Origin of the sequence: Flagellimonas rhodophyticola (genome assembly GCF_049332665.1) — a bacterium.
Lineage (GTDB): Bacteria > Bacteroidota > Bacteroidia > Flavobacteriales > Flavobacteriaceae > Flagellimonas.
Genome location: NZ_CP186326.1, coordinates 1,847,207 through 1,932,500 on the forward strand (window position 1 = coordinate 1,847,207; position 85,294 = coordinate 1,932,500).

General features: G+C 39.2%; 91 protein-coding genes, 4 tRNA genes and 1 rRNA gene (1 of these 96 only partly in view). 52 read left to right on the forward strand and 44 right to left on the reverse strand.

Annotated elements, in window-relative coordinates; genetic code table 11:
- Positions 1 to 2,010: the 5' portion of a DUF5916 domain-containing protein gene (locus ACOKFG_RS08260; RefSeq protein WP_299488802.1), read on the reverse strand. It extends 192 nt beyond the left edge of the window; the window shows 2,010 of its 2,202 coding nt (coding positions 1-2,010); its start codon is at positions 2,008 to 2,010; its stop codon lies off the left edge, out of view.
- A gap of 168 nt (positions 2,011 to 2,178) precedes the next feature.
- On the opposite strand from ACOKFG_RS08260, the gene ACOKFG_RS08265 reads away from it, so the two are divergent.
- Positions 2,179 to 2,946 (forward strand): S1/P1 nuclease, encoded by a 768-nt coding sequence (locus ACOKFG_RS08265; protein WP_299488799.1) that lies wholly within the window; start codon positions 2,179 to 2,181, stop codon positions 2,944 to 2,946.
- Here the strand turns inward: ACOKFG_RS08265 and ACOKFG_RS08270 are convergent, their stop codons facing one another.
- Complete coding sequence (locus ACOKFG_RS08270) at positions 2,947 to 3,543, reverse strand: alpha-ketoglutarate-dependent dioxygenase AlkB family protein (RefSeq protein WP_422861053.1); 597 nt, start codon at positions 3,541 to 3,543, stop codon at positions 2,947 to 2,949. It lies immediately after the preceding gene.
- A 1-nt stretch (position 3,544) separates the two neighbouring features.
- Positions 3,545 to 4,414, reverse strand: a complete 870-nt coding sequence (locus ACOKFG_RS08275; RefSeq protein ID WP_299488793.1) for an AraC family transcriptional regulator — start codon at positions 4,412 to 4,414, stop codon at positions 3,545 to 3,547.
- A gap of 211 nt (positions 4,415 to 4,625) precedes the next feature.
- On the opposite strand from ACOKFG_RS08275, the gene ACOKFG_RS08280 reads away from it, so the two are divergent.
- Positions 4,626 to 4,976 (forward strand): hypothetical protein, encoded by a 351-nt coding sequence (locus ACOKFG_RS08280; RefSeq protein WP_299488790.1) that lies wholly within the window; start codon positions 4,626 to 4,628, stop codon positions 4,974 to 4,976.
- Between the two features lie 51 nt (positions 4,977 to 5,027).
- On the opposite strand, the gene ACOKFG_RS08285 is transcribed toward ACOKFG_RS08280, so the two are convergent.
- Positions 5,028 to 5,660, reverse strand: a complete 633-nt coding sequence (locus ACOKFG_RS08285; protein WP_299488787.1) for an MOSC domain-containing protein — start codon at positions 5,658 to 5,660, stop codon at positions 5,028 to 5,030.
- Between the two features lie 62 nt (positions 5,661 to 5,722).
- The gene (locus ACOKFG_RS08290; RefSeq protein ID WP_298794771.1) at positions 5,723 to 6,073 is read right to left on the reverse strand and encodes a DUF6249 domain-containing protein; all 351 of its coding nucleotides are present in this window, start codon (positions 6,071 to 6,073) and stop codon (positions 5,723 to 5,725) included.
- A gap of 133 nt (positions 6,074 to 6,206) precedes the next feature.
- On the opposite strand from ACOKFG_RS08290, the gene ACOKFG_RS08295 reads away from it, so the two are divergent.
- Positions 6,207 to 6,785, forward strand: a complete 579-nt coding sequence (locus ACOKFG_RS08295; RefSeq protein WP_299488784.1) for a sigma-70 family RNA polymerase sigma factor — start codon at positions 6,207 to 6,209, stop codon at positions 6,783 to 6,785.
- A complete protein-coding gene (locus tag ACOKFG_RS08300) occupies positions 6,778 to 7,179 on the forward strand; it encodes a hypothetical protein (RefSeq protein ID WP_298794773.1) in 402 nt (133 codons plus the stop codon). The genes ACOKFG_RS08295 and ACOKFG_RS08300 overlap by 8 nt, the downstream gene beginning before the upstream one ends.
- A 61-nt stretch (positions 7,180 to 7,240) precedes the next feature.
- Here ACOKFG_RS08300 and htpG read toward each other — a convergent pair whose 3' ends face one another.
- Entirely contained in the window at positions 7,241 to 9,127 is a 1,887-nt protein-coding gene (gene htpG / locus ACOKFG_RS08305) for a molecular chaperone HtpG (RefSeq protein ID WP_422861054.1), read from the reverse strand.
- Between the two features lie 337 nt (positions 9,128 to 9,464).
- Between htpG and ACOKFG_RS08310 the strand changes: the two genes are divergently transcribed.
- The 4 genes from ACOKFG_RS08310 (at position 9,465) to ACOKFG_RS08325 (ending at position 13,081) form a co-directional block, all read left to right on the forward strand.
- On the forward strand, positions 9,465 to 10,121 hold the full coding sequence (locus tag ACOKFG_RS08310) for a TetR family transcriptional regulator C-terminal domain-containing protein (RefSeq protein WP_299488777.1): 657 nt from the start codon (positions 9,465 to 9,467) through the stop codon (positions 10,119 to 10,121).
- Positions 10,122 to 10,127: 6 nt separating this feature from the next.
- Positions 10,128 to 11,438: an AarF/UbiB family protein gene (locus tag ACOKFG_RS08315; protein ID WP_299175801.1), complete on the forward strand. Its 1,311-nt coding sequence runs from the start codon at positions 10,128 to 10,130 to the stop codon at positions 11,436 to 11,438.
- A gap of 92 nt (positions 11,439 to 11,530) precedes the next feature.
- On the forward strand, positions 11,531 to 12,538 hold the full coding sequence (locus ACOKFG_RS08320) for a beta-ketoacyl-ACP synthase III (RefSeq protein ID WP_299175799.1): 1,008 nt from the start codon (positions 11,531 to 11,533) through the stop codon (positions 12,536 to 12,538).
- 6 nt (positions 12,539 to 12,544) lie between these two features.
- Positions 12,545 to 13,081 (forward strand): pyridoxamine 5'-phosphate oxidase family protein, encoded by a 537-nt coding sequence (locus ACOKFG_RS08325; protein WP_299488774.1) that lies wholly within the window; start codon positions 12,545 to 12,547, stop codon positions 13,079 to 13,081.
- Between the two features lie 102 nt (positions 13,082 to 13,183).
- On the opposite strand, the gene ACOKFG_RS08330 is transcribed toward ACOKFG_RS08325, so the two are convergent.
- Complete coding sequence (locus tag ACOKFG_RS08330) at positions 13,184 to 15,637, reverse strand: outer membrane beta-barrel family protein (RefSeq protein ID WP_298794779.1); 2,454 nt, start codon at positions 15,635 to 15,637, stop codon at positions 13,184 to 13,186.
- Positions 15,638 to 15,965: 328 nt separating this feature from the next.
- Between ACOKFG_RS08330 and ACOKFG_RS08335 the strand changes: the two genes are divergently transcribed.
- The gene (locus ACOKFG_RS08335) at positions 15,966 to 16,325 is read left to right on the forward strand and encodes a CoA-binding protein (protein ID WP_298794780.1); all 360 of its coding nucleotides are present in this window, start codon (positions 15,966 to 15,968) and stop codon (positions 16,323 to 16,325) included.
- Here the strand turns inward: ACOKFG_RS08335 and ACOKFG_RS08340 are convergent.
- Positions 16,309 to 17,790 carry a sodium:solute symporter gene (locus tag ACOKFG_RS08340; RefSeq protein ID WP_298794781.1) on the reverse strand — a complete coding sequence of 494 codons (1,482 nt, stop codon included), beginning with the start codon at positions 17,788 to 17,790 and terminating at the stop codon, positions 16,309 to 16,311. The two genes, ACOKFG_RS08335 and ACOKFG_RS08340, sit on opposite strands and share 17 nt — an antisense overlap.
- 76 nt (positions 17,791 to 17,866) lie before the next feature.
- On the opposite strand from ACOKFG_RS08340, the gene recR reads away from it, so the two are divergent.
- The 16 genes from recR to ACOKFG_RS08420 all read left to right on the forward strand — a co-directional run bounded on the left by recR (position 17,867) and on the right by ACOKFG_RS08420 (position 30,470).
- Entirely contained in the window at positions 17,867 to 18,487 is a 621-nt protein-coding gene (recR, locus tag ACOKFG_RS08345; RefSeq protein ID WP_422861055.1) for a recombination mediator RecR, read from the forward strand.
- Between the two features lie 94 nt (positions 18,488 to 18,581).
- Positions 18,582 to 19,940: a dihydrolipoamide acetyltransferase family protein gene (locus tag ACOKFG_RS08350; RefSeq protein ID WP_422861056.1), complete on the forward strand. Its 1,359-nt coding sequence runs from the start codon at positions 18,582 to 18,584 to the stop codon at positions 19,938 to 19,940.
- A gap of 64 nt (positions 19,941 to 20,004) precedes the next feature.
- Entirely contained in the window at positions 20,005 to 20,787 is a 783-nt protein-coding gene (locus ACOKFG_RS08355; RefSeq protein WP_422861057.1) for an alpha/beta hydrolase-fold protein, read from the forward strand.
- Positions 20,788 to 20,793: 6 nt separating this feature from the next.
- Positions 20,794 to 21,567 (forward strand): 3'-5' exonuclease, encoded by a 774-nt coding sequence (locus ACOKFG_RS08360; RefSeq protein WP_299175784.1) that lies wholly within the window; start codon positions 20,794 to 20,796, stop codon positions 21,565 to 21,567.
- A 28-nt stretch (positions 21,568 to 21,595) separates the two neighbouring features.
- The gene (locus ACOKFG_RS08365) at positions 21,596 to 22,207 is read left to right on the forward strand and encodes a fumarylacetoacetate hydrolase family protein (protein WP_299175782.1); all 612 of its coding nucleotides are present in this window, start codon (positions 21,596 to 21,598) and stop codon (positions 22,205 to 22,207) included.
- A complete protein-coding gene (locus tag ACOKFG_RS08370; RefSeq protein WP_298794787.1) occupies positions 22,207 to 22,545 on the forward strand; it encodes an Hpt domain-containing protein in 339 nt (112 codons plus the stop codon). The genes ACOKFG_RS08365 and ACOKFG_RS08370 overlap by 1 nt, the downstream gene beginning before the upstream one ends.
- Positions 22,546 to 23,793, forward strand: coding sequence for a competence/damage-inducible protein A (locus ACOKFG_RS08375; protein ID WP_422861058.1), 1,248 nt, complete (start codon positions 22,546 to 22,548; stop codon positions 23,791 to 23,793).
- Positions 23,794 to 23,866: 73 nt separating this feature from the next.
- A complete protein-coding gene (gene rpmB / locus ACOKFG_RS08380) occupies positions 23,867 to 24,094 on the forward strand; it encodes a 50S ribosomal protein L28 (protein ID WP_298794789.1) in 228 nt (75 codons plus the stop codon).
- Positions 24,095 to 24,120: 26 nt separating this feature from the next.
- Positions 24,121 to 24,303: a 50S ribosomal protein L33 gene (gene rpmG, locus ACOKFG_RS08385; protein ID WP_073181589.1), complete on the forward strand. Its 183-nt coding sequence runs from the start codon at positions 24,121 to 24,123 to the stop codon at positions 24,301 to 24,303.
- Between the two features lie 11 nt (positions 24,304 to 24,314).
- Positions 24,315 to 24,467: a DUF4295 domain-containing protein gene (locus tag ACOKFG_RS08390; protein WP_090299557.1), complete on the forward strand. Its 153-nt coding sequence runs from the start codon at positions 24,315 to 24,317 to the stop codon at positions 24,465 to 24,467.
- A 133-nt stretch (positions 24,468 to 24,600) separates the two neighbouring features.
- Positions 24,601 to 25,557: a signal recognition particle-docking protein FtsY gene (ftsY, locus tag ACOKFG_RS08395; RefSeq protein WP_422861059.1), complete on the forward strand. Its 957-nt coding sequence runs from the start codon at positions 24,601 to 24,603 to the stop codon at positions 25,555 to 25,557.
- A gap of 63 nt (positions 25,558 to 25,620) precedes the next feature.
- A complete protein-coding gene (locus ACOKFG_RS08400; protein ID WP_422861060.1) occupies positions 25,621 to 25,830 on the forward strand; it encodes a hypothetical protein in 210 nt (69 codons plus the stop codon).
- Positions 25,831 to 26,072: 242 nt separating this feature from the next.
- Positions 26,073 to 26,393 carry a hypothetical protein gene (locus ACOKFG_RS08405; protein WP_422861061.1) on the forward strand — a complete coding sequence of 107 codons (321 nt, stop codon included), beginning with the start codon at positions 26,073 to 26,075 and terminating at the stop codon, positions 26,391 to 26,393.
- A 43-nt stretch (positions 26,394 to 26,436) separates the two neighbouring features.
- The gene (locus ACOKFG_RS08410) at positions 26,437 to 27,840 is read left to right on the forward strand and encodes a sialate O-acetylesterase (protein WP_422861062.1); all 1,404 of its coding nucleotides are present in this window, start codon (positions 26,437 to 26,439) and stop codon (positions 27,838 to 27,840) included.
- A gap of 123 nt (positions 27,841 to 27,963) precedes the next feature.
- Positions 27,964 to 28,728, forward strand: coding sequence for a DUF2911 domain-containing protein (locus tag ACOKFG_RS08415; RefSeq protein ID WP_422861063.1), 765 nt, complete (start codon positions 27,964 to 27,966; stop codon positions 28,726 to 28,728).
- On the forward strand, positions 28,707 to 30,470 hold the full coding sequence (locus ACOKFG_RS08420; RefSeq protein ID WP_422861064.1) for an amidase family protein: 1,764 nt from the start codon (positions 28,707 to 28,709) through the stop codon (positions 30,468 to 30,470). Before ACOKFG_RS08415 ends, ACOKFG_RS08420 begins: the two co-directional genes overlap by 22 nt.
- Here ACOKFG_RS08420 and ACOKFG_RS08425 read toward each other — a convergent pair.
- Positions 30,467 to 31,561 (reverse strand): serine hydrolase domain-containing protein, encoded by a 1,095-nt coding sequence (locus ACOKFG_RS08425; RefSeq protein WP_422861065.1) that lies wholly within the window; start codon positions 31,559 to 31,561, stop codon positions 30,467 to 30,469. The two genes, ACOKFG_RS08420 and ACOKFG_RS08425, sit on opposite strands and share 4 nt — an antisense overlap.
- A gap of 121 nt (positions 31,562 to 31,682) precedes the next feature.
- Between ACOKFG_RS08425 and rimO the strand changes: the two genes are divergently transcribed.
- The 3 genes from rimO (at position 31,683) to ACOKFG_RS08440 (ending at position 35,189) form a co-directional block, all read left to right on the forward strand.
- A complete protein-coding gene (rimO, locus tag ACOKFG_RS08430; protein WP_422861066.1) occupies positions 31,683 to 32,990 on the forward strand; it encodes a 30S ribosomal protein S12 methylthiotransferase RimO in 1,308 nt (435 codons plus the stop codon).
- 95 nt (positions 32,991 to 33,085) lie between these two features.
- Complete coding sequence (locus ACOKFG_RS08435; RefSeq protein WP_422861067.1) at positions 33,086 to 33,565, forward strand: DoxX family membrane protein; 480 nt, start codon at positions 33,086 to 33,088, stop codon at positions 33,563 to 33,565.
- A 4-nt stretch (positions 33,566 to 33,569) separates the two neighbouring features.
- A complete protein-coding gene (locus tag ACOKFG_RS08440) occupies positions 33,570 to 35,189 on the forward strand; it encodes a Gfo/Idh/MocA family protein (protein WP_422861068.1) in 1,620 nt (539 codons plus the stop codon).
- 4 nt (positions 35,190 to 35,193) lie between these two features.
- Here ACOKFG_RS08440 and ACOKFG_RS08445 read toward each other — a convergent pair whose 3' ends face one another.
- Genes ACOKFG_RS08445 through ACOKFG_RS08460 form a run of 4 tightly spaced genes read right to left on the reverse strand, consistent with a single transcriptional unit; the run spans position 35,194 to position 37,565 of the window.
- Positions 35,194 to 35,709: an SRPBCC family protein gene (locus ACOKFG_RS08445; RefSeq protein WP_422861069.1), complete on the reverse strand. Its 516-nt coding sequence runs from the start codon at positions 35,707 to 35,709 to the stop codon at positions 35,194 to 35,196.
- Positions 35,706 to 36,842, reverse strand: coding sequence for a serine hydrolase (locus ACOKFG_RS08450; RefSeq protein WP_422861070.1), 1,137 nt, complete (start codon positions 36,840 to 36,842; stop codon positions 35,706 to 35,708). Before ACOKFG_RS08450 ends, ACOKFG_RS08445 begins: the two co-directional genes overlap by 4 nt.
- Positions 36,839 to 37,108, reverse strand: coding sequence for a hypothetical protein (locus ACOKFG_RS08455; RefSeq protein ID WP_299175762.1), 270 nt, complete (start codon positions 37,106 to 37,108; stop codon positions 36,839 to 36,841). The genes ACOKFG_RS08450 and ACOKFG_RS08455 overlap by 4 nt, the downstream gene beginning before the upstream one ends.
- Positions 37,109 to 37,112: 4 nt before the next feature.
- Positions 37,113 to 37,565: an SRPBCC family protein gene (locus tag ACOKFG_RS08460; protein ID WP_422861071.1), complete on the reverse strand. Its 453-nt coding sequence runs from the start codon at positions 37,563 to 37,565 to the stop codon at positions 37,113 to 37,115.
- A gap of 157 nt (positions 37,566 to 37,722) precedes the next feature.
- Between ACOKFG_RS08460 and ACOKFG_RS08465 the strand changes: the two genes are divergently transcribed.
- From ACOKFG_RS08465 to ACOKFG_RS08490, 6 genes are all read left to right on the forward strand, one after another.
- Positions 37,723 to 38,565 (forward strand): peptidyl-prolyl cis-trans isomerase, encoded by an 843-nt coding sequence (locus tag ACOKFG_RS08465; protein WP_422861072.1) that lies wholly within the window; start codon positions 37,723 to 37,725, stop codon positions 38,563 to 38,565.
- Positions 38,516 to 39,955, forward strand: a complete 1,440-nt coding sequence (locus tag ACOKFG_RS08470) for a peptidylprolyl isomerase (protein WP_422861073.1) — start codon at positions 38,516 to 38,518, stop codon at positions 39,953 to 39,955. Before ACOKFG_RS08465 ends, ACOKFG_RS08470 begins: the two co-directional genes overlap by 50 nt.
- A 4-nt stretch (positions 39,956 to 39,959) precedes the next feature.
- A complete protein-coding gene (locus ACOKFG_RS08475; RefSeq protein WP_298794806.1) occupies positions 39,960 to 40,913 on the forward strand; it encodes an AAA family ATPase in 954 nt (317 codons plus the stop codon).
- A gap of 99 nt (positions 40,914 to 41,012) precedes the next feature.
- Positions 41,013 to 43,283 carry an aconitate hydratase gene (locus ACOKFG_RS08480; RefSeq protein ID WP_422861074.1) on the forward strand — a complete coding sequence of 757 codons (2,271 nt, stop codon included), beginning with the start codon at positions 41,013 to 41,015 and terminating at the stop codon, positions 43,281 to 43,283.
- 76 nt (positions 43,284 to 43,359) lie between these two features.
- Positions 43,360 to 43,920: a TlpA disulfide reductase family protein gene (locus ACOKFG_RS08485; protein ID WP_299488717.1), complete on the forward strand. Its 561-nt coding sequence runs from the start codon at positions 43,360 to 43,362 to the stop codon at positions 43,918 to 43,920.
- A gap of 4 nt (positions 43,921 to 43,924) precedes the next feature.
- On the forward strand, positions 43,925 to 44,485 hold the full coding sequence (locus ACOKFG_RS08490; protein ID WP_299488714.1) for a TlpA disulfide reductase family protein: 561 nt from the start codon (positions 43,925 to 43,927) through the stop codon (positions 44,483 to 44,485).
- Positions 44,486 to 44,487: 2 nt separating this feature from the next.
- On the opposite strand, the gene ACOKFG_RS08495 is transcribed toward ACOKFG_RS08490, so the two are convergent.
- Genes ACOKFG_RS08495 through ACOKFG_RS08510 form a run of 4 tightly spaced genes read right to left on the reverse strand, consistent with a single transcriptional unit; the run spans position 44,488 to position 48,156 of the window.
- Complete coding sequence (locus tag ACOKFG_RS08495; protein WP_299175749.1) at positions 44,488 to 44,937, reverse strand: sterol desaturase family protein; 450 nt, start codon at positions 44,935 to 44,937, stop codon at positions 44,488 to 44,490.
- Positions 44,938 to 45,777 (reverse strand): phytoene/squalene synthase family protein, encoded by an 840-nt coding sequence (locus ACOKFG_RS08500; protein WP_422861075.1) that lies wholly within the window; start codon positions 45,775 to 45,777, stop codon positions 44,938 to 44,940.
- Positions 45,778 to 45,781: 4 nt separating this feature from the next.
- Complete coding sequence (locus tag ACOKFG_RS08505) at positions 45,782 to 47,236, reverse strand: phytoene desaturase family protein (RefSeq protein WP_422861076.1); 1,455 nt, start codon at positions 47,234 to 47,236, stop codon at positions 45,782 to 45,784.
- Between the two features lie 20 nt (positions 47,237 to 47,256).
- Positions 47,257 to 48,156: a MerR family transcriptional regulator gene (locus tag ACOKFG_RS08510; RefSeq protein ID WP_299175744.1), complete on the reverse strand. Its 900-nt coding sequence runs from the start codon at positions 48,154 to 48,156 to the stop codon at positions 47,257 to 47,259.
- A gap of 230 nt (positions 48,157 to 48,386) precedes the next feature.
- On the opposite strand from ACOKFG_RS08510, the gene ACOKFG_RS08515 reads away from it, so the two are divergent.
- Positions 48,387 to 48,878: a hypothetical protein gene (locus tag ACOKFG_RS08515; RefSeq protein ID WP_299488708.1), complete on the forward strand. Its 492-nt coding sequence runs from the start codon at positions 48,387 to 48,389 to the stop codon at positions 48,876 to 48,878.
- Between the two features lie 369 nt (positions 48,879 to 49,247).
- Here ACOKFG_RS08515 and ACOKFG_RS08520 read toward each other — a convergent pair.
- From ACOKFG_RS08520 to ACOKFG_RS08575, 12 genes are all read right to left on the reverse strand, one after another.
- Positions 49,248 to 49,331: transfer RNA gene (locus tag ACOKFG_RS08520), tRNA-Leu, on the reverse strand.
- Positions 49,332 to 49,409: 78 nt separating this feature from the next.
- On the reverse strand, positions 49,410 to 50,123 hold the full coding sequence (locus tag ACOKFG_RS08525; RefSeq protein WP_298794821.1) for a gluconate 2-dehydrogenase subunit 3 family protein: 714 nt from the start codon (positions 50,121 to 50,123) through the stop codon (positions 49,410 to 49,412).
- 2 nt (positions 50,124 to 50,125) lie between these two features.
- Positions 50,126 to 51,844 (reverse strand): GMC family oxidoreductase, encoded by a 1,719-nt coding sequence (locus ACOKFG_RS08530; protein ID WP_422861077.1) that lies wholly within the window; start codon positions 51,842 to 51,844, stop codon positions 50,126 to 50,128.
- Between the two features lie 119 nt (positions 51,845 to 51,963).
- Positions 51,964 to 52,746: an ABC transporter permease gene (locus ACOKFG_RS08535; protein WP_299488555.1), complete on the reverse strand. Its 783-nt coding sequence runs from the start codon at positions 52,744 to 52,746 to the stop codon at positions 51,964 to 51,966.
- 7 nt (positions 52,747 to 52,753) lie between these two features.
- The gene (locus tag ACOKFG_RS08540; protein ID WP_298794827.1) at positions 52,754 to 53,449 is read right to left on the reverse strand and encodes an ABC transporter ATP-binding protein; all 696 of its coding nucleotides are present in this window, start codon (positions 53,447 to 53,449) and stop codon (positions 52,754 to 52,756) included.
- On the reverse strand, positions 53,446 to 54,642 hold the full coding sequence (locus tag ACOKFG_RS08545; protein ID WP_298794877.1) for a nitrous oxide reductase family maturation protein NosD: 1,197 nt from the start codon (positions 54,640 to 54,642) through the stop codon (positions 53,446 to 53,448). The genes ACOKFG_RS08540 and ACOKFG_RS08545 overlap by 4 nt, the downstream gene beginning before the upstream one ends.
- Before the next feature lie 69 nt (positions 54,643 to 54,711).
- Positions 54,712 to 55,005 (reverse strand): cupin domain-containing protein, encoded by a 294-nt coding sequence (locus ACOKFG_RS08550; RefSeq protein ID WP_298794829.1) that lies wholly within the window; start codon positions 55,003 to 55,005, stop codon positions 54,712 to 54,714.
- 14 nt (positions 55,006 to 55,019) lie between these two features.
- Positions 55,020 to 55,463, reverse strand: coding sequence for a nitrous oxide reductase accessory protein NosL (locus tag ACOKFG_RS08555; RefSeq protein ID WP_298794831.1), 444 nt, complete (start codon positions 55,461 to 55,463; stop codon positions 55,020 to 55,022).
- The gene (locus tag ACOKFG_RS08560; RefSeq protein WP_298794833.1) at positions 55,460 to 56,059 is read right to left on the reverse strand and encodes a hypothetical protein; all 600 of its coding nucleotides are present in this window, start codon (positions 56,057 to 56,059) and stop codon (positions 55,460 to 55,462) included. Before ACOKFG_RS08560 ends, ACOKFG_RS08555 begins: the two co-directional genes overlap by 4 nt.
- Positions 56,060 to 56,143: 84 nt before the next feature.
- Positions 56,144 to 58,102 (reverse strand): Sec-dependent nitrous-oxide reductase, encoded by a 1,959-nt coding sequence (nosZ, locus tag ACOKFG_RS08565; protein ID WP_422861078.1) that lies wholly within the window; start codon positions 58,100 to 58,102, stop codon positions 56,144 to 56,146.
- Between the two features lie 30 nt (positions 58,103 to 58,132).
- Complete coding sequence (locus ACOKFG_RS08570; RefSeq protein WP_422861079.1) at positions 58,133 to 58,711, reverse strand: fasciclin domain-containing protein; 579 nt, start codon at positions 58,709 to 58,711, stop codon at positions 58,133 to 58,135.
- Between the two features lie 9 nt (positions 58,712 to 58,720).
- Positions 58,721 to 59,227, reverse strand: coding sequence for a c-type cytochrome (locus ACOKFG_RS08575; RefSeq protein ID WP_298794840.1), 507 nt, complete (start codon positions 59,225 to 59,227; stop codon positions 58,721 to 58,723).
- A gap of 122 nt (positions 59,228 to 59,349) precedes the next feature.
- Between ACOKFG_RS08575 and ACOKFG_RS08580 the strand changes: the two genes are divergently transcribed.
- The 6 genes from ACOKFG_RS08580 (at position 59,350) to ACOKFG_RS08605 (ending at position 63,723) form a co-directional block, all read left to right on the forward strand.
- The gene (locus ACOKFG_RS08580; protein WP_298794842.1) at positions 59,350 to 59,772 is read left to right on the forward strand and encodes an Rrf2 family transcriptional regulator; all 423 of its coding nucleotides are present in this window, start codon (positions 59,350 to 59,352) and stop codon (positions 59,770 to 59,772) included.
- Positions 59,773 to 59,863: 91 nt separating this feature from the next.
- Positions 59,864 to 61,063 (forward strand): DUF4249 domain-containing protein, encoded by a 1,200-nt coding sequence (locus tag ACOKFG_RS08585; RefSeq protein WP_298794844.1) that lies wholly within the window; start codon positions 59,864 to 59,866, stop codon positions 61,061 to 61,063.
- A gap of 86 nt (positions 61,064 to 61,149) precedes the next feature.
- Positions 61,150 to 61,551 (forward strand): MarR family transcriptional regulator, encoded by a 402-nt coding sequence (locus ACOKFG_RS08590; RefSeq protein WP_298794846.1) that lies wholly within the window; start codon positions 61,150 to 61,152, stop codon positions 61,549 to 61,551.
- 47 nt (positions 61,552 to 61,598) lie between these two features.
- The gene (locus ACOKFG_RS08595; protein ID WP_298794848.1) at positions 61,599 to 61,829 is read left to right on the forward strand and encodes a hypothetical protein; all 231 of its coding nucleotides are present in this window, start codon (positions 61,599 to 61,601) and stop codon (positions 61,827 to 61,829) included.
- Positions 61,830 to 61,839: 10 nt separating this feature from the next.
- Complete coding sequence (locus ACOKFG_RS08600; RefSeq protein ID WP_298794850.1) at positions 61,840 to 62,739, forward strand: alpha/beta fold hydrolase; 900 nt, start codon at positions 61,840 to 61,842, stop codon at positions 62,737 to 62,739.
- Positions 62,740 to 62,841: 102 nt separating this feature from the next.
- On the forward strand, positions 62,842 to 63,723 hold the full coding sequence (locus ACOKFG_RS08605; protein ID WP_298794852.1) for an NAD(P)H-binding protein: 882 nt from the start codon (positions 62,842 to 62,844) through the stop codon (positions 63,721 to 63,723).
- A gap of 111 nt (positions 63,724 to 63,834) precedes the next feature.
- Here the strand turns inward: ACOKFG_RS08605 and ACOKFG_RS08610 are convergent.
- Positions 63,835 to 63,907: transfer RNA gene (locus ACOKFG_RS08610), tRNA-Lys, on the reverse strand.
- 116 nt (positions 63,908 to 64,023) lie between these two features.
- Between ACOKFG_RS08610 and ACOKFG_RS08615 the strand changes: the two genes are divergently transcribed.
- Entirely contained in the window at positions 64,024 to 64,539 is a 516-nt protein-coding gene (locus ACOKFG_RS08615) for a shikimate kinase (protein ID WP_298794853.1), read from the forward strand.
- Here the strand turns inward: ACOKFG_RS08615 and ACOKFG_RS08620 are convergent.
- Both ACOKFG_RS08620 and ACOKFG_RS08625 read right to left on the reverse strand, forming a co-directional pair.
- Positions 64,531 to 65,028, reverse strand: coding sequence for a phosphoribosyltransferase family protein (locus ACOKFG_RS08620; protein ID WP_298794855.1), 498 nt, complete (start codon positions 65,026 to 65,028; stop codon positions 64,531 to 64,533). The two genes, ACOKFG_RS08615 and ACOKFG_RS08620, sit on opposite strands and share 9 nt — an antisense overlap.
- Positions 65,029 to 65,062: 34 nt before the next feature.
- Positions 65,063 to 65,434, reverse strand: coding sequence for an RNA-binding S4 domain-containing protein (locus ACOKFG_RS08625; protein ID WP_298794857.1), 372 nt, complete (start codon positions 65,432 to 65,434; stop codon positions 65,063 to 65,065).
- A gap of 78 nt (positions 65,435 to 65,512) precedes the next feature.
- On the opposite strand from ACOKFG_RS08625, the gene ACOKFG_RS08630 reads away from it, so the two are divergent.
- Positions 65,513 to 66,487 (forward strand): hypothetical protein, encoded by a 975-nt coding sequence (locus ACOKFG_RS08630; RefSeq protein ID WP_299488546.1) that lies wholly within the window; start codon positions 65,513 to 65,515, stop codon positions 66,485 to 66,487.
- A 68-nt stretch (positions 66,488 to 66,555) separates the two neighbouring features.
- On the opposite strand, the gene ACOKFG_RS08635 is transcribed toward ACOKFG_RS08630, so the two are convergent.
- From ACOKFG_RS08635 to ACOKFG_RS08645, 3 genes are read right to left on the reverse strand one after another with little or no spacing between them, the layout of a single operon-like run.
- Positions 66,556 to 67,170, reverse strand: a complete 615-nt coding sequence (locus ACOKFG_RS08635) for an outer membrane beta-barrel protein (RefSeq protein WP_299488543.1) — start codon at positions 67,168 to 67,170, stop codon at positions 66,556 to 66,558.
- 51 nt (positions 67,171 to 67,221) lie between these two features.
- Complete coding sequence (locus ACOKFG_RS08640; RefSeq protein ID WP_299488541.1) at positions 67,222 to 68,175, reverse strand: transketolase C-terminal domain-containing protein; 954 nt, start codon at positions 68,173 to 68,175, stop codon at positions 67,222 to 67,224.
- 16 nt (positions 68,176 to 68,191) lie between these two features.
- On the reverse strand, positions 68,192 to 69,037 hold the full coding sequence (locus ACOKFG_RS08645; protein WP_299488539.1) for a transketolase: 846 nt from the start codon (positions 69,035 to 69,037) through the stop codon (positions 68,192 to 68,194).
- 158 nt (positions 69,038 to 69,195) lie between these two features.
- On the opposite strand from ACOKFG_RS08645, the gene tgt reads away from it, so the two are divergent.
- The 5 genes from tgt to ACOKFG_RS08670 all read left to right on the forward strand — a co-directional run bounded on the left by tgt (position 69,196) and on the right by ACOKFG_RS08670 (position 75,455).
- Positions 69,196 to 70,326: a tRNA guanosine(34) transglycosylase Tgt gene (gene tgt, locus ACOKFG_RS08650; protein ID WP_299488536.1), complete on the forward strand. Its 1,131-nt coding sequence runs from the start codon at positions 69,196 to 69,198 to the stop codon at positions 70,324 to 70,326.
- The gene (locus ACOKFG_RS08655; protein ID WP_422861080.1) at positions 70,326 to 71,408 is read left to right on the forward strand and encodes an LptF/LptG family permease; all 1,083 of its coding nucleotides are present in this window, start codon (positions 70,326 to 70,328) and stop codon (positions 71,406 to 71,408) included. The genes tgt and ACOKFG_RS08655 overlap by 1 nt, the downstream gene beginning before the upstream one ends.
- An 87-nt stretch (positions 71,409 to 71,495) precedes the next feature.
- Positions 71,496 to 72,449 (forward strand): acetyl-CoA carboxylase carboxyltransferase subunit alpha, encoded by a 954-nt coding sequence (locus ACOKFG_RS08660; RefSeq protein WP_298794866.1) that lies wholly within the window; start codon positions 71,496 to 71,498, stop codon positions 72,447 to 72,449.
- Positions 72,450 to 72,616: 167 nt separating this feature from the next.
- Complete coding sequence (gene dnaB, locus ACOKFG_RS08665; protein ID WP_298794867.1) at positions 72,617 to 74,161, forward strand: replicative DNA helicase; 1,545 nt, start codon at positions 72,617 to 72,619, stop codon at positions 74,159 to 74,161.
- Positions 74,145 to 75,455, forward strand: a complete 1,311-nt coding sequence (locus ACOKFG_RS08670; protein ID WP_422861081.1) for an asparagine synthetase B — start codon at positions 74,145 to 74,147, stop codon at positions 75,453 to 75,455. Before dnaB ends, ACOKFG_RS08670 begins: the two co-directional genes overlap by 17 nt.
- Before the next feature lie 34 nt (positions 75,456 to 75,489).
- Here the strand turns inward: ACOKFG_RS08670 and ACOKFG_RS08675 are convergent, their stop codons facing one another.
- From ACOKFG_RS08675 to ACOKFG_RS08690, 4 genes are all read right to left on the reverse strand, one after another.
- Positions 75,490 to 76,323 (reverse strand): type II toxin-antitoxin system RatA family toxin, encoded by an 834-nt coding sequence (locus tag ACOKFG_RS08675; protein WP_422861082.1) that lies wholly within the window; start codon positions 76,321 to 76,323, stop codon positions 75,490 to 75,492.
- 72 nt (positions 76,324 to 76,395) lie between these two features.
- A complete protein-coding gene (locus ACOKFG_RS08680; RefSeq protein ID WP_422861083.1) occupies positions 76,396 to 76,956 on the reverse strand; it encodes a Crp/Fnr family transcriptional regulator in 561 nt (186 codons plus the stop codon).
- A 6-nt stretch (positions 76,957 to 76,962) separates the two neighbouring features.
- Positions 76,963 to 77,466, reverse strand: a complete 504-nt coding sequence (locus tag ACOKFG_RS08685) for a cupin domain-containing protein (protein ID WP_422861084.1) — start codon at positions 77,464 to 77,466, stop codon at positions 76,963 to 76,965.
- Entirely contained in the window at positions 77,463 to 78,254 is a 792-nt protein-coding gene (locus ACOKFG_RS08690) for an HAD family hydrolase (RefSeq protein WP_299488524.1), read from the reverse strand. The genes ACOKFG_RS08685 and ACOKFG_RS08690 overlap by 4 nt, the downstream gene beginning before the upstream one ends.
- 72 nt (positions 78,255 to 78,326) lie before the next feature.
- Here ACOKFG_RS08690 and ACOKFG_RS08695 point away from each other — a divergent pair, with 72 nt between their 5' ends.
- Positions 78,327 to 78,749 (forward strand): secondary thiamine-phosphate synthase enzyme YjbQ, encoded by a 423-nt coding sequence (locus tag ACOKFG_RS08695; protein ID WP_299488521.1) that lies wholly within the window; start codon positions 78,327 to 78,329, stop codon positions 78,747 to 78,749.
- Position 78,750: 1 nt separating this feature from the next.
- Here ACOKFG_RS08695 and ACOKFG_RS08700 read toward each other — a convergent pair whose 3' ends face one another.
- The 5 genes from ACOKFG_RS08700 to thrS all read right to left on the reverse strand — a co-directional run bounded on the left by ACOKFG_RS08700 (position 78,751) and on the right by thrS (position 82,700).
- Entirely contained in the window at positions 78,751 to 79,410 is a 660-nt protein-coding gene (locus ACOKFG_RS08700; RefSeq protein WP_422861085.1) for an SGNH/GDSL hydrolase family protein, read from the reverse strand.
- Positions 79,411 to 79,490: 80 nt separating this feature from the next.
- On the reverse strand, positions 79,491 to 79,835 hold the full coding sequence (gene rplT / locus ACOKFG_RS08705; RefSeq protein ID WP_073181708.1) for a 50S ribosomal protein L20: 345 nt from the start codon (positions 79,833 to 79,835) through the stop codon (positions 79,491 to 79,493).
- A gap of 91 nt (positions 79,836 to 79,926) precedes the next feature.
- Entirely contained in the window at positions 79,927 to 80,124 is a 198-nt protein-coding gene (gene rpmI, locus ACOKFG_RS08710) for a 50S ribosomal protein L35 (RefSeq protein WP_083467556.1), read from the reverse strand.
- 50 nt (positions 80,125 to 80,174) lie between these two features.
- Positions 80,175 to 80,723 (reverse strand): translation initiation factor IF-3, encoded by a 549-nt coding sequence (infC, locus tag ACOKFG_RS08715; RefSeq protein WP_298794878.1) that lies wholly within the window; start codon positions 80,721 to 80,723, stop codon positions 80,175 to 80,177.
- Between the two features lie 36 nt (positions 80,724 to 80,759).
- Positions 80,760 to 82,700, reverse strand: coding sequence for a threonine--tRNA ligase (thrS, locus tag ACOKFG_RS08720; protein ID WP_422862185.1), 1,941 nt, complete (start codon positions 82,698 to 82,700; stop codon positions 80,760 to 80,762).
- Between the two features lie 606 nt (positions 82,701 to 83,306).
- On the opposite strand from thrS, the gene ACOKFG_RS08725 reads away from it, so the two are divergent.
- The 3 genes from ACOKFG_RS08725 to ACOKFG_RS08735 all read left to right on the forward strand — a co-directional run bounded on the left by ACOKFG_RS08725 (position 83,307) and on the right by ACOKFG_RS08735 (position 85,205).
- Positions 83,307 to 84,830 (forward strand): 16S ribosomal RNA (locus tag ACOKFG_RS08725).
- Between the two features lie 104 nt (positions 84,831 to 84,934).
- Positions 84,935 to 85,008 (forward strand) — tRNA-Ile (locus ACOKFG_RS08730).
- A 123-nt stretch (positions 85,009 to 85,131) separates the two neighbouring features.
- Positions 85,132 to 85,205 (forward strand) — tRNA-Ala (locus tag ACOKFG_RS08735).
- Positions 85,206 to 85,294: the final 89 nt, after the last annotated feature.

An 85,294-nucleotide genomic window follows, 5' to 3' on the forward strand; every position in this document is an offset into this window, starting at 1 on the left:
TTTACTAAAGGTAATATCCACACGGGGTGCAATAAGCACAATATCCGCTTGGGAATAGGGAGCCGGTAACTCTAAACGGTCATAGTTTAAATTCATTGACATATTAACCTTTGGTTGTATTCTTAGATTTAAAAATGCCTCCATTGAATACCTGGTTCCATTAAAGAATCCTCCAAACGACGGTTCAAAACCGTAGGATAAAACATTTCTGCGATCTGATCTGAATTCCAACCGTACAGCGTTAAAATGGTATCCTGTGTTTGCAGGAAGAGGAATGGCATCATCTTTCCCGGTCGGTTCAAATTCATCGGTCAGAAAGATGAACTGGTTGGACAAGGTGGCCTCTAATTCAGATAAATTATTGAAATCGGCACCCCATCCTAGATTGATTAGACGATCTGTATGCTGATAATCCAGATTAGGTCGCCATGTATTGATCATAAAAAGCTCAAGACCGTGGTTATTTATGGCTCCTTTCTTCTTTGGCCAAAAATTCCGATTAATATTCCCTGCTACCTTGAAGATGTCAGTTCTGGGTACAAAGCCCAAATCTGAAGTAAACTCTTCATCGATGTATACAACATCCAAAAAAGACCCATATTTTCTTGTATTGAACCCTAAAAATGCACCTCCAGAGAAATTCCCCTCACTATCATCTGGTTGAAATGATTTATGGCCATAGACCTTTCCTTGCCAAATATTATCCGCTGAAACCAAGTTATAATCTACCCCAACCACACGATTATATTCTTCGCTTTCATCCAGAAAATCGGGGTTGTTGAATGATTGTCTGTTGATAAAGAACATGCCAATGTTTGACCTTGAGAATACTTTCTGTTGCAAGGTGAACATCATATTGTTATTTGAGGCTATTTCATTGGCAGCATCTTCTTCCGTTTGAATATTTAAAACACCGAGGCGAAGATTTTTATTAAGTTTTCCACTTAATCGGACACCACCGATAATTCTATTTTCGATGGTATTGTCCGCGGTATCCTTAGCAATTCCAATTCTTCGAGAAAAGAAGGGGTTTGCATCCCGGCGACCACCAAAATTTCCAAAAAGGTCATTGTTATCGATAAAAAACTGACGTCTCTCCGGTAATGAAATTTCAAAACGTGTGAGATTGGTGATAAAATTATCAACCTCGACTTGCGAAAAATCAGGATTAAGGGTGATGTCCAAATTCATTCCGTTGCCTATGGCCACCTTGGCGTCACCACCTACCTTTATATCATTGGCGGAAACTTCATTTTCAAAATCTCTGCCAGAAATTGCATTAACATAGGGTATTATGGCCAGTGGCGTGCGAGATTTACCCAAAGGTTTCTCAAAATGCATGTCACCCATAAAAGCCAAACTCGTTATGATTTGATTTTGAGCAACCCTTACCCAAGTGCTACGCTCGTTGGCCTGCATATCAAATCGATAACTATTGAATCGCCATTTGGTCTCACCTTCGCGAAATTTAAATGAAGTAAGGGGAATCGCCAATTCAGATGTGTAGTAATTGTCATAAATTTTGGATTCACCTCTCCATTTGACATCCCATGAAGTCACAAAATTGGCAAAGTCATTACCTCCGCCTGAAATAAGGGCCTCGCGTCTTACGCCCAAAGGATTGATGCCGAAAAGGAAGGCGTTTGTTCCATCGTTGAAAGTGTCAAAAAGCAAACTAATATTGTCATTACCACCAGCTCTGTAATCACGACGCAATGATGGTGTAATATAGTCGTCTCCTCGGGTATCCTGTTTGATTCCGATGTACAGGGTAGTATCATCAAAGAGCATTTTGATTTCTGTTTTTTGAGTTGCAAAAATAGAATCGGAAGGAAAGTTTTGCTGAAAATCATGAGCGCTGTCTGCTGTTTCCCAAACAGACTCGTCCAATACGCCATCCAACTTTATAGGTTGGTCTATGTACTTGACAACGAATGACTTTTCTGGTGATTGGGCAAAAAATATGAATGGAAATAGTGATGCAACAAGTACACAACGAAGTTTCGACATAGGTTAATTTGAGTTAGCTGTCCAAATTTAAGTCGAAGGTTCGTTAAAAAAATCCCAAAAGATGCTAATAAATTCAACTTTTTTAACACAATGGTTAGGTTCGTAATTTGATATAAATTTTACATGGTAATTGAGGTCAGTTTTCTACATTTGAACAAATTGAGAATTATGAGAAAAGCCTTCCTATTCTTTTTACTAATACCCTTTTTCGTTTCGGCAAATTATTGGGGAAAAACGGGGCATAGAGTCACAGGCCATATTGCAGAAAGTCATTTGACAGGAAAGGCAAAGCGAGCTCTTAAGGATCTTTTAGATGGGCATAGTTTGGCATTTGTCTCAACCTTTGCGGATGAAATAAAGGCGGATAGGTCGTTCTCTAAATTTTTTGGGTGGCATTTTGTGAACTATCCCTTGGATGTTCGGTACGAGGATTCGGAGAAGAGTCAATTTGGTGATTTAATTGTTGGTATTGAAGAATGTACCCGAATTGTCAAGGATAAGAATAGAAAACGCGAGGATAGGGTATTTTACTTAAAAATGCTCATTCATTTAATAGGTGATCTGCATCAGCCAATGCATGCCAGTAGGGCCGAGGACAAAGGAGGAAACAGTATTCAAGTACAATGGTTTGGTGAAGGAACAAACCTGCATAGACTATGGGACAAAAATCTGATTGTTTCCTACGGAATGACTTATACTGAATTGGGAAATGAGTTGAACCAAATTTCCAGGAAGGAAGTAAAGAAAATTCAAGAAGGAACGATTTACGATTGGGTTCAAGAATCGCACGAAATATGTGGAGAGCTTTATGAATCTGTTGAAGTAGGAGAAAAATTGGGTTATAAATACGGATATGAATATAACAAGGTGCTTTTCTCCCAATTGCAAAAAGGAGGGCTGCGTTTGGCCAAGGTACTGAACGACCTTTTTGATTGATTACTTGATAATCCGAAAAGTTAGGTTGATTCTACCATCTATAGCCCTCGAAGTTTTGGGAAGTTGGTGCTGCCAGCAATGTTGAGTTTTTCCTCTCATCAACAACAAACTTCCATTTTCAAGCAAAATCTTATGTTTTTGACTCTTATCGGCTTTGTTTCTGAGGTGAAAAAAGCGTTCTGCTCCCAAAGAAACAGATGCTATAATTGGATTTATGCCCAATTCTTTCTCATCGTCAGCATGCCAACCATTACTATCTTTCCCATCGCGATAGTAATTTAAGAGACATGTGGTAAATGTTGTATCCGCCTCTTTTTCAATCGCATTTTTAATCTGAAGCAGTTCTGGAGTAAACAGATGCGGATGCATGGTAATGCCCGAATACGAATAGGATCTTTTATTATCTCCAAAAAGAGCAGTGAGTCTTGGTTGGTCGTGAACCTTTCCATAGACCTTAATTTTATCTTGTTGCCAGGGAATAGACTGTGCTAGAGACTCAAAGTGCCGCCGTGCCTGTTCTGCGCTAAAGAAATTCGGAAAATATGTGATATCTGAATCAACTAAATCCAAAACAATTTTTTCCGAGAATAATCCCATTCTATTGAAGAACCGTTTTTAATTGATTTCTATACTCAGAAGGATTTTGCCCCGTAAAAGCCTTGAAAGACTTGTTGAAATGGGAGAAATTATTGAATCCACTTTCAAAACATACTTGGGTAATACTCATGGGTTGCTCTGCTAAAAGCTTGGATGCATGTACCAACCGATATTCGTTCACAAATTGAGTGAAGGTTTTATTGGTGATTTTTTTGAAATACCTACAAAAAGATGGCACTGTCATGCTTACCATATCCGAGATTTCTGCTAAGCTGATCTCCTCCTTGAAGTTGGTCTTTATGTGATTGAATACAACATTGATACGGTCGTTGTCTTTTACTTCCGTTTCCATAGAAAAACCTTCCGCGTTGAGGACATTCATTTCATTTGAGGTTGCCAATAAATTCAGAATGTTCAAAATGGATAAAAGTCGCTGAAAGTCGGTTTGATATTCCAAGACCTCCATCTTTTCCCCAACCTTCATTTTGGTTTTGCCTGAGAAGGCGATTCCACCTTGGGCCATCTCAAAAAGGGTTTGGATATTTTTCATTTCCGGGATTTTGAAAAAATCATTTCCCAAAAAATCCATCTTCATATGTATCAATGTCTCACTTTTATTACCAGTAAGCTTATCCGTAAAACCGCAGTGCGGCAAATTTGAGCCAATCAGAATTAAATCCCCATCCATGAAATAAGAAACATGACTTCCAATCTGTCGTTTCCCAGAACCACCATTAATGTATACCAACTCCAATTCGGGATGGTAATGCCAACTTCTACCTGTGTTTTCGTTTCGCTCACTGAACTTTTGATAGGTAAATGAGTTGCCAAAATCAGGGGCTATAGCTTCAAAAGCAGGTTTTTGAACCATTGCATTCAATTTAATCAATAGTAAACAAAGTTAGGTACGTAATTATCCCTTCTTCTATGCAAAATTACCAATAATCTATGGTATATTAACCTTAATATTATTTTAACATTGAATGCTAGTTAATATTCCATATAAATTGGAAAATCTGGTGGTGGTTTGCAGTGAAAACCCGACATACATTTGTACTGTAATCTTAAAAAAACGAAGCGTTATGAAATCAGTTTTTAACTATGTTACAGTAGCGGCACTCTTATTAGGAACTATGGGATTTGCCAATGGACCTGCAAAAAGCGAGGTAGAAAGAAGGGTAATCAATGTTGAACTTGATCCCGTATTTGTAAAAAAAGGTGAAAAGATCTTGATGAACCTTTTGAACCTATCCCAGGATAAGGTAGAACTAAAAATATACGACAGTCAAAACCGATTGGTCTATAAGGAATCAATTAAAGGAGAATTTGTTATTGAGAAGGCTTTCAATTTTGAAAAAGCTTTTGAAGACGATTATACCCTTGTTGTAACTGATGCCACTGGCACCTACAAAACAACAATGGTAGTAAAATAGTTAGTTTAGTTTATTGAAATTCGATTCAATCGGGCCCTTCGGGGCCCTTTTTTATACAAAACGCTTTAAGCGTTCCCGTTTGTAGGCGGGCAGAGCCTCGTTCTTTAAGGCCATTTCCACAATAGCTTTATCTTTTTTTCTGGAGAAGAGTAATTCGTAAAACTGTTTGGTGGTAAGTGTATTTTTACTCTCTTCTTTTAACTCCATGATATCTCCGGTCTTTACCTCTCCAACTTCCAATATTCTTACATAAGTTCCTGGATAGCCATGATCAACAAACTCTTTAAGAATATCTTGGGTACCAAATTTAATTCCGAGTTTAAAACACGGCTCCCTTGGTTGGCTAATCTGTACGAGGGCTGACCCTAATTTATAAATACTTCCAATTTTTAATTCGGCTTCATCCATTCCTTCGACGGTAAGATTTTCACCAAACATGCCCCAATTCCAATCCAAATGTGGATATTTTTCTTTCCAATACGGGTAATGGTCCGAGGAAAAAAGATAACAGGCCTTATAGATTCCTCCATGTACTTTTCGATCGCTAATGTTGTCTTTGACAACGCTCTCCGTTTCCAGGGTTATGGGTTCATCAACTGGTTTTTTGAAAATTCCTGTTGTGGTTTGCTGCCCGTTCCATGTTATTGAAGTAGGTTCCCCTATGTTTGTTGAAATAATCTTCATGATATAAAGCTAAAAAAAACCACCTTGAAAAAGGTGGTTTGCATAAAGATTTTAAAGCGATTTTAATCTTTCTTCTCCAGACGTTTGGTCATGGTAAAACCTACCAGAAGACCAATACCAGCCATTAAGAAGATGGTTCCGGGATAGGCTACTTCTTCGTCCAGGTCAAATGTATTTACTAGAGCTGATGCCAAAAATATAGCTACGCCTACACTTATCAATAACACGGCGAAGTTGATTAACACTATTTTCCAAGTTGGAATATCATATTCTCCTTTACTTTTAAAGAAAATACCTGCATCCACGCCTTTTTCAATTAAGGCAAGGCGTTCCTTGTTTCTAGTTGAGAAATATAAATAGGTAATTGCAAACATTACCAAGAAAAAGCTGATTGGGATTAATATTCCTTCCATTTTGATTGTTTTTTTAATTGATTAATAAACTCTTTGAAAACTAAGACGACAGATTTTTTAGTAAGGTTACACTTGGGACATATTTTTTATTTTTAATGTAACCTCCAGTTGCTTATAGTCGTCAAACCGTAAAATGAATGCTATCGTAAACCAACCTGATATAGTCGCTATTGTAAATGGTGATTCACAAGAATTCGCAAAACTTGTGGATAGCTATAAGGACTTGGTGTTTACGGTGGCGTTTCGGATGCTAAAAAATAGGGAGGAAGCTGAGGAGGTTGCACAAGACTCCTTTATTAAGATTTTTAAGTCACTTAAAAGCTTTCAAGGAGATTCTAAGTTATCGACATGGATTTACAGAATAGCTTATAATACATGTTTGGACCGTATTAAAAAGAATAAAATTGGACAAAACTCAGTGCCGATAACAGAGGTTAGCAATTATCAAGTAGTTGAGATGAACAATGCTCTTGATACTATGCTGAAGCAGGAGAAATCAGAAATGATAAAAAAATGTATTCAAAAACTAAACCCAGCAGATGCTGCAATTCTTACCCTTTTTTATTTTGAGGAGCAAAGTTTGAATGAATTGGGAAGCACGTTAAACTTGAGCATGAATACAGCAAAGGTTAAATTATTCAGGGCAAGAAAGCGGTTGGCTGTAATTTTGAAAGAACAATTAAAACCCGAAACCATAAGAAGTTATGAATGAGGATAAAGATTTGGAAAAATTGATCAATAGTCTGATGGAGGAGGCCCCGTTGGAAAAACCTTCCGATAATTTCACCGAAATGGTGGTTGCAAAGGCTAAGTCAGCTAGGGAAGCTAAACTAAAGTTTAAACCGTTGATTACAAAAAGAGCTTTCTTGCTTTGGGCAATAGTTTTTGGCAGCTTGATTTTTTATGTAATCCAATCCGAAGGCGAACTCGATACAAATGTGGGAAACTACTTTTCCTCATTTACTGAAGCAAACAGCTGGATTAATGATAGATTTGGGCAAGTTCAATTGTCAAAAAAGTTAATGTATACGATAGGGACTTTTGGAGTAATGATATATTTCCAAACCTTATTGCTAAAACGATTCTTCAACCGAAGGTTGGTTTAAACCGTTGATAACAAGAAAAAAGGCCCGTCAACTGACGGGCCTTTTTTGTTTACAATGAATTTTATTTGATCATCTCATAGCTGCGTGCTATAAAATTCGTGAGTTCTTCACCCTTAAGAAGTCCTTTGGACAATCGAGCCAAATCAAGTGATTGATTAATCAATCGCTCACGTTTTTTAGCTGTTTTTGTATTCAGAATTTCACTTACCAATTCGTGGTTGGTATTTACGATGAGGTTGTACATGTCTGGCATGTTGCCCATACCGAACATACCACCACCGCCTGTTTGCTGCATTTCCTTCATCCTCCGCATAAACTCAGGCTCGGTAATTACAAAAGGAGAAGCATCGCTATCCATGGCTTCCATCTGAATGGTGTATCCTTTTTCTTGAATAACCTCTTCTATATTGCCTTTCAGTTTTTCTTTTTCTTCATCTGAGAGTTTGGAAATTGCAGTTTCTTCCTTCTTGATGAGATTATCAACATGGTCGGCATCAACACGGGCAAACGACAAATTTTCTTTGGAGGTTTCCAATTTCTGCATCAAATGGGATACAATAGGAGAGTCAAGCAACAATACCTCATAACCTTTGGTTTTTGCAGCCTCTATATAACTATGTTGAGCCTCCTGATCAGATGCATAGAGCACCACTAGTTTGTCATCCTTGTCGGTCTGGTTATCCTTAATTTGCTTTTCCAGCTCTTCATACGTGAAGAATTTGCCATCAACTGTGGGGTATAGCGCAAATTTGTCAGCTTTTTCAAAGAGTTTTTCGTCGGAAAGCATTCCGTATTCGATGACAACTTTAATATCATTCCATTTTTGCTCAAAATCTTCACGATTGTTCTTGAACAACGAATTCAATTTATCAGCGACCTTTCTTGAGATATAGGAGGAAATCTTTTTTACAGCACCATCGGCCTGTAAATAAGACCGTGATACATTTAATGGGATATCCGGAGAATCGATTACCCCGCGAAGCATGGTTAAAAACTCAGGAACAATACCCTCAACGTTGTCCGTTACAAAAACTTGGTTCTGATAGAGCTGAATCCTATCTTTTTGAATATTCAGGTCATTGGTCAACTTTGGGAAGTATAGAATTCCAGTAAGGTTGAATGGATAGTCCACATTCAAATGAATATTGAACAAAGGCTCCTCGAACTGCATTGGATACAACTCACGGTAAAATGACTTATAATCCTCGTCTTTTAGATCAGCGGGTTGCTTTGTCCAAGCAGGATTGGGATTGTTGATGATATCATCGACCTCTTGGGTTGGAGCCGGGTCTTCCTCTTTAGCACCCTCAGGTTTCTCAAGTGTTTCGGTTTTGGTGCCAAACTTTATTGGAATTGGCATGAACTTGTTGTACTTGGTCAAAAGCTCACGAATTTTACTATCCTCCAAAAACTCGGTAGAATCGTCTGCCATATGCAGAATGATTTCTGTACCTCTGTCCTTTTTCTTTGCTTCTTTTAAATCAAACTCAGGAGAGCCATCGCAGGACCAATGCACCGCTGGCTCATCTTTAAAACTCTTGGAAATAATTTCCACCTTTTCTGCTACCATAAATGCAGAATAGAAACCAAGTCCAAAATGACCGATGATTCCAGCATCTTTGTCAGCATCTTTATATTTATCCAGAAACTCTTCCGCTCCAGAAAAAGCCACTTCATTGATGTATTTCTTAATCTCTTCCTCGGTCATACCAATACCTTGGTCAATTATATGGATGCGTTTTTTATCCTTATCCACTTTAACCTCAATCATAGGACTGCCGTACTCAACCTTTGCCTCGCCAATGGAGGTAAGGTGTTTTAGTTTTAAGGTGGCGTCCGTTGCATTGGAAATGAGCTCGCGAAGAAAGATTTCGTGATCGCTGTATAGAAATTTTTTGATCAAAGGAAATATGTTCTCTACAGAAACATTGATTTTACCTGTTGCCATGGTGTATTAGTTTTCTTTTATTTCTTCTTTAATGACAAAAAAAATACCAGAGTGCGATATCTGACAAACTGACATTATGAAAGGGTTTAACAATTGCGATTAAACTTTAACATTATTTTGTTTATTAAAAATTAAAAATAATTAAACAAAAATGTATATATTTGAACTGTTGTAGAAGTTGCTATGAAACAGAATCATGCTACAACAAGTTTGTTTATTTATTGGTTAGGTTGTTGAAAACGCATTTTCGCCCGAAAATGCGTTTTCCGTTATATATTGATGGAACATTAAGAGTATTTTGTTTTTTAATTCGTATTTTTATTTAAACAAAATTGTTATGCCCAATACTTCAGAATCTAAAGTTACCGAAGAAAAAATTATAAGCTGGTACATGCGCTCAGTACTCGAGCATGAGTCTTTGCCAAAATCGATTTTTAAATTTTGCAAGGAGAACAAAATCAAAGAAGAGGATTTTTATCAGTATTTCGGTTCTTTTCAAGGACTCCGGAATGTCGTCTGGGAGCGGTTCTTTACCAATACCATCGCTTTAATGCAAAAAAATGAAGGCTATAGTGACATGGGGAACGAAGAAAAGATGCTGACCTTCTTTTTTACATTCTTTGACACCTTGGCGTTAAACCGAAGCTATGTCCTTTTTATGCTGAAAGAAAGTGGCGATAGAATGGGTCAATTGGAACAGTTAAAAGGTTTGCGAAAAAAAATCAAGAATTACACGTCAGAACTAATTGAAGAAAAAAATAGTGATAAGAACTTAAAAATATTAAAACAAAGCCCGCAGATTTTTTCTGAAGGTGCTTGGGTGCAGTTTTTATTCCTATTAAAATTCTGGATGGAAGATAACTCACCGAATTTTGAAAAAACGGATATCGCCATCGAAAAATCTGTCACCACTATTTTCCAGGTTTTTGAAAATACACCTTTGGAAAAGATAATTGATTTAGGAAAATTCCTTTACAAGGAAACTTTTGCATAGAAAAGTATGAAGACTTTGGATAGCATTCCCACGGGAAAAATAGAACGAGCCGGGAAACTGGTCAAAACGGGAGTCAAGATTGGGGGTAATTATGTGAAGTACTATGGAAAAAAGTTGGTAAATCCTGATATTTCCAAGGAAGAACTCAATCAAGATAATGCCGATGACATTTATGACAGCCTTAAAAGTTTAAAGGGAAGCGCGCTAAAAGTTGCCCAAATGCTCAGCATGGAGAAGAACTTACTGCCGAGTGCCTATGTAGAAAAATTCTCTTTGTCCCAGTTTTCAGTTCCGCCATTGTCCGCGCCATTGGTTCGAAGAACATTCAAGAGATATCTGAGCAAATATCCGGAAGAAATTTTTGATGTTTTTGAGAAAGATTCCATAAACGCCGCCAGTATTGGCCAAGTGCATAAGGCACAGAAAAATGGAAAAGAGTTGGCAGTTAAAATACAGTATCCAGGTGTAGCCGAAAGTATCAGCAGTGATTTGGCTTTAGTTAAGCCCTTGGCAACAAGAATGTTTAATTTAAAGGGAAAGGACTCTGAAAAGTACTTTAAAGAAGTAGAGAATAAACTTATTGAGGAAACCAATTATATTTTGGAACTCAAACAGAGTGAGGAAATTACAGAGGCTTGCGCAATAATTCCGAATATGGAATTTCCCCGATACTATAAAAACTTGTCTAGTGAACGTATCCTTACCATGGATTGGATGAAGGGTAAGCATCTGGGAGAATTAACAAGGACTAGTTTTTCGCAAGAGCTTGGAAATAAGTTGGGGCAAGCCCTTTGGGATTTTTATATGTTCCAAATTCATAATCTTCGTAAAGTTCATGCGGATCCGCATCCGGGAAATTTTCTTGTAAGTTCCAATGATACCTTAATTGCTATCGACTTCGGATGTATCAAAGAAATACCCGACGAATTTTATGTCCCTTATTTTGAATTAGCTCAGGAGAACAACATCAACAACGATGCGGTTTTTATGGAAAAATTGTATGAGTTGGAAATTTTAACCCCGACAGATTCTCAAGAGGAACTGATTTTTTTCAAAGCGTTGTTCAAAGAAATGCTCACGTTGTTCACTTCACCATTTCATCACGAAACGTTTGATTTTGGAGACACTACATTTTGGGACCGAATTGCCGATCTAAGTGAGCGCTACTCTAAAGACGAACAGATTCGCAAAATGAATGGTAGTCGAGGTTCAAAGCATTTTCTGTATATGAACCGTACTTTTTTCGGTCTATATAATCTGCTCCATGACCTCAAGGCCCAGGTTAAAGTCAACCAGTTCAAGAAGTATCTGGGTTAATTTTTTTGCTATTTTCATAATTCCTTGGATATATTTTTTACTTTTCCATGATATAGCCAATGGCTTGTAAGTAAATACCTAAAGTATAACATATGTACAATTCCAAAATATCAGGTCTTGGGTTTTATGTACCTGAGAATGTGGTGACGAATGATGATTTGTCCAAACTGATGGATACCAATGATGAATGGATTCAGGAGCGAACTGGAATCAAAGAAAGAAGGCATGTTGTCAAGGGAACAGATACCACAACTTCGATGGGTGTTAAAGCTGCAGAGATTGCCATTGAGAGGGCAGGAGTGGATAAAGGTGATATCGACTTTATTGTTTTTGCTACCTTGAGTCCTGATTATTATTTTCCAGGACCAGGTGTGCTAGTTCAACGAGATTTAGGACTTAAAACCGTAGGGGCGTTGGATGTAAGAAATCAATGTTCCGGTTTTGTTTATGGTGTTTCAGTTGCTGACCAGTACATCAAAAGTGGAATGTACAAAAACGTTTTGGTCATTGGTTCGGAGCTCCATTCTCATGGGTTGGATATGACCACTAGGGGCAGGGGAGTTTCCGTTATTTTTGGTGATGGTGCCGGAGCAGCAGTGCTTACTAGAGAAGAAGATACTTCAAAAGGAATTTTGTCATCACATTTGCATTCAGAAGGGCAACATGCCGAAGAACTTTCGTTGATTGCCCCTGGAATGGGAAAAAGATGGGTGACCGATATCATCAATGATGAAGACCCGGAAGACACCTCCTATTTTCCATATATGAACGGTCAATTTGTATTTAAGAATGCTGTGGTGCGATTTAGTGAAGTAATCATGGAAGGTTTACAGACCAATAATCTAGGCCCTCAGGATATTGATATGCTCATTCCGCATCAGGCCAACTTGCGAATCTCGCAGTTTGTGCAGAAGAAATTTGGACTTTCCAATAATCAAGTGTTCAACAATATTATGAATTACGGAAATACCACGGCTGCTTCCATCCCAATTGCTTTGACCGAAGCTTGGGAATCAGGAAAAATCAAAGAAGGAGATGTGGTGGTGTTAGCGGCTTTTGGAAGCGGATTTACCTGGGGAAGTGTCATTATAAAATGGTAGTACTTTATGGGCAGACAGCTCGATAAACTGAATCAAGCTCTTATCGATTTTATTCAGAGGCAAAAAATGTTTTTTGTGTCTACAGCTATGGAAGAAGGGTCAATCAACCTATCTCCTAAAGGGCTGGATTCGTTGCGAGTTATCGATGAAAATAGGGTAGTTTGGCTGAATTTAACCGGAAGTGGCAATGAAACAGCTGCCCATTTAAACCATAAAAACCGAATTACCATTATGTTCTGCGCCTTCGAAGGTGACCCCATGATTTTGAGGTTGTACGGAGCGGCAAAAGTTCACTCATTTGATTCCAAATTTTGGAAAGACCACATTGATTTATTTCCACAGATAAAAGGAGGCAGACAATTGGTAGATATAAAAATCGAAAAAGTCCAAATTTCATGCGGGATGGGCGTTCCGATTATGGAATACAAACATCAGCGCCAAGGATTACTTGATTGGGCTGAGAAACAGGGGGATGCTGGTCTGGAGAAGTATTGGAAAACAAAAAATAGTACAAGTTTAGATGGACATCCCATTGAAAACTAATTTCAAAAGTAAAACCCCGATCCTACAGGATCGGGGTTTTTAAATGATAAACCTTGAAAGACTAACCAACCAACACGCTATTCAAGGAATATCAAATGCTCGTTATAAGATTCCTCCGCTGGATTGTTTGGTGTTGCTATCCCTTCTTTTACGTTGTTTAGCTCTATACTTGCCGCCACCAAAACGATAGTTTAGTCCAACATATACATTGTTGCTCTCCCAATTAAATCCACCTTCTTGTGGATAAGGTCGCTGACCGTCAAAAGCAAATCGCATGGTATTGAAAATATCATTATAATTGAGGCTCAAAGTCCCTTTACCTTGGGCAAAGCTGTATCGCGCGCCAAGATTTACAAAGTACATTGGTCTGATTTCAAACTGGAGTGTTCTGTTCTGACCGCGATAGAAACCAAAGGCCTGAAGCGTAAGTTTCTTGTTTATCTTAAAACTGTTGTTCATACGCAAATTCCATGCTGTGTTGTCAACTTCAACGTTTTCCACCGCGATATCATCTTCCGTAGGGTTGGTGACATTTGGATCCAAACTTTCTGTAATTCCGCGCTGGGTCTGTGAATAAAAATCAAAACTACCGTTGATGCTCCACCACTTTGTAGGTTTATAGTTTGAAGACAATTCAAAACCGTAGGCAGAAGTATTATCAAAATTATCGAAAGTCAAAATCAGCTTGTTGAAATCCAATCTATCAACATAGACAGCTCTATTGATTTCATCAGATATTGATCTATAGAAAACACCTGTGGTAATACTTCCATTTTTAATCCTTCTGGTGTAATTAACCTCATAGGAATTGGTGAACTGTGGCTCCAAACTTGGATTTCCAAAGGATGAAATCAATGGCGTTGCCCATTCCCGAATAGGATTGACCTGACCTAAACCTGGCCTATCCACTCGCTTACTGAAGCTTACTTGCCATTGGTCCTTTTCATTTGGGTCATAGGTTAGGAAAGCGGATGGATATATTTGGGTGTATTTGTCGGTGAAGGACCTCACTGTGTTTGTATCAGCCTTTACCTCTACGTCTTCAATACGCACTCCTACTTGATAGGACCACTTATCCCTTTTCTGACTAAAAGTGGCATAAGCCGAATAAATATCCATATTGTAAACAAAGTCTGTGCTTGGCGTTGGAATTAAATCTCCTGCTGAGTTGAATGAAAGTCCCGTTGAAGAATAATCTACATCGGTCTCAAAGTTTCTAGACTCTAACCCAACTTCAATTTTGGAAATACTGTCAAGTGGGTTCACATAATCCAGGTTGGCAATGGTCTGCGTGCGCTCGGTATCTACAAAATCCATATAGTCCGGAAATAATGATGCACCAGATGTCCTGAAATTTGCATCTTGACCACTTTTAAACTGATTGTGGTCTACCTCAAGTTCTATGTTGTGCCCCTCTTTGTTAAAATCCAATTTATAATCAAAGTTGTATTGTTCACTTCTATTATCACTGACATCATTAAAAAATTGGGTTACGTTTCTAGGGAGGTCATTTCTATATATTACATCGGTAATGCCTTCGCCTTTGCCATCAAATATGTTCTGATTTGTGAATACCGATATGGTGTTTTTATCATTCAGATAAAAATCCACACCCACCTTGTACAAATGTGATTTATTATTGTTGAAAAAATCGAATATTTGAATGGAGTTTTCATCCAATCTTGTAATAGTCCCATCATTTACATATTTACCAATGTTATTGCCATAATTTCCGTAAAAGTTGAACTTTCCGTTCCGATAGTTCATATCGATTGAAGAGTTGAACTTGGCTTCGATACCTTTGGTAAGTCCTGTTGTAATGCTACCATTGAATCCGATATTGGCGTTTTTATGCAATACAATATTGATGATGCCGCTCATGCCTTCTGGATTGTATTTGGCGGAAGGATTGGTAATCAGTTCAATAGATTTTATAGAGGTTGAAGGTATTTGTCTTAGCAATTGTGCTACAGGTACATTAGAAAGCTTCCCATCTACCATTACACGGACGTTGGAGTTGCCACGCATACTAATATCCCCAGTTTGTGAATCAACATTCACAGAAGGAATATTGTTCATGATATCGGAGGCTGTAGCGCCGGCAGTTGTCAAATCTTTCCCAACATTAATTACTTTGCGATCTACCCGTTGTTCTATGGTGGTGCGTTCTGCAACCACTTCGACCTCGTCAAGTTCTGCGGTCTCTTCCATCAATGTTATGGTACCGACATTTACTTTGCGGTTCCTTTTATCTATTATCAACTTTTGAGAGTGCGTCTTGTATCCAATAAATTGAACTTCAAGAACAAAAGAGCCTTCGGGCAATTTTTTAATCTCGAAGGTACCATCGTCATTAGTTATACCGCCTGTAATAGTTTGTGTACCATCCTCCGATTTTATTACAATGGCCGCATAGGCCACAGGTTGATTTAAGGCGTTGTCTAAAACAACCCCCGAAATGGACCCGATAGGAGGTTCATTAGTGTTTATTGATGCTAAAATTGTAGATTGGGCGCCACATAAGAGTAGCGCAAAAAGAAAAATTACTCGTTTCATGAGTTCGTTTGTTTTTGATTGATTGATGATGTCTACTAGACGATGGCCTTATTAAATTGTTACATCTTAAATGAGCTTTAACATTTTTTAACAAAGACCTTTGAAACTTGAAGATGTAAGTTCGTTGCGAAAAGTGGTACAAAAGATAAACCCTGACTTACGATAACAATCGAGACGCCAGGGTTTTTACATTGATAAGCTATACTAAACACTAACCATTAACTATAAAAAATACAGACTTACCAATGATTAATTTTCTATGTACAATAGACGGTTTTTTTTTGGAATAGTTACACGCTTTAGTTTAGTTTAACACATAAATTAACAAATGGGTAACACACTTGTTTTCGGAGCATCATTAAATCCAAGTAGATACAGCAATTTGGCAATACATCGATTGGTTGAAAACCAACAGGAAACCTTTGCGTTTGGGGTTCGCCAAGGAACCGTTTCCGGCATACAAATTAAGGACAACCTTACTGATTTTCAAAATATCCATACGATTACTTTGTATATGAACCCTCAACGGCAGAAGGAGTATTACCAAAAAATAATTGATTTAAAGCCCGAAAGGGTGATATTCAATCCAGGCGCGGAAAACCCCGAATTTGCCACAATGCTTATGGATGTCGGAGTCAAAGTGGAGAATGCATGTACCTTGGTTTTACTGGCTACAGGGCAGTATTAGGAGCAGGATTTTTAGTTCGAATTAACCAAAGACCGAAAAAGGTCAATAGTCCGTTCAATGGCAGCAATTCATATCCAAGCACATATCCTCCCAGGTACTCTGAAGGAATGTTGGCAATGGTCCAAATAATAAGGACTGAAAACAATCCAACTACCCAAACATATTTGTCTCGTATCTGATGTTTGGTGAAAATGCCAAAAGCAAAGAGCCCCAAAAGTGGGCCATAGGTGTACCCGGCAACAGTTAAAAGACTATCAATTACATTACTGTTCAAAATGTATTTGAAGGAAATAATCACCAGAATAAGCATTACGCTCATGGCGACATGCGTGCGTTTTCTGGTTTTCTTTTGCATTTCTTCGGCTTGTTTTTCCAGATCTAAAAAATCAACACAAAAAGATGTTGTCAATGAAGTCAGAGCGCTGTCTGCGCTACTGTAAGCAGCTGCGATAAGACCTAACATAAATGTGATGGCCAATGTTAACCCAAGGCCGCTGTTCAATGCAATTTCAGGAAACAAAAGGTCTGTTTTTGGATTTCCATCCATCAGGGGAATAGAGATTCCATTTTGGTTGGCAAAAATAAATAGCAAGGCCCCCAACAACATAAAAAGAAAGGTTACCCCCACCAAAACCAGACTAAAGGATACCATATTCTTCTGGGCATCCTTCAATGTTTTGCAGGTAAGGTTCTTTTGCATCATATCTTGGTCCAATCCGGTCATGCAAATGGTTACGAACATTCCGCCAATAAAGGATTTGATAAAATGATTTCTGTCAAGAAAACTATCTGTAAAAAGAAATTTGTTATAAGTCTTTAACTCCTCCGAAGCTAAAAATTCTCCAAAACTCCAATCAAGTTCTCGATTAATGAGGATAATGGACAAAACAACCGCGATAATCATAAACAAGGTCTGCAAGGTATCTGTCCAAACAATCGTTTTTATACCTCCTCTATTGGTATAGATCCATATCAGTGCGATTGAAATAATTACAGTAAACTCAAACCGTATGCCCAAATCATCGAAAACAAACTGTTGCAGTACTATGGCCACCAGATATAAACGAAATGCCGCTCCCAACACCCGGGAAACAAAAAAGAAAAAAGCCCCAGTTTTATGACTAACGGTTCCGAATCTGTCCAACAAATACTCATATATAGAGGTAAGGTTGTATCTGTAATAGATCGGCAATAGAACGTAGGCCACAACAAAATATCCAAAAAGGTAACCCAAAACCACTTGCATATATCCAAATTGCGAGGCTTCGACCCAACCTGGAACGGAAATAAATGTTACCCCTGAAAGTGATGCGCCAACCATTCCAAAAGCCACCAAATACCATGGTGATTGTTTTCCTGCCTTAAAAAAATCTGAATTGGAATCATTCTTTCCTGTGAAATAGGAAATGATCATCAGTACCAAAAAATACGCGCCGATGAGCAAAAGAATCTGAGTGGCCGACATAGATTGTATTTGATTTGCAAAATACAAAAGTTAATCGGTAACTCTAAAATCGTAATTTTGCCAATCAATAATAAGTATGGAGTTTTCGTCGAAAATTTTGGAAAATGCTGTGTACGAAATGTCACAATTACCAGGGATAGGTAAACGCACTGCTTTAAGATTGGTTTTACATTTACTGAAACAGCCGGAAGAACGCACAAATTTATTGACCGAAGCCCTATTGAAACTGAGGAGCGAGATCAATTTTTGCAAAACGTGTTCCAATATTTCCGACACTGAAATATGCGAAATCTGTGCCAACTCCAAACGAGATAGGAATTTGGTCTGTGTGGTAGAAGACATTAGAGATGTTATGGCGATAGAGAACACCTCGCAATACAACGGACTTTACCATGTACTTGGTGGAAAAATATCACCCATGGAAGGCGTAGGTCCTCAAGACTTGAATATTGTTTCCTTAGTTCGACGCGTTAAAGAAGAGGACGTAAAAGAGCTTATTTTTGCTTTAAGCTCTACTATGGAAGGAGATACAACCAATTTTTACATTTATAAACAACTAGAAGGATTGGACGTTGCAACATCTACCATTGCCAGGGGAATATCTGTAGGAGACGAATTGGAATATGCAGATGAGGTGACTCTGGGTAGGAGTATATTGAACAGGGTTCCCTTCGAAAATTCAATTAAGGCCAATTGAATTTGAACGAAATAATACATATAAATTAATAATAAGAGGATTTCTTTAGTATTTTTGCAAAATATAAGTCGATATCACCTCGTTAAATAGGAATATGTCAAAGTTTGAGTTGAAATTACCACAAATGGGAGAAAGTGTTGCTGAAGCAACATTGACCACTTGGTTAAAAGAAGTTGGAGATGCCATTGAGTTGGACGAAGCCGTATTTGAGATTGCTACTGATAAAGTAGATTCAGAAGTACCCAGTGAGGTAGAAGGTGTGCTGTTGGAAAAAAGATTTGATATCGATGATGTCATCAAAGTAGGTGAAGTTGTCGCGGTAATTCAAATAGATGGAGAAGCCCCAGAAGTTTCCAGCAACGGTGCTGATGTTGTTGAAGAAATAGAAGATGTTGAAGAGCCAGTTGCCATTTTAGAAAGTCAAATAGCAGAGGTTAAGGAGTCCGTTTCCGCACCAAGCCAAGATTTTTCGCATTCTGAACGTTTTTACTCCCCATTGGTCAAGAATATCGCGAGAGAAGAAGGAGTTTCAATGGAAGAATTAGAATCTATTGCAGGCACAGGGAAAGAAGGTAGGGTGACAAAGAATGATATCAAGGCATTCTTGCAGAGCAGGTCTTCCAATGGAAGTTCTCCGACTACCGTTGAAACTGTTGTTGATAAAGTTGCACAAGCTCCAGCTAAAGCGGAAAGTGCCATTACAAAACCGGAAGCGCCCAAAGCTGCACCCACACATGTTACTGGAGGGGATGAAATTATTCCGCTAACAAGAATGGGTAAGCTTATTGCTCAGCATATGGTTGACAGTGTATCCACTTCGGCGCATGTTCAGAGCTTTGTGGAGGTTGATGTAACCAATGTGGTCAACTGGAGGAATAAGGTCAAGAAAGAATTTGAACAAAGAGAAGGTGAAAAATTGACATTCACCCCAATATTTATGGAGGCCATTGCCGTAGCCTTAAAAAAATACCCCATGATGAATATTTCTTTGGATGGTGATAAGGTCATCAAAAAGAAAAACATCAATTTGGGAATGGCCGCTGCATTGCCAGATGGAAACTTGATTGTTCCAGTAATAAAAAACGCCGATCAACTTAATTTGGTTGGGATGGCAAAAACCGTAAATGATTTGGCAAACAGATCAAGGAACAACCAATTAAAACCTGATGAGGTCAAAGACGGTACTTATACCGTTACCAACGTAGGTTCTTTTGGGAGTGTTTTTGGTACGCCAATCATCAATCAACCACAGGTTGGTATTTTGGCCTTAGGCGCAATAAGAAAACTTCCATCGGTAATAGAAACAGATCAGGGAGAATACATTGGTATTCGCAGCAAGATGTTTTTGTCCCATAGCTATGACCACCGCGTGGTTAACGGTGCCTTGGGAGGTATGTTTGTTAAAACAGTGGCTGATTATCTCGAAGCTTGGGATATAAATAGGGAAATCTAAATAGAAAAGCGTTTTTTTCTTTTCACTATTGTTAACTTAGAGGCTTAATCAAATGCATTCGTCAATGAGATATTTTGCCCTAATCAATCTGGCTTTACTTTTTTTATTTAGCAGTTCAATGCAGGCCCAAGACCTTTCCAGTTACCAAAAGAAAACCTTTGAAAAAGATGGAGGTACAATGCCCTATCGAATTCTTTTACCGAAGGATTACAATCCTTCAGAAAAATACCCGCTCATTCTTTTTTTACACGGTTCTGGAGAACGAGGCAATGATAATGAGGCTCAATTAGTTCACGGATCAAGTCTTTTTCTAAAAGAGGAAGTAAGGAATACTTATAAAGCCATTGTTGTTTTTCCGCAGTGCAAGGCCCAAAGTTCATGGGCGAAAATTGATGTTGAAGGAGATTTTCCAAATCGAGAGTTTGTTTTTTATGAAGATGCAGAGGCCACAAAAGATATGTTGCTGTTAGAAGGCTTACTTAAATATTTAAAGAAAACATACAAACTGGATAAAAATAGAATGTACGTTGGGGGACTTTCTATGGGAGGAATGGGAACTTTTGAATTGGTCCGAAGGAATCCCAAAATTTTTGCTGCAGCCCTTCCAATTTGCGGAGGAGCCAATCCAGAAATTTCCAAAAAACTTAAAAAGCCACACTGGTGGGTTTTTCATGGAGACGATGACCAAGTTGTTCCCGAAAAGTATTCTTCTCAAATGGTGGATGCCATGAAAGCAAATGGGATAGATGTTAAATATTCCGTGTATCCTGGGGTAGGGCACAATAGTTGGGACAATGCATTTGCCGAGCCCGAATTGTTATCCTGGTTATTCTCTAAATCGAAATAGATCTAAATGGAGTTACAGCTTACAAAACCAATTTGTTTTTTCGATTTGGAAACAACAGGTACTAATGTGGCCAAGGATAGGATTGTTGAAATTTCTATTTTGAAGATTTTTCCCAATGGGAATAAGGAAAGCAAGACCTGGTTAGTGAATCCTGAAATGCCTATTCCACAAGAGGTGGTTGAAGTACATGGAATTTCCAATGAAAAAGTGGCCAACGAACCTACGTTCAAGCAACTTTCAAAAGAAGTCTATAAAATGATAAAAGATAGTGATTTGGCCGGTTTCAATTCCGATAGATTTGATATACCCCTGTTGGCTGAAGAAATGCTGCGTTCAGATGTCGATTTTGATATGAAACATATGATGTCTGTGGATGTACAGACCATTTTCCATAAAATGGAAAAGAGAACGCTTGGAGCGGCCTACAAATTCTATTGTGATAAAGACCTTGAAGATGCCCATAGCGCCGAAGCAGATACTAATGCGACCTACGAGGTGCTAAAGGCGCAATTGGATCGTTATCCCGACTTGGAAAATAACGTTAAGAAGCTATCGCAGTTCACTACCCGAAAACAATCACTTGACTTTGCAGGATTCATTGGTGTAGATGAAAATGAACAGCCTATTTTTGCTTTCGGAAAGCATAAGGGCAAGACGGTAGATGAGGTAATGGAGTCCGAACCGGGTTATTTCGGATGGATTTTGAATGCTGACTTTCCGTTGTACACCAAGAAAGTACTTACACAAATCAAGCTCAGCAAGCTTAACAATAAATTGTAGTAACAATAACCACTAAAAATGATTGGAGATGAAGCTGATATGTATCGGTAGAAACTATACTGCCCATATTGAAGAATTGGAAAATGAAAAACCCAAAGAGCCTGTTGTTTTTATTAAACCAGATTCTGCAATTCTGCCTAAGGAGCAAGATTTTTATATTCCCGAATTTTCTAATGATGTTCATTATGAAGTAGAAGTCTTGGTCAAGATCAAAAAAGTTGGAAAACATATAACAAAACAATTCGCCCATACCTATTATGATGAAATCGGGCTTGGAATTGACTTCACGGCGAGGGATCTTCAGACGGAGTTAAAATCCAAAGGTTTACCCTGGGAAAAAGCAAAAGGATTTGATGGATCTGCGGTGGTGGGTAAGTGGTTACCAAAAACAAAGTACGAAAACCTTGACAAACTGGGTTTTTCCTTGTTAAAAAATGGGGAAAAAGTGCAAAACGGCAATACTTCCTTGATGTTGTGGAAGATAGACGAGCTTATCTCCTATGTATCTACCTATTTTATGCTCAAAAAGGGCGATATTTTGTTCACTGGGACACCCGCAGGGGTTGGTAAAGTTAGTCCAAATGATTACCTTTCAGGTACACTGGAAGGAGAAAATATGTTTGAAATTACTGTGAGATAATGATTTACAACCTCGACAAAGTAAATGAAATGGCAGAAGGCGATCAGGACTTTATAACCTCTGTGATTTCTGTATTTTTGGAAGAAGTCCCCGCTGATATGGAAGACCTTGAAAAGGCAATTGAAGCTCGGGATTATGAAAATGTATACAAGCTTGCCCATAAAATAAAACCAAATGTGGATTTATTAGGTATGGAGCAAACAAGAGCTACCGCGCTCGAAATAGAGACTCTTGGCAAAAACACCACTAGCATCGATGAGATTGAGAAGAAATTCCCTTTACTGAAAAAAGATGTACTTCAAGTGGTATCCGAGCTTAAAAAAGACTTTAATCTGTAAATGCAAGCTGAGATCATAACCATTGGGGATGAGATTCTCATTGGTCAGATTGTGGACTCCAATTCTGCATTTATCTCCAAGGAATTGAACAAGATAGGTGTTTCAGTATACCAAATTACATCGGTTCAAGATACTCGGGAGCACATTTTACAGGCCATGAAAGAGGCTGGGAATCGTTCTAGCCTTGTGATTATTACAGGAGGGTTGGGTCCAACCAAGGATGATGTAACCAAACATACGCTTTGCGATTTTTTTCATGATGAGTTGGTTATGAATAATGATGTGCTTTTACACATCGAAGAGTTATTCAAAAAATATATTTCCACACCAATTTCCGATTTAAACAGAAAGCAGGCATTAGTGCCATCAAAAGCAACCGTTTTACCCAATGCCCATGGAACTGCGCCAGGTATCTGGATGAAAAATGGGAACACTGTTTATGTGTCCTTGCCTGGAGTCCCGCTCGAAATGAAATATTTGATTCTGGACCATGTAGTCCCTAAAATTGTTAAGGAATATGAGCGCCCCCATATTTTGCACAAGACCATTCTTACACATGGTTTGGGAGAAAGCGCGATTGCAGGTAAAATTGAGACTTGGGAAGATAATCTGCCCGACTTCATAAAATTGGCTTATCTGCCTAATTTAGGTAGGGTTAGACTTCGTTTAACGGCCAAAGGTGATGACAAGGAAAAGCTGATAATGGCTGTCAGCAAAGAAGTTGAAAAGTTGTACCCGTTGATTGGTGATATTATTTATGGTGAAGAAGATGAAGATTCCATTGAAAGTCAGATAGGAAAGTTATTGACCAAAAAAAATATGACCATCGCAACCGCGGAAAGTTTTACGGGTGGCAAAATTGCACAACGCATCACTTCGGTTCCTGGAGCATCTGCCTATTTCAAAGGAAGCATGGTTAGCTATGCCACCGAGACCAAAATAGAGGTTTTAAATGTTCCGAAAGAAGTAATAGATAAGCACTCTGTTGTTAGTGAGGAAGTTGCCATCTCTATGGCGGAGAATGCACGAAAAATATTTAAGACTGACTTTTCCATTGCCACAACAGGCAATGCTGGTCCAACCAAAGGAGACTCAGATGCTGAGGTAGGTACGGTCTTTATTGCCATTAGCTCTGCAAGACGTACTTTTGCCACACAATTTACTATGGGAAACCATAGAGAGCGCATCGTTCAAAAGTCTGTAAACAAGGCGTTTGAGATGTTCGCAAAAGAAATTTCAAATTTCTAAAAAAGAATTTTGTGCATCCGATTAAATTGCCATAAATTTGCAGCCTCATTAAAATCACTCAAAAGTTAGGGAGATGTCTAAGATTTGTGAAGTAACAGGTAAAAAGGTGATGTTTGGAAACAATGTTTCCTTCTCTATCAATAAAACCAAAAGAAGATTCGATGTAAATATTTCTAAAAAGAGATTTTACATTCCTGAGGAAGACCGTTGGGTTACCCTTAACGTGTCAACAAGAGGTTTAAAGATCATCAACAAAAAAGGAATCTCAGCTGTTTTGAAGGAAATCAATTCCAAAAAATAGGTAGATAAGATTTTAAGTACGATACAATGGCAAAGAAAGGAAATAGAATTCAGGTTATTTTAGAGTGCACAGAGCACAAAGACTCTGGTATGCCCGGTACTTCAAGGTACATCACAACAAAGAACAAGAAAAATACGCCAGATAGGATGGAAATCAAGAAATTCAACCCTATCCTTAAGCGTATGACCATTCATAAAGAAATCAAGTAATAAAATAAGCCATGGCAAAGAAAACAGTAGCAACACTTCAGTCATCGTCAAAAAGATTGACCAAGGCCATCAAAATGGTAAAATCTCCAAAAACAGGAGCTTACACTTTTGTAGAATCAGTTATGGCGCCTGAAATGGTTAACGATTGGTTGAATAAGAAATAGTAGTATTCTACGAAAAGATCACAAGCCGCTTTATAAGCGGCTTTTTTTATGTCTTGTTCCGAAAACAAAGTTAAATTGGGTTTAACATAACTCCTCTTACTTTTCTATCTTTGAAGATTGATGACGAATGCGTATGAGCCTTTTTAAAAAAATATTTTCTTCAGACAAAAAAGAGACCTTGGATAAGGGTCTTGAAAAATCCAAGAACAGCTTTTTTGGAAAGTTAAGCAAAGCTGTGGCCGGAAAATCCAAGGTAGATGATGAGGTTTTGGATAATTTGGAAGAGGTTTTGGTTACCTCGGATGTGGGTGTAGAAACCACACTCAAGATAATTGAACGCATTGAAGAACGTGTTTCCAAGGACAAATATCTAGGGGCAGAGGAACTCAACACCATATTACGAGAGGAAATTGCGGGACTACTTTCCGAAACCCATGTCGGTGAAGATTCCGAGTTTACTGTTCCTTCCGATAAAAGACCTTACGTTATCATGGTTGTTGGTGTCAATGGAGTAGGGAAGACCACAACAATTGGAAAATTGGCAAATCAATTTAAAAACCAAGGACTCAAGGTGGTTTTAGGAGCAGGAGATACATTTAGAGCGGCTGCAATTGACCAACTGGAGGTTTGGGCCAAGCGGGTTGATGTGCCTATCATAAAGCAAAAAATGGGCAGTGATCCAGCTTCAGTGGCCTTTGATACCTTGAATTCTGCTGTGGCTGATAATGCCGATGTAGTACTCATTGATACCGCTGGGCGTTTGCATAACAAGGTCAATCTAATGAACGAACTTTCTAAAGTTAAGCGGGTAATGCAAAAAGTAGTGCCTGATGCTCCGCATGATGTACTATTGGTCTTGGATGGTTCAACAGGTCAAAATGCATTTGAACAGGCCAAACAATTCACTAAAGCAACTGAAGTAAGCAGTTTGGCCGTGACCAAATTGGATGGTACTGCAAAAGGAGGGGTTGTAATTGGAATCTCTGACCAATTTCAAATCCCAGTAAAATATATTGGAGTAGGTGAAGGGATTGAAGATCTCCAAGTTTTCAATAAGTACGAATTTGTAGATTCTTTCTTCAAAATATAGCATTCCCAAATCAAGCTTAAATAGCCAATTATTCCCTAAATTTAGTTCACCTATTGCAGAACTATGGGAAGACTACACCTTTTTGAATTTGAAGACCAAAAATGGTTTCCCAGTTTTTTACGCGACTATGGTACTGATTTTCTTCAGTTCTTATCCAACAAAGTCAAACTGTACAAACCTGTTGTCTCAGTCTTGGAACGGGGACTGCGGGCAAGCGGAACAAATACGATTGTCGATTTAGGTTCAGGGGGGGAGGAGGATTACTTTGGCTGAATTCTGAACTCATAAGGACCAATCCAAATCTAAAGATTGTTTTAACCGATTTCTACCCGAATCTAAGGGCTTTTGAATATACCCAAAAGCAAGCTGATAATTTTGAGTTTATAGCCACATCCATTGATGCTAGAAACGTACCGCAAAGCTTAAAAGGATTCCGAACACAATTCTTGTCATTGCATCATTTCAAACCAAAAGATGCCGGACAAATATTGCAGAATGCGTTAAATTCAAATAGCGTGATTGGCATTTTTGAAGGGCAAGAGCGAAGTATTCCAAGTATTCTGGCTATGCTTTTTTCTCCTATCTCTGTTTTATTGACTACCCCATTTATAAGACCCTTTAAGATAGGGAGACTCATTTTTACCTATCTCATACCCGTAGTTCCACTATTTGTGCTTTGGGATGGTATTGTTTCTTCTTTACGCACATATTCAGTCAAAGAAATGAATGCGTTGGTCGACCAACTGAACGATAAAGAATCCTTTGAATGGGAAATTAAAAGGGTTAAATCTGGTCCCGGGGTTATACTTTACCTTCTAGGCATACCAAAATCATGACGATAATACTATCTAATAACCTTAAAAGCTTAACCAATAAAATATGAAAAAACTACTTTTTTTTGTTTTAGTACTACTGGTGAATATCAGCTTTGCTAAAATATGGACACCCTCAATCCTTTCCGATAACATGGTTTTGCAGCAACAATCGAATGCAACTATTTGGGGGTGGACCACTGCCACCAATGAGACCATTACCATTATAGGTTCATGGAATAGTGAGGGGATTACAACCAAGGCATATCAAGGTGTTTGGTCTACAGAAATTCCAACACCTGCAGCTGGAGGGCCTTACACCATTACCATTAAGGGACATGAAGAACTTACAATCTCTAATGTTATGATTGGTGAAGTGTGGATAGCTTCAGGTCAATCTAACATGCAATGGACACCAAATATGGGTCTAGATAATGCTGAGGAAGAAGTGAAAAATGCTAACTATGCTGACATTCGTTTTTTCCAAGTACCGCAACGTAAATCCAATACCCCGCAGGATGATACGCCTGGGGAATGGGTTTCGTGCTCGCCTGAATCCATGCAGAACTTCAGTTCTGTCGCCTATTTCTTTGGGAAAAAATTGCATAAACAGATGTCAGTTCCTATTGGTTTGATAAGTTCTAATTGGGGAGGTACGCCAGTAGAAGTTTGGATTCCGAAAGGACGGATTTCACAAGATGAGGAGCTAAACGAAGCCTCAAAACAAATTTCGGAATTTGAATGGTGGCCACATCTGCCTGGAACCGCATATAATGGAATGATTCACCCACTTTTGAAGTTCAATATAGCTGGTGCCATTTGGTATCAGGGAGAATCAAATCGGGCCAATTCAAAGTCCTATTACAAATCATTTCCTTTGTTGATTGCATCCTGGAGGGAGCTCTGGAAAAAGGAATTCCCGTTTTATTTTGCCCAAATTGCTCCCTTTGATTACGAGAAGGATAAAAAAGATATCAAAGCCGCTATTGTCCGTGACGCGCAATTATTTACCATGCTGAATGTGCCAAATACTGGAATGGCGGTTACAAATGACATCGGAAACCTTAAAGATATACACCCTACAAATAAGCAAGAAGTGGGTAGACGATTGGCGCTATGGGCCTTAGCCAAAACCTATGGCGTTAAAGATGTAGCCTTCGCTGGACCGGTTTATAAGAGTATGGAGGTCAAAAGGAATAAAATAATATTGACTTTTGATTATGCTGAGGGTGGTTTAAAAGCGGATGGAAAAACGTTGGAAGAATTCTATATAGCTGGACTTGATAAGGAATTTTATAAGGCGAATGCAAGAATCAAGGGTAACACCGTTGAGGTATCCTCCTCTAAGGTTAAAGAACCAGTAGCGGTTCGTTTTGCCTTTTATGACAAGGCACTTCCCAATTTGTACAATGAATCCGGTTTGCCTGCATCGTCATTTAGAACGGATGATTGGGAAATAGTGCTGGAGTAATGGGATTTTTCTCAAACTGAATAAATAGAAACTATGATATTTCGTGTATTAATGTTGTTTTGTATAGTTGGTTTATGGCAAGGTAACGCTCAAATAAAACATCCTAAGGCAAGTCCCTTTTCGATGGTGGAACAAAATGTTGGTCTTTCCAAAATAATGGTGAAATACTCTCGTCCAGCAACAAAAGGCCGCCAAATTTTTGGAGATCTGGTACCTTATGGTAGAATTTGGAGAGTAGGGGCCAATGAAAGCACAAAAATTACCGTTGATTCGCATTTGAACGTTATGGGCAATGTCTTGGCTGTAGGGACCTATGCCCTATATGCTTTTCCCGAAGCCGATGAATGGCAAATAGTGTTTCATGAAAACACTACACATTGGGGTGATGGAAGAAAAAACTATAATCCAGAGGAAGATTTGTTTCGTATTTCGGTCAAGCCTCAAAAAATACCCTATCATCAAGAGAACTTTTTGATTTCTTTTGATTCAATCACCCATGATTCAGCAATTATGGAGTTGATTTGGGCCAATACCAAAGTGCAGATACCCTTTATGGTAGATACCAATTCCTTGATGGAATTGGAAATTGCCAAGCAGCTAAGAGAAAATCCTTCAGCGCAAACCTATTATGAAGCTGCACGCTACTTTCAAGAAAAGGGAACACAATATCAGCGTGCCCTTGAATACTTAAATAAAGCTTTGGAATTGGGTGGAGACACCTATTACTTTCATAGAGTGAAATCTTTGGTAGAAGCAAAGCTCGGCGATTATCAATCTGCAATAATATCCGCTAACAAATCTTTAAAAATCGCAGATGAATTAGGGAAAGATGAATTTGTTCGGATGAACAAGAAAAATATTCTTCGATGGAAAAAGGAATTAAAATAAAAAGAATCATGCATAGCAAAATTCTTCGCGTTGCTTTTGGCTATTCGTTGTTACTTTTCATGTTTCAGTCATGTCAATTTCTGGACAAGAAAAAGGAATCAGATCCAATAAATGAATCTCCTACGGAGTCTTTTGAAAGTGATATTAACGAAGAAAAAAAAGAAGAACCGCTTTGGACGCCCTACGATGATTCCGCTGAAGTTGCGCAGAATACCGATCATGAAAAGGAACGAATGCGATACAAATTCATTCAATCCAAAGTATTGGATAAGAACACGGTTTTTGAAGAATTACATAGGGACGTTTCTGAGTTTCCCAAGGAAAGGTATGAAATGATGAAGCCTTTGGTTTTGGAACAGGATATTCCAACTATTCAAAAACATATTGCGGAGGGAGCATTCACCTATGTTGACCTAACCCTTTTTTATCTGCATCGAATATATCATTATGAACTGCCCAATGAAACCACATTGAATACAGTTATCGCGCTGAATCCAAATGTCTTGGAAGAGGCTAAAGCTTTAGATAGCACTGCTGAAGGTCATCACCCCATATATGGAATGCCCATACTATTGAAGGACAATATTGGCACTTTAGAAATGAATACCACTGCGGGTTCAATCGCTTTGAAAGAAAATCATACCGATGACGCTTTTGTGGTAACGCAACTTAAAGCAAATGGCGCATTGATTCTGGGGAAAGTGAACTTGAGTGAGTGGGCCAATTTTATTTGTGAATGCCCTAATGGGCAAAGTGCAATAGGAGGACAGACGTTAAACCCTTACGGACGACGAATTTTTGATACTGGTGGTTCAAGTGCGGGCAGTGGAACTTCTGTTGCCGCTAATTATGCGGTAGCCGCGGTGGGTACGGAAACATCGGGTTCCATATTATCCCCTTCTGGACAAAATTCGGTTGTAGGTATGAAACCTACCATTGGGCTTTTAAGTCGTACTGGAATCGTTCCCATTTCCAGCACCTTGGATACCCCTGGTCCTATGACCAAAAATGTTATCGACAATGGTATTCTGTTGGATGCCATGCGTGGTTTTGATATCGATGATGAGAAATCAGTACAGGCAAATTGGGAAGCGGAATGGTATACCGAGGAGACAACCCTAAAAGGCAAAAGATTTGGTGCGTTCAAAAATTATATGGAAAGTGATACCGTCTATAAGGAGACAATGGATAGACTAAAAGCCGCCGGAGCGACTATAGTTGAATTTGAACCTCCAGAAGTAGATTTCAATGGCTTTTTGTCAATTTTGAATATAGACATGAAAAATGATTTACCACTCTATATCGAAACGCAAACAAAAGATAAGGAATTGGTGCAGGTTAGGAATGTTCGCGAAGTTGTAGAATTCAATTTAAAAGATAGTACAGTCAGAATTCCATATGGACAAGCACGTTTTGATGGTATTTTGGCCGATACTACTTCGACGAGTGGATTAAAATTGATTAAGCAACGATTAAAAACCAACGGTCGTACGTATTTTAATACTCCATTAAATGAACATCGTTTGGATGCCATTTTGTCCATCAATAATTATGATGCTGGAGCCGCCGCTGCCGCCGAATTTCCAGCGCTGACTATTCCTATGGGATATAAAGATTCTGGAGAACCAGTGAATTTGACCTTTATCGCAAAACAATATCAGGAAGGAAAATTGTATGCATTAGGAAAGGCATTTGAAACTATTACCAAAGCACGAAAGATTCCTGAAAATTTCAGTGATTAGTTGATAAAATCACTGATTTTTTCCCAAAGAAGATTATCAAAACTTGAGGGACCCAATAGATTTTCACCGGCATCCTCTCCCATGCGCACTATAACCAAACCTTCGCTATGGATAATGTACAGTTTTTGATCATCTCTGCCTAGTCCAGCGTAGGTGTCAGCAGGGGCATTGGGAATTAGTTCTCCCTGAAATTCCGTCTGGGATGATGGGGCTCGATAGCTCGATTTTCCATTTAGCCACCACAAATACCCATAAGACTTATTTAGGTTTTGGGAAGTGTTCTTCATTGCATTCTGGTAGTTGCTATCTCCTAGAATAACCTCGTTGTTCCAAACTCCGTTGTTTAAGTTTAGTAAACCGAAACGCGCCATACTGCGAGCAGTGCTAAAGAAGACATTGTTCAAGTTATTCGTAGATAGCCAAAAACCATCCATTCCTATTTTATCGCGTAGCTGAGCATTGAAATAATCCGTCCATTCCATCTCCGTCGCATTTGAAACCACTTTTTGCAAAAGGGTGTACGGGCCATTATGATATGCCCACCGAGAACCTGCATCGGCCACATAGCTTAAACAGTCAGGGGTGACACAATCAAAAAATAAAGCGTTCATACCTGATGTCATGGTCAGTTGGTGCCAAATTGTGATTAAGTTTTCCTTTTCTAGTGGGGTACTCGTCCATCCCTCACTTAAATAATTGGAAGTTTTGTCCTGTATGTCCAAATGGTTTTCCTCTTGGGCAATACCAACAGTGAAAGCGGTTAAGGTTTTTCCTGCTGATGCCCAATACCAGCTCGTATTTTGAGTATGGTCATCAAAATACCATTCCACTACTATTTTACCATCTTTAAGAATAATGAAAGCTTTGGTCTGTTTTTCATCCAGAAAGTTGAACAAATCTTGTTCAGCGGCCAAATCCCACCCTAATGTAGAAGCTTCAATGGTTTCCCATTCTGGGGATTGTGAAGGCGGAAAATATAGATTGGACGGACTTGGCAAGTCTATACCTTCATTGTCTCCAGGTGAAGATTCCGATGAGCAGCTGCAACATAAAACAGCTGCAATAAGAATGAAGGTGAGTAGCTTTTTCATAATCCGACTTTTATTGGACAAGTTTGCCCTCTAAAGGTTTAACGTTGGGTTTAGAAAAATATTCAGTGAAATCGATGTAATGCCCTGGCATGTTGTATTTTTGCACCCCACTTATAGCAATATGCGTACGAAATCTCTTAAAAAGAACAAAATTAACGTGGTTACCTTGGGTTGTAGCAAAAATGTTTACGATTCAGAGGTGCTCATGGGACAATTAAAGGCCAACAATAAAGATGTGGCTCATGAGGAAGAAGGAAATGTTGTGGTAATCAATACTTGCGGATTTATTGCTAATGCAAAGGAGGAGAGCGTAAATACTATTTTGGAATACGTTCAGAAAAAGGAAGCAGGCGATGTGGATAAAGTTTTTGTCACAGGTTGTTTGAGCGAACGCTATAAACCTGATTTGGAAAAAGAGATTCCAAATGTGGATGAATATTTTGGGACTACGGACCTTCCGAATTTGTTAAAAGCTTTAGGAGCAGATTACAAGCATGAATTGATTGGAGAGCGATTGACGACGACTCCAAAAAACTATGCTTATTTAAAGATTGCCGAAGGATGCGATAGACCCTGTTCTTTTTGTGCAATTCCCTTGATGCGTGGCAAACATAAAAGTAAGCCTATTGAAGAGTTGGTGGAAGAATCGGAGAAATTGGCCGCCAAGGGAGTAAAAGAATTGATTTTGATCGCCCAAGACCTCACATATTACGGATTGGACCTCTACAAAAAGAGAAACTTGGCCGAATTACTTCAAAAACTAACGAAGGTTGAAGGTATTGAATGGATTCGTTTGCATTATGCCTTTCCGACTGGTTTTCCAATGGATGTTTTGGAGGTGATGAAGAAAGAGCCGAAGGTTTGCAATTATATTGACATTCCGCTTCAGCATATTTCAGATTCCATATTAAAAAGTATGCGAAGGGGTACAACCAAGGAAAAGACAACCAAGTTGTTGGAAGATTTTAGAATCGCGGTTCCAGAGATGGCAATACGTACGACATTGATTGTGGGATACCCTGGAGAAACAGAGGAGGACTTCCAAATTTTAAAAGAATGGGTAAAAGAGATGCGTTTTGAACGTTTAGGATGCTTTACCTACAGCCATGAAGAAAATACACATGCATATTCCCTCCAGGACGATGTCCCTGAAGAGGTAAAACAACAGAGAGCCAATGAGATCATGGAAGTTCAGTCCCAAATTTCATGGGAACTCAACCAAGAAAAAATTGGAAAGACTTATAAATGCATTGTTGATCGCAAAGAAGGTGACCATTTTGTAGCTCGCACAGAATTTGACTCTCCCGATGTAGACAATGAAGTGCTTATCGATGCAACACAGCACTACGTGAAGGTTGGTGGATTTACCAACATTGAAATTGTAGAAGCATCTGATTTTGACCTGTACGGAATACCCGTTCAATCTTAATTTATTTTTTGATACATATTTGACAAATGTCATAGTGCTGCTTTTCAGTTTGTTGTAGCTTTGGTTTATTGAGTACAAATCAAAAACACCAAATTATGGTCACCACAGCACACGACCGTAAGGTCAAAATCAGCATTACACTATTAAGAGTTTTAATAGGATGGCACTTCCTATATGAGGGCATTGTAAAGCTGTATAATCCAGAATGGACTTCATTTGGATATTTAGCCTCAGCCCAGGGACCTTTCAAGTCCATTTTTTATTCCTTAACAGCACCTTCTATTATCGATTGGGTAGATAACTTGAATGTGACCGCACTTTTGGTTGTGGGCATTACATTTTTGCTTGGAATTTTTGAAAAGAAAGGAGCGTTGGTGGGAATTTGCCTTTTAGGCCTGTACTATCTGGCCCATCCCTCGTTTCCTGGAATTCAGCAGATTAATGTCGAGGGCAATTACTGGTTGGTAAACAAAAACTTAATTGAGCTGGTGGCTTGTATTGTAATTTACAATTACCCGACCGCTCGATTTTTTGGACTTGGTCTTTTCCGCAAACGAAAATTAATTAAAAAATAAAACGATGAACTGGACAAGAAGAGATTTATTGAAAGGTTTAGGTGGACTTCCCATTCTAGGTGCGGTCTGGTGGGCCGGAGCTGCTTCTGTGGTAAACCGCAAGAAGAAAAGAGCCGAAATTTTAAATCAATTAAACATTAGTCCATCCTTACCAAAGGCTGTCCCAGGAATTGGTGGCGACCCGATTAGAATTGGGATTATAGGTTTCGGCATTAGGGGAGAGCAACTTTGCAGGTCTTTGGGTTTTGCAACGGAGGAATGGAAGGAAGAAATGCGAATGGTCGCTCAAGAAGACCCCAATAACAGAGCATTGGAAGATTTTTTAAGACAAGATAAGCTCAATGTGAGTTTGAGCGGTGTCTGTGACGTTTTTGATGTAAGGGCAGAAAAAGCATTAAGGTCATTTTCAACTCCTGATAATAAAATCAAAAGATATGCAACGTATAGTGAAATGGTCCATAGCGGAGATGTAGATGCGGTCGTTATAGCAACACCAGATCATTGGCATGCTCCGATGGCCATTGAAGCTTTGAACAATAATATACATGTCTACGTAGAAAAACCAATGACCCATACCATTGAAGAAACCTATGAACTACGGGAAGCTGCCAAAAAGTCCAAGGCCACATTGCAAATAGGACATCAGCATAGACAGACCTTGAGCTTTAGGACAGCAAAAGATATCGTTGAAAAAGGAATTTTAGGTCATGTATCACTTATTCAGACCAATACCAATAGGAATGATGACAATGGTGCTTGGAATTATGATATCCATAATCAGGCAAGCGCCCAGACCATTGATTGGGAACAATTTTTAGGTTCTGCACCCAAGATTCCGTTTAACAAAAATCATTTTTTTAGGTGGCGTAAATGGTGGGCTTATGGTTCCGGGCTTTCCGGAGATCTTTTAACCCATGACTATGATAGATTGAATTGTGTGCTTAACATGGGTATCCCAGATACCGTATCGGCTTCTGGCGGCATTTACACCCATAATGACGGCCGAAATGTACCCGATGTACTTCAAGTAAATATGGAATTTCCTAGATTTTCAACTGGGAGCAGTCAAGTTGAAGGAAAAGAGCAAGGGATGACATTTTGTTATAGTGCTTCCCTGGGAAATTCATTTAATAGACCGACGATATTGATGGGCCATGACGCAACGATGGAACTTGGCAACAAACTTACAATTTGGCCGGATATGGCGTCAACCAAGTATGCTGATATGTTGGAAGGGGAGAAACTGAGACCGAATATTCCAATGTATCAATATAATCCCGCGGCAAACGTTCCTGATGCTGTATCATCAGCTACTTCACAATATTTTGCCGATAAAGGTCTAATGTGGACTTATATTGACGGGGTTAGGGTCGATTCTACTTTTTTGCATATGAGGGAATGGCTAAGTGTCATCAAAAATGGTGGAAAATTAAGTTGTGGAATCAAAGAAGGGTTTGAAGAGGCAATATCGGCGCATATGGCTGGATTGTCGTGGAAAACGGGAAGAAAAATTGAATGGGATGCTGAAAATGAGGTGCTCAAACCGATAGCAGGAATAAATTTTGACGAGGTTTTGCTTTTTAATGGAAAATGGAAAGAATCTTCAGAAAATCTGGAAGTTTAATGGACTACATGTTCACAAACTCATAACCGGATAAAGGAATGTTTCTTAAATCAAATTCAGTTTCATTGAGCAATATGCCATGTTCCAAAAAAGCTTTTAGATTCGTCAGCCAAAATGTCCAGCCATTGCTGCAACCATGATGGATGTTTAGCTTACTTTCCTCATCTGTGGATATTTCGTATTGTTTTAAAACGAGCAGCACGGCAGTCTCATGATTTTCCAGGGAAACGGAAACCTTGCTGTCTGCAAAGGAGATTTCCAAAAAATCTGTTCCATTCGCCTTCAAGACCTTTCCGGCTTCTATTCCGTCCCAATTATGCCATTTCCAGGTGTAATTATCTCCAGATTGAATGTTTTCATCCAAAGCGCGCTTTTTTCCGGTATCCGAAACGTAGTTCGCCTCGCTCAAAAACCATGAGGTAATGCCTGCCGAAGTACCCCAGCACCAATACAATTTTTCCATTGGGGCTTTGATAAAGACTTTTTTAGTGAAACAATCAAAAGTTAGTTTTTCCATCATTTGCGATTTAATTCATATTGATATAACTCCCTGCCGAGTTGGGCAAGAAAAGGAATTCCGATTTCATCGTATTCGTAGACGTTATCATTAAAAATACCATCCTTGTTTACGAGAATGGTGGCAGTAACCATGAAATCGACATTATTTTTCTCGTCTTGTATGTAGGCACAATCCGTTAGGGTACCATAGGCGTAGCCTACTTTGTTGTAAACTTTAATATGTTCTGGTATAGGTTCCATTGAATCACCGAACATCAAGAATTTAACATAACTGTCATAATATTCCTCAGAATCATAACCCAGCTGTTGTGGTAGGCTGTGCATGGCATCCAACAAAAATTGATGTTGTGAAGCACTTAGGTTAAACCGTTCTTCTGTTTGAAAAGCTTTTGGAAAAATAATGCGCTTTAACAAGGCATGCTGTGCTTCAACCGGATAGTAGTTTTTCATTGAAAAGTCGAATGGCCCCGTTTGCATCTCATCGTCAGCATAAAAACCTTCCCCTTTTTCAATCTTTTTCAATTGAAGTGCTTTTTGATAGGTATTGATAATTGGCTTGCTCGTTGCGGTGGTAGAATCATTTATATAAATGATGAGTGGTTTCGTGGTCACATTATCTGCATCAGGTGCGGAAAGACGATGAGCTATCCGGATGGGATTTACCCCTTTTGCCGACATCCTCGTATTCAGTGCATCCTGACCTAAAAATTCAATCAATCTGTTGTTGGCAGCATTATCCGATACTGAAAATATCTCCGAAATGGCATTTGCAAACGTTGTTTCGATTGAATCCCCTTCAATATAAAAACGAGTGTCCAAGTTGAGCGAGTCAATTTCATTCAGTTTTTCCAGTGCAGCTACTGCTGCCGGAAATTTGACGGTGCTGGCGGGGTAGAAGTAATTGTCACTATCCACTTGAAAATCAAAATCAGTGAATTGGACACTGTCATTTTTACGATCAATCTGAGTATAGCGAATCTGCACTTCATATTGGTCCACACTATCCATGACTTTTCGAATCAAAGGACTTTCCGAAGCCAATGCACTTTTCAAGGGGTTTGATGTTGTTTTTTGTTGACACCCAGTAAAAAAGATAGTTGCAATTAGAATAAAAATGGACTTAGGTGCCTTCATTTATTGATATCAAAATCATCTAAATAAACTTCCCCTCTTTGAGGTTTGAGAATTTCACGAGTCTCTTCCATTTCAAATTCAGCAACTACCATATAGGCGATGCTATGGCTGTCACTGAAATGGTGCACTCCAGTAATATCAAATTTCAACTCCTCAATCACTATGAATTCTTCAAGATGAGTCCTATAGTGTTCTGCGGTCCTGGCGGCCCTGGGACCTCTAAAATCCCATATCAACTTTATTTTTCTATCCAATAGTTTTGTCATGGCGCTAGGTGTTTAGTACCGATGTGCCTTGTTCTGCAAAAGCTTTAAAGTCCTCCAAGTACTTATAGGATTGCTTTTTAAAGGCTCCCGGCATTAAAAAGGCAATAACTTTCATACCAAATCCCGAAAACTGAAATTCACTCTCCGAAACCCATCTTGTTTTTCCGTTTTCTTCCTTGAAGTAGTTTTTCTGAATATTATGGACTCCTTTGGTATCGTAAGTGGTATGCAATTCCTCCGGAAGGTTTCGCTTCAATATGGTTTCAACCATATCAAATTCACGTTTCCCCATTTTGTACTGTAAACGCATTTGAGCTCCTTCTTGAGTTGGATTTTCGGATAGTAACTCGAAGTCGACCAACCCGCGTTGCCAGTGTTTCATGTTTTCAGGTTCATCCAGTTTTTTTAGAAACTCATCGCGAGGAAGGTCAATGACTATTTCTGTGATATATTTCATTTTGGCCGGTTTTCCACTAATGTAATAATTTATGTTGTTAGTAGGTGCAGCTACTAAAAATCTGTTAATGAGAATGCAACCTACTTGCGAGCCTAGATGTAATTGTTATTTTTGCGGAATGCTTATGCTCCAAAAAAATATAAAACCTTTTATTGGTTTGATTATACTGTTGTTTTTGGGTTCCTGCAGTTCCATTTTTAGGGAAAAGGCTGAAAAGGAACCTTTGGCCAGAGTTGGGGATTCCTATCTTTATAAAGAAGATGTCGCTTCCCTTATTAGGGATGATATGTCTGCTCAAGACAGTGCCCTGTTTGTAACCAATTATATAAATAATTGGGCTTCAGTACAGTTATTGCTATCAAAATCGAAAATAAACCTTTCTGAGGAAGAATTGGCGGCGTTTGATCGCTTGGTCGAGGATTATCGGGCTGAGTTGTACACAAGAGCCTATGTTGAAGCATTAGTACTTCAGGCACAAGATACTGCAGTGACCACTTCGCAATTAAGGTCGTATTACGAAAGGGAAAAGGATAATTTTAAGTTGAACGAGAAATTGGTTCAGTTGAGGTTTGTTACGCTGCCTTCTCAATTTTTGGACAAAGATGAAGTAATTACCAAAATGAAGGATTGGGAGGAATCGGATAAAAATTATCTTGATTCCATAGCGGTACAATTCAAGAAAATACATTTTAACGACTCTATTTGGGTAAGTGCTTCCCGGGTGATTGAAGAAATACCCGCACTTACTTCCCTAAACGAAGCGAACTACTTAAAAAAATCACAATTTTTTGAATTGGAAGACTCCTTAGGGGTATATTTGGGAAGAGTGAAAGAAGTACTGGAAGTCAACGATATAGCACCATTTGAATATATTTCACCAGATATAAAACAACTTATTCTAAATCGACGAAGGTTGGATTATGTCAAAAGGTTGAAAACCGAAATTATAGATGAAGCAACACAGAAGAATGAATTTGAGGTATATGGAAATAAAGAATAAGATGATGTTGGCCATGGCGTTTTTTGCTGTGGTTGGGATTGGCAACGCCCAAGAAAGCGATGAGGTATCGTTAAATAAGAACGACTCAACGGAGGTTATAAAAAAAGTAAAGTTGGATGGTATAGCGGCCGTAATTGGGGATTATGTGATACTTGAATCCGATATCGAAAAGACATTTATTGATTTAAAAAGTCAAGGTGCATCAACTGCAGATTTTACACGATGCGGTGTATTGGGTAAATTGATGGAAGACCGTTTATATGCCCATCAGGCTGTTCAGGATAGCCTTTTGGTCTCAGATGATCAGGTGAACGCTCAAAGTGATAGACAGATTCAGCAGTTAACAGCCCAAGTAGGCTCCATAGAAAAGGTATTGAAATTTTACAAGAAAAAGGATATCGAAAGTTTCCGTACGGAGCTTTTTGAGATTAACAAACTTCGAATGCTTTCCGAAAAAATGCAAGGAAAAATTGTCGAAGAAATTGAAGTGACTCCAGAAGAAGTCCGTCAGTTTTTTGGTAAGATACCCGAAAATGAAAGGCCGGTTTTCGGAGCGGAACTCGAAATAGCCCAGATTGTCAAGCAACCCACTGCACCAGAAGAAGAAAAACAGAAGGTGATTGATAGGCTTAAGCAAATTAAGCAGGATGTAGAAGAAAACGATGCTAGTTTTAATGTTAAGGCAATTCTGTATTCCCAAGATCCTGGTTCAAAATCTAAAGGTGGATTTTATAGCATGACTAGAGAAACCCCTTTTGTAAAGGAATTTAAGGACGTGGCTTTTAGTTTGCAAGAAGGGGAAATTTCTGAGCCTTTTGAATCTGATTTTGGGTATCATATCATTTATATAGAAAAAATAAGAGGACAAGAATTGGATTTACGACATATCCTTTTAATTCCAGAGATACCGCAAAGTGCGATTGAAACCGCAGTTAAAGAACTAGACAGTATACGACAACAGATTTTGGACGGAAAATACACTTTTGCTGAAGCTGCTTTGAATTTTTCAGAGGAAAAAGAAACTAAATTCGACGGTGGACTCCTTAGAAACCCAATCAATTTTGATTCGAGATTTGAGTTGACAAAAATGGATCCAAGTTTGTATAATCAAGTAAGAAATCTAAAGGATGAAGAGATTTCAAGGCCCATCCGTGAAGATGATCAAAGAGGAGGAGCGCCAAAATTCAAGATTATGAAAATCTCCAATCGGTATGATGAACACAAAGCGGATTTCGCCAAAGATTACATCAAAATACAGGAATTGGCTTTAAGGGAGAAACAATTCAACGCCATTAAGGATTGGATGAACGAGCATATCGAAGACACTTATATCCACGTAAATACTGATAATAAAAACTGCGATTTTGCAAATAACTGGGTAAAGGAATAACTACATGTCGGACGTTGTCGCGGTTGAAAACCTTGTAAAAAAACACCAGGCCCTAAAAGACGAAATTGCTAAGGTCATAGTAGGCCAAAACGAAGTAATTGAGCAAATTTTACTTTCCATTTATACAGGGGGGCATTCCTTGTTGATCGGTGTGCCAGGTTTGGCCAAAACCTTAATGGTAAATACAATCGCCCAAACGCTCGGTCTTGATTTTAAAAGAATTCAATTTACCCCAGACTTAATGCCAAGTGACATTCTGGGTAGCGAAGTACTTGACCAAAACAGAAACTTCAAGTTTATCAAAGGACCGGTTTTTGGAAATATTATTCTAGCCGATGAGATTAACCGTACACCTCCCAAGACCCAGGCTGCTCTGTTGGAAGCCATGCAGGAAAAGGCTGTGACCATTGCTGGACAGCAATATAAGTTGAGCATGCCCTATTTTGTGCTGGCTACACAAAACCCTATTGAACAGGAGGGTACTTATCCCTTGCCAGAAGCTCAATTGGACCGTTTTATGTTTGCTATTGAGTTGAAATACCCATCCATCTCAGAAGAGATAGAAGTAGTAAAATCAACAACCACGGATAGTGAGGTACAGCTCGACACGCTGTTCAGCGCTGATGAAATTATCGAAGTACAGCATTTGGTGCGTAGAATACCAGTTCCTGATAATGTTATTGATTATGCGGTAAGATTGGTCAATAAGACTAGACCGGGAATGGAAGGGTCTTTGGATTTTGTAAATAACTATGTGGATTGGGGGGCTGGACCCCGAGCATCACAAAATTTGGTATTGGGCGCAAAGGCCCATGCAGCAATTCATGGAAAATTTTCTCCCGATATTGAAGATGTTAAAGCAATTGCCGCAGGAATATTACGGCACAGGATACTAAAAAACTATAAAGCCGAGGCTGAAGGCATTTCTGAAGAAAAAATTATTTCAGAATTGTTATAAATACAATATCCAACCGACTTATTTGCCAAATTCTAATTCCTAAATCGGTGGTATTTTAGTAAATTAGCCGAATTGTAAAAATCTTAAATCCAATCTAGAATGGCATTTGACATTGACATGATTAAGGGTGTTTACGCCTCAATGGGAGAGCGTATCGAAAAAGCTCGTGAACTATCTGGGAAACCCTTGACCCTTGCAGAAAAAATATTGTATTCACACCTTTGGGAAGGTGCTCCAAGCACACAATTTACCCGTGGCAAGGACTATGTGGATTTTGCACCGGATAGGGTGGCATGTCAAGATGCAACTGCCCAGATGGCACTTTTGCAATTTATGCATGCTGGAAAACCCAAAGTGGCCGTCCCTACAACCGTGCATTGCGATCACCTGATTCAGGCAAAAGTCGGAGCCAGTGCTGATTTAAAAAGAGCCAACGAAACTAGTAATGAGGTTTTCGATTTCTTGGAATCCGTATCCAATAAATACGGAATAGGTTTTTGGAAGCCCGGTGCGGGAATTATTCATCAAGTTGTGCTTGAAAACTATGCGTTTCCAGGTGGAATGATGATAGGAACCGATTCACATACTGTAAATGCAGGAGGACTTGGAATGGTGGCCATCGGAGTTGGTGGTGCAGATGCCGTTGATGTAATGGCCGGAATGCCTTGGGAATTGAAATTCCCTAAATTGATTGGAGTAAAATTAACTGGAAAACTATCCGGTTGGACCGCTCCTAAAGACGTGATTTTAAAAGTAGCCGATATTCTTACCGCTAAAGGAGGAACAGGGGCTATTATCGAATATTTTGGAGAAGGTGCTACCTCAATGTCCTGTACTGGAAAGGGAACCATTTGTAATATGGGCGCGGAGGTTGGAGCTACAACATCCACTTTTGGTTATGACGAATCCATGGACCGTTACCTTAGGGCAACCGATAGAGCTGATGTTGCTGATGCTGCTTTAGAGGTAAAAGAGCATCTAACAGCCGATGCGGAGGTGTATGCGAATCCTGAGCAATACTTTGACCAGGTGATTGAAATCAACTTGAATGAATTGGAACCACACTTGAATGGTCCATTCACTCCAGATTTGGCTACTCCAATTTCTAAGATGAGTGAAGCTGCCAAAGCGAATGATTGGCCATTGAATGTTGAGGTTGGATTGATTGGTTCGTGTACCAACTCATCCTATGAAGATATTTCAAGAGCTGCATCCTTGGCAAAACAGGTTACTGATAAAAACTTAAAGACGAAATCAAAATTTACCATTACCCCAGGATCGGAGCAGGTGCGCTATACAATCGACAGGGATGGATTTATAGATACTTTTGATGCTATTGGAGCAACAGTATTTGCCAATGCCTGTGGACCATGTATAGGAATGTGGGATCGTTACGGCGATAAGGCCGCCGATGGTCCAAGAAATACTATCGTTCATTCTTTCAACAGAAACTTTGCGAAGCGAGCCGATGGAAATCCAAATACCCTTGCCTTTGTAGGTTCACCGGAGTTGGTAACGGCAATCGCTATTGCAGGACGTCTGGATTTTAATCCTGTTACCGACAAATTAATCAATGAGGATGGAGAAGAGGTAATGTTGGACGAACCAAGAGGGTACGAACTTCCTCCAGAAGGGTTTGCTGTTGAAGACGCTGGTTTTATAGCGCCTATGGAAGATGGAAGTGGAGTGCAAGTTGTGGTTTCACCAACATCTGAGAGACTTCAATTGTTGGATCCTTTTGTTCCAATTTCTAAAGAAAGTCTTCAAGGGGTTAAATTGCTTATTAAGCCTTTTGGCAAATGTACTACAGATCATATATCAATGGCAGGTCCTTGGTTACGATACCGCGGGCATCTAGATAATATTGCCAACAACACCTTAATTGGTGCAGTTAACGCATTCAACAAGCAGACTAATTTTGTCAAAAATCAGTTGACAGGAGAATACGGGGCTGTTCCAGATGCCCAACGTGCTTATAAAAAAGAAGGTATACGTACTATAGTGGTGGGAGATCACAACTATGGAGAAGGCTCTTCAAGGGAACATGCTGCGATGCAACCTCGTCATTTAGGAGTTGCGGCGGTATTGGTCAAGTCTTTTGCTAGAATTCATGAAACAAACTTGAAAAAACAAGGAATGTTGGCATTGACTTTTGCTAATGAAAATGATTATGACTTAATCCAGGAAGATGATACTTTCAACTTTGTTGATATTTCAGAATTCACTCCTGGTAAACCATTGACGTTAGAAGTGATACATGCCGATGGAAGCAAGGATACCATTATTGCGAACCATTCGTACAACGAATCACAAATTCATTGGTTCAATGAAGGTTCTGCCTTAAATGTGATTAAAAAAGAGAATGCCTAAAATACTTTAGGGATAATTCAAAGAAACTCCTGATATTGCATCAGGAGTTTTTTTGTTTTAATCTAACCCTAAACTAATGAAAATCAGTAAAAAGACCGTTTTTAATATTGCCATCATTCTTTTTGTGCTTTCCTTTTTTGTCACTCCGATGGGGCACTATGGCAAAATTTTACTGAATCAACTCTTTGCGACCTCACCTCCAATTATAGAAGAGGCGAAACGTGAAAAAATCACGGATTACGACTGGAAACTAAAGGATGCGGATTGGAATTTCTTCAATTTTGAGGAGTCTAAAGGCAATGTGATCTTCATAAACCTATGGGCTTCATGGCGATTGCCAAGTGAGGCTGAGCTATCAAGTATTCAGGCAATGTATGATGCTTATAAAGGTAAAATAGATTTCTACATTATTACCAATGAAAACCGCCCGCCGGTTGAGGAATTCATGGATAAACATGGATTTACATTTCCTGTGACGTATTTGATTATTGGAGAAAAAACACCTATCAATCCGGAAGAGGTGCCATCTTCTTACCTTATTGACAAAACAGGAAATATTGTCATTTACAAAAGAAAGATTGCAGACTGGAGTACGACCAAGGTATACAATTTATTGGATGAATTGATTGCTGAATAATCGTATGAAGTTTACTAAAGAACAGCTGGGCAATGCCGTTTGGATATTGGTTATTGTTTTAATTGTGTTTACCCCCGTGGGTTTTCATGCAAAGGTATTTGTGGGTAAACTGTTTGCGAGAAGTGCGGAGGTTATAGAAACCGATAAGCAAAATACCTTATCGAATTATGATTGGAGATTAACTGATTTGGAGGGAAATCGGGCTAATTTTGATGCTAATAGGGGAGAAGTGGTTTTGGTAAACCTTTGGGCCACATGGTGCCCTCCCTGCGTAGCTGAATTACCAAGCCTTGATAAACTGTATAAGGATTACGGTGACAAGGTAAATTTTGTTTTTGTCACCAATGAAGAGGGGGGGGAAGTCAAACAGTTTTTGGACAAAAAAGGTTATGATTTACCAGTCTATTTTGGAGCTTCCCAGGTTCCAGAGGAGTTTTTTTCCAAAAGCATACCTGCGACATATGTCATCAATAAATCTGGAAAAATAGTGGTGGATGAAAAAGGTGCAGCCAATTGGAATTCAGGTAGAATAAGAAAACTACTGGACCAGCTATTAATAGAGTAATTCTATTTTCTGAAATATTTAAAGGGAACCAACAGCATTCCAAAACATTCACCTTCTTTTTTCCCTAAATGTTTGTGATGGATTTTATGTGCTCTTCGAACACCTCTAGCGTACCAATTATTGGCATTTCTAAATAGCTTAAAGCGTTGATGGATAAAAATATCATGCACCAGGAAATACGCAATTCCATAAGCTAAAATTCCAAAACCGAGCGGCCATCCGTACCAGAATTCAGTCTGTGCTCCCAAATAAAAACAGACCATACTTACTACGGCATAGAAAATAAAAAAAGCGTCATTACGTTCGAACCAAGAATCATGGTCTTTTTTGTGATGATCCTTGTGAAGATTCCATAAAAATCCGTGCATCACGTATTTATGGGTAAACCATGCCATAAATTCCATTACAGAAAAGGTGGCCAGAAAAATGAGTATCCAAAAAAGAACTTTCATTTAGAGCAGTTGTAATTTGTAATTCACATAAGATTCAGCCAAAAGTCCGAATTTTTGATAGTTTGGAACACGAATACGTGTGTTTTTTATTTCCAAAGGTGGTGTGCTCTGTAACTTTTGAAGTAACTTTTTATAATACCTATAGGCCGTGTATACCCCAAATTTGGCCTGCTCTGGAAGTTTTACAATTCCCGAGTATCCCAATTCAAAATCCGCTTTAATTTCGTCCACAATTCTCTTTTTCGAAATCTCATCCAATTCCATCAAGTTCGTATTTGGAAAATAGGTGCGTTCCAAATCTTCATAATCTGCTTTGAGATCTCTGAGGAAATTCACTTTTTGGAAAGCTGAACCTAAGGCCATAGCAGATTCCTTTAATTCTTCATATTTATTTTTATCCCCATCTACAAAAACGCAAAGGCACATCAATCCCACCACGTCAGCAGAACCATAAATGTATTCTTTGTACTCACTATAGGTACTGTATTTCTTTTTGGTCAAATCCATGCGCATGCTCTTCATGAAAGCCTCCACAAGATGATGCGGGATATCATATTTATGATAGGTATGTTGAAAAGAGTTTAAAATGGGATTTAGACTTATCTTATTTTGAATTGATGCTTCCAATGCCGTTTCAAAATTTTCGAAAAGCACTTTCTTATCATAATCGTGAAAAGTGTCAACAATTTCATCCGCAAAGCGAACAAAGCCATAAATATTGTAAATATCCTTTCGAATAGAGGTGGACAACATTTTGGTTGCCAAGGCAAATGAAGTACTGTAGGTTTCGGTTACAATTTTACTACAATCGTAGGAAACACGGTCAAAAATAGTTTTCATGGTCTTACGTTTTTTTAGTTATCAGATCAGATACCAATTTTCCGGAAATCAATGATGGTGGAACACCTGGCCCCGGAACAGTGAGCTGACCCGTAAAAAACAAATTTTCTACTTTGCTACTTTTGAGGTTAGGTCTTAAAAAGGCTGTTTGGCGCAATGTATTAGCCATACCGTAGGCATTGCCTTTATAAGAATTGTATTGTTCAATAAAGTCTTTTACACAGAAACTCTCTTTAAAGATAATGGATTTTTTGGCATCCTGACCGGTGTGTTGGACGAACCTATCCATCACAATGTCAAAATATTGTGCTCTTAATTCCGGAGTGTCTTGTAAACCGGGAGCTATAGGAACCAGAAAAAAACCCGTTTCGCAACCTTTTGGAGCCATAGTAGCATCTGTTACCGATGGAAAATTGGCATAGAACAAAGGTTTACTAGGCCATTGCGGATCATCGTAGATTTCTTTAGCGTGTTGATTAAAGTCTGTGTCGAAAAATAAGTTATGATGTTCTACATTACTTAGCTTCTGGCTAAAACCGATATAAAACAGTAATGATGATGGAGCATATGTGCGCGTATCCCAATATTTTTCGGAATACTGCCTAAACTTTTTTGGTAGGAGATTTTCGGAATGATGATAATCAGCTCCACTTACCACCAAATCAGCTATATGCTCTGAACCATTACTTTTAATTCCTTTGACAATGCTATTTTCTATTAGAATTTGCTCTACAGGACTGTCGGTTTTCATGTTAACCCCAAGTTCCAATGCCAAATCTTTCATAGCCTTGATGATTTGATACATACCACCCTTTGGATGCCAAGTGCCTAATCCAAAATCAGCAAAATTCATAAAACTGTAAAAGGAAGGGGTTTTACTTGGCTTTGCTCCCAAGAATAATACAGGAAATTCCAGAACCGCAATCAACTTTGGATTTTTGAAGCGCTTGCGCACTTCATGGCTTATAGTTTTGAAAAATTGGTCTACACGAAGTACCGTCTCTTTGGTAACAAGTTCCATGGGGGACAATCCTGGGCGAAGCACTACTTTATTGATCGCAATATCATAGTTGTCTTGCGCTTTGGTGATAAAACTTTTTAACTGGCTTGCGCTTCCGGGTTCTATACGTTCAAACTCATCACAGATTTTGTCCATGCAATCACCAATGGTGATGATATCGTCTTGAAAGAAAACCTTATAGGCAGGATCGAGTTTGTCCAACTGATAGTAATCAGAGGTTTTTTTACCGAAATCAGCGAAAAACTTATCAAAAATGTCAGGCATCCAATACCAGCTTGGACCCATGTCAAAAGTAAATCCATCTCTTTTGAATTGCCTGGCCCTTCCGCCAACAGTAGAATTTTTTTCGAATAGTTCCACCTCAAAGCCTTCCTTCGCTAGATAACAAGCTGCAGATAATGACGAAAAGCCCGAACCGATAACTATTACTTTTTTCATTTTTTGATTTGGGACAGCTGTTACAAAGAACCGATGACTTGATCTATAGATTCGAATATTTTTATATTGTCAGGTAGATTGTCTTTGTCAACATATTGTATTTGATGACCAAGAACATATAGACTTGAATTGCCGGTTGCGTTTAAGGTGTTTGAGAATTTTTCGAAATAGGAGGTTAACTCATCCTTCGTAGGCGAAACAGTAAAGTAAGAGAGGAAGGTGAGATTGTCATGATACTTCAATAAATCTTCCAGACTATCAATAGGCATGGTCTGTCCAAGATAAATTGACTTATACCCCCTAAGGGTAATTTCATAATTGATATAAAGTAATCCTAATTCATGAATTTCATTCTCAGGCAAAAAGAGTGCAAAAACCTTATCCTTTTTAGTGGGCTCGGACATTTGAAGCTTTTCTGTATTGATGTACAGCTTTTGCTTGATCAAATGAGTTATAAAATGCTCGTGAGCAGGACTTATGGTATCGGTTTGCCAAAGAAGACCAAGTTCATTCAACAATGGAATGAAAACGTCAGAGAAAATTTCCCTGAATGATTTTTCGGAGAGTAGACTGCTATACGTGTTTAAAAACAGGGTTTGGTCGAAATTGACCATGGCCAATTTGAAAGCGTTGATGGCATGGCTTTTTTCACTATTGTTGGAAACAATTTCCCGCACCATAATCGGTATCTGACCTTCATCAATCTTGGCTATTTTGGAAATCTTGTAACCATTATTATACAGCAAGGTTATGTTCAACAACTTTTGAAGACTTCCTATACTATAAGTTCTAATGTTTGTATCTGTTCTTTCAGGAGTAAACAGGTTGTACCTCTTTTCCCAGATTCGAATGGTATGTGCTTTAATTCCAGACAGGTTTTCCATGTCTCGAATACTGAAGGAAGCTTTTACATTGTTCATCTTTTTGATATAAACGTTAAACAAATTTACGATTTAATCGGAGTTGGCCTAATTAATTGTCATAAAATTTGTGAAGATTACTATTATTCGGCGACTTCATTCGCTATATATATGGACACTTAAGGAGCTTTGGAAAGCTATTGGTATGTTGGGTCATTAGCTATTTTAAGATGTAAATATTTGTGGCAAAAGTCCTTGGTTCGTGTATCTTTATAGAAAGGCACATGAGTATGAAACAAATTGTCAAAAGCTTGTTGTTATTGTTTTTTTTGAATGGATATGGTCAGATGAAAGTTACTCCGGAAGATTTAAAACTTGCTGTGGGTAGTTGGGAGGGTAGCATTACTTATTTGGATTATCAAACGAATAATCCATTTACCATGGCCGCAAACCTCATTGTTGAACCGGGTAAAGATGAAAATAGCTTGATATTGAATAATATTTACCCAAATGAACCGAAAGCCAATAATTCAGAGAAAATCAAGGTTACCAAAAATGGAACTCTGTTGAACAAAAAGACGGTTACTTCTCGAATTCAATTGGAAAATGGACAACTCAGCATTCAAACAGAACACGAGGGTAAAGATGATAATAAAAAGGCAATGATTAGATGTACCTATGTTTTTGGAGGTGATACCTTAATCATCAGAAAGGAAGTCCAGTTCGATGCATCCAAGCATTGGATTAAAAGAAGTGAGTACAATTATCAGAAAACAAAATAGACCTTATGGGTTAATTTTGATTTGAGATATTCAGTGGTCACTTTTCCATCCACATTTTATAGAATACAAATAAAACAGTAAGGATTATTATCCCAATAGAGCCGTAGATTTGATTTTTTAAGTGCTTTTTCATGAGGTCGATTTGAACCTACAATATAACTTTTGTATAGCTAAAAACATAGATTTATCGTGAAAAAATCTTACACTATCATTAAGATAATATAACCAAATCGAAGGTTTATGGTTAAGGAATTAAACCCCATAGTAAAGGAGGTTTGGTTAAACCAGTGGAAAATAAAAAGGGGAGATAGGTTTTAATCCCTAATCTTCCCCTTTGATTTGTACCTAACTGATAATTAGTAGTACTTGTGCCCACGACTGGAGTCGAACCAGCACGTCCTTTCGAACACTACCCCCTCAAGGTAGCGTGTCTACCAATTCCACCACGTGGGCATAGAATTTGCGGGCAAATATCGTTAAAATTTAACTTGTTCCAATAGGGATTTTAAACAAATTATGATGAGTAATCGATTAGGTCAGAAGATTGCCATTTTCATCCCATTCAGCAATAACTGCTCTTTTGCTCTGGTCTACGCATTTGGCCAGCCATTCTTCATCGTAGGATACATCATGCTTGGCTAGTACTTCGTCCGGGACACCGTTCCATACATTGGGCATGTTGCCTTTATAGCCAAGTTCTTCAATGCCCATTTTTGTAGTATAGTAGCCAGAAAGCGTTAGATTACGCATTGTAGAGAAAAATTGAACTTCCAAAGGTTGTTCTTCCTCAGGAACTTCTGGGTCAGGGAATGCGATGGTATCCAATATGATCTTTTGTTGATCAACAGTGGCTGATTTAAAGATAGTATTGTTATCGGTGTTGCATTTGTGGTCTAGCCACATAAGTCCACCTCGAATAGGAATCTGTAACTCCGGGATGTCCTTGACCATGAACTCTATAAAATCGGGTACTTCTGCGTCAGTTGCACTGCCATATTCATCAGAAGCTGGCAAAATCAAATCGCAAAGAACCGTTATCGTTTCCATTTCGTGATCATTGAAAAATACTTCTGCCAAAAGTTCTTGGTCACGCTCTTGTTCTTTCGGCGTTCTCCCATAGGTGAAACTTTTAAACGGAACTACCTCCTCACTAACAGATTCGGATTGTGGTTTACATCCATGGACCGCCAATCCGCTAGCAACTCCTCCTAACAAAATAGATTTTAAACTTTTTCTTCTATCCATGGCTAAATGTTTTGCTTTTTAAGTTCTTCGACGATATAATCAGATGCCCTCCAAGCTAATGCCAATATGGTCCATGTTGGATTTTTATCTGCTTGGGAAACAAAAGGCCCTGCATCAACTATAAACACGTTGTCCACATCATGCATTTGCTGGTATTTGTTTACAACGGAAGTTTTTTTGTTGTCTCCCATTCGAGTTGTTCCGACCTCATGGATAATTTCACCAGGAGCCAAAATGCCATAATTTTTATCTTTCCCAGCTTTTTCACCGATTACTTTACCGCCCATGTTATGGATTATTTCCTCAAATGTATCCTGCATGTGTTTCGCCTGCCTTATCTCATGGTCTGTCCACTGATAATTGAATTTTAGGACGGGAATACCATATTCGTCCACTTTGGTATGATCAATTTCGCAATAGTTATCCTCTTGGGGAACAGATTCACCTCTACCGGCCATACCAACCACGGAGCCATAATATTTTTTTATGTCTTTTCTAAGGTTATTACCATAGCCTCCCACAGGTAAACCAAAAAACTTATTCAATGCGTTTGGATTAAATCCGAAACCATAGCTTGGCATGCCTAGACCACCCCACATTTCAATGTGATAACCTCTTGGGAAATCCAGTTTTTTATTGTCCAACCACCATGGCGTGTATACATGCATACCACCAACACCATCTTCGTTATAGGTGTCCCTATTCATGAGTTCAGGAACAAAACCCATGAGGTTGCTTCCGGTGGAATCGTGAAGATATTTGCCGATTACGTTACTACTATTGCCCAGACCATTTGGGTGTTGCTTGCTTTTGGAGTTGAGCAATATTCTTGCGGAACTGCAAGCCGAAGCAGCTAGAATAACAACTTTGCCCTTGATTTTGTATTCTTTTCTGTCTTCTTTATTGATATAGGAAACCCCTGTGGCTTTACCTTCTTGGTTAGTAGTCACTTCTCGTACCATACAGTTGACAAAAAGATCTATCTGACCGCCACTTTTCTGTGCGGGGAAGATAAGGCACGTACCTGCTGAAAAATCAGCATAGACTTGACAAGCTCTTGAACATTGCCCGCAGTAAAAACAGACACCACGTTCATTATTTATCTTCTTGGTAAGCATCGACATTCTCGAGGGATACACAGGAATGTTGGATTTACGAGCACCTTTTATATAATAAAGCTCATGCAGTCTAGGTTTAGGAGGAGGTAGAAAAAAACCATCCGGATCATTCGGAAGTCCTTCATTGGTGCCAAATACCCCTATTAACTTGTCTACTTTGTCGTAGTATGGTTTTACATCTTCATAACCAATGGGCCAGTTATCACCCAAACCATCTTGGTCTTTTCTTTTGAAATCTTTTGGACCAAAACGTAACGAGATTCTTCCCCAATGATTGGTTCGGCCCCCTAGCATTCGCGATCTAAACCATTTAAAATCGCTATCACCGGAATTCGTATAGGGTTCTCCCTCAATTTCCCATCCGCCATATGCTGAGTCAAAATCACCAAAATGTCTAGTTGTACTTGCGCCCCTACGAGGCGATTCATAAGGCCATTTAAGTTGGGTCATTTGTTCTGGGTCTGCAGGATCAAAAAAGGGCCCAGCTTCAACTACGGCTACTTTAAGTCCTGCTTCCGAAAGAATTTTGGTGGCCATACCACCACCTGCACCTGATCCCACAATAATGACATCATAGACTTGGGAAGATTCGATTATTTGCATATGCTGTGAATTACCCTAGCAAAATATGAAAATTAAAAGAAAGATATCCTTACTTGTAGACCAATAACCTCAGAAAAAAGACAGTCGCCCCAAATTTTTAAGCTGAATGACAACTTATCTTAGAAATCTTTGGTCTTCGCTTTACGAATTAATCTCCATACTGGAATAATTGTCCATAGCATGAGCATGACAAAGGAAATAACAAGTCCTTTATTCGTTCCAAAAAAATCTTTAAAGACTGCTCCCGTGTACCCCAAGAGTGCTGAAATATCTAATTTAAGAAGTATCAATGTTCTGGATAAATCAATCGGATTCAGCATAGTTGCGGCCAAAGAAAAGGTGTCCAAAGGATATTCCTCAAAGACAATTAAGGACATTAGAAAAAGCCCATCATATATCACAGCCATAAAAAGCCACAAAAGAACAGCGTAACCAAATCCCTTTATCTTGTTTTCGTTGGATAGTGCGATATTAAAAGAGAGTGCGGTAAAAATAAAGGTCAAAAAGGCACCGGTAATCAACAAAAGCGTAAAATCGAATATGGCATCACTTCGGAACAATCCGTAAATGACAAAAGGAATGCCCAATCCCAAAACCAAACTCAATGCTAGAGAACCAGCAACTCCAAGAAATTGTCCCAAGAAAATGGAAGTACGTCGCAGGGGTTGTGCCAATAGGAGTTCGGTAAATTCTCTTGAGTTATAATAGTACATTACCCCGAATATTGTTCCAATTAACGGAACCAAAACAATGATGACATTCATTAAGGTAATGACGGCTTTAGAAACATCATTGTTCAAGAACAATAACACAAAACCTAAGGCTAGATAGAACAGGAAATAAACATAACTCCATCTGCTTCGGATGAGGTCATAAAAACTGTATTTTAGTATCTTAAACATATGATTTTTAGGATGCTATAGCCGCTATGGCATGTTCAACATTGGTTTGTTGCGTCAGGTTTTTTAGCTCAGTAATACTCCCTTTGAAGTATATTTTTCCTTCCAATAAGTACACGATTTCATCGGCTACTTCCTCAACAAATTGCATGATATGGGAAGTGACCAGAATGGTTTTTCCATTTGATTTCTCTTCCTGAATAAGTTGCTTTAGCTGAATTAGGGCTGCTGGATCTAATCCTGTTGTTGGCTCATCCAAAATAATCAATGGACCATCGAACATAAAGGTCATGACAATATTCACTTTTTGTTTGGTCCCTCCAGAGAGGGTTGAGAGTTTTCTGTTCAAAAAAGGTTCTAAACCAAAAAGGGATATCAGTTTTTCTTCTTTTGAAGGTTGTTGATGCAAATCTTTGATCATTCGAATGAGTTCCCTGACCTTTAAGTTGTTCGGGAAGTTTGCTATTTGAGGTAGATACTCAATATCGCCAAGGTATTTCCATTTGTTTCGAATGTTCTCACCTGAAATTGTTATGGTTCCCTGATTGGGAATCACCATACCTAAAATTGATTTTATCAAGGTGGTTTTACCCGAGCCATTTGGCCCCAAAATAGCTACAATTCCCTTGGGTTCAATGGTCAGGTTCAGATTTCGAAGCACTTGGTTTTTTCCAAATCGTTTGCAAAGATTATCTATCTGTATCATTGTAGTTGTTTCATTAAAGGGTTTGCATCCAAAAGTTCATCGGGTGTAAAGACAGGAGAGACTTTTTCCGAAAAGTCGATAATATCCATAAAAAGACTCCGCAGCAGGACAATGGTCTCCGGCGTGCGATTAACGATATAGGAGAAGAGTTTTACTGGACGGTAGGGTACGTCCCCGATTCCATCTTTGTTCAGGTCATAGCCGGTATATTCACTCCAAAAATTTCCGTTGAAAAGATTGTCATTAAGCTTACTGTTGTATGAAAGGTCGAAAGAATTATGTAGAAAATTATTGGCAGAAAATGTGTTTCCGTAGCAGGCTCCCCTAACTTTTAGGGCCCAACCATTATTGAGGAAGTTATTACCTTGGTATTTGATTCGGTTAGAGCCTTCAATACTTATACCCACTGTGTTTTCTTCAAAGGTATTTCCACTAATTTCGGCATCGTTGATTTCTTTTAATAGCATTCCAAAGGAAGCGGCTCCCCAGTTTTTTTTAAAAGTGTTGTTTCGCATCACTATTTCTTTGGAGAACATTACTGCAACCCCAGATCCGTTATTCTCGAAAACATTGTTTTCGTAGATGTCTTTATTGGAGAACATAAAATGCAGCCCATAGCGAACATTGTTTGTGCTGATATTGTTCTTGATCAAGATATCATCAGAAAATTCCAGATAAATACCATCCCGCACGTGCTGCACAATATTTTGCTCTACTTCTATATTCTTGCTGTACCAAAGTTGGATGCCATTTCCGGAGTTGAATTCCTCAACTGCATCTCCAATGATTTTATTATGAAAAACTCTACCATCCCTGGATTTTTCCAGATAAATACCAAAAAACAGCTTTTCCAAAACCACGTTCTGAATGAGGAAGTTTTTACTTTTCACTACCCGAATGGCTGCATAATCTTCGGTGTAACTAGTACCAACATTAATAATGAAAAGTCCGTCTATAGTGACATTATCCGAAATAACAGTAAAGATTTCACCCTTATCTTCACCATCTATTATTGGATAGTTTTCACCTACTATAGTTAAGGGTTTATTCACTCGAATATTGAATTCCTTATATGTACCTTTTTTAATTAGAAGCGTATCAAAATCAGATGCCAGCACTATACCTTTTTTAATGGTATTTGCGGTACAGTCAGGACAAACCGTTATGGTTTTGGCTCGCACACCGCAAACCATACCTAAAAGAAAAACTAGGAATACGGATGAGTGTGTTTTTGAAATAGTTTTGGGAGGTTTCATCGCTGTTTATCGAACAATTAAAAACTTGGAATTTTTGTTCGCCTTTACCCAATGTTTTTCATCTGCAGGAAAATTGAAATGCTGATGAGTTGTCAGTTCGAACTTCTTTTGATTGATGTGAAAATCGATATCTCCTTCCAAAACAATTAATTGGGCATCTTTTGGGGAAGTATGTTCAGGAAAGGTGGCGTCCTTTTCCAAACTGATAGTCAATATTTCAAGGGTATCTGTTTTCACCAAAGCGCTCACCTGTAAACCTTTGGTTTCTTGTTCTTTTATCTTATCGTTTATGATATACATCCGTTTGCGAAATTTTAAGGGTTCAATTCAGCAAGAAGTTCATTCCATGTAAATAGATGGCCACCATGTTTTTGTTGTTCAAGTTCTGCCTCCGAAGCGGTGTTGAACGCCGTCAAAAACTCACCCATTGGGCTAGGTATTCCGTCACTTATCAGGAAAGTGGCTTCAGTGGCATCAATGAGTTTGCCCGGTTCTGTATAGAAATTGCAGAGGTATAGTGCTATATCATTGGAATCCAATTCTTTCAAATGGTTTACCATACACTCGACAGCGTCAAACTTGAATACTTTTCCCTTCTTGGTCACCATTTGGGCGGCATGCTGTTGATCCACAATCGTCATTCTACAAAAATGACAACCATCCGTCCCGTAGACAATAGGTTGAGGTTTTACACTGCAACCAACCAACAAGGTGACAAATAAAATGACCAGCAAACAAATTCCGCTTAGGTTTTTCATGCTTTGGAATTTTTGAGTTCCTTTTTTCCAAGGAGGTAAGCAACAAATGATAATCCCATTCCAAGGGCCAGGCTAAAAGCTCCTAATTGGGGATAAGAATGTGCTTTAAAATTTAAAATATCCTTGGACCCAAATAGAGGGGGTTGAAAGCCCATGACGGAACCATCTGGATTGGTAAACTTCATTATGGCCTTTGGGTCTAAATCATGTCCGTAGTCATGTTCCCATAGATAGAAATCATAAAGTCCGGCTGTACTTAATAAAATCATAAGTACAAACCAATAGAGGTACCAGCGGTGTTTTGCTTTGAAGGCAATCAACAAACCAATTATTGTTGTTGAAATAATACCGATGGGAAATATTTTAAATTCTGGGATGGCCTCCGGAATGTATTTCATTCCCACATAATGGTTCATCAAATTGATATTCTTGATGTCATGGGGATTTGCATCAGAAAAGTCATTGATATGGATGTACATTCCCAGAGGAGTTGGATATTGCGGAGCTTCAAGTGTTATTTTCCAAAGGGGAAAGACAAACAGAAGCAATGGCAGCAAAACTCCAATCAACATTACAATTTTTGAGGTCTTTTTCATTTTTTTATGCTCTAGGGTTTAAGAAGCGGGAGGGGACGTCCTCCCGCTTATCCAATTAAAATCCAAGAATTTGGATTAACAACGTCAGTCTTCGCCTAAAGACCAGGTGAGTTCAATATCTGAATCAGCAGGAGAAACCCTGACATAACCTTGCATTTCTTGGTGCAATGCCGAACAGAAATCGGTACAATAGAATGGCCAAACCCCTACTTGTTTGGGTTCCCAAACGAAGGTTTCGGTCTGTCCTGGCATAATTAACAATTCTGAAGTATTAGCACCAATCATACTCACTCCGTGCGGTACATCATAATCTTGCTCTAAATTGGTAACATGGAAATACACTTTATCGCCCACTTTGACACCTTCAATATTGTCCGGATTAAAGTGACTCCGAATCATGGTCATATAAATATGAACCTCGTTTCCGTCGCGCTCTACGCGAACATTGGCATCAGATGTTGTGGCATATTTGTGCTTGTTATCGGTTAGATTATAGATTTTCTTGGAACGCGGTTTTACCAATTCAGCCGGAATACCTGCTGCGTAATGGGGTTCACCCACAGTTGGAAAATCTAGCAATAACTCCATTTTTTCACCGGAAATATCATATAGCTGGGCGGATTGCGTAACTTCTGGCCCAGTAGGTAAGTAGCGATCTTTGGTAATCTTGTTCATGGCCAAAACATATTTGCCATAAGGCTTTCTGGAATTACCTCCCGGAATCATCAAGTGACCCACGGAATAATAACAGGGTTGTCTGTCGACCACTTCCCAAGTTCCCACTTTCCACTTTACAACCTCGGATGAAATAAAGAAGGTGGTATATCCATTTCCGTTGCCATCAAACTCGGTATGCAGTGGGCCTAATCCAGCTTGTTTCACTGTTCCGGCCAAAACATCTTCAAAGCTCAGAATCGGAATTCCATAAGCCTCGCCTTCAAATTTTTCATTTTCAATGGCATCAATCATTTTATTGAACGAATGCACAGTTAAATCGGATGAAAGCTTTCCGTTACCGACTATGTATTCACCAGTAGGGTTGACATCACAACCATGCGGGGATTTTGGTGTGGGTAATAGATACACTAAACCTGGTAATGCGGAAGCATCAAGTATACGGACCTCCTTCTTCATTGTTGAAGTGGCCGTGTGCGTATGCTCATCATAAACATTATGCGCATAGTTGGCTGGCATGGTAGTAAATTTACCTTCAGCAAGGTATTCCTCTGCCTTTTTCCAGTTGACAGCGGCAATGAAGTCCTTGTCATTTTGTGAAGCGTTAACTTCCATCAAAGTATGTGATTCTTCGGTATTGTATGTTGAGAAAAACATCCAACCGTGAGAAGCACCTCTGCCTGGGTGGGCCAAATCGTAATCGAACCCTGGCATTAATATTTGGAAGGATAAATCCATTCCGCCGTCTTCAGGGTCAACGCTTATAAAGGAAAGCGACCCCTTAAAATTGCCCTTATACTCTTTAATCGAGATATCTTGCTGCGGAATTGGAACTGAAAAACGGGTTCCGGCAACGACATATTCGGTGTTTTCAGTTACAAAAGCAGAGCTATGATTACCGGCACTATTCGGAATTTCGATGATTTCGGTAGTTTCAAACACACTCAAATCCACTTTGGCAATCCTCGGTGTATTGTTTCCGTTGATGAAAACGTAACGACCATCAATCTCACCATTGGTTTGAGAAATATCAGGGTGGTGAGAGTCATCCCAAGGAATAAATCCATGGGAGGTGTTCAGCATGGGCTTGGTTTCTTCATTGTATCCCCAAGCTTTTTCAGCATCTTGAGAGAAAACGGGTATTACCTTGAACAAACGACCAGATGGTAAACCATATACGGACATTTGTCCACTGAATCCACCAGAAACAAATGCGTAGAAGTCGTCATGCTCTCCAGGTGCCACATATACCTTTTCCGCAGCGCTTGAAGCCAATGCTCCACTTGAGCTTTTGTTTTGTTGATTGCAACTTGTAAACAGTAGAGAACTGCTGATAAGAGCAAGGATTAAATAATAGATTTTTTTCATTGTTATTGTTTTTAAAAGGTTGTTTTATAATTATTCGCTCGGCGGCAACATTACTTTGTCCACCACATGTACAATACCATTCCCACACGGGATACTGGCAATTATTTTAGCTCCTCCAATAAAGACATCATCTCCTTTTACTTCAACCGCAACATCTTGATTGTTTGCTTGTCCCAGCTTTTTGAATTTCTTCAGGAAGTCTTTGGAATATTTTCCCGGAGTTACATGATATTGGAGAATGTTGGCCAGCGAAGCTTTGTTTTCAGGTTTTAGTAGATTCTCCACAGTACCGTCAGGAAGAGCGTCAAAAGCTGCATTTGTTGGTGCAAAAACCATTAGGGGACCAGCATTTACAAGTGCATTTTCCAATTCAGCTGCCTGAACGGCGGCAACTAGTGTAGTGTGAGCTTCAGAGCCGATGGCAATATCCAACACATTGGGTTGTGCCTCGTCATCTTTAAGAAAGGCTTGTCCTTGTTTTTTGTTGCTTTTTTGTACCGCCGGGGTGGAGGTGGAGGTCTCTGTTTTGGCTTCGTTCTTACAACTACACAAAAGGCATAGTGCCAAGAGCGAACCAAAAAATACTTTGATTTTGGTGATTATTTTCATAGTTAAACATTATAAGGTTCTGAAATATTCGAGCACGGCCCTGGCTTGTTCTTCTGTCAAGCCTTGATTAGCCATGGGAGATCCATTAAATTCCATAAGAAGTTCTTTGGCTAAGGGGTCTTCCTTTACCATGACCTCGGGATTCAAGATCATGTTCATGACCCATTCGGGAGAACGTCTTTCCAAAATACCATTGGGGGCAGGTCCAATAAATTTTTTCCCGACTCTATGGCAAGCCAGACACATCTGTTCAAATACGGCTTTCCCTTCTGCTGATAGGGTCACGTCTATTTCATCATTTAAGGTCAATGATTTAATAGGTCCAACCCCTTTGTTGGAAAGGTCGACTTTCTCAGAAGGTTTGACGGCATCTGCCTCTGGTTGGGTGTCAACTTTTTCCGTACTGGACTTTTGTCGCTGTACTTGAAAGCCTTCTTTTTTCTTTTCTTCTTTTCCTCCGCAAGCCAAGAGGAGGAGGATGAATAAGAATGTGCTGCTTTTTATTATAATTTTCATTGGACTACAATTGTTAGATTATACGGCCAAAAGTATTGACCCAAATCCTGAGAGAATATGATAAATGTCACATTTCGGACAAAAACATCTTTTTTATATTTGTATCTCATAATTAATTACTTATGCTCACCACTTCAACAAAATATGCTATCAAAGCCGTCCTGTTTTTGGCACTGCATTCAGACGAGAACGATAAACTGATGGTTAAGGATTTTTTTGAAGCTATAAATGTTCCAAAAGAGTATTTGGCCAAAATCCTACAAGAGCTCTCAAAGAAGGGTGTTGTATCATCATCAAGAGGTCCAAAGGGAGGTTTTTACTTGAGTAGCAAAAACAAAAAATTACCCTTGATCTCTATTGTTGAAGCCATTGAGGGTCGGCATCGGTTGCAATCTTGTGTATTAAGTATCAATGAATGTGACAATGATAACCCATGTGTACTTCATGACTTGGTTGGAAATGCCAAAACTATTTTCCTGAAAAACTTTGAGGAAACCACGGTTGAAAGACTCATAGAGAGCATCAAAGAAGGTAAGGTGCTATAACCCTTATAAGGGTTAAAATATTTACCGATGAATACGGCTTCTTCATCATGATATTTTATTTAAGTTTATTGCATCTAACTAAAGATATGGCATGCGCATAGCTAATTTTAAGCTTTTTCTTGGAATAGGGTTAATTACCTGTTTGGTCAATAATGGTTGCGTTGAACCGTTCCAAGCAGAATTTGAGAATTTTGAAAGTGCTCTTGTCGTCGAGGCTACACTTACCAATGAATTGAAACAACAAGAGGTCTTTCTGTCGCGTACCTTTGAATTTGAGGAAGAGGAACCCTTAATGGAGTCCAATGCCCAAGTCAGGGTTGTCGCTGGCGGGAACACCTTTGTCTTTGATGAGGCTAGTGCAGGCACCTATGTTTCAGCACAGGCATTCGCAGCCCAACCAAATACTGCGTACCAATTGCTAGTAACTACACAAGATGGAAGATCTTATAGTTCCGACGAGGTTACACTAAGTCCAACCACACAAATTGACGGTGTTAGGGCTGAAAGAATCATCAATGATGATGGGGAAGATGGTATAGCGATTCTGGTGGACAGTTTCGATCCCTCAGGAAGTGCTAAGAATTATCGATATGTCTATGAGGAATCCTATAGGATTATAGCTCCAGATTGGGCACCTATGGATTTAATAGGTGACCCAGCTGGGGGTTGTGGTGTTTTAAAAATACCAAAACAGCGCGACGAGCAGGTATGCTATACTACGGATCTGTCCAATGAGATTATCCTTACCAATACCACGGACTTGGAAGAGGACAGGGTAAGCAATTTCATGGTCCGATTCTTAAATAGGAACAATTACATCATATCTCATAGGTATTCGATTTTGGTGAAGCAGCTTGTACATTCCAATATTGCTTATACATTCTACGAGAGATTGGACGAATTTTCAAGTAGCGAGAGTCTTCTTTCTGAGACCCAGCCGGGTTTTTTGCAAGGGAATATGTTTTCCAATGAGAATAGAAACGAAAAGGTTCTGGGTTTTTTCGATGTTGCGTCTATTACTGAACAAAGGATATTCTTCAATTATGAAGATTTCTATCCTGAAGAACCTTTACCTCCATACGCTGATCCTTGCGGTCAAAGTGCCCCCGTTTTAATCAATCAAGGTGGTTTATGTGTATTACGCCCAATTATTGAGGCTAATGTGGCCCGATTTAAAGATGATAATAGTATACCTCAAGTGGGTGAGGGTCCCTTTTTCATAGTTCCTAGGGTTTGTGGCGATTGTACTGTTTTAGGAGATACTGAAATACCTGAATTCTGGGAAGAATGAGTAAGGAAAAGGGCTAAATGGTCTAAGAAATTATAAATATCTGTTAATTAAGTTGTATATACAACATTTAAAATTACTTTTGCCCTATGAAGCATGAACTAAAACATTGTATTGGGTCTAGATTACGTCGATTATCACGAATTGCCGATGGACATATTAGAAAGTTTTTAGGAGCACACAAGATTACAGAAAACCAGATGACCATTCTGTTCACAATGCACGAGTTGGGAAGAACGGAGCAAGGTAAGGTAGGGGAAGTCCTGTGTCTAGAAAGATCAACTGTAAGCAGAAATATTAAACTTCTGGAAAAAAGAAAGCTGATATTACGTTCAGATGAATACAGGCCAGAGGTTGAGTTGACCACAGAAGGTAAAAAATTTGTAAAAATTCTTATTCCGGAATGGGTGAAAGCAATGGATATTTTAGTCGAAAAATTGAACGATGATGGATTACGGAGTCTTCAAAACTTAGAAAGTAGAATTCAGTAAAAAAAATTTAAACTCAAAGTTGTATATACAACTTGTAAGTATTTATTATGAAACAGATGATTCCATGGAAACAGACGCTTATTACCGCTTTGGCAGTATATCCCTTATTGCTATTCTTTGAATGGGCTGTAAAACAAATCCTTCCTGTGCATCAAATGGATCGCAGGGCAGTACTTTTTATTGTAGTAGTAATGATAGCTACTTCTATGGTATTTGTGGTTATGCCATTAATGATCAAATTGTTTGGCAGGTGGCTTTTCAAAAACAATAACAATTAAAATAGATATTATGAAAACAAATCAACAACAGTCAAAATTATTGCCCACTAAAAAGGTTCAAATTGAAAAATTTGGGTTAAACATTCGTTATGCAGAATTAGGGAAAAAAGAAAACCCAACGATACTATTATTGCATGGTGTACCAGAAAACCTTCATACATGGTATGATGTTGCACCAGCTTTATCAAAAGATTACTATGTGCTGGCTCTAGATTGGCCGGGTTTCGGGGGTAGTGAAGCCTTTTCGAATCTCAAGGATCATAATCCAAGAAATTTTGCAGCTATGGCAATGGACTTTTTGAATACTTTGGATATTGACCATGCTCACGTTATGGCAACGGATATTGGCCTATCTCCAGCATTGATTATGGGGGTTGAAAACCCTGAAAGGATTGGAAGAATTATAGTTATGGATGGAATTCCGTTTCCTACGAGTGCGTATTCGTCTTGGGAAGTAAGAAGTTTTGCACGGAAGAATTCTATTCGTGCAAAGGCACTTATCAAATGGTTTCCTAAGATTTCGGCCCAGATTGCTTATAACAAAGGGTTTTATAAGAAACATAATATTCCTAGCGAGGTACAGCAAGAATTTCTAGCTGATGGATACAACAAGACCACTCAAAATGCCTTCTTGTCATTCTTTCAAAACAATGCTCCAGGTCAAGCTTATTTGGAAAGTAGAATACATGAGATTGAACAACCTGTTTTGGTAATATGGGGTAAGCACGATCGTTTTATTAATGTTAAGTTGTCAGAATTATTGGCCTCAAGATTAACTAATGCGAGATTGGAAATCATAGAAGATTCTGGGCACTTTGTGCAAATGGATAAGCCAACCAAGTTGCTCTATCATTCCATAAACTTCTTGAAGGAAGGCAAGGCGGTTAAGAGCTCTATGATAAGCGTTTAAAACAAATGTTTTTTTCAAATATAAAGTTGCATATACAACTTTGAATATAAAACCATAATTAATCAAAAATCAATTAAGTAGTAATATATAAATCAAAGTATAATGAAAACCGAAATTTTAATAACCGGTGCTACCGGAACAACTGGCCAGTATGCCATAGAACACTTACTGGCCAAAGGAAAAAGAGTTAGAGCCATGGTCCGCACTGTTGACCATAGAAGTGATGCCTTAGAAGCTCTAGGAGTAGAGGTGGTAAAAGGTGATTTTATGGATACAGATAGTTTGGAAGCTGCCATGAAAGGAATAAAAAGAGCATATTTTTTATACCCGTTTATTGATTATTTACCAAAGGCGGCGGCCTATTTTGCCAAAGCTGCCAAAAACATGAAACTGGAAATGGTGGTTGCAATGTCTCAAATGGGGGCCAGCGAAAATTCGCCAAGTCCAGCAACGCAAAATCATAGTATTGCAGAACGCATAATGGATTGGGCTAACATAGGTGCTGTTCACATTAGACCTGCTCTTTTTGCATGGAATTACCTCGGATTTGCGGCTCCGACTGTTGCAGACCACCAAAAGTTTTATTACCCACTTGCAAATGCAAAGTATTCTATAGTGCACCCAAAAGATGTAGGGGAGGTAGTTGCTGAGATTTTAGCAGATGAAGATACTTCTAAACACATAGGCAATAGGTATGAAATAACCGGCCCAACGCTTTATTCGGGACAAAAGGTTGCAAAGGATATTTCTGAAACTATTGATAAACAAGTAGATTTTGTTCCGATTTCAGTGGATGCTTGGATTGAGAATATTAAGAGTCATCCAACTATAAATGAATTTTTGGCCAAACACTTAAAGGAGTTCAGTTCGGAGGTTGGTGATGGGAGATTCAGTAGACTAACCAAGACAGTTCAAGAAATTACAGGTCATAGGCCCCGTAGTTTTAAGACATATTTGGAGGAACACAAGGAGATGTTTGTTTAGTGAAAATATATAAGTTCGAATATGGTCGAACTTTAGATATATCACTGCTCGTAAACATAAAAGCCTGTAACTAAGTTACAGGCTTTTAATATGACATCACTATTTTTGAAGTGACCTGACTGGGGCTCGAACCCAGGACCCTCTCCTTAAAAGGGAGATGCTCTACCAACTGAGCTATCAGGTCAAAAATTACTTCGCTTCTTTGCTTAAGCGGGTGCAAATATAAGCCCAATAATTTATTAGACAAACCCAATTAATGATAAATTTGTATTTTTTTGAAAACACCTTTAAATCCTTTAAATGAAAGTAGTTTTAGTCGGGTATATGGCGAGCGGTAAGTCTTCAATTGGAAGATTATTGGCAGAACAATTGGGAATTCGGTTTATCGATTTGGATGAATATATCGAAGAACAAAACCAACTGTCGATTTCTGAAATTTTCTCACAAAAGGGAGAGATCTACTTCAGAAAACTGGAACATCAAATGTTAGAACAAGTGCTGGACGAAAATGAATCCGTTCTACTTTCCACTGGTGGAGGAACGCCATGCTATGGTAATAATATGGATACGATTGTGAAAAAATCTGACCATTCCATTTATTTGCAATTGCCGGTTTCGGTTTTAGCAGATAGAATTAGTAAAGAAAAGGATACACGACCGTTGGTGAGCGACCTGTCAAATGACGAACTTCCCGAGTTTATTGGCAAACACCTTTTTGAAAGGAGACAATTCTATTCACAAGCTCAGCACAGTATCAACTGCGATAATAAATCTATGGAAGAAATAGTTGCTGAAATAAGAGAACTGCTACTCTAAATATACCGCATCGTTTTTGGATTCAAATTCCACGCGAATGTGTTCATTCAAGGAAGTGGAAAGTGAGATTCCCTTATAATCAGCCTTAATTGGGTATTTTTTGTGGTTTCTATTTACCAGGACAGCAGTTTTTAATTGTTTGATAGGGGTTTTTAGAAAGTGGTGCACCCCATAGATCAATGTGGTACCTGAATTTAAAACATCATCCACAAGAACAATGGATTTGTCCTTATAATCATCTTCCGATATTGAAGTGTTCACACCACTTTGCAATGGATTTTTTTTGTCCATTTGAAGCTGGCAAAGCACAATTTGTGCGTCGGTAATCTTTTTAAGCACTGTGGCTATTTTTTTGGCAAAGTTCAAACCGCCTCCAACTATTCCAGCTACAACAATTTCTTTTTCGTCGACATTCGCCTCATAAATTTGATAAGCTATGCGCTTGACAGTATGTTGTATTTGTTCGTGGGTAAGAATGCGATTCACCATAAAACAAGCTTTTGATCAAAGATAAAGAAACCAATCATTCAGATTCATCCAAATATCCATCAATATCCCTTCTATCTTTTTTTGTTGGCCGACCCAATCCTTTTTTTCTGTAATGGTCTTTGGCATGTTTTAACAAATCTGTATGCTCAAATGCCTCTTTCGGCGTGGTATCTTTTCTATAGATATCTACCAATTTAGCTCCAACCCTACTTTCTGGAATATCCAAAACTGTAAGCTGATAATCTATTTGGTTTTTTCTTAAAACAATGGTGTCCATAGGATAAATCTCTCGCGAGGGCTTGACAACACTGCCATTCACCCTAATATGCCCTTTTTTAACAGCATTTGTGGCAACGTTTCTGGTTTTAAAGTATCTAATACACCAAAGGAATTTATCTATGCGCATAAACTCTGCAAATCTTTGTTAATGCAATACGCAAAAATAGCGGAAAATCGTATCTTGCGCAGCTAAATTATAAACTTGATGAAGCACGGAATTTTTGTTTTCTTATTTGTTGCGGTATTTTTTACTTCGTGTAACAATGATGATGGCGGACCTGATGTTATTACAGTACCACCACGATTGTTGGCTGAGGTGGCTCCGGAGAATGATGAAGAGATCAAAGAGTTTTTAGAAACCCACTTTTATAATTACGAAGAATTTGCGTCACCCCCAGCAGGTTTTGATTTCAAAATCAAGATAGATACCATAGCTGGAGCAAACTCCGATAAGACCCCATTAATAAGTCAAGTTAGCCAAATGGTAGTTGAGGTATCTTCAATTGAGCATTTGTTATCTGAGGAAGAAATCGACATTCCTCATACCATGTATTACTTGACGGCTCGAGAAGGCGTAGGGGAGAACCCAACAGTTGCGGATTCGGTTTTTGTCCGATACGAAGGGCTTCTATTGGATGGAACTTCATTTGATGCTTCTTCCAATAATGCAGTGTGGTTTGATTTAGCCAGACTTCAAGACCTTTCCCAAGGTTTTAGAGGATTTGCAGAGGGGACACCAAATTTTAAAGGAGGAGGAACCGTCACGGAAAATGGAGATGGAACCGTAACCGTAGATGGCTATGGTGTTGGGATGATTATTTTTCCTTCAGGCTTAGGTTCTTTCGAGGCGCTCAGTACTTCGATTCCTCAATACAGTCCACTTATTTTTAATATAGACCTATATACTATAAACACTACTGATCATGACAATGATGGGATTCCTTCCATCGAAGAAGACCTTAACGGAAATGGTTTTTTATATGATGATAACAGTGATGTTCAAAGTGAAGAAGATGCTGGTCTAACGGTAAGATTTGCTGATTTTCAAGATGCTGATGATGACGGTGATGGGGTATCCACAAGGAATGAAATATCGGATGATAATGGCAATATAATTTTACCATATCCCGATAGCGATGGTGATGGAACTCCAGATTATTTAGATCCAGATGTAAACTAGGATTACTTATACAAAACAAAAAAGCCACCTTTTAGGTGGCTTTTTTTATTTCAATAGAGAATTATTTTCTAGTTGAGTTTTAGTGAAAGAGCAAATATGACCTGAGATGGTCTGGAATCTACTCGTCCCTCAATATTTGTTATATTATTTCCTATAAACTGGGCTTCGTTTTCTGAAAACCCTCGTTCATATCTAACATCCAATCCTATCTTTCCAAGGTTGACACCAACCCCTGCATTTAATCCAACAGAGAAATCATTTTCAACATCTTGAACTTGTAAATCCCCGAGATCATTGCTCAATACATATTGAAAAGCAGGTCCAGCAAAGACATGGAGCGGTCCAACAATTTTAACCCCTATAAGCACTGGAAGGTCCAATTTGGATAAATCGTAGTCATTGGAGTTATTTTCTACGTTGTAGGAACTCTTGGTTTTGGTATACACCAATTCAGGTCGAATGTACATTTTTGGAAAATCCAATTTTCCCCAAAAACCGAAGTGGTATCCGGTTTTTCCCTCAGCACCCTCTACTGCATTTTGTGCAGAGTTGCTGACTGTTTGAATTAGGTCTCCGTTCTTGTTGTAGCTAAGTCCTGCCTTGATTCCCCACCCGGTTCCACCTTGGGCGAATGCAGCTGTTCCCATTAGGGCAAAAGCCGCCATTAGAAGCGTTTTTTTCATAAGTGTTTCGTTTAATTGATTGAAGCAATATCAAATATGATACCGAAAAATCTATTTTCGTTTCAACACTTTTAAAACGGCTTTTTCAATGGCTTTATTGTTCAATCCGTATTTCTGCATAAGTTGTTCTGGAGTTCCACTTTCACCAAAAGTATCTTGTGTGGCTACAAATTCCTGTGGCGTAGGATGATGGCTTGCCAATACTCTGGAAACACTTTCTCCAAGTCCGCCTAAATAATTATGTTCTTCAGCAGTAACTACACATCCGGTTTTCTTGACGGAGGCCAAAATCGCCTCATCATCCAAAGGCTTGATGGTGTGAATATTGATTACTTCGGCAGAAATACCTTGAGTTTCTAATTTTTCCGCTGCAATTAAGGATTCCCAAACCAAATGGCCAGTGGCAATAATGGTAACATCTGTTCCTTCACTGAGCATAAGTGCCTTACCAATTTCAAATTTTTGGTCAACTGGAGTAAAATTCGCCACTTTCGGTCTTCCAAAACGCAAGTATACGGGACCATGGTGCTCGGCAATAGCCAAGGTTGCAGCTTTTGTCTGATTGAAATCGCAAGGGTTAATAACGGTCATGCCCGGAAGCATCTTCATTAAACCGATATCTTCTAAAATTTGATGTGTAGCTCCATCTTCACCAAGTGTAATACCTGCGTGGGAGGCACAGATTTTCACATTTTTATCCGAATAAGCGATGGATTGACGTATTTGATCATAAACCCTTCCTGTTGAGAAGTTGGCAAAAGTACCTGTAAAAGGAATTTTTCCCCCGATGGTCAAACCTGCGGCTATGCCCATCATATTGGCTTCTGCAATACCAACTTGAAAGAATCGCTTGGGGTTCTCGTCAATAAATGTCTGTATTTTTAAGGAACCAACTAAATCGGCACATAAGGCAACCACATTTGGATTTGTTCTTCCCAATTCGGTCATTCCCGCTCCGAATCCACTTCTAGTGTCCTGTTTTCCTTGATCTGTATATTTGGTCATGTCTGTTTCTTAAGAATTAATAATCACCTAAAGTTTCTGGATTCTGAGCCAATGCAGTTTCCAATTGTTCATCACTCGGGGCTTTGCCATGCCACGCATGGGTATGCATCATAAAATCTACCCCGTTGCCCATCATTGTCGTCATTATTATGCAAACAGGCTTTCCTTTTCCAGTTCTGCTTTTGGCCTCATTTAAACCAGCAATAACTTGGTCTAGGTCATTTCCATTTTCAATTTCCAAAACATCCCATCCAAAAACTCTAAATTTTTCGGCAACATCTCCTAGTGGCAATACATCATCTGTTGATCCGTCTATTTGTTGTCCATTTAAATCAACGGTGGCAATGTAATTATCTACCTTGTTTCCGGCGGCATACATAATGGCCTCCCAGTTTTGACCTTCCTGCAATTCTCCATCTCCATGTAAACTGTATACCAAATGGTTATCTCCATTTAGTTTTTTCGCCAAAGCAGCTCCTACAGCTACAGACATGCCCTGACCTAGAGACCCTGAGGCAATACGGACCCCAGGAAGCCCTTCATGCGTTGTAGGGTGACCTTGCAGACGGGAATCAATTAATCGGAAGGTATTGAGCTCATCGATTGGAAAATATCCTCTTCTTGCCAGAACACTATAAAACACCGGAGAGATATGCCCATTGGAAAGGAAGAAAAGGTCTTCTCCATTTCCATCCATATCAAATCCATCCTTAAGTTCCATGATTTCATTATAAAGAGCAACGAAGAATTCCGTGCACCCCAGTGAACCACCTGGATGTCCTGAATTTACCTTATGGACCATTCTCAAAATGTCCCGTCTAACCTGGATAACTAAATCCTCTAATTCTTGAGTGTTTGGCATTGTATCTATTTTATGGTGGCAAAAGTAACGGCAATCGTTCTGCTACACAAGCGCTAACACATTATTTTACGAACTGCTTTTTAACAGTTAAACTTTATTTTTTTGTTAAGGCTTTGTGGAAAATGAGATAGCTATATTTGCGGTCTTAAACACGAGTGTTGAAATTTACTTTACTTCAAAAAGATAAGGAGAGCAAGGCACGGGCAGGAGAACTGACCACCGACCATGGTACAATACAAACACCTATTTTTATGCCTGTGGGTACGGTTGCCTCTGTAAAAGGGGTACACCAACGTGAGCTGAAGGATGAGATAAATCCAGATGTTATTTTAGGTAATACATATCACTTGTTCCTAAGGCCGGGAGTTGACATTTTGGAAAAAGCCGGCGGGTTGCACAAGTTTATGGGTTGGGATAGGAATATTTTGACCGATAGCGGAGGATATCAGGTGTATTCACTTTCTGACAATCGTAAGATAAAAGAAGAAGGGGTAAATTTCAAATCCCATATCGATGGCTCAAGACACTTTTTTACTCCTGAAAATGTAATGGAGATTCAACGGACCATTGGCGCTGACATTATCATGGCTTTTGACGAATGTACACCATATCCCTGCGATTACAATTATGCCAAGAGATCTATGCACATGACCCATAGATGGTTGGATAGGTGTATTTCTCATTTGGAAAAATTGCCTTTTAAATATGGGTATTCCCAGAGTTTTTTCCCAATAGTTCAGGGATCCACCTATAAAGATTTGAGAAAACAATCTGCGGAATATATTGCTTCAGTAGAAGCAGAAGGAAACGCTATTGGTGGACTTTCTGTTGGGGAGCCCGCAGAGGAAATGTACGCAATGACGGAAATCGTTTGTGATATCCTGCCAGAGGATAAACCGAGATATTTGATGGGGGTTGGCACTCCTATTAATATATTGGAAAATATTGCTTTGGGTGTGGATATGTTTGATTGTGTTATGCCAACGAGAAATGCACGAAATGGTATGTTGTTTACGGCTCATGGAACCATCAACATAAAGAACAAAAAATGGGAATCCGATTTTTCACCCATTGATGAGATGGGAATCACTTTTGTGGATACAGAGTACTCCAAAGCATATCTCCGGCACCTCTTTGCGGCCAACGAATATTTAGGGAAGCAAATAGCTACTATTCATAACCTTGGATTTTATCTTTGGTTGGTACGTACTGCAAGAGAACGTATTTTAGCAGGGGATTTTAGAGAATGGAAGACCAAAATGGTTCAACAAATGGATAAAAGATTGTAATGCTTACCATACTCGACAGATATATCTTAAAACGGTATTTGGTCACCTTTTTGGGGATGCTCCTTCTTTTTGTTCCCATTGGCATTATGGCCAATTTGGCTGAAAAAGTGGGTAAAATCATTGATAATGAGGCTCCCTTGGCCGAGGTGATTGTGTTTTATGGCAATTTTACTTTAGTAATAGGGAATCTGTTACTTCCTATATTCTTATTTCTGTCGATTATATTCTTTACTTCTAAACTGGCCAGTAATACGGAAATTGTTGCTATTCTGAGTTCTGGGGTTTCCTATTGGCGATTTTTAAGACCATATTTGATTGGAGCTACCTTGGTAGCTATTCTTATTTTTTTGATGGGAATGTTCATTGTGCCACATGCCAGCATAGGATACAACGAATTCGAATACAAATACTTTAAAAAAGGAAGGAAAGTTCAGGAAACTTCCAACATCTTCAATCAGCTAAACGAGAACGATTATTTGTACGTGAGCAGCTTCGACCCGGAAAGGAAAAACGGAAGGGATTTTACCTACGAGCGTTTCAATGAGGAGAAAAAATTGGAATGGAAAATTTCTGCAAGCAGTATTCGATGGATAGAAAAGGACAGCTCATATCGTTTAACCAATTATGTGAAGCGTAAGTTGAAAAATGATGTTGAGGTAATGCAAACGAAAAGAAGATTGGATACGGTTTTTTCATTCAAAATTGAAGACCTTACTCCAGTTTCCTATGTAGCTGAAACGAAAAACCTGTTTGAGCTCAATGAATTTATTGATGACCAACAACGCAAAGGCGCATCAAACATCAACGCCTACGTTCTTGTAAAATATAAACGATGGGCGCTACCGATTGCAGCTTTTATCCTCACCATTATTGCGGTGGCTGTATCTTCCGTTAAGCGTAGGGGAGGTATGGGTCTTAACCTTGCGTTTGGTATAGGGGTAGCTTTTATCTATATCTTTTTTGATAAAGTGTTCGGTACTTTGGCAGAACAATCTGGATTTTCACCATTACTGGCGGTAGTCATGCCCAACCTTATATTTGGTGTATTTGCAGTTTATATGCTTATGAAAGCCAAACGTTGATACCTTATTATTTTTAATTCATCATTTTTTAGGAGTGTGCCGTAAAGTTTTATATTTGTGCCCACCATATTCTGAAATCAACTTTACATGGAGTATCTCGATTTTGAACTTCCAATACAAGAATTAGAGGACCAATTACAAAAATGTATGGTCATAGGCGAGGAAAGTGACGTTGACGTCAGTGAGACCTGCCAACAAATAGAAAAGAAACTTGAAGAGACCCGCAAGGATATCTACAAGAATCTTACCGCCTGGCAAAAGGTACAATTATCCAGACATCCAAATAGGCCATATACCATGGACTATATCAACGCCATATGTGGAGATAGTTTTTTGGAACTCCATGGCGATAGAAACGTTAAGGATGACAAGGCAATGATCGGAGGCCTAGGGAAGATTGGCGATCAGAGCTATATGTTCGTGGGACAACAAAAGGGATATAATACAAAGACCAGGCAATATCGGAACTTTGGTATGGCCAATCCGGAAGGATACCGCAAAGCCCTTCGTTTGATGAAATCTGCGGAAAAATTTGGGATTCCAGTGGTGTGTTTTATAGATACTCCGGGTGCGTATCCTGGAATTGAAGCCGAAGAACGTGGTCAAGGAGAAGCTATCGCCCGAAATATATTGGAAATGACCCGTCTTAAAGTTCCAATCATTGTTGTCATTATTGGAGAAGGAGCTTCAGGAGGAGCATTGGGTATTGGAGTTGGAGACACTGTTCTTATGTTGGAGAACACGTGGTACTCTGTTATTTCACCCGAGTCTTGTTCGTCAATTTTGTGGAGAAGTTGGGAGTATAAGGAACAGGCAGCTGATGCCCTTAAGCTTACCGCTTCAGATATGAAAAAACAAAAGTTGGTAGATGAAATTGTCCGTGAACCTTTAGGTGGGGCACATACCAATAGAGAAAAAACTTTTGATACCGTTAAGAATAAAATTTCCACCCATTACGAGGAGCTAAAAAAGTTATCACCAAAAGAATTGGTGAAAGCAAGGATGGAAAAATATGCCTCAATGGGCGTGTTCAACGGGTAATCAGGGTTTTTCGGAGGTAGTACCTTTTTATTAGATTTTTTCTTCAAACATTCTCACGTTATTAACAATATTTCTGAGTTTTCAACAGTAACTTTGTTGAAGACCTGTGAACATCCGAGCATGAAAGTTTAAAGTTAACTAAAGGTTAATTACCTACATTCGCAGTTATGGATAAGCCTAGCCCAATTATCGGTCATAAAGTTGACAAATCCACTATCATAAACCTGGAGCGAGGTAAAATTCCTCCGCAAGCAGTTGATTTAGAGGAAGTTGTGCTTGGCGCTATGATGATTGACAAAAAAGGCGTAGACGAAGTAATAGATATCTTACATCCAGATGTTTTTTATAAGGATGCGCATAGATTTATTTATGAGGCCATCTTCAAATTGTTCGAATCTTCCGAGCCTGTCGATTTATTAACCGTTTCGTCCCAGTTAAAGAAAGAGTCTCGGTTAGAAGCTGTAGGAGGGGACTTCTACCTTATAAAATTGACACAAAAAGTAGCTTCTTCGGCACATATTGAATTTCATGCCCGGATAATCCTTCAGAAATATATACAACGGAGTCTAATAAAAATTTCAAGTGAGATTATTGAAGATGCATACAGTGAATCAACAGATGTATTTGATTTATTGGACAATGCGGAAGCAAAATTATATGAAGTTACCCAAGGCAATTTGAAACGGTCCGCTGAGACTGCACAAGATTTGGTAATTCAAGCCAAAAAGAAGATTGAGGAAATCTCGAACAAAGAGGGGATGAGTGGCATACCTTCCGGATTTGACAAATTGGACAAACTGACATCGGGATGGCAACCTAGTGATTTGGTGATTGTTGCCGCCCGTCCTGGTATGGGTAAAACTGCTTTGACACTTTCCATGGCCCGGAATATTGCCGTTAATTCTGAGATTCCGGTTGCATTCTTTTCATTGGAAATGTCATCGGTGCAATTGATTACACGATTGATTTCTTCGGAAACAGGGCTTTCATCTGAAAAATTGAGGACAGGTCGCTTGGAAAAGCACGAATGGGAACAACTCAATGTTAAAGTAAAGACATTGGAAAAAGCACCTTTGTTCATTGATGATACCCCATCTCTTTCTATTTTCGATTTACGTGCCAAGGCACGAAGATTGGCTTCTCAGCACGGTATAAAACTTATCATTATTGACTACTTACAGTTAATGACAGCTGGTGGAAGTCAAAAAGGGGGGAATCGTGAACAAGAAATTTCCACCATATCAAGGAACTTAAAAGCTCTTGCAAAAGAATTGAATGTTCCTGTTATTGCATTATCACAGCTGTCTAGGGCAGTGGAGACCAGAGGAGGTAGTAAAAGACCTATTCTGTCGGATTTGAGAGAGTCTGGTGCTATTGAGCAAGATGCAGATATTGTTTCTTTTATTTATAGACCTGAATACTACAAAATTGACGAGTGGGATGATGAGGAACGGACTCCGACACAAGGTCAGGCCGAGTTTATTGTAGCAAAGCATCGTAACGGTGGTTTAGAGAATATTAGGTTAAAGTTTGTGGGTGCTCTAGGTAAATTTGATAACTTGGATGACTTTGACTCCCCATTCGAATTCCAATCGAAGATGAATGCGAATGAGGAAAATCCTTTTGCAACCCCAAATCTTCCCAGTACGGATGAGGCATTTGGCAGCGCAATGAACAGCGACGATGATCCAGATAATGACGTACCCTTCTAATAGAATTTCATTTGTATCCCTTCGAGGGCAATCCAGTGGTGTACTTTCAATATTCTTATTTTTTCTCTTTTCAATTTCCATAAAGGCCTCCGTAATTCTTATCCCTATGGACGCAGAAGGTCAGGAAAACCACTTAAAAGCATATGGGATTACTTATTGGGTGTTGAACAAACAGCAAAAGGTACAATGGCTGTTAAACTATAGAGGAGGTTCGTTTTTATTGCCTGATGGAGAGGCCATACGCAAGGAATGCCAAATCCGCGGAGTGTCTTTTGAAGTGTTGACTGATGCAAAAGCAGAATCTATCTTGGATGAAATCAGTAGCCCTTCACAAAACCAAGATGCTGTTATATTGGAAAAAGCTCCGAAAATAGCGGTCTATTCACCCAAGGGAAACCAACCTTGGGATGATGCGGTGACTATGGTACTGACCTATGCGGAAATTCCTTATAGCACTGTTTATGATGAAGAAGTGTTGGACGATAAATTGGCCCTTTACGATTGGTTACACTTACATCACGAGGATTTTACGGGTCAATATGGAAAATTTTATGGCGCATATCGCGCGGCACCATGGTATATTGAACAAAAAGCTGAAGCCGAAGCACTAGCTCAAAAGTTGGGATTTAGCAAGGTTTCTGAAGAAAAGAGAGCGGTAGCATTAAAAATTAGAAATTATGTTATCGGTGGAGGATTTATGTTTGCCATGTGTTCGGCCACTGATAGTTTTGACATAGCATTGGCCGCAGAAGGTGTTGACATTTGCGAACCTATGTTTGATGGAGATCCGTCGGACGCGAACTATCAGGGTAAATTAGACTTTAGTAGAACATTTGCGTTTTCCAATTTTATACTTGAACGTAATCCTCTGCGCTATGAGTTTTCATCCATTGACATGACCAATAAACGCCGAAATGTTCCCAGAGAATCGGATTATTTTTCATTGATGGAATTCTCAGCCAAATGGGATCCCGTTCCTACGATGCTCACCCAGAACCACACCAGTTTGGTCAAAGGGTTTATGGGGCAAACAACTGCATTCACTCGTGATGAGGTTAAACCTACCGTAATGGTTCTCGGAGAAAACAAGCTAAATAGTGAAGCGCGATACATTCATGGTATTAAGGGGAAGGGGTTCTTTACATTTTATGGTGGCCACGACCCTGAAGATTACCAACACAGGGTAGGAGACCCAAAAACAGAGCTAGAACTGCACCCAACTTCACCCGGTTACCGGTTGATTCTAAACAACGTATTGTTTCCGGCAGCCAGAAAAAAGAAGCAGAAAACATAAATTTCTTTGATAGAGGTTGATGAATGTTCAACCTTTATGACCGGTCTATTAGTTCATTTTCCCAATTGTTCAGTAGTTCTTCGCACACTTCCGAAAATTGCTTTTTCAAAAAAGGATGAATCATAAGATTGTGTATCCATTTCGAATAGGTAAAATCAAAAATCATAATGATTTTGGTCTGATTTTCGGCTACAGCCTGCACCTTCCAAGTGCCTTTGAGCGACTTAAATGGAAATGGATAATCCTTGGCTGATGTATCTACAGTGAATGCATATGCCTCGCCTTCTTTCCAAAGAGTAGCGGTCTCGGTCCAACTTTGAGCAGAATGCGAACACTTGCGCACCATTCCTTCCCCGTAACCTGATAGGATTTCAACTCGATCAATATTAGGTGCTACCTGATGATAGTTGGCCACATTGGAAACAACCGTCCAAGTCTCTTGTTTGGAAGCCGATACAACCCGTTCATAAACCAACTGCTTTGAACCTTTTGTATGCCCTTCATCAATTTTGGCCAATCCCCATAACTGACCTAATCCAAAGAAAAGTACAATCAGGGCGACAAGGGCAATGCATTTATAGCCTTTTCCAGTAATGTTGAAAGGTTTGAATATGAGTATTCCAGCACTGGCCAAAACCCAAATGAAATCTTGGACAATAATGTAAAAGACTCCGACGTCATCTGGTCTTGACACCTGGACAAAAACAGATATTGAAAAAATCACCAAACCTATTCCCAAAACCCAAAAAGGAGTGGCTTTGGACCTTCCGAACCATTTGGCTATGGTTTTATGAAAACCTATTAGAGAAATTCCGCAAAGCATGGAGAAAATGGCATTGGCCAGCAAGAAAAATTGAAGTGAACTCATTGTGTAGATTTTATTACAAAAGTCCTACCTCAAGTTTTAATTTCTCTTGACATTTGGTAAGAAATAAAGAACCTACCCCTTTCTTAACCTACTTAATGATTCAGCTGTAATACCCAACATGGAAGCGATATACTTAAGCGGTACATGATTAAAAAGAGCCGGTTCTTCAGCTAGTAGATTGTCCAAACGTTGCTGAGCCGTAGTGTGTAGTTGCGAAAACATGCTCTTTTCAAGAAGTGCAAAGGAATGAGCCAACAGGTGATTATCGAATTCAAGCCACTTTGGAGTAGTTTCACATAATTCAAAATGATCCTTTCTTTTAATTATACTCAGTGTACAATCAGAAAGTGCTTGAATATACCAGTGATTTGGTGTTTCAAATACAAAACTGGAAAGTGAGGTAATGAACTTACCTGTGCTTCCAATCCAAAATGTGATTTCCTTACCATCTGCAATGTCATACATCCGCAAGTACCCAGAATTTATAAAGGCCATTTTTCTACAAACCTTATCGGGCTCCAAAAAGAAATCTCCTTTTTTTAGCTCAACCTTCTGGAAATTGGAAGATATTTTGTGAAGGTCCTCTTTGTGTATGCGAATTTGATTAGCTATACATTGTTCAAGTTGTTCCATTTCGGCCTAAGAATGGGTTAATCTTTTTATAATTTCTTGGTGTTTTGGGAATTTCGTAAGGAGTTCATCTCTTTTTGGTAAAACGAAATCGTCAAAATCAAAACCTGGGGCTACCGTGCAACCCACGAAAGAGAAGCTATCGGGATTGATGGTTTTAGCTGCAAACCAATACCCTCCTGGCACCGCAAATTGAGGAATTTGTCCATCTGAAAAATCACTTCCGATGTTCTGTTCTGAATACTCGCCTTTATCAGAAATTAGGTACAGCTTCAAAGGCGAGCCTGAATAAAAATGCCAAATTTCATCTTGATTTATTCTGTGGAAGGCCGAAAATGTATCCGAGGTAAGCAAAAAATAAATGGCGGTGGAAAAGTTTCGGTTTCCGGAATATGCTGAGGGTAGAGTAGAAGCCGGAATTTGTCCTTCACTTCGGTAAGTTTCGGAAAAATAACCACCCTCGGGATGTGGTTTAAGGTTGAATTTAGAAATAAGAAGTTTGATGTCGCTCATATCAGTTTCTCCAAAATTCGTTCCACCCCAAAATCATCGTTACTAGCGGTTTCAAACTTCGCTATTTTTTTTACGTTGGGATGAGCGTTGGCCATTGCAAAACTATTGTCTGCCAGCGATAGCATTTCCAAATCGTTATTGTAATCTCCAAAGACCAAAACTTCATCGGACTTAATATTATAGATGTCCATGACTTTTTGTAATGCGTTTCCCTTATGAGCTTCAATATGGTTCAAGTCAACCCAATTTTGACCAGATACCTTGACCTTAACCTGATCGTTTAGATGTTTTGTTTTTGGATATATATATTCTTCAGCACTGACTCCATGGTAAACCGCAATTTTTACAATTTCATCAGTCACCGACAAGTAATCCTCAACAACCTCATATTGGGAATAATATTCTTTGAGTTGTTCTAGAAAAGACATAGAGTTACCGTCAAAATACGACTTGTATTTTCCACATAGCATTGCATAAGCACCATCTATTGAATCGACAATTTTCAGGAGCTCGTTAGTCAGGCTCTGATTTATGGGAGTAACGGATAGCTCTTCATCACCTTCCTTTACCAAGGCACCGTTCTCTGAGATAAAAATGATATCATTTTTGATTTTATGTAGTTTGTCGGCCATACTATGATACTGCCTACCGCTGGCAGCCACAAATCGGATGTTTTTGGCTTGGAGTGCTGCAAAAATTTCAAAGAATCTATCGCTTACCCGATGGTTGGAATTTAACAGCGTTCCATCCATGTCGGAGACGACTATTTTTATTTTTGAAAGGTCCATAGTGTATTTTAAAGTTGCAAAGGTATGGGATGATTGGGGAATGCTGTAAACTTTGTATTAATTTCACAACTTATGAAATTTTACCAAAAAGAACTACGTCTTAAACCATATGCAAGAGGTTTTCATTTGATTACAGACACTGTGGTTGAAGCGCTTCCTGAATTGACAAACATGAAGATTGGAAGTTTACAAGTTTTTATTAAACACACTTCAGCGGGGCTGACCATCAATGAAAATGCTGACCCAACGGTCCGCATGGATTTTGAAAGTCATTTTAATGAAATGGTGCCTGAAAATGCTCCATATTATATACATACCTATGAAGGCCCTGATGATATGCCTGCACATATAAAAGCATCTTTACTGGGAAGTTCTGTTCAAATTCCGATTACCGATGGGAGATTGAATTTGGGTATTTGGCAGGGTATTTATCTTTGTGAACATCGAGATCATGCCTCAGGCAGAACCTTGGTACTAACTGCTTTTGGAAGCTGAATTATTTGAAGAGTTTTTTATTGATTTTCTTTACCCACATGCGGTACATTTTTTTTGATGGATGTAAACTGTCAGATGCAATTAAGGAAGGATTTACCAACGCGTTTCTTGACATTTTTGTAATCTCAATGAAGGTAGCACCCTGTTTTTTAGCTTCTTTTTCAATCAATGTATTGTAAGCTTTAAGTTCCTGAACAATTTTTGCTTTATCCTTAAATCGCGCAAAGGGTGTAACACTCCAGTCTGGAATAGAAAGTACAAAAACGTTCTTCGGATTACCGTTGGCCATTTGGATACTCTTATTTAAAAGCAACGGAAACTCTTTTTCGAATACTTCAAAATCAATTCCTTTGTACTGATTATTAACACCAATCAAGAGACCTACCCGGTCATAGTTTGGTTCTAGCTGTTCGGCTTGAATAGCAGATAATAAATCTGTGGTGGTCCAACCAGCTTTGGCTAAAACTTTGAAAGGCTTTACGTCAATTTTCTTTTTTTGGGATTGATGCACAAATTGCAAAGGCCAGCTATTCACCTTTGACTCACCTGTGCCTGCAGTGTAACTATCGCCTAAGGCCAGAAAAGAAATACTATTGTTCTGACTAAATGAAATTGCCATTGTAAAAATGACAATGAAAAAGGTAACAGGATATTTTAACATGCTTTAAATAAAGCTTTAAAATACAAAAATCCCGCTCAGCTGAGCGGGATTTAATAAGCGGGGTAAGTTTATATTAACTCTTATTTTACTCTTTCAACGATAGCTTTAAAAGCATCTGGGTGGTTCATTGCTAAATCGGCCAAAACTTTTCTGTTAAGTTCAATACCGTTAGATTTTACCTTGCCCATGAATTGAGAGTAGGACATTCCATGCATTCTTGCACCTGCATTGATACGGGTAATCCAAAGTGCACGGAAGTTTCGTTTTTTGTTTCTTCTATCACGGTAAGCGTAAAGCATTGCTTTTTCTACCGCATTTTTGGCTACTGTCCAAACGTTTTTACGTCTTCCAAAGTAACCTTTGGCTTGCTTCATCACCTTTTTTCTTCTGGCTCTGGAAGCAACTGAATTTACTGATCTTGGCATAATGTTACATTTTTTTGTAGTGGGCGGTCAATTTTTGACACTTGTATGGGCCCAACTCCATGGTTAATAATTAATGTACCTGATTGAACAATTATTTTAAACGTAATTGTTCTTTAATACTGTTGACATCAGCCTCATGTACTAATGTGGAGTGTGTCAACTTAAGCTTACGCTTTTTCGATTTTTTCGTCAATATATGACTCTTAAAAGCGTGCTTTCTTTTGATTTTACCAGAACCGGTAAGCTTAAAACGCTTTTTGGCACTGGATTTTGTTTTCATTTTAGGCATTTTCTCCTATTTATATATTACGCTGAACAAAGTTCAGCATCCCGCTCTACTTATTTTTTGGTCTTGGGGGCGATGAACATAGTCATTCGCTTTCCTTCCAACTTTGGCATTTGTTCAACTTTACCAAGCTCTTCAAGCTCTTGGGCCAAACGTAGCAACAATATTTCACCTTGGTCCTTATAAACTATCGATCTTCCTTTAAAGAAGACATAAGCTTTTAGTTTGGCACCATCTTTTAAGAATTTTTCAGCATGTCGCTTTTTAAATTCGTAATCATGGTCATCCGTTTGTGGACCAAAACGTATTTCTTTAACAACCACCTTGGTGGCTTTGGCCTTCATGGCCTTATCTCGTTTCTTTTGCTCGTAAAGAAACTTTTTGTAATCAATAATTTTACAAACTGGTGGATTTGCTTTTGGCGAAATTTCCACCAAATCAAGTTCCAGTTCGTTGGACTTTGCCAGTGCTTTTGCAATAGGATACACTCCTATTTCTACATTATCCCCAACAAGCCTAACCTCAGGGGCTGTAATCTTTTCATTGATATTATGAGGGTTTTTGTTTTCCCTCCTTGGTTGGGGTCTAAATCTTCTTCGTATTGCTATGACTTATACTTTTTAATTAAACTCAATTTTTTAGAACGACTTTAAGGTACTATTTATTTCAGTAGATACCAAGTCGGAAAACTTACTTAGACTAATACTTCCAAAATCTTCGCCTCCATGCCTTCTTACAGCTATAGTTTCTGCTGCTTCCTCCTGCTCACCAACAATGAGCATAAACGGAATTTTTTTGAGCTCAGCCTCACGAATTTTCTTCCCTACCGTCTCATTCCTATTATCAATGAGCGCGCGAATTTCGTGATTTTCTAAAGAATTCAAAACTTTTTCCGCATATTTTTCATGTTTCTCGCTGACAGGCAATACGATAGCCTGAGTCGGAATCAACCATAATGGGAAATTCCCTCCGGTATGTTCCAGTAGCAATGCCACAAAGCGCTCCATGCTTCCAAAAGGTGCACGGTGAATCATTACGGGTCTGTGCAACTCATTATCACTGCCTTTATACGTAAGATCAAAACGTTCTGGTAGATTATAGTCAACCTGGATGGTGCCCAATTGCCATTGTCTTCCGAGTGCATCTTTGACCATAAAATCCAATTTTGGTCCGTAAAACGCAGCTTCTCCAGTTTCAACTACAAAATTGAGACCTTTTTCTTCAGCAGCATTGATAATGGCTTGCTCAGCTTTTTCCCAATTATCAGTATCACCAATATATTTTTCAGGTTTTTCCAAATCACGAACAGAAACCTGCGCAGTAAAATTTTCAAACCCCAAGGAGCCCAAGACATATAATGATAAGTCAATCACTTTTTTAAACTCATCATTCAACTGATCTGGAGTACAAAAAATATGGGCATCATCCTGCGTAAAACCTCTTACTCGAGTTAATCCGTGTAATTCACCACTCTGTTCATATCTATATACGGTACCAAATTCAGCGTATCTTATAGGTAAGTCCTTATAGCTAAATGGACTACTATTATATATTTCGCAGTGATGAGGACAGTTCATTGGCTTCAATAAAAACTCCTCTTCGTCTTTAGGTGTATGTATGGGTTGAAAACTATCTTCTCCATATTTTGCATAATGGCCAGAGGTCACATAGAGTTCTTTTTGGCCAATATGTGGTGTGACCACCATTTCATATCCTGCTTTTTTCTGCGCTTTTTTCAGAAATTGCTCTAAGCGCTCTCTAAGTGCTGCACCTTTTGGGAGCCAGAGTGGAAGTCCTTGGCCTACTTTTTTAGAAAAAGTGAACAGTTCCAGTTCTTTACCCAATTTTCTGTGATCCCGTTTCTTGGCCTCTTCCAACAATTCCAGATATTCGGTAAGTTCTTTTTGTTTTGGGAACGAAGTACCATAAACACGGGTTAGTTGTTTGTTGTTTTCATCTCCCCTCCAATAAGCACCTGCAACACTTAAAACTTTAATGGCTTTTATGATTCCTGTATTTGGAATGTGCCCACCACGACATAAATCGGTAAAAGTACTATGGTCGCAAAATGTGATTGTACCATCTTCAAGATTTTCAATGAGTTCTACCTTGTACTGATTATCCTGGGCTTTATAATAGGAAAGTGCTTCAGCTTTTGTTACACTTCGCATTTTATAATCATGTTTTTCCCTGGCTATTTCCAATGCCTTCTTTTCTATTGCAGGAAAGTCTTTTTCAGATATGGACTGCTCTCCAAAATCTACATCATAATAGAAACCATTTTCAATGGCAGGACCAATCGTTAATTTTATTCCAGGATACAATTCTTCCAGAGCCTGAGCAACAACATGAGAGGTAGAATGCCAAAAGGCCTTCTTACCCTCGCTGTCTTTCCATGTATATAGAATTAAACTGCCATCTTCAGATAAAGGGGTGGTGCTTTCAATAGTTACATTGTTAAATGATGCGGAAATAACATTCCGAGCCAATCCTTCGCTAATTCCTTTTGCAACTTCCATCGGAGTTACACCATTTTCATGTTCTTTGATGCTTCCGTCTGGTAATGTAATCTTGATCATTCCCTTTATATATGATAATAAGGGCACAAAGATAACACCTTGTGGTAAGGCACACAATATAGTATACATTGATTTATTTTAACAAAAAGTGGTACTATAGATTGATAGGCTGATTCTAAACTTGTTAAAGGAATAATGAGGTGACATTTTATGGTTGTAATATGATAAGAAGCTGGTATGGTATTTATTGCGTCATAAGTTGTATTCAAAATAATACATTAGTTGGCTATATAGAAGGATCAATTTTTAGTGATGAAGTGATTTTTTGTCCCTTTTTGAATATTTTTTTAGCGCCGTAAATGCCTATAAAACAAGGCCTTTTCAGAGTACTAGGTACGCATGGCTAAAAATCTTTCAAAAAAAAATGTCAATAGTTTGGTCAGAAGAAAAAAAGGGTTCTATATTTGCACCCGCTTAGCTGATAAGGCTGGGTATTTTCCGAGAGGGTTTGGGTCATGGGATAGGGGCCATTTTTTTTCTCTCGGGGTTATTGAAGAAGTTCATTTGACATATTGTATAGACAGCGTAAAAGAGAACAAAGAACCATTTTGATGTCAAGGACTGGATTTGTCGTATAGTGGGATATCGATAGATATTTAACGATAGACAATGAAGAGTTTGATCCTGGCTCAGGATGAACGCTAGCGGCAGGCCTAACACATGCAAGTCGAGGGGTAACAGGGATTGCTTGCAATCCGCTGACGACCGGCGCACGGGTGCGGAACGCGTATGGAACCTGCCCCTGTCAGGGGAATAGCCCAGAGAAATTTGGATTAATGCCCCATGGTAACACGATATCGCATGATATTTTGTTTAAAGATTTATCGGACAGGGATGGCCATGCGTACCATTAGTCAGATGGTGAGGTAACGGCTCACCATAACTACGATGGTTAGGGGCCCTGAGAGGGGGATCCCCCACACTGGTACTGAGACACGGACCAGACTCCTACGGGAGGCAGCAGTGAGGAATATTGGACAATGGGCGGGAGCCTGATCCAGCCATGCCGCGTGCAGGATGACTGCCCTATGGGTTGTAAACTGCTTTTATACGGGAAGAAACCCATCTACGTGTAGATGGCTGACGGTACCGTAAGAATAAGGACCGGCTAACTCCGTGCCAGCAGCCGCGGTAATACGGAGGGTCCGAGCGTTATCCGGAATCATTGGGTTTAAAGGGTCCGTAGGTGGGCCATTAAGTCAGGGGTGAAAGTCTGCAGCTCAACTGTAGAATTGCCTTTGATACTGGTGGTCTTGAGTCGTTGTGGGGTTGCCGGAACATGTGGTGTAGCGGTGAAATGCATAGATATCACATAGAACACCGATCGCGAAGGCAGGTGACCAACAACGTACTGACACTGATGGACGAAAGCGTGGGTAGCGAACGGGATTAGATACCCCGGTAGTCCACGCCGTAAACGATGGATACTAGCTGTCGGGACTTCGGTCTCGGCGGCCAAGCGAAAGTGATAAGTATCCCACCTGGGGAGTACGTTCGCAAGAATGAAACTCAAAGGAATTGACGGGGGCCCGCACAAGCGGTGGAGCATGTGGTTTAATTCGATGATACGCGAGGAACCTTACCAGGGCTTAAATGCAGTCCGACAGCTTTAGAGATAGAGTTTTCTTCGGACGGATTGCAAGGTGCTGCATGGTTGTCGTCAGCTCGTGCCGTGAGGTGTCAGGTTAAGTCCTATAACGAGCGCAACCCCTACCGTTAGTTGCCAGCGAGTCAAGTCGGGGACTCTAACGGGACTGCCGGTGCAAACCGTGAGGAAGGTGGGGACGACGTCAAATCATCACGGCCCTTACGTCCTGGGCCACACACGTGCTACAATGGCCGGTACAGAGGGAAGCCACCACGCAAGTGGGCGCGGATCTATAAAACCGGTCACAGTTCGGATCGGGGTCTGCAACTCGACCCCGTGAAGCTGGAATCGCTAGTAATCGGATATCAGCCATGATCCGGTGAATACGTTCCCGGGCCTTGTACACACCGCCCGTCAAGCCATGGAAGCCGGGAGTGCCTGAAGTCCGTCACCGTAAGGAGCGGCCTAGGGCAAAATCGGTAACTAGGGCTAAGTCGTAACAAGGTAGCCGTACCGGAAGGTGCGGCTGGAACACCTCCTTTCTAGAGAAGAGATGTCCTGGACAATGTCCTGTCCGGCATCGAGGTGGTCCTTTTCTTTTATGCTGTCTTATAATATGTAAACATACTGGCAATTTAGGCCAAACAGTCTCATAGCTCAGCTGGTTAGAGCGCTACACTGATAATGTAGAGGTCGGCAGTTCGAGTCTGCCTGAGACTACGCAGAAACGGTCATGAAGGCTGTTACGTTCATTAAAATAGGAAATTCTGGAAGTTGGGCAACCATTGGTTGACAGGTTACGATTAACTGCAAACTGTTAACTGTGAGCTGGCTACCGTGAATGGGGAATTAGCTCAGCTGGCTAGAGCGCCTGCCTTGCACGCAGGAGGTCACCGGTTCGACTCCGGTATTCTCCACTAGGCCAATAAAGTTGGCCCGACATGACATTTTGTTTTTGTCGGTGCCGGCTCGGCATAAGTTCATTGACATATTGGGACGGAGCACG

Excerpts from the sequence above, each read along its gene's own strand:
- ACOKFG_RS08640 (WP_299488541.1), bottom strand. The coding sequence starts at position 68,175 with ATGACCAAATATACAGATCAAGGAAAACAGGACACTAGAAGTGGATTC.
- ACOKFG_RS08275 (WP_299488793.1), bottom strand. The coding sequence starts at position 4,414 with ATGGTTCAAAAACCTGCTTTTGAAGCTATAGCCCCTGATTTTGGCAAC.
- ACOKFG_RS08480 (WP_422861074.1), top strand. The coding sequence starts at position 41,013 with ATGGCATTTGACATTGACATGATTAAGGGTGTTTACGCCTCAATGGGA.
- ACOKFG_RS08440 (WP_422861068.1), top strand. The coding sequence starts at position 33,570 with ATGAACTGGACAAGAAGAGATTTATTGAAAGGTTTAGGTGGACTTCCC.
- ACOKFG_RS08585 (WP_298794844.1), top strand. The coding sequence starts at position 59,864 with ATGCGCATAGCTAATTTTAAGCTTTTTCTTGGAATAGGGTTAATTACC.
- ACOKFG_RS08570 (WP_422861079.1), bottom strand. The coding sequence starts at position 58,711 with ATGAAAATAATCACCAAAATCAAAGTATTTTTTGGTTCGCTCTTGGCA.
- ACOKFG_RS08300 (WP_298794773.1), top strand. The coding sequence starts at position 6,778 with ATGAATGAGGATAAAGATTTGGAAAAATTGATCAATAGTCTGATGGAG.
- ACOKFG_RS08690 (WP_299488524.1), bottom strand. The coding sequence starts at position 78,254 with ATGGACCTTTCAAAAATAAAAATAGTCGTCTCCGACATGGATGGAACG.
- ACOKFG_RS08285 (WP_299488787.1), bottom strand. The coding sequence starts at position 5,660 with ATGAAGATTATTTCAACAAACATAGGGGAACCTACTTCAATAACATGG.
- ACOKFG_RS08270 (WP_422861053.1), bottom strand. The coding sequence starts at position 3,543 with ATGGGATTATTCTCGGAAAAAATTGTTTTGGATTTAGTTGATTCAGAT.
- ACOKFG_RS08330 (WP_298794779.1), bottom strand. The coding sequence starts at position 15,637 with ATGAAACGAGTAATTTTTCTTTTTGCGCTACTCTTATGTGGCGCCCAA.
- nosZ (WP_422861078.1), bottom strand. The coding sequence starts at position 58,102 with ATGAAAAAAATCTATTATTTAATCCTTGCTCTTATCAGCAGTTCTCTA.
- ACOKFG_RS08410 (WP_422861062.1), top strand. The coding sequence starts at position 26,437 with ATGAAAAAACTACTTTTTTTTGTTTTAGTACTACTGGTGAATATCAGC.
- ftsY (WP_422861059.1), top strand. The coding sequence starts at position 24,601 with ATGAGCCTTTTTAAAAAAATATTTTCTTCAGACAAAAAAGAGACCTTG.
- ACOKFG_RS08325 (WP_299488774.1), top strand. The coding sequence starts at position 12,545 with ATGGGCAGACAGCTCGATAAACTGAATCAAGCTCTTATCGATTTTATT.
- htpG (WP_422861054.1), bottom strand. The coding sequence starts at position 9,127 with ATGGCAACAGGTAAAATCAATGTTTCTGTAGAGAACATATTTCCTTTG.
- ACOKFG_RS08555 (WP_298794831.1), bottom strand. The coding sequence starts at position 55,463 with ATGAAAAACCTAAGCGGAATTTGTTTGCTGGTCATTTTATTTGTCACC.
- ACOKFG_RS08625 (WP_298794857.1), bottom strand. The coding sequence starts at position 65,434 with ATGCGCATAGATAAATTCCTTTGGTGTATTAGATACTTTAAAACCAGA.
- ACOKFG_RS08495 (WP_299175749.1), bottom strand. The coding sequence starts at position 44,937 with ATGAAAGTTCTTTTTTGGATACTCATTTTTCTGGCCACCTTTTCTGTA.
- ACOKFG_RS08500 (WP_422861075.1), bottom strand. The coding sequence starts at position 45,777 with ATGAAAACTATTTTTGACCGTGTTTCCTACGATTGTAGTAAAATTGTA.
- ACOKFG_RS08485 (WP_299488717.1), top strand. The coding sequence starts at position 43,360 with ATGAAAATCAGTAAAAAGACCGTTTTTAATATTGCCATCATTCTTTTT.
- ACOKFG_RS08350 (WP_422861056.1), top strand. The coding sequence starts at position 18,582 with ATGTCAAAGTTTGAGTTGAAATTACCACAAATGGGAGAAAGTGTTGCT.
- ACOKFG_RS08615 (WP_298794853.1), top strand. The coding sequence starts at position 64,024 with ATGAAAGTAGTTTTAGTCGGGTATATGGCGAGCGGTAAGTCTTCAATT.
- ACOKFG_RS08700 (WP_422861085.1), bottom strand. The coding sequence starts at position 79,410 with ATGTTAAAATATCCTGTTACCTTTTTCATTGTCATTTTTACAATGGCA.
- thrS (WP_422862185.1), bottom strand. The coding sequence starts at position 82,700 with ATGATCAAGATTACATTACCAGACGGAAGCATCAAAGAACATGAAAAT.
- ACOKFG_RS08680 (WP_422861083.1), bottom strand. The coding sequence starts at position 76,956 with ATGGAACAACTTGAACAATGTATAGCTAATCAAATTCGCATACACAAA.
- rimO (WP_422861066.1), top strand. The coding sequence starts at position 31,683 with ATGCGTACGAAATCTCTTAAAAAGAACAAAATTAACGTGGTTACCTTG.
- ACOKFG_RS08320 (WP_299175799.1), top strand. The coding sequence starts at position 11,531 with ATGTACAATTCCAAAATATCAGGTCTTGGGTTTTATGTACCTGAGAAT.
- ACOKFG_RS08505 (WP_422861076.1), bottom strand. The coding sequence starts at position 47,236 with ATGAAAAAAGTAATAGTTATCGGTTCGGGCTTTTCGTCATTATCTGCA.
- ACOKFG_RS08460 (WP_422861071.1), bottom strand. The coding sequence starts at position 37,565 with ATGAAATATATCACAGAAATAGTCATTGACCTTCCTCGCGATGAGTTT.
- ACOKFG_RS08280 (WP_299488790.1), top strand. The coding sequence starts at position 4,626 with ATGAAATCAGTTTTTAACTATGTTACAGTAGCGGCACTCTTATTAGGA.
- ACOKFG_RS08540 (WP_298794827.1), bottom strand. The coding sequence starts at position 53,449 with ATGATACAGATAGATAATCTTTGCAAACGATTTGGAAAAAACCAAGTG.
- ACOKFG_RS08515 (WP_299488708.1), top strand. The coding sequence starts at position 48,387 with ATGAAACAAATTGTCAAAAGCTTGTTGTTATTGTTTTTTTTGAATGGA.
- ACOKFG_RS08685 (WP_422861084.1), bottom strand. The coding sequence starts at position 77,466 with ATGAGCGACATCAAACTTCTTATTTCTAAATTCAACCTTAAACCACAT.
- rpmG (WP_073181589.1), top strand. The coding sequence starts at position 24,121 with ATGGCAAAGAAAGGAAATAGAATTCAGGTTATTTTAGAGTGCACAGAG.
- ACOKFG_RS08425 (WP_422861065.1), bottom strand. The coding sequence starts at position 31,561 with ATGAAAAAGCTACTCACCTTCATTCTTATTGCAGCTGTTTTATGTTGC.
- ACOKFG_RS08670 (WP_422861081.1), top strand. The coding sequence starts at position 74,145 with ATGACGTACCCTTCTAATAGAATTTCATTTGTATCCCTTCGAGGGCAA.
- ACOKFG_RS08420 (WP_422861064.1), top strand. The coding sequence starts at position 28,707 with ATGGAAAAAGGAATTAAAATAAAAAGAATCATGCATAGCAAAATTCTT.
- recR (WP_422861055.1), top strand. The coding sequence starts at position 17,867 with ATGGAGTTTTCGTCGAAAATTTTGGAAAATGCTGTGTACGAAATGTCA.
- ACOKFG_RS08545 (WP_298794877.1), bottom strand. The coding sequence starts at position 54,642 with ATGGTTTGCGGTGTGCGAGCCAAAACCATAACGGTTTGTCCTGACTGT.
- ACOKFG_RS08675 (WP_422861082.1), bottom strand. The coding sequence starts at position 76,323 with ATGAGTTCACTTCAATTTTTCTTGCTGGCCAATGCCATTTTCTCCATG.
- ACOKFG_RS08530 (WP_422861077.1), bottom strand. The coding sequence starts at position 51,844 with ATGCAAATAATCGAATCTTCCCAAGTCTATGATGTCATTATTGTGGGA.
- ACOKFG_RS08365 (WP_299175782.1), top strand. The coding sequence starts at position 21,596 with ATGAAGCTGATATGTATCGGTAGAAACTATACTGCCCATATTGAAGAA.
- ACOKFG_RS08390 (WP_090299557.1), top strand. The coding sequence starts at position 24,315 with ATGGCAAAGAAAACAGTAGCAACACTTCAGTCATCGTCAAAAAGATTG.
- ACOKFG_RS08355 (WP_422861057.1), top strand. The coding sequence starts at position 20,005 with ATGAGATATTTTGCCCTAATCAATCTGGCTTTACTTTTTTTATTTAGC.
- ACOKFG_RS08595 (WP_298794848.1), top strand. The coding sequence starts at position 61,599 with ATGAAACAGATGATTCCATGGAAACAGACGCTTATTACCGCTTTGGCA.
- ACOKFG_RS08620 (WP_298794855.1), bottom strand. The coding sequence starts at position 65,028 with ATGGTGAATCGCATTCTTACCCACGAACAAATACAACATACTGTCAAG.
- ACOKFG_RS08265 (WP_299488799.1), top strand. The coding sequence starts at position 2,179 with ATGAGAAAAGCCTTCCTATTCTTTTTACTAATACCCTTTTTCGTTTCG.
- ACOKFG_RS08415 (WP_422861063.1), top strand. The coding sequence starts at position 27,964 with ATGGTGGAACAAAATGTTGGTCTTTCCAAAATAATGGTGAAATACTCT.
- ACOKFG_RS08455 (WP_299175762.1), bottom strand. The coding sequence starts at position 37,108 with ATGACAAAACTATTGGATAGAAAAATAAAGTTGATATGGGATTTTAGA.
- ACOKFG_RS08660 (WP_298794866.1), top strand. The coding sequence starts at position 71,496 with ATGGAGTATCTCGATTTTGAACTTCCAATACAAGAATTAGAGGACCAA.
- ACOKFG_RS08290 (WP_298794771.1), bottom strand. The coding sequence starts at position 6,073 with ATGGAAGGAATATTAATCCCAATCAGCTTTTTCTTGGTAATGTTTGCA.
- ACOKFG_RS08375 (WP_422861058.1), top strand. The coding sequence starts at position 22,546 with ATGCAAGCTGAGATCATAACCATTGGGGATGAGATTCTCATTGGTCAG.
- ACOKFG_RS08600 (WP_298794850.1), top strand. The coding sequence starts at position 61,840 with ATGAAAACAAATCAACAACAGTCAAAATTATTGCCCACTAAAAAGGTT.
- ACOKFG_RS08635 (WP_299488543.1), bottom strand. The coding sequence starts at position 67,170 with ATGAAAAAAACGCTTCTAATGGCGGCTTTTGCCCTAATGGGAACAGCT.
- rpmB (WP_298794789.1), top strand. The coding sequence starts at position 23,867 with ATGTCTAAGATTTGTGAAGTAACAGGTAAAAAGGTGATGTTTGGAAAC.
- ACOKFG_RS08335 (WP_298794780.1), top strand. The coding sequence starts at position 15,966 with ATGGGTAACACACTTGTTTTCGGAGCATCATTAAATCCAAGTAGATAC.
- ACOKFG_RS08360 (WP_299175784.1), top strand. The coding sequence starts at position 20,794 with ATGGAGTTACAGCTTACAAAACCAATTTGTTTTTTCGATTTGGAAACA.
- ACOKFG_RS08695 (WP_299488521.1), top strand. The coding sequence starts at position 78,327 with ATGAAATTTTACCAAAAAGAACTACGTCTTAAACCATATGCAAGAGGT.
- ACOKFG_RS08315 (WP_299175801.1), top strand. The coding sequence starts at position 10,128 with ATGAAGACTTTGGATAGCATTCCCACGGGAAAAATAGAACGAGCCGGG.
- ACOKFG_RS08400 (WP_422861060.1), top strand. The coding sequence starts at position 25,621 with ATGGGAAGACTACACCTTTTTGAATTTGAAGACCAAAAATGGTTTCCC.
- ACOKFG_RS08445 (WP_422861069.1), bottom strand. The coding sequence starts at position 35,709 with ATGATGGAAAAACTAACTTTTGATTGTTTCACTAAAAAAGTCTTTATC.
- ACOKFG_RS08510 (WP_299175744.1), bottom strand. The coding sequence starts at position 48,156 with ATGAACAATGTAAAAGCTTCCTTCAGTATTCGAGACATGGAAAACCTG.
- rpmI (WP_083467556.1), bottom strand. The coding sequence starts at position 80,124 with ATGCCTAAAATGAAAACAAAATCCAGTGCCAAAAAGCGTTTTAAGCTT.
- ACOKFG_RS08490 (WP_299488714.1), top strand. The coding sequence starts at position 43,925 with ATGAAGTTTACTAAAGAACAGCTGGGCAATGCCGTTTGGATATTGGTT.
- ACOKFG_RS08645 (WP_299488539.1), bottom strand. The coding sequence starts at position 69,037 with ATGCCAAACACTCAAGAATTAGAGGATTTAGTTATCCAGGTTAGACGG.
- dnaB (WP_298794867.1), top strand. The coding sequence starts at position 72,617 with ATGGATAAGCCTAGCCCAATTATCGGTCATAAAGTTGACAAATCCACT.
- ACOKFG_RS08475 (WP_298794806.1), top strand. The coding sequence starts at position 39,960 with ATGTCGGACGTTGTCGCGGTTGAAAACCTTGTAAAAAAACACCAGGCC.
- ACOKFG_RS08450 (WP_422861070.1), bottom strand. The coding sequence starts at position 36,842 with ATGAAGGCACCTAAGTCCATTTTTATTCTAATTGCAACTATCTTTTTT.
- ACOKFG_RS08535 (WP_299488555.1), bottom strand. The coding sequence starts at position 52,746 with ATGTTTAAGATACTAAAATACAGTTTTTATGACCTCATCCGAAGCAGA.
- ACOKFG_RS08605 (WP_298794852.1), top strand. The coding sequence starts at position 62,842 with ATGAAAACCGAAATTTTAATAACCGGTGCTACCGGAACAACTGGCCAG.
- ACOKFG_RS08525 (WP_298794821.1), bottom strand. The coding sequence starts at position 50,123 with ATGGATAGAAGAAAAAGTTTAAAATCTATTTTGTTAGGAGGAGTTGCT.
- ACOKFG_RS08575 (WP_298794840.1), bottom strand. The coding sequence starts at position 59,227 with ATGAAAATTATAATAAAAAGCAGCACATTCTTATTCATCCTCCTCCTC.
- ACOKFG_RS08580 (WP_298794842.1), top strand. The coding sequence starts at position 59,350 with ATGCTCACCACTTCAACAAAATATGCTATCAAAGCCGTCCTGTTTTTG.
- ACOKFG_RS08370 (WP_298794787.1), top strand. The coding sequence starts at position 22,207 with ATGATTTACAACCTCGACAAAGTAAATGAAATGGCAGAAGGCGATCAG.
- ACOKFG_RS08470 (WP_422861073.1), top strand. The coding sequence starts at position 38,516 with ATGAAGCAACACAGAAGAATGAATTTGAGGTATATGGAAATAAAGAAT.
- ACOKFG_RS08295 (WP_299488784.1), top strand. The coding sequence starts at position 6,207 with ATGAATGCTATCGTAAACCAACCTGATATAGTCGCTATTGTAAATGGT.
- rplT (WP_073181708.1), bottom strand. The coding sequence starts at position 79,835 with ATGCCAAGATCAGTAAATTCAGTTGCTTCCAGAGCCAGAAGAAAAAAG.
- ACOKFG_RS08435 (WP_422861067.1), top strand. The coding sequence starts at position 33,086 with ATGGTCACCACAGCACACGACCGTAAGGTCAAAATCAGCATTACACTA.
- ACOKFG_RS08310 (WP_299488777.1), top strand. The coding sequence starts at position 9,465 with ATGCCCAATACTTCAGAATCTAAAGTTACCGAAGAAAAAATTATAAGC.
- ACOKFG_RS08340 (WP_298794781.1), bottom strand. The coding sequence starts at position 17,790 with ATGTCGGCCACTCAGATTCTTTTGCTCATCGGCGCGTATTTTTTGGTA.
- ACOKFG_RS08590 (WP_298794846.1), top strand. The coding sequence starts at position 61,150 with ATGAAGCATGAACTAAAACATTGTATTGGGTCTAGATTACGTCGATTA.
- ACOKFG_RS08630 (WP_299488546.1), top strand. The coding sequence starts at position 65,513 with ATGAAGCACGGAATTTTTGTTTTCTTATTTGTTGCGGTATTTTTTACT.
- ACOKFG_RS08550 (WP_298794829.1), bottom strand. The coding sequence starts at position 55,005 with ATGTATATCATAAACGATAAGATAAAAGAACAAGAAACCAAAGGTTTA.
- ACOKFG_RS08655 (WP_422861080.1), top strand. The coding sequence starts at position 70,326 with ATGCTTACCATACTCGACAGATATATCTTAAAACGGTATTTGGTCACC.
- ACOKFG_RS08560 (WP_298794833.1), bottom strand. The coding sequence starts at position 56,059 with ATGAAAAAGACCTCAAAAATTGTAATGTTGATTGGAGTTTTGCTGCCA.